The sequence below is a fragment of the Agarivorans sp. Alg241-V36 genome (assembly GCF_900537085.1).
Lineage (GTDB): Bacteria > Pseudomonadota > Gammaproteobacteria > Enterobacterales > Celerinatantimonadaceae > Agarivorans.
Window position 1 is genome coordinate 402,704 of sequence record NZ_UNRE01000003.1, and the last position, 115,343, is coordinate 518,046.

The following is a 115,343-nucleotide window of genomic DNA, read 5'->3' on the forward strand; positions in this document are numbered from 1 at the left end:
TGAAAGGGAGAGCTTGCATTAAGTTCAAGCTCGCTGTGCGCAATGCTAGAGTGCAACAGGTAATTGCAGTGGTTGGGTAAGGCATTTTTATTGATAGTCACAACATCATTCTTGGCTACATAAATACAACCAAACTATAACAAAGTGAAGCGTAACAATACTACTTATTGAACTCGCTGGCTGCATTTACAAAGTAAGGCCATGACAAGACAACTAGGAATAGCCGTTAAGTAGCTAAATAATCGGTTTTAGTGCAAGGCAATGGTGGCAAAGCTTGCTGGTTGGCTCCCGGCTCTTGCCAATGGTTTAGCCATTCTAAAAATTCTTGCTCGGGTAAGGCCTTAGCATAAAAGTACCCTTGAGCAAGCTCACAGCCCAAACTTAACAACTTATCTTGTTGAGCCTTGCTTTCTACTCCTTCGGCAATAACAGGCAAAGAAAACACCTTTGCCAAGCTAATAATGCCATTAATCATGCGCAAATCTTTCGGGTCATCTAGTACATCACGAACAAAACTTCTATCAATTTTGATCAGTTCAGCAGGCAAGCTTTGCAAATAGCTGAGTGAAGCATAACCAGTTCCAAAGTCATCCAAGGCAAATGTAAAACCTAAGTCTTGGCATTGCGCCATTACTTTAGCGACTTGAGCAAAGTCATCTAAGACTCCCGTTTCAGTAATTTCTAGCTCTAAACACCCAGGTCTTACTGTTGGGTATTGCTTTGAGAGGCACAGCAAACGTTCGGCAAAATTATCTTGCTGGATATGAAAGGCAGAGATGTTGACACTTAACTTGAGCTGCAAACCCTGCTGTTGCCAACGCTCTAGTTGAGCTAAGGCTTGATTGATTACCCACTCACCTAATTCAATAATAAGTGGGTGATCTTCAATCGCCTCTAAAAAACTTATTGGTGAACGTAGTCCTAATGTTGGGTGCTGCCAACGCAGAAGCGCCTCAGCACCAATCACTTGTCCGGTTTTGGTATTCACCTGCGGTTGATAGTAGAGCGCTAACTCTTGATTTAGCAGTGCCGCTTTAAACTCTTCGCGTTGAGCAAATAGAGATTTGATGGTTCGAGCACTTTCCCCATCAAATAGCTCATAACGATTTTTCCCCGCCAGTTTAGCGCGATATAAAGCTTGGTCAGCTTGGCGAATAAGCTGGTCAGGTACTAGATTTTCTTGTCCGCTATCAGGGTAAAAGGTAACACCTATGCTAGCTGAGGTTGCAACCATTACCCCATCAATCAAAGTCTTGTTATTGCAGCATTGTAGGATCCGCTCAACTGTTGATAAACATGCAGCTTGGCCTCTATCACAATTTAAAACAGCTACTAATTCATCACCGCCAAAACGAGCAATGGTATCTTCTGCTCGAATATCCTTCGCCAATTGTTGAGCAATTTGGCGTAACAAACGGTCTCCAGCATCATGCCCTAGGCTGTCGTTAACTTTCTTAAAATCATCCAGATCGATCATCAACACAGCAATGCGAGAACTATTACGGTTGCAACGCGCAACAGCCTGAGTAAGGCGGTCCTCCAAAGAGATCCTGTTGGCTAAGCCGGTGAGCGGATCGTGAGTGGCTTGATAAGCGAGTTGCGATTCGCGTTGGGCACGCAGTTTGGCTTCTTGCTGAGCTTCTGACCAACGCCTAACAGCTAGCCATAACAAAAACACCGGAGACAACAAAACCATAATAATGATTTCATCGAGCTCCCAGCTTTCATGGCTTCTAGAGAAAAAATATAGGTTTTCAAACGCTTCAAAGCGCGCAAATACATAACCCAATATAAGAATTGCGAGCAGAGCTGCGAATAGCTCAGCGAGGATATATTTGTTCGAACGCTTAGTCTTAGTAGTCAAACCCTGTCCCTGGAGTTTCTTCGCTAGTAAATCTGAAATGGTTAAATTTCATTAGCAAGGTTGTATTACCATCATACTTTAAGAAAATTAGTCTATTGCTTTGAGTATTCGCTGACAATAGTTATTGACTAATAACACTAAATAAAATTGATAAAAATTAGAATCTTAGTTGACTATTTTTAGCTGTTTACGCGAATCGCAAGCTCGCCTTTGCTAGATGGCTCAAACTGTTGCCAAAACATTTCCATCATTAGGGGAGTCATTTCATAGGCTTGGTCACTGCGATCCTTGTAGCGTGAATCGGCGCATTCACAACACAGCTCAAAGCTTACATTTAGGGAGTAAATCTCAAACTCAAAACCTTCACTTTGGTCCACTTGGCCATTTCTGTTCGCTCTGTTTGTTGCCGCAAGCCACAATCAAAAATTACCGAGGTACCCAGCTGTAATAAAGACAAAACCGATTATTGTAATAAGCCTTATAACTAAATTTTTCGTGGATAAATCACCTCTCGAACTATGCCCCACTATAAGTAAAAGACAGTGTGAACTAGGCAATACCTTAGCCTAAGATTTAGTTAATTTAAGTCTTTGTTGGTGGCTACAGGCTAAAACGCACTTTTTCGGTAAGTGCGCAGTGGATAAAAAATCTACGTTATAAAAAAGGAGCCGATATTTCGGCTCCTGCAAACTAACGTTAGGCTTAGATACAATCTACGATTTTAATATCTCCTGGTGCCCAACCTATTCCTCTTTCAAATTTCTTACCTTCATCAGTAACGAATTCAACAAATAGAAAGTGGAAGTGCCCGTCTGGAAGATCTGCAGTGGGAATAACTAAGGGATCGCTAAGGTCAAATTCAGCAGTTGCCGTACCAGATTCACTGTTAGCCGATTCGGTATGCTCAATAATGTAATCATTAACCAGACCCCAACCAGCGTCCATATGTCGTAAGCGGAAGGTTAAACCATTACTGTTAACTTCTGCCCCTGAACCAGCATGATAGTTTGCCACCACATCAAGGGGTTGATTTGTACATAACTCTGGTCCCATATATTTACTGTTGTCATCAAACACAACACTCGCTTCTACTAATGCCTCAACATCCAATGAAACGGTGTCTTTTATTTGACCAGCCACTTCAGAGCCGACAGCAGTTGCGGTAATCACAACATTACCCGCAGCAATAGGAGTCACTTGACCACCAGTTGATACAGTTGCAATGCTTACATCAGATGAAGACCACAAAATTGAAGTATCGTCAGGTGTTTCTCCAGGTTCACTAGAAGTAATCTGCGCGGTTAGTTGGTAGTTTTGACCTATGTAAATAGCTTGCTCGTCCCAATCAATGCTAATGCCCGTTGCATAGACAGGGTCAAACTCTCCTGATTTAACTAGCAATGAAGTAGAGACACTTTCAGCCACAGTGGATTGCACAGTGATTGTTGCCTCGCCTAGCTCTAAAGCAGTGACTAAGCCCGTATCATTAACCGACACGAGATCTGGCGCGCTTGACGTGTAAGTCACACCATTTATCGCATTAACCGGTGTAAAGCTTGGTGTGATCTGATAGCTATCACCAGGGCGCAGTTTACGCTCTTCGCGACCTAGGTCGATACCAATAGGTGCTGGCATTTCAGCATCATCGCTAGAAATTCGCTCATTGATAGCAGGAGCATTTAAATAAACGGTCTCACCATTACGCCATGTGACCTGGACTTGTTCGATAGCTGTAGATTTACCTAAACCAAAATGCACAGTATTAAGTAAGCTTTGTGAGAAGTTTTCACCTGAAGAGCCAACACGCCTTGTATGAGACTTACCTGCAACTGACACTTTAACAACTGCCGACATGGGATCTATATTGTGAACCGGACTATAACCAACGTGAACTAAACTATGACTGTCGGCAATCTCAGTTTGGTTTTTGTAGAGGTACCAAATACCGTCTTCACTACCATTAAGTAGGTCAACTTTGCCATCACGAGTGAGTGCAAAGGCTTGTCCCATGTCACCGTGACCGGGGTCTTTTGGATCATGAGCACCATGCATCTGGGTTAACTCAAACTTACCTTCACCGGTGTTAAGCAAAAGGTAGTCGGTAACACGTTCTTTTAAGAAACCATATCGATGAACAAATATATCGTTGTAACCGTTGTTGTTAAAGTCTCCATAAGTTACACCCCAGTGGTTGCCACCAGGAGGAAGGTTCCAATCACTGGTTTCATCAACGAATACACCGCCTTTGTTGACCAGTAAAATGTCTTGTTGATTTCGATTCTGAGGTTCCCATGTAGTATTCACATTTTGAATATTATCCAGTGAGAACGCCACCTGCCAGAATACATCGTCATTTTTAACCCATTCAACATTCCACTTATTATCACCTACGTAGCCGATGTAAATACCGTTTTCTTCTCTACTTTCTGGCCAGCCCATTGCAGCTTCTTGAGCAATAGTTAGGTCTTCGGGAAGCGTGTAGTAATCCTCAACTTTAACCACTTCATGGGCAACTTTGTTCTCGCCCAGCATTATCGGGAAACCACCGTCATATTGACGATAAGTAAGGCGAAGATTTTTAAGCATGAACGAATCATCAACCGTGAGCTGCATAGTTCTTCTGCCCTGATTGCCATCATCGTTTAGGTCAAGTGTTTGTGACGTTGGATTGAAATCTAAAGAACGGTTTGAAAGCTGGTAATGCGGAAGCCCTTTTGATAAGTAGATATCTGCGAAACCATTTCCGGTCACATCTACATCTGCTGCTGCTTGAACTTGCCACGTTTGGCGTACATTTTCAGGTAAAGCAGTATCTGTTACGTCGGTAAAAGTGAAATCACCATTATTTTTCCACAATGTCATTGGTGTGAGGAACAATAAGTCATCTACACCATCGCCATCGTAATCTAAAACTAACACCCTCTCAGTATTGGCTTTTTCGATTCCGGCTACATCGATTCGACTGAAAGTGCCATCTAGATTGTTTTTATAAAATAGATGCTGGGCTCCACTATCACCGTTAATGCCTTCAGCATTAACAAATACTAGGTCAAGGAAACCATTGCCATTCATATCAATAAAGCGAGCACCGCGACCTCGAGCACTTTCGGTGATCCCTACCTCTTGGTATGACTCAGTTAGTGTAGTGTCCTCATTTACGAAAAAGTCAGGGTATGAAGGTGTTGTTCCGTTGCCGCCGCCACGAGTAACAATAACGCCAAGATCACCCGATAGGTTATAGTCACCTGCTGAGGTGCCATGCATGTCGCCCCAAGATAAAGAGCCATCCCAGTCGCCAGTGTTTAAGGTAAACGTTCCGTCTTGGTTATTCCAATAAAGTTGATTGGTTGGGCGCCAATTATGGTTATTGAGAATGAGGTCGTAGTAACCATTGTTATTAATATCGGCAACGGTTGGTCCACCATATTTAGGTAAATCCAATTGGTCTGTTATTCCTACCTGTTCAGCAATATCGACAAATTTGGGCAACAATAGATCAGGGCGTTCACTAAACTCCATTTTATTAATGGTGATATCACCACCACGAGCCATTAACTTAATCGTTTTTTGGCCAACCTCACCAATATCAACTAATGCATTGATGGTATTGATACCTGCATTTGGGATATCAATATTGTCTATTGCAAGTTGATCATCGATATATAGTGATAAGTTGGCAAAATCCGTGTCGATGGCGACTTCGAAGTCAACACGTTGCAATGAATCACCACTTATATTTTTCTCAAGGGAGACAGGCTCAAAAATTCCCACAGTAAAGCTATCGTCTACTGGGGGCTGTGTATCAGCGTCAGAACTCTCACTACCACATCCATATAACGCAGTTAAAGAAGCAGCAAGCAAGCTTAGACAAAGACGCTTGTTAAAGCGTTCAACCGTGTAAGGCATATTAAATCCTTTTTATTCAGAATATTACTGGAACTAAGTTCACCATTAAGCTAATACACTGGTTAATCATCAATCAAATTTGGACAACCAAATGTGAGATTTTGATCTACATTGGTAAACCAATAGTGTGGAGTGAGTCGATATTTGAGCTTAAATTTACTGATGAAAATCCAAATTACTGTAATGATTAATCATTGATGAATACTTACTTCCACCTACATAGCTGTTGTAAAAATAAGTAGGCCAAAACTAGAAACCAAGGCAAGCATCTAATGTTTAAAGGAAAAAACTATTTGTTGCTCATATTTTTGAGTGTGTTCTGTTTGCTTACAACAGGTATGAGTAGCGCGTGCGAAGATGGGCGATTTCATGGAAGCTATGACCCAATATTGAATAGACCAAAAAAGCTACCTGAAGGCGTAAGAGTAATAACGCCGAAGATATTGGACTTGGTTGACCGTGAGTTTAGCTACCAGGTAGTTATAGAATCTGATGGAGTGATTGAAGGCCTAGCAATAAAAATAGCACCCGGTCCAGGTGTGATTGTTAATAAAGAATCATTCGGTGTATTTGAAGATACGATGTCGCACACAGTAACGGCAAAATCTGTAGCCAATGTGATGACAATGACCTCGGTACAGATTCGCGGACGCTACAACGGACAAGAATTTAATGCCTATCGTTTTGTAACGGCTCTACCTAAAAAGTAACTATAGTGGCTAGGAACAGCTCTAGCGTAAGACATACTAGTGAGGGGTAGCAGTTTGACCTCTAACAAAACTTGTAGTTAAGTCTTACTGTTACAAGCAATAGGAAACCGATTTATAGTAGAGCTTATCTCTGATTTACCGAGATAAACTCTACTCAAATGTTACGCGCCTTTGTTTTGGCTAACTAGAGGTTGCTCAACTTCAGAAAGTAAACCTTTCACTAAACTGATACAGCCTATGACCAGAATAACAGCGAAAGGTAGCGCGGCGATGATAGTTATTGACTGCAGCGCCTGCACTGAGTCGGTACCGCCAATCCACAACATCATCATAGCGATAAGCGCAGAGATAACTGCCCAAATAACCTTCTGCATTACAGGTAATTCCAGCTTACCGCCCGCGGTCATGCTATCGACGACGATTGAGCCAGAATCAAGGGTCGTAACAAAGAAAACGATGATCAGTGAAACGGCAATAATGGATAGAATATTGCCCATTGGATAAGCATCAAGCATATAGAACAAACTTAACGAAACGTCTGCAATTCCTTGGTCAGCACCAAGCAGCCCAACTTTATCTATAATTTGTTGGATAGCGATACCGCCAAAGAACGACATCCAAGCTGCGGTTACTACGGTAGGTATGCACAATACACAAATTAGGAACTCGCGCACTGTTCGCCCTTTTGAAATTCGCGCTACGAACATACCAAACATTGGCGCATAAGCTATCCACCAAGCCCAGTAAAACACCGTCCAGCCATGTAGCCAGGTGGTATCATCTCGACCAGAGTTCTGGCTTAAAGGAATAATATTCTTCACATACCCTACTAGGCCTGTCAGCAATGAGTCTAATACAGTGGTGAAGTTAAGCAGGGCAAGAAAACCAAGGAATACAAAAGCAATGATCATGTTGAGGTTGCTCAACAGTTTAACGCCTCCGTCCATACCTCTCACAATGGAAACAATGGCTAGCCCCATGATGGTCAAAATAATAGCCATTTGAAGGAAAAGGCTGTTATCGATACCAAATACATGGCTGATTCCACTTGCCGCTTGAGAACCACCTAAACCAAGTGAAGTGGCAAGGCCAAATAAAACAACCAATACCGCCATCACATCAATAAGGTCACCAATCCTTCCCCATACCTTATCACCTAGCAGCGGGTAGAAAATGGAGCGAATGGAAAGCGGCAGGCCTTTGTTATACACAAAATACGCGAGACACAGGGCTGTCATTCCGTATATCGCCCAAGCATGAAATCCCCAATGGAAAAGGGATGCGCCAAGCGCTAATTCACGCCCTTCTGCTGTAAATGGCTCTACTCCTAAGGGTGTGCCAAACCAGTTTGTATAAAACGCCGTTGGTTCGGCTACTCCCCAAAAGATCAGCCCAATGCCCATACCTGCGGCAAACAGCATGGCGATCCATGAAACGGTGGAATAATCAGTTGTGGCCTTATCACCACCTAGTCGAATTTTCCCTAGAGGGGAAAAAGCGATACCAATTGCAAAAATCAATATGATGTTTGCGCTCCACATGAAAACAAAATCGAATTTGGATAAAGCGGCGGCTTTAACGGTATCAATGGCGGCCTTTGCTTCTGCGGGCGAGAGGATGAGAAGAGCGACAATAAATAGAATAGACAAACCAGCTGAAGCAATGAAAACAGAGTTATGTATATCCATACCCCACTTGCTTATATTGTCTTGGCCGACTTCATAATCAGTTGAATTTATACTGTATTTTTCAGATTTAAAATGCATAAAGAAAAGGCTTACTTATTCAGGTAAACGAATACGAAGACCGACCCCCATTGAGTGGTAATGATTAGATTTTTAACTCTTGGAAATAGTGTTAAAAAAACGAATTTACGTGTGGTTAGTGTTCAGAACGTAAACACTAAATGCAAGCGAGGAGTTTAACATAAACGAGAAACCTATGAGATGACTTAGAACAGTGTTCTTAGCGGATATCGTCCTACTTCAAAGAAGGACTTTGGTCATCAAGTCGCTCAGGTTTTAAATTGGTGCATTGATAACCGGCCAAGAACTAGCTGGCCACCCAAGTAACCGCTTCTTGTTTACTAGGACGTTCGAACTGTTGCCAAAACATCTCCATCATTGCTGGAGTCATTTCATAGGCCTGCTCACCGCGATCCTTGTTACGTGAATAGGCGCGTTCACAACACAACTCAAAGCTTACATCTAGATAATGAATCTCAAACTCAAAGCCTTCAACTTGAGCCCACTTGGCCATTTTTGTTCGCTCTGCTTGTTGCCACAAGCCACAGTCAAAAATCACCGAGGTACCCAGTTTTAGTAAGGACAAAGCCGATTGTTGAAACAAGCTATAAAGGGCGGCTTTTCGAGCATCAAACACTTCACGTTCCATGTGCTCGCCAAATAAAGGGATCATCCATTCATCCATAGTAAAGCGAAATGCCGGTAGCCCAGCCGCTAACTTTTTTGCGTAGGTGGTTTTACCTGAACCAATAAAACCACACAGAAAAATGACTTTAGCCATTACTCTCCTTAAATCTACGCCTTGGGCGCAATAAATTTGTCAAAGCGACTGTCCATGCATGCGCTTATATCGGTGGTAACAAATTTCCCCTGATAATAAAGGCTAAAGATAGTTTGTGGACAAGGGCAATTTTGCGCTTTTTCAACACTATCCAATTTAATAATAGTTAGCGGGATGTTCCGCTTGGCACAACTTTGCTGCAGCGACTGCAAGACATGATACTCGGCAAATGGACAGCGATTGGAATAGTAAACAAGGCAGCCTTGATGAACAGCAGTGGGTTCTGCATTATGCACCGAAGATGCGAAGCGCGGAATTTGCTCGTCTGTAGCAGTGCCTAGTTGATAAGCCAATAGTTGGAAGCCATTAGGCGCTTCATCAACCACTACAAAACCTTGCCTAAGCAGCCACTTAGTATCGCTCATAAAGTGGTATTTTTTTGTGCCAACTACCGCCACTACTCCAAACTTATTACTACTTTTAGCGACTGCAATAGCTTTAACTAACAAGGCTTTGCCATGGCCTTGTTTTTTGTACTTGCCCGAAACCCAAAAGCAACCCAACGCTAAATATTGCGGGGCGACAATGGGTAGCCAAGCTTGCTCCGCTGGCTGGTATTCAATAAATACTTTGGCTCTTTCGTTTAAGCGTTGAAATACTAAACCATGGTCAAATTGCTCACTCATCCAACGTTTTTTGGCTTGGTAGCTGTCGGCACATTTCTTATCGGAGAAACCGCAACAAATGTGTTCACTATCGATGTTGTCATGGCCGAGCTGTATGTATTCCATCTACAAGTAACCTTTGCTGATAGATAACTTAACTTTATCAGCCTATACCAATGCATATTGATGCTCGATAAAAGAGCAACTTAGGTGACGCCTAATTAATAACAAAAACTATTCTAATTAAGGCTCTGATACGCACGATACAGGTCGAAAAGAACCTGAAGTTGTAGACGCTTTATAACCATCGTGTAATGCCACAAACTCTATCCCTAGTGGCCCAACAGTGTTTGACCAATACCCATAAAAAGCAGACCAACCAAATTTGACAAACATGTTCCCGTGTTCAGCAAACAATCCTTCAAGCTCAGCAGATTCAACGGGCCGCCAATTAGTTTTTGAGTCAAATGCTAGAGTATTTAGATCTGCACAATATCGCTCATATTGCGAGATACCCCCGGCCCCATTTTGAGTCATTCTTGCGTAAACACCAGGAGGCCCATAAGACCCATCTTCGGTGTAAGTGTTGTGATAAGACAGACCTGTATTATTCACTGTATTGTCTACTGTATAACCCATGGCAATAATTGCCGTTGTGCTAGGGTTATTTGTGTATAGCTTACCGGATGCATCGGGAGACACTTTGATACAATTTCCCGCAGCTGAAGCTACCCCGCATTCGGTTATGACAGGGGTTACCGTTAAGCTTTCTAATGGGCTAGTTTTACCATTTTGATTAGCACTTATGTCTGTAGAGCCCTGCATCACTGCCGTCGCAGCTCCAGCTACAACAGTAGCAACAGAGGTGTTAGTACTATTCCAAGAAGCAGTTGAGCTTATATCAGCGGTACTGCCATCGGTATAATGCCCCATTGCTGTGAAATCACTATTTCTCGTCACCATGATTGTGCTGGATGTCGAGCTAACTTGAATACTGACTAACTCTGCAGCGGTTACAGTCAAGTTAACATTATTACTATTAATACTACTCAAATTAGCAGTAATGGTAACGGTTCCTTCAAGTACCGCGGTAGCTAAGCCATTTACAATAGTGGCTATGCCAGTATTACTGCTGTTCCAGGCCACCAAGGTGCTTATATCTACAGTACTATTATCAGTATAAGTGCCAATAGCCGTGTACGTTTGGGTATTACCTTTAGCAATACTACTTGTTGCAGGTAAGATTTGTATGCTAACCAATTCTTCAGCAGTTACAGTAAGTGTAGCGGCGCTACTACGCCCGTTTAAGTTGGCGCTAATTGTAGTATTTCCTTCCAACACTGCAGTGGCCAAGCCGCCCACAACCGTTGCCGCACCTGAATTGCTGCTATTCCAAGCGACCAAAGAACTAATATTTCGAGTATTTCCGTCAGTGTAGGTGCCAGTAGCAATATATGTTTGAGTATTGCCCTTTGCCATGCTAGTTGAAGTTGGAGTGACTTGAATGCTAACCAATTCTTCAGCCGTAACAGTTAAACTAGCGTCGCTAGTAAGCCCGTTTAAGCTAGCGCCAATTGTAGCGCTTCCTTCGAGCACCGCCGAGGCTAAGCCATCCACAATAGTTGCTACGGACGTATTGCTGCTACTCCAAGCAACTAAGGAGCTAATATCTTGAGTACTTTTGTCACTATAGGTTCCGGTGGCTAAGTAGGTTTGGGTAGTGCCCTTGGCGATACTATTTACTGCTGGTGTGATTTGAATGCTAGTTAACTCTTCTTCAGTAACTGTTAGCGTTGCACTATCACTTATACCATTTAAACTAGCGCTTATTACACTTAAGCCTTCATAAACTGCAGTCGCTAAACCATTCACAATTGTAGCTACATTAGTCGCACTACTATTCCAGGCGACTAGATTGCTAATATCTGAAGTACTGCCATCTGTATAAGTTCCGGTAGCGATGTAAGCTTGAACGCTGCCTTCAGGGAGTGAGCTTAAAGCCGGAGTAACTTGAATGCCAGTTAGCTCTTCTTCTGTCACTGTTAAGGTGGCGCTGCTACTAACGCCATTTAAACTAGCACTTATAACACTTGTACCTTCGTCAACTGCTGTCGCTAAACCAGTTACAATGGTTGCAACATCAGTCGCACTACTATGCCAGGCGACTAAATTGCTAATATCTAACGTGCTGCCATCTGTATAAGTTCCTGTAGCGATGTAAGCTTGAGCGCTGCCTTCTGGGAGCGAGCTTAAAGCCGGAGTAACTTGAATGCTAGTTAGCTCTTCTTCTGTCACTGTTAAGGTGGCGTTGTTACTCACGCCATTTAAACCAGCACTTATTACACTTGAGCCTTCGTCAACAGCTGTCGCTAAACCATTAACAATCGTTGCAATTTCAGTAGCACTGCTATCCCAAGTGACTAGATTACTAATATCTTGAGTACTGCCATCTGTATAGTATCCAGTAGCGATGTAATTCTGAGTTCCGCCTTCGGGAAGAGAACTTAAAGCGGGAGTGACTTGGATGCTAACCAGCTCTTCAGGCGAGACTGTAAGTTCCGCGCTATTACTAGTTACTCCATTCAAACTAGCAGTAATAACGCTGCCACCTTCAACAATTGAAGTAGCTAAACCATTTTCTATGATTGCTACGCTAGATACACTGCTACTCCACACTGCTACTGAGCTAATGTCTAATGTGCTATTGTCAGCAAAAGTGCCTATTGCTACATACTCTAAGGTCGTTCCGCGAGCTACAACACCTTCGCTAGGAGTCAGCTGAATAGATAAGAGCTCTGCGTTTGTTACTTCTAACTCAGCCACATTACTTTTAATACCGAGTAACTCTGCGCTCAAAGTAGTAATACCAGGAGCTAAAGTTTTAAGTTCCCCCGCGTTAATGCTGACAACACTAGGAGAACCTGTTTCCCAGCTTACTTTATCTGTAATGTTCAAGACACTCTCATCAGTAAAAGTAGCTAGAGCCTGATAGCTATGTTCAATACCTACCGGCAAAATCATTTGGGCAGGAGTAAGTTGAATATCTACAAGAGTGGCAGCAGAAACGCTAATGTTAACAACATTACTTTCTACTCCATTATAGCTAGCAGTAACAATGGATGAGCCTGCTTTTATTGCGTTAGCTTTATTGCCAACTATGCTGACAATATCTTGATCGCTACTGTTTAATACTACATAGTTCGTAAGGTCTCTCGTCGTGCCATCAAACAGTGTGGCCGTAACAACTATGTTTTTACTAAACCCCCTTGGAATAGACCCTGGAGTAGAGTCCCCCTCTTCAACAAGTAACGATATTTGTAGCTTTGTCACATTTAGCTTATCGGCACTGTCAAAAACACAACCACTAAGTGACAGGGCAAAAAACATCACCGCAATATAAAACAAAGGCTTAAACATATTCACAAACTTCATATTAACAAACCTAAATTTATACTAGGTCAAGAAAATAGAACCATCAATAAATGAGAAAAACATTTATTAAACCGCAGTTTATATTGAAATATTAAGAGTTGCGCTTATTGCTAACTACATATTGGCAAGAGAACGTTGGTATTATTCTGAGCACAAAAAAGCCCCGCTAGTTACCCAGCGGGGCTTAATAAACTGAGCTAAAAACTAGCCTAAATCGATAGCTTTAACCAGCTCTGCGATAGCGTCCCAGTTTTGCTCTTTGATTAAGTTAGCAGGAACCATCCAGGTGCCACCACAAGCGAGTACCGCATTAATGCTTAGGTAGTCGTTAATGTTCTTAACTGAGACACCACCAGTTGGCATAAATTTAACGGGGTAAACGGCTGTTAAAGCTTTTAACATGCCTACACCGCCAGAAGGCTCAGCAGGGAAGAACTTCAAAGTATCTAAGCCCATTTCCATAGCTTGCTCAACCAATGAAGGGTTGTTTACACCTGGAATAATTGGCATGTTGCGTTGCTGACAGTAGCGCACTGTGGTTGGGTTAAAACCAGGGCTAACAACAAAATCTACACCTGCATCAATAGCTTGGTCTACTTGCGCGCTGTTTAGCACAGTACCTGCGCCAATTAGCATGTCTGGGTAGGCTTCACGCATGTTCGCAATAGCTTGAGCTGCAGCAGGTGTGCGGAAAGTAATTTCTGCACAAGGTAAGCCGTTATCTACCAATACCTTTGCCAATGGCACTGCGTCATCAGCGTTATCAATAGCGATAACAGGAATTACTTTAAGCGCTTGAAGTTGTTCATTTAAGTTCATGTTTTGTTCCTAGTTCTTATACCGCATCTGCGGTAAATGATAGCTGAATCTTTGGCATATGTGCGGCATCAATTACAGCACCTTTATGCTGAATTACCGTTCCTGCCATTTTATGACCGGTTAATGCGGCTTGTTCGGTATTGGCGCCATGTAAACGGGCTACCAAGTAGCCGGCTGCAAACGAGTCACCCGCGGCATTGGTATCAACCACATTAGCAACCTTTGTAGCTGGTACGCTAATGGCGCCGTCTTCAGTAACAATTAAGCAATCTTTACTGCCGCGCTTAATCACCAGCTCACTAACGCCTAATGCCAATGTACGCTCGATACACTGCTCTATATGAGCATCATCATAAATCTCTTGCTCATCATCGAAAGTGAGCATAGCAGTATGAGTACAGGCTAATACTTTTGCGTATGCATCTATCGCTTGCTGTTTACTTTGCCATAACGCTGGGCGGAAGTTGTTATCAAATACAACTTTTGCACCGTTGTTTTTACACTGAGCTAAAACTTGGAAAAGCTTCTCTTGAGAGGCTTCTGGCAGCACAGCAATGCTAATTCCCGACAAGTAAATTACATCGTAATTTGTCAGTTCTTCAATTAGAGCATCACTAGCACGCTCTAACCAAAATTTAGCTGCCGAATCATTACGCCAATACAAAAAGCTACGCTCGCCAGTCTCGTCTACCTGCACCATATAAATACCAGGTAACTTGTCTTCTAAACGCTGTACCAAGTGAGTATCAATATTGTCGGCATGCCAGGTTGCGATCATTTGCTCGCTTAAGGCATCGCGGCCAAGTGCAGTAACATAGCTAGCTTTGGCATTTTGGCTAATACGCGAAAAATAAACCGCAGTGTTTAGCGTGTCGCCACCAAAGCTTTGACGAAGGCCATTTTCTTGTTGTTGCAGTTCTACCATGCATTCGCCAACAAAGGCGACTTTTAACTCAGTCATGAATGTTTCCTCTTAAGACAAGAAGTCCTCACGCGGTGGTGAGAAACAATCTACTAATACGCTACCTTCTTCAAGCGCAACCGCACCATGCATGAAAGTACGCGGGGCGATATAAGCATCGCCTTTCTTAACTATTCTTTTTTCGCCGTTGATCTCAGCTTCAAAGCTACCCTCTGCCACGTAACCAATTTGGTCGTGAAATTCGTGGGCGTGTGGAGCGCCAATAGCACCCTTTTCAAAACGTACGTGAACAACCATTAACTGATCGGTGTGGCCTACAATTTTGCGGGTAACGCCATCGCCAAGGTCATCCCAAGGGGTTTCTGCTGAATTAAAAAATGCTGACATAATGTTTCTCGTTATGGTTAATTTTCAGTTGTGCTTAAGGTAAATCCTTATTTTACCAAGGCGAGACCTGCTCGCCTTGGCTTAAGCCTCACGCGTTTATTCCGTTGCTGATTCTGTTTTCAAATTTTTATTTGGTTTTCTAGCTGCTTGTACTAACAAGATCCCAGCTACCAACACTATGGTTCCGCACAGAACAAACAGTGCTCGACCTGATATATCGTTTGGAATCATTGCCATGGCGATGATGCCGAAACCTGCAACGCTAATTAGGTTACCCAGCATAGAACGCTGTTTAGTATCTAAGTTATGTTGCTCTTCAGTATTGGCATGCACTGGTGTATTCCAATCTCGGAACAACTCAGCCACTTCCGCTTCACGCTCTGGTGTACGACCCTTGAAGAACAAGGTAGAGCCAACAAAGAAGCCACCAGTTAGTACCACGTGAGCTGCCAGGCTAAGACCTACTTTCAAGTCAGCCCATTCGCGACCTGTAAGCGCATGCTCTAAACCAAACCAGTTTTGAATGTCGTCTGCGGTTAAGGCGATACCAAATACATAAGACACCACACCACCCACGACTAAGGTTCCCCAACCGGCCCAATCAGGCGTATTGCGGATCCACATACCCAATAACACTGGAATTAGCATTGGGAAGCCAATTAGGGCGCCAATGTTTAGTACAATGTCGAATAGGCTTAAATGACGTAGCGAGTTAATAAATAGGCCAATCGAAATAATCACTAAGCCCATAAATATCGTGGCTGCTTTACTGGCAACAATAAGCTCTTTTTCGCTAGCTGCTTCTTTACGAACAATTGGCGAGTAGAAGTTGCGAATAAAGATACCGGCGTTACGGTTAAGGCCAGAGTCCATAGAACTCATGGTCGCAGCGAACATCGCTGACATTAACAGACCCACCATACCTGCTGGCATAACGTTTTGAACAAAGGCTAAGTAAGCTGCATCGCTGCCACCAACTGTGCTGTAAGCTTCAGCAAAGTCAGGCATAAAGGCATTTACGTACCAAGGTGGTAAGAACCAAATAAGCGGACCAACAATCATCAATACACAGGCTAAACCAGCCGCTTTTCGTGCATTGTCACTGTCTTTTGCACAAAGGTAACGGTATGCGTTAATGCTGTTGTTCATTACCCCGAATTGCTTCACGAAGATGAATACAATCCACAGTAAGAAAATGCTCACATAGTTAAGGTTACTGCCCATCACAAAATCGCCATGGAAGTTACCAATAATGTTAGTTAAGCCTCCACCATGGAAGTAAGCGGCAATGGCACAGGTAATAGTTACCGCCATAATCACTAGCATTTGCATAAAGTCAGATGCTACTACCGCCCAAGAGCCACCCGTTACCGCCATTATTACCAGTACAACACCGGTGAAAATGATGGTGGTTTCCATCGGAATATTGAATACGGCGGCAACAAAAATAGCCAAACCGTTTAACCATACACCGGCAGAAATTAAGCTATCGGGCATGCCTAACCAAGTAAAGAACTGCTCTGATGTACGGCCGAAACGTTTTTTAATCGCTTCAATGGCTGTCACTACGCGAAGTTGTCGAAACTTCGGAGCAAAATAGATGTAATTCATAAAGTAGCCAAACGCGTTGGCCAAGAACAAGATAACGATGGCGAAACCGTCGCTAAATGCTTTCCCTGCTGCTCCAGTAAAGGTCCATGCTGAAAATTGAGTCATAAATGCTGTCGCACCTACCATCCACCACAGCATTTTACCGCCGCCTCTAAAGTAGTCACTGGTGGAAGATGTAAAGGTACGAAACATCCAACCTATCGCAATTAAAAATACGAAGTAGGCCAGTACAACAACGATATCAATACTCATAGCCGCCTCTGAAGGTCAAAAGTTAAGTGTGTGAAATTTAAATCCCGTTTAGTGTAAAACAATTAAATTATATTGTAATACAAAATAACCTTATGTGTGATGGAGATCCAATTATTTTTTGCTTAGTTTGTTTTGATTATTATTCGGCCAGGAAACGCAGCGCATTGCCAGACTTAATCCGCTACTCAGCTTGGTCGACGAGCAATTTAAAAGCAAAAATATATAATGTGAGTAAGTTCACTGTTTTACCTGATTAAGCTGAATTCAATCCCTATTTGTATTACTTTATAGCAATAAATTGTTCTAATGAGATTTCAAATGCTTGCGAAATTAAATGCCGTGTTACTCAATCAGCAGGAAATTGCTGAAATCAGCCAGCAGCTTAATAGTGATAGCTTGATGGGTTTAAGTTTAGACAAAATGATTAGCGATACTCAAGCTTATATGGCTAAGCCCATTGAAGTGCCTGGTCATGGTGAAGCGGGTGGCTACGAGCACAACCGTCACAAGCAGAACTATCAATATATTAACCAAGCTGGCCGCCTGTTCTTAATCACTGGCGACGAGCAATACGCGCAATACACTGCAGATATATTAAGTGAGTATGCCGATAAGTACTTGGGCTTTGGTTTCCATATTCAGCGCAACACTAACCCACCGGGTCGCCTGTTCCACCAAATCCTCAATGAGCATGTTTGGCTGTTGTACGCCAGCTTAGGCTATAGCTGCATCAAACACTGGTTAAGCGAAGAACAAGTGAAGCATATCGAAGGTCAATTATTCCAACCTATGCTAGATATGTTTACCGACAAATATGGCTTCGACTTTGACCGGATCCACAACCATGGTTTGTGGGCGGTAGCAGCCGTAGGTATTTGTGGCCTTGCCATAGGCAAACCAGAATATGTAGACATGTCGGTACATGGGATAAAAGGCGATGACGTAACTGGTGGCTTCTTAGCCCAAATTAGCCAATTGTTCGCGCCTTCAGGCTACTACATGGAAGGACCTTACTACCATCGCTATGCGATTCGCCCTTTGTGTTTGTTTGCTGAAGTATTACATCGCCATCGCCCAGAGCTAGACATTTTTAATTACAAAGGCCAAGTAATTGGTAAAACCATTAAAGCTTTGTTAGCGACCGCCTACCCTAACGGCGTATTCCCTGCATTAAACGATGCGTCATTAAGCATGGATATCAAAGATCAGGGCGTAGTAGTAGCAGTAAGCTTGGCTTACAAGCATTACGGCCACGACGATAAACTGCTTGGCATGGCTAAAATACAGCAGCAAGTTTGGTTACATGGATGTGGTAGCGCACTATCAAAGGCTTATCAACAATCAACTACCACTGCCCTTCCTCACTGGCCAAGCGTTGAGTTAAACGAAGGTCCTAAAGGTGACCGCGGTGCCCAAGGCTTTGTGCGCATGCAAAGCAAAGATGGTGACGTTAGCCAACTGGTGATGAACTATGGCCAACACGGCATGGGCCATGGTCACTTCGACACCTTAGGCATTAGCTTCTTCAACCGAGGACAAGAGGTACTAAAAGAGTACGGCTTTGGTCGCTGGGTAAATATAGAACCTAAGTTTGGTGGTCGCTATTTAGATGAAAACAAGTCTTACGCACGCCAAACCGTTGCTCATAACGCGGTGGCAGTAGACCAATCTTGTCAAAACAACTTTGATGTAGCACTGGCTGATAGCAAACACGGTATCCCCCACTTCTTTGAAGACCAAAATCCAAACCTGCAAGCGGTAAGTGCCTTTGCCGATAATTTTTACCCGGGTGTAGACCAACAGCGTAGCTTGGTGTTGATTAATGATGACGCATTAGACGCACCACTATTATTGGATGTATTCCGCTTAAGCAGTGACACCGAACATAGTTACGATTACGCCCTGCAATACCAAGGGCAAATTGTACGGTGCACCAGTAACTATCAAATGCACCAAGAGCTCGCGCCAATGGGTAACAACTTTGGTTACCAACATTTGTGGAACGAAGCACAAGGCAAAGCCTCTGAGAACAACTTAGTAAGTTGGCTACAAGGCAATAGTTACTATTCTTGGATTAGCGCCAGTGAAACAAGCGACGAGCTATTCTTCACTCGCGTTGGCGCCAATGACCCAGAGTTTAACTTGCGCAGTGAAACCAGCTTTATCTTACGTCGCCAAGCAAAATCAACGGTGTTTGCTAACGTATTAGAAACCCATGGTTACTTTAATGAAGCCATCGAAGCCAGTACCAATGCACGTGGCAAAGTAAGCCAAGTAAGCGTGCTAGTAAGCAACGACATCGGCAGCGTAGTGCAAATAATCGGTGACGGCATCAACTTCACTGTAATGATTAGTAACCAACGCAATGTAAGTGCTGATACCCAGCACAGTATAGAATTTAATCAACAAACTTATTGCTGGCAGGGATCTCTGGCTTTAGAAAAGAACCGAGGTTAATCATGACTTACCAACCATTATTGATAAGCTTTGAAGAAGCAAAAGAACTGGCCAAGCACTTAAATACTGATTCTCTAATGGGTCAGTCTATCGCTGCCGAAGTGGCAGCGCTTGAAGCTTACATGCCTTTAGGCATTGAGATCCCCGGCCACGGTGAAGCCGGCGGTTACGAGCATAATCGCCACAAGCAAAACTACATCCACTTGGACTTAGCCGGCCGCTTATACCTCATTACTGAAGACCAACGCTACCTAGATTACGCACGTAGCATGCTGCTTGAATACGCCAAGGTGTACCCTACTTTAGAGCTAAACACTAGCCGAGACACCAACCCACCGGGGCGCTTATTCCACCAAACATTGAATGAAAATATGTGGATGCTGTACGCCTCGTGTGCTTATTCTTGTATTCGTCATAAACTGGCAGAAGACGAACAGCAACTAATCGAAAACGATTTATTCAAATTAATGATTGAGCTGTTTGTTGATGTTTACGCCCACGACTTTGATATTGTGCACAACCACGGTTTGTGGGCGGTAGCAGGTGTTGGTATTTGTGGTTACGCCATTCAAGACCAAGCCAGTGTAGACAAAGCCTTGTATGGCCTTAAAGGTGATAGCGTGAGCGGCGGCTTTATTGCCCAGCTCACTCAGCTATTCTCGCCAGACGGTTACTACATGGAAGGCCCTTACTATCATCGCTTTTCCTTGCGTCCAATCTTCTTGTTTGCCGAAGCCATTGAGCGTCGCCAACCAGAGATTGGTATTTACCAACTCAAAGAACAAGTGATTAAAACCACTACTTATGCGGTAATGGCCACAGCCTTTCCAAATGGTGTTTTACCCGCACTTAATGATTCATCGAAATCCATGGACATTAATGACGAAGGTATCTTAATTGCCACTAGCATGTGCTTTAGCCGTTACCTCCGGGACGCAAACTTAGTAGCCATGGCTAAACACCAAGCTAAAGTTTGGGTACATGGCTCTGGAGCCAGCTTGTCGGATGCTAGCGAAAACGCAGCAAGCATTGGTGGCTTTAACTGGGGCAGCTTAGTATTAACAGATGGCGCCGAGGGCGACCGCGGTGGCGTAGCGATATTACGTCACCGAGATGCTCAGCAAGATGACAGCATGGCGCTGTTATGGTTTGGCCAACATGGCAGTGACCACAAGCTACATTCAGCATTAGACCACGGCCACTTTGATGGCTTGCACTTCAACCTATTCAATCGTGGCCAAGAAGTATTGCATGATTACGGCTTCGGTCGCTGGGTAAATATAGAGCCTAAGTTTGGTGGTCGCTATATTCCAGAAAACAAAAGCTACGCTAAGCAAACCATTGCTCACAATACAGTGGTAGTGGATTACCAAAGCCAAAACCAAGGTAATACCGCCACTGCTGAAGAAAAATGGGGCGAACACCACTTCTTTGTAAGTGGTGACAACAAGCTACAAGCAATGAGTGCATTTGTACGTAACTACTACCCAGGCGTAGACCAACAGCGCAGCGTAATCATGTTTGAAGTAGAGGGTTTTGCTAAGCCATTAGTACTGGATTTGTTCCGCCTAGTAAGTGAGCAAGAGCATAACTATGACTACACTATTCACTATTCTGGCCAGTTTATTCGCAGCGATTTTAACTACGAATGCAATGCTCGTCTTAAACCACTGGGCGAAAGCCATGGTTACCAGCACCTGTGGCACCAAGCAACGGCTGATGTAGATGGCTCAAGCTTAATTACTTGGTTACAAGGTAATAGCTATTACTCGATGGTGAGCTCTGCGGTAGCAAACAGCCAAGTGATTATGGCGCGCACCGGTGCTAACGATCCAGATTTCAACTTACGTAGCGAACCGGTTATATTGCTACGTCAGCAAGCTAAAGATCACTTGTTTGCCAACGTGTTCGAAACTCATGGCTACTTTAATGAAGCCATTGAAGCAAGTACCGAAGCACGCGGCCAAGTGGTGTCAGTTGAAGTATTGGCTCACAACAAAGTGGCGTCAGCGGTGGCAATTCATTTGGTGTCTGGCAAACAGATTACCGTGTGTATTTCTAACCAGGCAAACGTGAAACCAGAAACTCAGCATCAATTAGAAGTGAATGGAGAAATCCTGCGCTGGAGTGGCGCTGTTCACATAGCTTAAGCCTTTCGCTTTTTATAAAAGCCTCGCTATGCGGGGCTTTTTTGCATCTAAAAAGCACAACAAGATTGTTTACCCTCTTTGCTGTAACAAAATCTTCATTTATCACCACTCCCTTTGTACACAAGACTATTGGCCTTGAACAATTAATAAACAAGTAATTTAACCCAAATGGGGAATGGTGGAGAAATATCGCTTAGCTTACTCTTTCGTCATACCTAATTAGTAAGATATTTACCTTAGGTCACCATTTAACAAGGACTGTTATCAACGTATAGAGGTTAAAGGAATGACGATAGTATTAACGCTTTCTCTACTCACATTAATAATGTTGGCGCCGATTAAATTGGGTACTCAGGTACTAAAAATTGAGCGCTCAGGAATAGATGTTTGTTTTGTTGCTGTAATTGCTGCCATAGCCGCCAGTGTTTTTACCGAGTTGGTCATTGGCGAAGGTTTTTTCCCAACTTTGGTTGCAATAGTCATAACCAGCATTCTGTTTTCTTTAGTATTTAGAACAACCGCCGTTGCAGGCTTTGTTCTCGCTCTGTTATCAACGGCGATTCAATTTGCTTTTACCTTGGCTATTGTCGCTTTGGGCGTAATAGTCGCTTACAGCCTTTCCTAAGCTGAACCATATATACCTTAAAGGACGCTTTTGCGTCCTTTTTTCTATCCGCTAAACCTATACCAACAGGATTTTCTGTTGAGTTTTCTCGCTTCTTTATCTTTTCCCCGCTAACATAAAAATGTTAAATCATTGATCTAACGCTAGCTTGCTAAATAACCAAGATATTCAGGGAAGAAATGAAGAAAACAGTACTTAGTATTTTGCTGCTAACGCTATCAAGTACGAGCTTGGCAGAGCAAGACAGTGGACCTAGATTAGTTGCCTATCGTGATACCTATATCCTACTAGGAAAATACAACCCTAACCCACCCAGTTTAGGTGATTACTCTTCGGTATTAGCCACTAAAGAAGGCGAAAACGGTGGAGGTATCGATAACCTAGAAACCGAATTTCAGATAAGTGGCAAGCTCATCGTAGCTGAAAGCCTGTTAAGTAAAAGAGACTACTTTAGCATTGCCTATACTCAGCAAAGTTTTTGGCAAGTATACAACAAACCTTTCTCATCCCCTTTTCGGGATACCAATTACGAACCAGAACTCATTTACACTTGGCGGCCAGACCAATTTAGCATCGACAAAAACCGCTGGCTATTGCGCGCAGCAAGCCTTGGTTTTAGCCACCAAGCTAATGGCTCTTACGGTGAGTTTGATCGTTCATGGGAGAGAATTTACGCCCAGTTTGATACCTCCTACAACGACTGGTTAATCACCTTTAAACCTTGGATCCCGGTAGGACCCGAAGTGAACAACGGCGGTGATTTTACTGATTATTATGGCTATGGTGAACTCACCCTTGGCTACCTGTTTGGTGATGACCAATGTAACCACCGCGTCACAGCAATGGGTCGCAATAATCTGCAATCAGACAATAAAGGCGCTGTAGATTTACGTTTTTCCTATTGCATTAGCCCCGCATTTTCTCTCTACGCCAAATATTTTAATGGCTATGGTGAGTCAATGCTTGACTACAACATCCACAACCAGTCTTTCGGCCTAGGTGTTGCGCTTAATCGAATTGGCGACCGACGAGAAATGATGTCAACAAGCAGCCAATGGACCTTTGCTGGTATGAGCATGTTTAGAGATAGCTATATTCTGCCTTTCAAATACAACCCCTCGCCTGCCATTCCCGATTTAGCTGGCGGCGTTCCCGGTCAACAACCGGAAAAAATGGAAGTGGAGTTTCAGTTTAGTTTTCGTCTTACACTGCCCTTCACCCTATTTACCGACAGCGATAATTTGAGCTTTGCTTACACCCAGCAAACCTTCTGGCAACCTTACGAGCGCTCTGGTGACGCTATTCGTGAAACCAATTATGAGCCTGAATTTTTCTATCAGTGGAATAGCAGTGCAGAGCAGCGTTCAGCTTGGTCACCAGAATGGATGCGTTTTGGTTTAGTGCATGAGTCAAACGGACAAACACAAATTCGTTCGCGCTCGTGGAACCGCATTTATGGCGAATTTGGCTTTGACGCTAAGCCCGTTAGCGTAGCGATAAAACCGTGGTACCGCATCAAAGAAGATGAATCGGAAGACGATAATCCCAATATGGAAGATTACTATGGCTACGGTGAGTTAACAGCTAGTTGGCAGGTAAATGACCGACACCGCTTAAGCTTTTTGGGACGAAATAACTTTAAAAAAGACAATAAAGGCGCTTTAGATTTACGCTGGTCTTACGGCATAACTCAAGAATTAGCCTTATACCTTAAATACTTCAACGGTTATGGTGAATCCTTAATTGATTACAACAAACATAATCAAAGTTTGGGTATTGGTTTTGCCATCAATAACTAGGCAATTATTGAGCCTAGCGCTCACCCTTTGATTAACCAACCAAAAGACTGCCGCAAAAATTGGGTAGCATTTTCTTGGATAATTTCGCCATGCGACATCACCAAGGTAGTTGCTTGCCAACTGAGTATCTGCTGTAAATGCTGGCGTGCAGTTGCCTTGCCAAACATAAAGCTTAACCGCCAGTCCAAAGGCATTTTTCCGTTTGGAGCCACTATTCCGGTTAGTTTAGCCAATATTCTTTGCCACCAATTAAAGCTACTTGGGTTAAAGTTTTCAACTAAATCGGTGACGACTAAAACACCGGACATTGGGTGGTAAAAAACGCATTCCTGCATAAGTGGAGAGCCGGTAAAAAGCACTTGTTTAATCTGCTCTTGCCAAGGCCACACTTCACTAGGGTTGTTGGTTAAGGCACCATCGAAATCCAAGTCATTACGCTTAATAATTAATTGCTCGGTGCCATACAAGCGAGCACCAGGGAACTGCTGTTGCCAGGGCTCAATAAACAAATGATGCAGGTGATTTGGCGCAATCAAATACTTAACCTCTCCTAACAAGGCTATATTTTCCAGTAACTTATCGTTTAAGGCTATTGGGCTGTGGATCCAAAGCTGGCGATTATCGAGGCAAATAATGGTCATGCGGGTAGAGTAAGGCAAACCTAAAAAGGGCACACAAGGCCCCTCTACAATCCAAACATTCTCTGCAAGTTGCTGCATGTCACTCCCTTTGGCTAGGCGCTATCTCTATAGTTTGTCCATTTACAGCCAAATAAGTTCTTGAAAGTATGAAATAAACATCAAGAAATTTGCATAAAGGAATGAGACAGCAAGAGACTGATGGAGAACAGCTGAACGCTGTTAAAAAACGCAAACAGTCTCCATGTCATTCAGTGGCAGTTTTTATGGCATATACTGCCTTAACAGCATATCAGCGGTGGGCAAATTGTTTGTCGTGGTTTAGCCGAGCCGGTGTTGGCTTTTAGTCTACGTTTAGTCAGCGCTGTCTATAGATTGATTAAGCGGTTTTGGCTCTCTGATTAAAATACGGGCGGGATTACCTACTGCAACAGCGTGTTCCGGCACATCTTTAACCACAACTGCACCAGCCCCAACAGTAACGTTGTTACCGATGCTAACATCACCCAAAACAACAGCACCGGCAGAAAGCCTCACTTTATTACCGATAGTAGGAACGCCAGCATCATTACTTGCTCCCCCCTTCGCACCCACGGTTACCCCATGGTATATGGTTAGGTCATCGCCATATTGAGCTTTTTTATTTAGTACTATATTGCCAAAGTGAGGCAAAAATAGGCCTTTGCCAATTTTGGCCGCGCGAGGAATTTGCACACCTGAGACAATACGAATCACTTTATAGAGAGGAATAGAGAATAGCTTTATCAAAGGATTTTTGTGGGTAGCTAAACGGTAGAACATGACAATAATGAAGGTACTTCTTAGCAGTAACCAAAGCCAACGTTTAACTAGAGAATACCCTTCCAGTTCATGCTCAAACACATAAACTGAATAATCTTGTTTTAACTCTTCCATGCATAAGTCCATTTAACAATTAGTGAAAACTTCAAGCTCCAGCTCAAGGCACAATATACCGTAGTTACTGTTGATATGTTTAGATTCTTTAACACAAACAAAAATGCCGACAATCATATTGTCGGCATTTTAGATGAAACAGTAATCTGTGTTAAGCAGCTGTATCTGAAGGTAAACGGTGATTGCTGTTATTTAATAGCGCTAAGTTTGCTTCACGAGCTTTTTCAGCATTACCCGCCATAATGGCATCATAAATTGCTTTATGCTCATCGATACAGGTGCCACCCTCTTTTGACGAGTGGTCAATAAAGCCAATAAACATAGTGCGTAGCACGTTAGCAAAAGGTATATAAAAGCTATTTCCGGTAGATAGGAATACTAAGCGGTGAAACTCCATATCTACATCAGTCCAAGAGTTAACTTCATCTACGCCAGCTGCAACATCAGACATTTGCTGGAACACTGCCGACAAACTCATACGTTGCTCAGCACTTGCATTTCGCGCCGCTAAAGCAGCCGCTTCAGGTTCAATTGCTCTACGTAAAGCCAAAAACTCTTGGTAAGATTTTTCAGTGTTGCTTAAACCCATCATCCAATCGAGTAATTGAGAGTCTAAGAAGTTCCAGTATTCACGGTCACGTACTCGTGTGCCAATTTTAGGGCGAGACTCTAATAAGCCTTTAGAGTTAAGCAATTTAATCGCTTCACGCAATGCTGTGCGGCTAACACCGAACTGTTCACACAGGTCTAGCTCACCGGGAATAATACTGCCCTGAGGCAGGCTCCCCGACAAGATGCCGCGAGCAATCTCTCTCGCAACTTGCAAATGAAGACTGCGAGACGCCCCCTCAATTTGCATAAATTCGTTAGACATAAAATAACCTTAATTAAATATTGTGTTAGCAATAACCAATCAAAAAGATTTGTCATTGCTAACACAACTTATTATACATTTAGTATGACTAATACTACCCTATTTGTAGTAGACCAGATACAAAAAAAGCCGTCAAATGTAGGCTTGATCGCTATATTTGTAACACTTAAATACTAAAGTCTTAGCTATTTGCCGTAGAAAAAACATCAACAGCATGTCTTCAGAGACTAAAAAAGCCACACTTAATTTAAGTGTGGCTTTGTATTTTTAAGGCGCTAGAGGCAGCTATTAGATACCTAAAGCTTGTCCGCCACCGATCTGCACAGTTTCAGCAGTGATGAATGAGGCATCTTTGCTTACTAAGAAAGAAATTGTAGAAGCAACTTCTTCTGGCTGACCTAAGCGACCCAGTAGAATGCTATCTTTCCATGAAGCAAATACTTCAGGCTTAGTTTCTTTAATTTGAGCGTGGAATGGCGTATCGATTGTACCCGGAGATACGGCATTAACTCGAATACCCGCTGGCGCTAATTCTTTGGCCAAAGCGCGAGTTAAAGTATGTACAGCCCCCTTTGAAACGCCATAAATTCCTGCGCCTGGGCCACCTGCATTCCAACCAGCATTAGAGGTGAAGTTAATGATTGAAGCATTCTCGCCTTTTTTCAGGAATGGAATTGCCGCACGCGATACGAAAAATGCACTATCTAAATTAAGGGCCATTACAAAGCGGTAAAACTCAGTAGTCATTTCTTCCATTGGGCTACGACCGCCTAAGCCGCCAGCGTTGTTTACCACTACATCAATTTTGCCAAATTTTTCGCCGATCTTGCTCACATTGCTAGAAACTGCAACTTCGTCAGTCACGTCAAAGCCATAGTATTCGGCTTCAATACCCAATTCTTTTAATTGAGCGATACGCGCAGCGCCAGCTTCATCTTCGATGCCGTTCAATACAACGGTATAGCCATCTTCACCTAGGCGTTTTGCTACTTGAAAACCAATTCCACCGGTTGCTCCGGTAATTAATGCAACTTTATTAGACATATCTACACTCTCAATTAATGGTTAAGTAAAGTTAGAGAGCCAATGGCCTCTTTAGTAATACAAATAGATTACACCCTTAATATTTGTATTACAAATACAGAGATCACACTTTAGAAGTTATAGCGTAGTCCTACACGGCTTCTTAGTTCTCGTTGACTAGATTGGTTAGAAACGGAAACGTCACCAAATTCTAACCACGGCGTCCAACTGCCCATGTTGTAATGAATGGTAAAATTGTTTTCATAATTGGTTCGATCATTGTTGTAGAGATGATATTCGGAATTATCCGAATAGTAGTAGTTCCCCTCTAGGCCAAAGGTCCATTGCTGATACTTGTAACCAATATTGGCGGTATAGCGATGGCGGTATTTTTTAATATCTTCGCCGGGTTTTACGTCAAGTCGATAACGGCCACTTACTGACAGACCTTTCACTTTCTCTGGGGTGTAGGTTAATCGCAGTTGCGGTTTATAGGTAGTACCTGATTGACCAAACTCGATGGGCATGCCTGGAATGAGTGCCCACTGGTCGTTAATTTTATAGCGGTAGCCAAGGTCGATTTCAGATCCGTTTGATTGTAAGTCTTCCATGAATTTGCCCTCTTCACCTTTAAATTTAAGCTCTAAAGCCATAGAGAAATTATTTTCAAAGGTATGGGCCATCTTTACTCGGCTAGCATGCTGCTTAGTATCGCTTTTGTACTCGTGGCGAAAATCTACTGAGGTTGCTAATGCATTCACACTCAGCAAACAACCACTACTCAATAACACTGCTAGACTGTATGATTTCATGTTCTGAACTCTATATTTAGTTAAATAATTTGTATTACAATATCATTTAACTAATTTTAATATACTAAACAGCTCAAAATGTGATCAAAAACCAGAACAGACAAACAAAATGTCTATCAGATCACTATAAACAGCCATAAAAACCACACGCAACAACAATAGCGAGATAAAAATTCACACGTGATATAGAGTGAAGTTTTATATACTTCATTCCAGAGTACCAACAGCTAACGCTAAGCCTTGCGAATTACTCACAGTGTGTGAAGAAGATATTAAGCGGGTTAAAAGTGACGGAACCACAAAAAGCAAAATGCACCCTGTTGGGTGCATTTTTATTAAGTATTAATCAAAACCGGCTTTTACTACTACCATTATATTACTTATCCGCTGGTCGGCGATGTTTCCATTTATATCTAGCTAAGCAACAGAAGGTGATTGTGAAAGACCGAAGTAGCGCTGTTAATAAACCCTCACTTAAACAACAGCGAGGGTTTATTGTTTGAGCAACGTTTAGTTAACAGTAAAGCCAAATGCTGCTGCGCGTGCTGCTACTTCTTCAGCTGTTAGCGTATCTATCCAGAACGCAACATTATCAATAGCGCCTTCAAGGTTTTTCTGGTCACTATTTGCACCACCACCTATATATAGCTTATCACTTGAACTTGCATTAGGCAGGAAGTCAGTAACCTCTTGTGTCGCATCTTCAACACCATTTACATATATAGTTGCAGTTGTACCATCGTATGTTGCAACAATATGAGTCCATGTATCATCTTCAAGTGGAGTTTCTCCAATTACTGAAGTTGAACCTGAACCGTTATAGATTCTCAAGCGTGGAAGTAGAGTACCCTCGTCAATAACCAATTTGTAGCCTTGGTTACTATCAACATTCTCTATCAACTGTAAATCTTGTTGAGCATCGGAGTTAAAAGCAGCGTCAGTTGATTTGAATAGAATTTCAAAAGAAATAACACCATCAACACCAGCTAGTGGGCTCGTCGTCATATCTACATCGTTAATATAATGGTAACCAAAGTTTCCACCTACTGACTGAGTGATTTGAACAGCACTTCCGGTATCAAATGCTCCAGTAACTACCTCACGAGGGTTATCACTAGATTTGCTCATGCTTAACGAGTAATCACCAATTGCGGCATCTCCATCAACGGTAGAAAACTCCCATTGGTAGTTAGCAGCAGGTACATCTGGATCTACTGGTGGATCTACAGGCTCTTCTCCATCGGCAAACATAGATGCGCGTTCAGCAATTTGAAGTGCATCTAGAGCCTCACTCCAAGTTGCAATGTTATCTACAGTACCTTTAAAGTTTCGGTCTTTACTGTTTGCACCACCTAAGATGTAAAAATCATCTTCTGTGTTGAAGCCGTAATCAACTGAAACATCGCGAGAATTATCTAATTCACCGTTAACGTAAATTTTAATAGTTCCTGATTCACCATCATCTGCATCATACACGGCAGCTAGGTGGTACCAATTTCCAGTTTCGAAATCTGTTGCGGCGGTTACTTCAACAGTATCACCACCAGCGCCATAAAGCTTAAAGCGAATGGTTTGGTCTGCAGCTACATAGAAGTTAAAGCCTTTATCATTGTTGCTGGTTTCAGCAAATTGAACAATTTGCATGTTTTCAGTAGCAGCAGTGTTGGCATTGATTACAGCTTCTAATGAGAAAGAAGGTGACTCTTCTGTAGACAGGGTATCTGAACCGTAAGTTACACCCTCAACAATTTCTGAAGAATCATATTTCAAGTAACCGTAAGCACCTGAACCCGCATCAAACTGATCAAAAGTAATCGCCGTATTATCAACGCCACCCATACCAGCCGCAGCAATGAAGTCTACGTCTTCAGATGAAGCGTAGATGTCATTGGCTGCAGTACCAGTGTCAGACGCGAAATCTCCGTTTGAGAATTGGTATTCGTTCACCGCGTCAGGGATTTCAACTCCAGGGCCTTCTTCTTGTTCAGCAGCGTCAATAGAATCAAGCACAGTTTGGTCTGTAATCTCAGCGCCACTGTCGGTGTACTCTACAGAGTCTTTGGTATAAGTAATTGATAAAGCGCCATCAACTACTTCATAAGTACCATCAACGTCGCCATAAGTAATTTCTGTTTCTGACACGGTATAAGCTTGCTGGCTATACGTGTAGAGATCGTCGGTTTCGTTGTAAGTATAAACTTTGAGAATATCATTTTCGAAGTAGTAAACTTCTGGGTATTCTGCAGATGTAGGTGCTATTAGTGAGGTGTCGCTTGTAATATTCCAAGTCACTTCTTCAATAGCATAAGTAGGCTCAGCTGGTGGAACGTATACTTCTGGCGCTTCAAAACAGCCAAACATAAACGTTGTGCTCATAGGGATTAGCAGCAGCTTAGACGGTTTCATTTAAACCTCCTTGTAGGTATAAATAATATTATTGTAATAGTTAAAATACTAATTTTGCTAAGGTCATCCGTGGTTAAACAGTCCGAAACCTATTTAACGAATTACAACCAGATGACTTTCCTTTCCAGACTATTCGCTCTCTTAAATGATTAGCCGGCGATAAGTTCCCATTTAAACCTCCTAACTACGGTAAAAATGATCATATTGTATTAGTAATACAAAACTATAATGTGGCAAAAGATTGTGATTGTAAAGTGACCGACTTCGCACTATTTGCGATTAATCTTTTTGTCTTCACAAGTCGTAGAAATTAGATAAATGCAGATCGAAGATTGAAAGTATTGATATCGCTAGGAACGAACTTATTAGGCAGATCATCGAGCAAAATAACTGTCTAATTACTTAATAAGTAGTGACTTTGAACAGTCTTAACATAGAGGACTGAACTCCTGCAACACGCTAGATAGCGGAGAGCTAGCGCTACAAGGAGCTGACTTAACACTAAGTGAACTTTACTTATTCTTGAATCATTACATAAGGAGAGTTCCAGATAATAATTGCTGCTTACTTACGCATTGATCATACAAATAAGCTATATCTTTAATAAAGTTGGACGGCATAACTATTATTGCTATTACTGGTTTAACGCTAACAAATTTTCTTGTGTAACGCGCTTGGCTTCACTAAATTGGCTGAAATGTAGCATAGCTTAAGTAAAACAAGATCAAAATCACAGACAGCTGTTTAAAAAACAGGCTTTAATTGTATGACTATTTGAGCTTAAGACTTAAGTAGCATAAAGGTGCGATAGTGATTACACGCTAATTGCCCAAAATATAATAAGAAAGATATACATCGTTAAAACCTTCCTTGCTTTGTTGTCGGAACTGTTGGTTTTAACTATTAAACGCGAGAATAAGGACAACATTATGATTTTTGTAGGAATATTTCTGGCATTAGTCGCCTCTTACTTAGTAATAATCGACGTAGCAGCCATACTAAAAAACCACCATTAAGTTAACAATATGAATAAGACTAACCTTCTAGCCGACGCTGTTTGTCGGTTAGAATATTCTTAAGAATTCTTCTACACCCTTTCATTGTAAGCCTATTTCCCAACCACTCAATCAAACTAACTCTGCTAATCAAAGATTTTTTCCGACTCGCCCTAAAAATAACGCATACTTAATTCATCGTTTAGTTACTTGATATATTATGGACTTAGAAGAAATCTATCGTCGCGACCTAAACTTGCTCGTGGCCTTAAAAGTGCTTATCGAGGAAGGTAGCGTAAGTAAAGCCGCGGTACGCTTAAACCTTAGCCAATCGGCAATGAGTAGAGTATTAACCCGCCTTCGAGATTTACTCAAAGATCCCTTGTTTATTCGCCAAGGGCAAGGCTTGGTGCCAACAGAGCGAGCCATTGAACTAAATCAGGAATTACAAGGCCCCTTAGAAAATCTGCGCCAGTTACTTAGCCCCACGGTGTTTAACCCGGCTGAATGTAGCCAGCATTTCACCATAGCTACCACCGATTATGCGATGCAAACCATATTGCCCTTTGCCCTAGCAAGGATCTATCAAGAAGCGCCCAACATCTCCCTTGAATTTGCGCCGCTACAGCATGAGCAACTCGCCCAACAATTATCAGCAGACGGATGTGATATGGCGATTTGTCGCCCTACTCAGCCAGTAGCTCCTCTGACTAAAGAGAGCTTGGGTTTAGTGAGTGTGTTTTGTTTACTCGCTAAGCATCACCCATTAGCAAATAAAGAGCTCACTCTTAAAGAGTACTTGGCTTATCCACATGCAATGATAGCCATTAGTGATGGAGTAAAAAGCTTGCTGGACGAAGCATTGTCAGATCAACACAAACCTCAACTGCTACTTCGCGCTTATCACCTGGAAGCCGCTCTTGCGATTTGCGAGCAAGTACCGGTGATTATTACTGTTCCTGCTGACTTAGCCTACCTAGTCGCTGAAAAGAACCAACTTGTAGTTAAACCCCTACCATTTGAATTTAAGCCTTTTGACTACTCCTTGTTATGGCATCCTCGCTGCGAACACTCGGCAGCTCAAATTTGGCTGCGCAATGTAATTAAACAAGAATGTAGCCGTTTAATAAGCAAGCGAGTGCAAGACATGGGACTAATAGAATAAGCGCTCAGCAATCAAAAAAGAGCAATAAAAAGCCGGCCCCTAGGCCGGCTCAAGCGTCAAAAGCTATGCCTTATAACTTGATGACTACTCGACCAGTGACTTGACCATTGGTTATGGCTTCAGCGTATTCGGCAACTTGCTCTAATTCTACTTCGGTACACGCTTGTTGGTAGTAGCTGTCTGGAAGCAACTCTGCCAAACGCTGCCAAGCTTTTATGCGTTTAGCACTTGGGCAACTCACAGAGTCTATGCCTAACAAGCTAACGTTACGCAAAATAAACGGCATTACCGTTGTTGGTAAATCAAAACCGCCCGCTAAACCACATGCGGCAACGGCGCCATTGTAATCCATTTGTGCAAGCACCTTTGCCAATACCTTGCTACCCACGGTATCTACGGCACCAGCCCATACTTGTTTTTCTAAGGCGCGCGCTGGCTCTTCAAATTCACTGCGGTCGATAATTCGGCTAGCACCAAGTTCTGTGAGTAAGGTTCCATTTTGCTCTATTCGGCCGGTAACTGCGGCTACTTTGTAACCTAACTTAGCCAGTAAAGTAACTGCTACCGAGCCTACCCCGCCACTGGCACCAGTTACCAAAATTTCACCTGATTCTGGCATGATGCCAGCATCAACTAAAGCTTGTACACACAACATAGCGGTAAAGCCTGCAGTACCTACCATCATGGCTTGTTTACCACTTAAACCCTCTGGCAAAGGCACTAACCAATCAGCTTTTAAACTGGCTTTCTCTGCCATTCCGCCCCAATGCCCTTCTCCAACTCCCCACCCTGTAAGCACCACTTTGTCGCCAGCAGCGTAACGAGGGTCGTGAGATTGCTCAACAGTACCGGTTAAATCGATACCGGGTACCATGGGGAAATTTCGAACAATCTTGCCTTTACCGGTAATGGCGAGGCCATCTTTATAGTTAAGTGAGGAGTAATCAACGTTTACAATTACGTCACTCTCGGGCAAATCGGCATCATTAAGTTGGCGAATGCTAGAAGTGGTTTGTTTCTCAACTTGATCGAGAACGAGTGCCTTAAACATAGTAGTGCTCCGAGTTAGTAAGCAAAATTAACAAATAATAGTGTAGCTGCTCTAGCTCTATGTATTAAATGAATTTTTGTCATTTAATACATGTACAACACACATATTGACTAAAGTTTAGTCACCCCGACAATCAACATTGCTAGGTTAGCAGGTTTACTTGGATAAAAGAGCTATCTAATTGATCCAGCTTTTGTTTTGCTAATCGAATGCACTTACCACATGTACTGCCCAAGTGTTTTGCTTGTTTAAGCTGTTTAACCGTCTTTAAGCCTTGCGCATAACTGTTTGCCAATGCTTCATCGTTAATCTGTTCACATAAACACACCCACATAAGTTTGCTCCTGTATTAAAAAACTACAGCAACAGTAAATCAACGCAAAACAGCTAAGCAGTTACACACCGGAGCGTTAACTAGAGAGTAAAATCACAGAGGGGTAACTTTAGGTAACACATAAGCAGAAATAAGCCCTTAAGCAATTGTTTTAAAATGAGTAAACCGTAATTTACTCAACAACTGGATGCTTGCATCAGAGAATATGTCACTCAATATTTACTGAGACATCATCATGCAAAGCGCACACATTTTGGTTTGTTTATCATTGTTAGCAACTGGGCTAAGTAACAGCTTGCAGGCGCAACAATATACTGACTTGTCCAAACAGGTTTCCCCCTATAACCGTAAACCCATGCTGAGTGATGTCGATGAACTAGGTAATTACCAAGACATGAAACGTTACTTATCGGTAAATCATGGCTTGGATTATCAAATCCAAATTGCGCCGATTGCTCAAACCGATGGCAACGGCAATAACTACTTAGATAATGAAACCGACTTGATCATTACCAAGCGATTTTGGGATAACCAACAAGGTTACGGCAAGCTAGTGTTTGCTGGGGTGATGGTTAACATGCTGAATAACAGCTATACCCGCAAATTTGCTGACGATGTTGGATTAGGGCCTAGCCAACCTAACGGTGGTATGACGGGACCAGACCAAAACATCACCGCAATTAACGGCCTTTGGTGGGAACATAGCTTACTTAATCATGGACTCACCTATCGCCTAGGACACCTTTACACCACCCGACTTTGGGCTACCAACAAATACCTAAGTGATGACCGTAGCACCTTTATGGCCTCGCCATTTTCACACCAAGGTTTAAGTTGGACTAGCGGCCAACGGGCCTTAGGAGGCACATTGTCGGTACAAAACCAATGGGCTTATGCTCAGGTGGGATTTAACGATGCGAAACCTAACGGCAAAGACATCGATATTCGTAGCTTCAGCGACGGAAAATTTGTACGCCACCTCGAGCTGGGGCTAACACCAAGTTTTGATTTTGGTGAAGGCGAATACAAAATAAGCCTTGCAGACATCGACGATACAAGTAGCTCGCATACCTCGGTAAATGACCTAGAGGCTAACAGAGCGGGTCAAACTTTATCGGTGAGTATAAGCCAAGACTTTGGAAACCTAGGTGTATTTGCTCGCTATAACCGCTCTTATCAACGTTACGCAGCAAAAACCAAAGCGGTTGCTGTAGCTGGCCTAGTGGTAAATGATTTATTAGATAACCAAGATGTATTAGGCATTGGTTACGCTGAGGTAGAGCCGGTAGATAGGATCCGTAAACAACATGGCAACGAGAAATCTATCGAGATTTACTACGACATTAAGCTGACTAATCGCTTAAGCATTGCGCCTGATATTCAATACTACTTTACTAAGGCTGCCACCAAAGGCGTAAACACTGCTGGAGACACCATATTTGGCTTACGCTTACGCTATATGCTTTAAGGCTTATAAAGAAACATTGTCGGCGCAAATTATAGTGGGCTCCCATAAAACGCTGTTACACGTTGTTTGGTCTTTTAAGATGCCATGAGGAAGCCGCTGGGCGGCTTCCTTATTTATGGTCACTTCGTTTAACCCTTGTTCCGCATGGGCATAAATTTTGGTGCCGCCTTGCAGTTTCCAATAGATGCTTGAATCGTTATCACTGGCACAGATTTTTATCTCACAAAGCATCAGCTTTAGCTCATCGCCTTGATAAACTCGGCAATCAAACGCATGTCTATCACAAGCTGAATTTGCTGAGATGCTTTGAAACAGCGCGAGTATCATTACTAAAAGCTTAAACAACCAAGTCCCCTAAATACTATTAAGAAATAGTATCCCCTGAGGGCTTAATGTTCTTAAAGCTTTCTCGTGGCGCATTAGCGGTCGAAAACCTAAATACATTTTTGTCGACATCGCGATGAATGGTGATATCGATATAGGTGGTTTGGTTTGCGGCGCACACTTGATCGATGGCTAAACCTTCTGAGCGGAACTGAGTATTGGTGTAAAAAGAGAATCCTTTGTTTGGCCTAGCCATAACTTGCAGCCCAAAACAATTATCTTTAATTTGTGACATCTTTTCAGCGTCAATGTAATACACCAAGCTATGGGTAGCTTGATTCATTTGTTTGTCTACAAAAAAGCCTTCCGGTAACTGATGCGGCTTATAACCTTTGCCAGCTAACAGTAATACATCGTAGTTTTCATTATGAATATGCTCACCGGTTTGGTCTCTCACGCGCACCACCAACATGCAGTATTTACCAATGGTTTGCTTTTTACCAAGCGGTACTTTGGCTTGCTCACTTTGGCTTAATTGGCTTAGCTCAGCACTGCGTTGTTGGTAATCATTAGCACTACTAACTTGCAAACAGGCTATCACTTGGTCAACCACAATATGGTGATTAGCAGAGCTGGCTTTGTTAGCCATAATGCCCATCTTTGGTCCCGAGTGACTAAATTCACTCAATATCCCAATAGGCACTTCGGCGGGACGCCGCACTGGCTCAATCTCGCTAGGCTTTAAGCGATAAGCCTTGCCCTGAAAACCGTTCAGCTGCTCCTCAGATTGCTCAAGCGCCAAATAGCGGTAATTCATATTGGCACCCGCTACCCGCACCACTCCGTCGGAGCCAGACTCTACCAAGTAGCCGTTTAGAAAGTCGTAAAATTTGGTATCGATACCTTGGCCACTTAATACAAAGGGATAAAAGCTGTTGCCAACGTAGTCATAAGCCATACCGTTTTCGTTTAGTTGCCACTGCCCTTGGCTGCCCAAACTTAACCAATCTAATACTCTTTGCCCTGGCTCAACACCGGCAAACCAAGATTTAATTCGGCCCACTCGTTGCTTACCTAAAACCGCTAAACTAGAGCCATGGTTCGCTGGCGCAAGCATCACTAAGTGCTTCAATGGTAAAGAGGCTAAACCTGCAGCACCGTAATACTTATCAACCCATGAGCGCACCACCGGCCCACCGGTAGAATGGGTGATACAAGAGAACTCTTGAATACCGCTTTCATTACCAGGCAAATCTTGCAAAGCCTGTTGCATGGCACGCGATATGTCATCCATTGAGACTTCATCGTGAAAACTTATGTATTTGCCTAAGTAGATATGCTCTAAATCGAGCTGCAAACCAGCGCTACTGGCTTTAGCCACTAACGACTGCGGAAGCTCACCATAAGTGGAAGTATTGGTGACACTCCAGCCATGCACAAAAATCAATTTCATCGTATTACGTCCATGTAATTTAAATAACTAATTCAAAAGCTTAGTTTTTCCAGCAAACGATTGTTAACCGTAAGTTAAAAAAAAGCAATCACCCTTTTACACTTATGCATAGCCTAGGTAAGCCAATAGCAAAGTGCGATTAAATTAGCATGAAAAGAAACAATAAGGCTGTAGTAGATAGTGGACAGAATAAACAATGCACAGTTAAGGTTTAGCTTAAGGCTTACGCAGTGCAAGCACTAAGTTTTGAACTGAGGCTGGCGCTGCTTTAGTAAAGCGCTGAACGATAAACACAATCGAAAAATTTGCTAGCATTCCCAGAGCGCCTATTCCCTCAGGCGAAATCCCCCAAAGCCAGTACTCTGAATGATTAAGAGCGGGTGATACAAATTTAAAAAAGCCTACGTAAGTTAAAGTGATACACATGCCAACAAGCATCCCGCAAATAACCGCTGTACGCCCAATAGACTTAACAAATATACCCAAAACAATAGCAGGGAAAAGCGAACTAGCAGCCAAGCCAAATGCTATAGCAACGACTTCTGCGACTAAGGCCGGTGGGTTAATACCTAAATAACCAGCTGCGAAAATGGCTACAATTGCGCAGCAGCGCGCCAACTTTAGCTCCTGTTTATCACTAAGCTGTTTTTGCCAAGTTTGTTTGACTAAATCATGAGATATGGAGCTGGCGATCACAAGTAATAGCCCCGCTGCGGTAGACAGTGCCGCTGCTAAGCCCCCCGCAGCAACCAAGGCCACCACCCAATTAGGCAACTGCGCTAATTCCGGTGATGCCAACACCACTATATCTTGGTTAATGGTGACTTCATTGCGCTGATCTCCCGAGTAAAATAAGCGACCATCGCCATTTTCATCGCTCCATTCCACTAGGCCAGCTTGTTGCCAATGAACTAACCAGCTGGGCTGCTGTTCTTGCGCAATTCCGCGTAAATCCAAACCGTTGATAGACTCAATAAGATTTACTTTTGCAAAAGCTCCCACCGCTGGCGCTGCGGTGTATAACAAAGCAATAAAGGCTAGCGCATAACCGGCAGATGCCCGAGCTTCACCTACTTTAGCTACAGTAAAAAACCGCACGATTATATGCGGTAATCCAGCGGTTCCCATCATTAACGCAGCAGTGATAAACACCTGGTCACTAAGGTTTCGAGTACCGTTAGTAAACGTCGAAAAACCTAGTTCTTCGGATAAACCGTCAAGCTTATCCAGTAAGTAAATGTTTGGAGTACCGGTAATATTGCTGCCTAAGCCAAACTGTGGAAAAACCTGCCCAGTTAAGGCTATCGATGTAAAAATAGCCGGGACTAAAAAGGCAAAAACTAATACACAATATTGAGCTACCTGAGTATAGGTAATGCCTTTCATCCCTCCCCACACGGCATAAAAAAACACAATTGCCATGCCGAGCAAAATACCCAGATTAACGTTCACCTCTAAAAAACGCGCAAACACCACACCTACGCCGCGCATTTGTCCAGCAACATAAATAAACGAAATAAATACCGTACAAATTACCGCTAGCACTCTGGCCCGCTTTGAGTAATAGCGCTGGCCAAAAAAGTCGGCAACCGAATATTGGCCGAATCTATGTAAGTAAGGCACTAAACACACAGCAAGCAATACGTATCCGCCTGTCCATCCCATTAAGTAAACGGCGCCGTCGTAGCCGAGAAATGAGATAACCCCCGCCAATGAGATAAAAGAAGCTGCCGACATCCAGGTCGCTGCGGTGGCCATGCCATTGGTAAGCGGATGAATGCTGGCATTAGCAATATAGAAGTCTTGGGTATTGTTAGCTTTAGCCCAAATAGCTATCACCATATACAGCGTAAAACTAAGCGCGACGAACAAGGAAGTCCAAGTTTGAATGTCCATACCAAGCAATATTTACCCTACTGGAGCTAAGATGCTGATAATCGAAAACTGACACCAACAAATCAGACCAAAAGTTAACAATTTGTTACATGCTAACTTAGGGCGCATTTAGCCACTTGAAACTTATACTTTGGTATAGATGAGACACTCAATAGCGTCAGCATGCTTAAAAGTAAGCGTCTGTACATTAAGCTATTGAATATAATGAATAATAAAGACTAAGAGTTATTATCATCCTTTAGTCTAAACAAGCGGAAAAGTGGTGAGCTAACTGAGAAAAGGGCAAAAAAAGAGCTCTTGCAAAGCAAGAGCCAATGGAAACGTGCTTTTTGGAAACCTTCAACACTACTCCCCTCGATGTAGTGCTCGCCGACCAAAGCTCGAAGGTTCAAGCTACCAAACTAAATTAGCATGCTGAATTTGTAGGTCAACCATAAATTTTACAATTCATTAACTTTATGTGAGCAGCCTAACACGCTGAAGAAACGATGCATTTTTCGATCTCTTTTAATTCTGTAAACGTACTTTACTTAAATAGAGCGAAGCAAATTACACCTGTTTATCATAATCAAAGAGCCTTGCGCAGGAATTCTAGAACGAACAGGATGGCAACTATTAATGACTAAAGGTTTTTAAAAAAATGCTTATTTTTTATAAATTTATTTTTGCCATGGTATAAACTTATTTTAGCGCTTCATGAAATCTTTTGTTTCCAAATTCTATCTTTTATAGAGATAGCTTGTATTTAGGAGGCCTAGGCCATGAGTATTTTTGACCACTATCAACAGCGTTACGAGCAGGCTCAAGAAGAAGAGTTATCTCTCGATCAGTTTTTAACACTTTGTAAAGAACAACCAAGCACTTACGCCAGTGCTGCAGAACGCCTTTTGCTCGCCATAGGCGAACCAGAAATGGTAGATACCTCGAAAGACCCACGCCTAAGCCGGCTTTTCTCCAACCGAATTATCGCTCGCTATCCTGCTTTTAAAGAGTTTTACGGGATGGAAGATAGCATTGAACAAATCGTTTCTTACTTAAAACACTCCTCTCAAGGACTTGAAGAGCGTAAGCAGATACTTTACTTGTTAGGCCCAGTTGGTGGTGGTAAATCCTCTTTAGCTGAAAAGCTAAAAGCCCTTATGCAACAAGTACCTATCCATCGCTTGAAAGGCTCTCCAGTAAACGATCACCCATTTTGCCTATTTGATGCCAACGAAGATAGTAACATCCTCGAAAAAGAATACGGCATTAGTAAGCGCCATCTAAAAAATATAATGTCACCTTGGGCAGCCAAGCGTTTAAACGAATACGGCGGGGATATTAGTCAATTCAAGGTGGTTAAATGTTATCCCTCCATCATCAATCAAATTGCGATTGCTAAAACTGAACCTGGTGATGAAAACAACCAAGACATTTCCTCATTGGTGGGTAAAGTCGATATTCGACAGTTAGAACATTTTGCGCAAAACGACCCCGATGCCTACAGCTACTCTGGAGCCTTGTGTAGAGCCAATCAGGGTTTAATGGAATTTGTAGAGATGTTTAAAGCACCGATTAAAGTGCTACACCCTCTACTTACTGCCACCCAGGAAGGCAACTTTAACGGTACCGAAGGACTCTCTGCGATCCCCTTCGAAGGTATTATTTTGGCTCACTCAAATGAATCCGAGTGGCAAAGCTTTAAAAATAACAAAAACAACGAGGCCTTTTTAGACCGCGTTTATATAGTAAAAGTGCCTTATTGTTTACGAGTAAGCGAAGAGATAAAAATTTATCAAAAACTGCTGGATAACAGCGAGCTGAACACCGCTAAATGTGCGCCTAGTACTTTAGAGTTATTGTCGCAATTCTCTGTATTATCGCGGCTTAAAGACCCTGAAAACTCAAGCATCTACTCTAAAATGCGGGTTTACGATGGCGAAACACTAAAAGACACAGACCCAAAAGCCAAGTCTTATCAAGAATATAGAGACTTTGCTGGGGTTAACGAAGGCATGGAAGGTTTATCCACCCGCTTCGCCTTTAAGATTTTGTCTCGAGTATTTAACTTTGATACCACCGAAGTGGCGGCTAACGCGGTTCATCTGTTCTATGTTCTTGAACAACAAATTGAGCGCGAGCAATACAGCCAAGAAGTGGCGGACCGCTACTTAGAGCACTTAAAAGGCTACTTAATTCCTAAATACGTCGACTTTATCGGCAAAGAAATCCAAACCGCCTACTTGGAGTCTTATTCTGAATACGGGCAAAACATCTTTGATCGTTACGTGATTTATGCGGATTTTTGGATTCAAGACCAAGAATATCGTGACCCCGATACTGGCCAGTTATTTGACCGAGCAGCGCTAAATGCCGAGCTTGAAAAAATAGAGAAACCAGCAGGCATTAGTAATCCTAAAGACTTTAGAAACGAAATCGTTAACTTTGTCTTGCGTGCTCGCGCAGGCAATGACGGCAAAAACCCTAACTGGACCAGCTACGAAAAACTTCGCACAGTAATTGAGAAGAAAATGTTCTCAAATACCGAAGATTTGCTGCCAGTTATTTCCTTCAATACTAAAACCTCTGCCGACGACCAACAAAAACACGATGACTTTGTTGCTCGCATGATGGAGAAAGGATACACCCGCAAACAAGTGCGCTTGTTATCTGAATGGTATTTACGCGTTCGTAAATCGTCTTAGATTTGATGGAGGGCGCCTATGGCTCATTTTATCGATCGACGTTTAAATGGTAAGAATAAAAGCGCGGTTAACCGCCAGCGCTTTATTCGCCGTTATAAAAGCCAAATTAAACGTGCAGTAAACGATGCAGTTAATCAACGCAGTATCCAAGACTTGGAAAACAGCGAAAGCATAAGCATTCCCCACAAAGACATTACTGAGCCCTTTTTTCACCAAGGTGACGGAGGGCAACGCCAACGCACCCTACCCGGCAACGACCAATTTGGTACCGGCGATAAAATTGAACGACCACCACAAGGAGAAGGCGCCGGTGGCCCTGGAGATGGCGAAGCTAGTGATCAAGGAGAAGGCACCGAAGAGTTTCAATTCAATATTTCCAAAGACGAATACCTCGATATCTTGTTTGATGACTTAGAGCTTCCCAACTTACAAGAGACCGATGTAGATAGCATTGTTGAATATCGCACCGCGCGAGCCGGATTTACCAACGATGGTGTACCCGCCAATATTAACATTGTTCGCTCTTTACAAAATTCACTGGCTAGACGCATGGCCATGGGTGGCGATAAGCGCAAACGGCTAAGAGCCTTAGAGCTGCAATTAGAGCAAAAACAATCTGACTCTCAGGTTCCGCACAGTGAGATAGAAGCAATAAAAGCAGAGATCACAGAACTTAAACGCAAGCTTGCAAACATTCCTTTTATCGATACCTTCGATCTTAAGTTTAATAACTTTGCCAAACATCCTGTGCCCAGTAGTCAAGCCGTGATGTTTTGTTTAATGGATGTCTCTGGCTCAATGGACCAAGCAACTAAAGACATTGCCAAGCGGTTCTATTTACTGCTCTACCTATTTTTGACCCGCAGCTACGAAAAAATAGAAGTGGTGTTTATTCGCCACCACACTCAAGCAAAAGAAGTTGATGAGCATGAGTTTTTCTATTCCCAAGAAACCGGTGGCACCATTGTTTCTAGCGCGCTTAACCTAATGGATAAAATTATTGAAGAACGCTACCCGAAAAATCAATGGAACATATACGCAGCACAGGCTTCAGACGGCGATAACTGGGCCGATGATTCGCCAAAATGTCGCGCATTACTCGAGAAAAAACTACTCCCTCTAAGCCGCCATTACGCTTACATAGAAATAACCAGCCGTGCCCACCAAAGCTTGTGGCACGAATATGAACAACTCAGTGAAATCTTCCCTAACTTCTCTATTCGTCATGTGAAAAATGCCGAAGAAATATTGCCGACATTTAGAGATCTCTTCAAAAAAACCACTGTGTGAGGCCCTCATGAGCAAAACTAAGATGTTGCCCGATGGACCAGATTGGACCTTTGAAATGCTTGAGCTTTATCATCAAGAGATTGAAAAGGTTGCACAACACTATCAATTGGATACCTACCCCAACCAAATTGAAGTGATAACCGCCGAACAAATGATGGATGCCTATTCAAGCGTAGGTATGCCCATTGGCTATCATCACTGGTCCTACGGCAAAAAATTTATCCAAACCGAACAAACCTATAAACGCGGTCAAATGGGTTTGGCCTACGAAATTGTGATTAATTCAGATCCCTGTATTGCTTACTTAATGGAAGAAAACACCATGCCAATGCAGGCCTTGGTTATCGCCCATGCCTGCTTTGGTCACAATAGTTTCTTCAAAAACAACTACCTATTTAAAACCTGGACGGATGCCAGCTCAATCATCGATTATCTAGTATTTGCCAAAAACTACATTAGCAAGTGTGAAGCTCGCCATGGGGTGCAAGCAGTTGAAGATTTGCTCGACTCTTGCCACGCCTTAATGAACTACGGCGTTGATCGTTACAAACGGCCTAGCCCTATTTCAATGGAAGAGGAAAAGTCTCGCCAAGACGCTCGAGCCGAATACCTACAAAGCCAAATCAATGAGCTGTGGAAAACCATTCCAACTAAAGAAGATCCCAACGTAGAACAGCGTCAGCGCTTTCCCGCCTCTCCTGAAGAAAACATTCTCTACTTTATCGAAAAACACGCTCCCTTATTAGAAACTTGGCAGCGAGAAATTGTTCGCATTGTAAGAAAAATAAGTCAGTACTTTTACCCACAAAAACAAACTCAAGTGATGAATGAAGGATGGGCCACCTTCTGGCATTACACCATCACCAATCATATGTTTGACCACGGACAAGTGAGTGAGCGCTTTATTCTAGAAATTTTGCACAGCCACACCAGCGTGGTAATGCAACCGGCTTATAACAGCCCTTATTTTAATGGGATAAATCCTTATGCTCTGGGCTTTGCCATGATGACTGACATTCGCAGGATATGTGAGTCGCCCACCGATGAGGATCGCAAGTGGTTCCCTGATATCGCCGGCAGCGACTGGCTTAAAACCATGCACTTTGCCATGCAAAACTTTAAAGATGAAAGCTTTATTAGCCAATACTTATCACCCAAAGTAATACGTGACCTAAAGCTATTCACACTTGATGATGACGAAAATAAGCCTTACTTAAAAGTTAAAGCTATTCATGACGACCATGGCTACCAACAGGTAAGAGAAGCGCTGAGCGCTCAATACAATCTAAGCAACATCGAACCGAACATTCAGGTCCATAACGTAAACTTACGCGGTGACCGTTCTCTCACCCTACGCTACGTCCCTCATCAAGGCATTCCTCTTGGCAAGAGCAAAGATGAAGTGATTAAGCACTTACATCGCTTATGGGGCTTTGATGTGATTCTCGAGCAAAGTGACGATAAAGGCAGCGTACAAGAAATTGCGCGCTGTCCCGCTCAGGACTAACTACAGCGGCAACAAAAAAGCCACCTTCCGGTGGCTTTTTCATTTCAATTCAAATTAGAACAAGGCTTTGTTCAACATTAAGTGGCAAACAATAGATGCTGCATAACCTAGTGCTATTACTGGCGCCCATCGGAGGTGGCTAATAAAGGTATAGTGGCCTCTAGCTTGGCCCATTAAAGCAACACCGGCAGCAGAACCAATTGATAACATGCTACCACCCACTCCGGCCGTAAGAGTCACCAATAACCACTGGCCTAAGGACATCGTCGGTTCCATGGTAAGCACTGCAAACATCACTGGAATGTTATCAACGATAGCACTCAACACCCCTACAGCAATATTGGCGTAAGTTGGATCCCAATTTAAGTACATGGTGTTAGACGCCATTTCTAAGTAGCCAATAAAACCAAGACCGCCCACACAAATTACTACACCGTAGAAGAACAACAAGGTGTCCCACTCCGCTCGTGCAACCCGGTTAAAAATGTCAAAGGGAACCACACTGCCTAAAGCTTTTAATCGAGCATCATCTCGATGAGAAATCGCATCTACAGCCTTTCTATGTAAACTGGAGGCTAAGGTTCTACGTAGGAAGAAACCAAAGAATTGTAGGTAACCTAAACCCATCATCATGCCCATTACTGGTGGCATATGGAACAAGCTATGGCCCATTACCGCTGTGCCGATGGTAATTAGAAACAAGCCCACTATTCGTCTTGCCCCACGCTTTAGCTCAACATCCTCATGTTCAGCTTCTACCGCATCAGCAGAGACAAACATCGACATGATAAAGGCTGGAATAACGAAGTTAACAAAAGACGGAATCATCAAGTCGAAAAACTGGCCAAAGGTGACCAAGCCTTTTTGCCAAACCATAAGGGTAGTAATATCACCAAAGGGGCTAAATGCACCGCCAGCGTTAGCTCCCACTACAATGTTAATACAGGCCAAGTTAATAAATCGGCTGTTGCCCTGGGCGACTTTAGTGACCACCGCACACATCAACAATGCAGTGGTAAGGTTATCGGCCACTGGCGAAATAACAAAGGCCAAGCAGCCAGTTAACCAAAACAGCTTCCGGTAACTCAGCTTTTTACTAACCAGCCAAGCACGCAAGGCATCAAATAAGCGGCGCTCTTCCATGGCGTTGATGTATGTCATCGCCACCAGCAAGAACAACATCAATTCTGAAAACTCGAGTAAATTATGACGAAATGCATCGGTTACCAGCTCCTCGTGCCCAGAGCCTCGGTAATAAATTGCAATCAAAAACCAAATTAAACCTGCGGCTACCAGCACCGGTTTCGATTTTCGCAGGTGAATCACTTCTTCGCTCATCACCAATAAATAAGCAATGGCAAAAATGACTAGCGCACTGTAGCCCACCCAAGACGAGGTTAAACTCAAGCCATCAGCGGCGTAACTAGCAGAAGAAAATAACAACAATAGCAGAGGCAACAATATACGCATTAAGTCCCACTCCTTAGGCGAATGCTCATTTGTTTTAGATTGATAAAGATTTCGTTTTAGCGTCCGTAGCTTAGGGCGCTGGCACTTCGATGATTGTTCATAGCGTTTTCAGCTTTGTTCATTAGTGACTCAACATTGTTGGCAGTGTTATCTACACAAGCCACACCCAAACGAGAGCCAAGTTCTAAGTCATCAAGATAGTTAAGCCAAAACTCGCTGCCTAACGCATCATGGATCCGTTCAGCAGTATCCAAAGCTTGATACAAGCTAGACTCGGGTAAACCAATAACAAACTGATCTTTTTCGCAACGGGCTAGCAAGTCAACTTTGCGTATTTTCGATTGCAAAAAATTCGCTAGTTTAACCAATAGCTTATCCGCTTCATCAGCGCCTAATTTATCACGGTATCGGCTAAAATGATTGACGTTAATCAAAACAATAGAATAGGCATTCTGATAACGAGAGGTACGTTCAATTTCTATCTCAGAAAACTGCTTGAAGCGGGCAAAGTTTGCGTAACCAGTAAGTTCGTCGGTATCTATAGATTGCTTAAACAAAGGCAGGTTTTCACTACTTGGCTGTTCTTTCTCTTGAAACAGATCTAAACCTTGTTCATGAGTATAACGATGACGCCACAAAGCATGACATAGACAAACAATGATACATACCAACAAACAGTTAACTAAAGCATTTGGAAGTTCAACATAAGGCCAATGTTGTATTTGGCTTGGACTTAAGGGCTCAAGCGCACTCAAGGTGAGCAGAGTAGCAGTCACTATCAAGCTAATAGCGAGCAAGATGGGCAAATAGAAACAAATAAACAATAGCGGCAAGCTATAGACTAACCAATCGGGAACGTTGCCAAGTTGCAAGGCCCCTACGCCATGCATTAAGCCGAAGACCAAGGAAAAATGCACTACTGCATGAGCTGCTAACAAGGTATGGGCTGAGCGAGCCTTAACCAATTTTAAACCAAGCCAGGTGACCAATATTTGACTACAAAGCCAAGCACTTAATCCAAACGATGCCGCTATATTAGCTTGCTGCCACCAGGCAGAGAGTGAACCTGATTGAAAAAGATAGGAGATAACACACAAACAATAGAGAGCTTGAACCCAAGAGAGTTGTTGGCGCTGTTGTTGCCACTGCCAGTTAGCAAATTGCCGTTCCTGGCTCGAGGAAGAAAAGCCCATAAACACGCTTCTCCACGCCTGCATAACTTGTGGCTGTTGCATCTTTCCTTTAACTCCTGTTGTTAAATCAAAGAGAACACCGATATAAGCTAGTTTAGATTAGCGCCTAGAGCTACAATATCGGCTTTACTTGCCAAATAAAGAATCATTGTGACTTCACTTAAGCATACTCGCTATCGACAATTTTTCCCGTCATTAAACGGTACTAATCAGCCATTTGCATACCTTGATAGCGCAGCTTCAACTCAAGTCCCTGAAGTTGTCTTAAAAGACATTGAACAATATTACCGCCAAGGTCATGCCAATGTACATAGAGCAAGTCATAGCTTTGCACGACATGCTACCAATGCCTTTGAATTAGCAAGAAAAACACTTGCAGAATTTATTGGCGCTAAGGCGCAAAATGTTATTTGGACCAGTGGAACCACTCAAGCAGCCAACCTATTGGCAGATGGCCTCGCCCATCTAGTCGAAGAAGACGATGAAATTTGGGTGAGCGAGCTTGAACACCACTCTAACCTAGTTCCTTGGCAACAACTGGCTCTTAAACGTAAGGCAGTTCTAAAAGCGATTCCTGTGCTAGATAACGGCGATATAGATTTGGCGTATTTTCGCCAGCAACTTAGCGAAAAATGTAAAATTGTTGCTGTTGCCCATGTATCAAACAGTATTGGCGCTACTCAGCCCATTCCAGAATTATCGAGGCTTGCCCACCAATACGGCGCAAAAATAGTTGTAGATGGCGCACAAGCCGTTGCTCACTTAGACGTCGACGTTAATCGTTTAGCTTGTGACTATTATTTGTTTTCTGGACACAAATTATACGGACCAACGGGCATTGGTGTGTTATACGGTACCGAGCAAGCACTGGAGCTGCTAGAGCCCAGCGTATTTGGCGGGGAAATGATAAGTAAGGTGTCTTTAGAAACCAGCACTTGGAACAGCCTTCCCTATCGTTTAGAAGCGGGAACGCCCAACATATCTGGGGCAATAGGCTTGGCTTCAGCCATTAGGTTCTTAGCGCAGTTCCCCTTAAAAGAACGCCTTAGCCATGAGCGCCAGCTATTAGCTTATGCACTAAAGCAACTAAAACAGCACCCCAAGGTTGAATTAGTAGGTGAACCGATGATGAGAGTAGGAATAATTGCCTTCAATTTACGTGGAGTTCATCCTCAAGACGCTGCCACCCTCTTTGACCAATACAATGTTGCCTTGCGTTGTGGCCATCATTGCGCAATGCCCTTAAGTCACCGTTTGTCTCCAGAGGGTAGTATTCGCTTGTCGCTTGGCCTGTATAACAATCAGCAAGACATTGACCAAGCGATTGAAGCTATTGATAAAATAATGGAGTTGTTTGATGAATAAAGCGCCGCAAGTGGATTTAAGCATCCCGCAAATAGAACAGCGCTTTGCCAATTGTAAGTCCTGGGAAGAGCGTTATCGTCAGCTATTGCTATTAAGCAAGGCTCTGAGCCCAATGGATGCTCAATACCAGACAGAAGAAAACCTAGTGCAGGGCTGCGAAAGTGATGTATGGCTATATTATGCGAATGGGCAGCTACGCATAAACAGTAATGCCAAAATCATAAAAGGTTTATTGGTTATCATACTAGCCAGCTTTGCCCAGCAAGCTGAAAGCACTCAAACAACATTTAGCCAAACTTTAGAAAAGCTTGGCTTAGCACATCACTTAAGTGAATCAAGAAACAACGGAATAACGGCAATATTGCAGAAAATAGCAGAGTTAAACTAATCTTCTATTCTTCGCTGGGAATGGTATAGGTGCGACGCTTTTTGGTTTTAATCACTACTTTTGCTTTGGCGCCACCCTCTTCTACCACTGCCCTATATTCACTTCTTGGGACAGGTTTTGCTTGAGGTACGGGTTTGGTGGCAGCAGGTGGACGGCTCGTTACACTATAGGTAAATCCACAATCTCGACAGGCCATTAATGCTGGTTTATGACCACCACAAGCTGGACATTTTTGATTAGAGCTCACTACTAATTCCTATTTCTTTCTATGAGAAGTTTTATTTACTGCTTAAGTGTATTGGATCATCTGCAATTAATCACAATAAATTGAACATTTAATGATCCGGTTACTGTTTAGTTGGGTTTGTAGGCCAATTTTTAGCTAATCTTTGTCTTGCCCTGTTAGGTGCTCAATAAACCACTCGCCTGCAGGGCCAAGGGCTTGGCTCCAAACTACTTCAATTGGCCACTCAAAGTCGTCCACAATAAAATCACGTTCTAACTCAACTAACTGATGACTATCAAGGTAACCTTGAGCCAAAGGTTCGGGGAATAAACCAAAGCCTACCCCACTTAGCAACAACTGCTTAAACTGATACATCCTTGAACAATTCACCACATGGGAACTTATTCTCACAGACTCAGCCATATCTCGAGTAATGAAACTAGATACCGCTGGAATTAGCTGAGTATGGGCAAGCAAATCTTGAATCGACAAAGCATGCTTAATTTTTGCTAATGGATGACTCGGTGCGCACACACATAACCACTTAATTCGACCAATCAGCACACTTTCTAAACCACGACGAGGAATAAGATCGGCGGGAGTAATTAAGATATCGACATCGGTATCATCAGCAAGATTATGTGAATCAAACTCGTCCACATCGATGATATTTAAATTAAGTTGCGAAAACTTAGCTAACAAGTTCTTTATCGCTTCGCCATGCTCCGGAAAAAAACTATAACCCAGTACACCAATGGTTAACTTATCTTCAATGCCAGCATAGTAAGATTGGGCTTTTTTCTCCATAGCTTGTAAGCGTGGAACAATCTCTAAAGCTTGTACGTAAAGAGTACGCCCTACATCGGTTAAGGTTGGCGCTTGGCCAGAAACACGATCAAAAAGTCGAATATTTAAATCCAACTCCATGTTTTGAATCAGTTGACTCACAGCTGAAGGACTCACTCCCAGTTTACGCGCAGCCGCTGAGAAAGAACGGGTCTCTGCTACTGTCACCAAATAAACTAAACGCTCGGGAGTAATGTGCATGCGGTACCTAAGAACAATGCTTTGTTTTTATTAGCTAAATGTTAGCACCAGCTGTTTGTTTTTCATAGCGCGCAACTACTTAACTGTTTGGCTATAAAACTCACTAATGTATTTTCCGCCTTTAATATTGGCAATAATGCGTAGCTTATAGCTATCCCCCTGATTAGGAATAAGTTCACGCAACTCGGTGGGGCTTTTCCAATAATAAGGGCTATCGCTCATGCCTAAGGGGTAAGCGGTCACTACATTTGCGCTGCTTACAATAAAGAAGGTTGCACTATCTAAAGGGAAGGTAGAATTAACCGTGGTTGTTCCTGCTTCATCACTAATATTGAGCTGAAAATCACCTGATTCAAGAATACATTTTTGGTTAATAATGTCACAGTGCCCATAAGTACTCAGCTGGAAGATACGATCTTTTTCAGCATCGTGTTCCAAATAAATATCTGATGCGATATAGCCACCGATAGCCAAAAACGGCATCACTAACATGGCCAATTTAGTGTGTCTGTTCATTGTTACTTCCTGTAATCAATCCATTGGAGCGCAGCTATACAAGCGCGTCATTAGCTCTATCATATTGAAATTAATTATTTTTACTGAGTTATACCGCAAAAAAAGGCTCCCTCTAGGGAGCCTTTTGCTTACTAGGGATTAGTTCAATTCAAGCTTAATGGTCGTGAGCTGCGCCTGCACCATGTGGTACACGGAAGTTATCAACCATATCTTGAATATGCTGTGGTGCTGGACCGGTTACTTTACATACCGCGAAAGCAACACCAAAGTTAACCAAGGCACCTACTACGCCAAAGGCATTTGGCGAAATACCTAAGAACCAGTTTGGACCCATATCACCTAAGAATGAAGTACCTGGGATAAACATAATGCCTTTATGCTGGAACACGTAAAGCATTGTTACACCAATACCGGAGCACATACCAGCTACCGCAGCAGTACCGCTCATTTTCTTAGCAAAGATACCCATCATCAACGCAGGGAAGATAGACGACGCCGCTAAACCAAAGGCCAGTGCTACGGTACCTGCGGCAAATCCAGGTGGATTTAAACCAAGATAACCGGACACCAAAATAGCCAGAGTCATCACTATTCGCCCTGCCAGCAACTCATTTTTATCTGAGAGGTTAGGCGTGAGCACCCCTTTCATTAAGTCATGGGATATCGAGGATGAAATAGCCAACAACAAACCTGCAGCGGTTGATAGCGCAGCAGCTAGGCCACCAGCAGCAACCAATGCAATAACCCAGTTCGGTAGGTTAGCAATCGCTGGGTTGGCAAGAACCATAATATCGCGGTCTACTTTCACCATCTCGTTGCTTTCTTTGTCAGCAACATATTGGATTTTGCCGTCACCGTTCTTATCTTCAAACTTCAACAGACCGGTTTTTTCCCAATCTTTAAACCACTGAGGACGTTCGCTATACACCAAGTTGTCACCTGCTGAAGGAACAATCGTATTCATAAGGTTAAAGCGAGCCATAGCACCTACCGCAGGGGCCACAGTGTAAAGCAAGGCAATGAACACTAATGCATAACCAGCAGACGAGCGGGCAGCTTGCACCGTTGGTACAGTGAAGAAGCGCATGATTACGTGTGGTAAACCTGCAGTACCAATCATTAGTGACAAGGTGTAGGCGAACATGTTTAAAGTGCCGCCTAGGTTGTCTGTGGTGTACTCTTTAAAGCCAAGATCGGTAACCACCATATCTAGCTTATCAAGCAAATACACGCCACTACCATCAGCTAAGGTACTACCCAAACCAATCTGTGGAATAGGATTACCCGTTAACTGCAGCGAAATGAACACGGCTGGAATAGTGTAAGCAAAAATAAGTACACAATATTGTGCAATCTGGGTGTAAGTAATGCCCTTCATGCCGCCCAATACTGCGTAAACCCATACGACAAACATGCCAATGTATAAGCCCATATCGTACTCAACTTCTAAGAAGCGAGAGAAGGCTACACCAACACCTTTCATTTGGCCGATAATGTAAGTAAGTGATGCTATAATCAAACACAATACAGCAACAATACGTGCACCTTTTGAGTAGTATCTATCGGAGATAAACTCAGGCACCGTAAACTTACCATGCTTACGCATATAAGGAGCAAGTAGCATAGCTAACAGCACGTAGCCGCCGGTCCAGCCCATTAGAAAAACAGAACCACCATATCCCAAGAAGGCAATTAAACCCGCCATGGAAATGAACGAAGCTGCACTCATCCAGTCAGCACCAATTGCCATACCATTTTGGATGGGCGTAACGCCACCACCTGCAACATAAAAGTCACTGGTAGAGCCCGCTCTAGCCCACCAAGCAATGGCGAAGTATAGGCCAAAGGAGCCAAATACAGCGATATAAGTATAGAGTTTTAACTCGTCCATTTATGACTCCTCAACATGGTATTTTTTGTCGAGCTTATTCATTTTGGCGGTATACCAAAAAATCAAAGCCACAAAGGTATAAATAGAGCCTTGTTGTGCAAACCAAAAACCCAGTTTATATCCGCCTAAGCGAATTTCATTTAAGGGCTCAACTAGCAGTAAGCCAAAGCCAAATGAAACCACAAACCATATGACGAGACAGGTAAATATTAGGCGCAAGTTTTCTTGCCAATATGTAGTCTGTTCTTCCATGATATTTCTCCAAGCAAGCTGAAACAGCCTTGCGATTTTGTGCCAATAAGTATGTAAACAACATGTTAACGGCCGAACAAATCATTAAGTTTTTATCTGCGGCTAGTGGAATAGATGCACATATAAACTCAATTCAAGCCTATCGAAGAAAAAGTTAACAAACGATTAACAGACTAGGTATTAATCTTTAGTCTAAAGTCCCTGAATACAAGTAGAAATTGAGATCTAGACGCCGAAAATCAGCACTTTAACAAGCAATAAAACAGTGTAATGAATAATAGAGAGGGGCTAAGAAAATAAAGAGGGAGTACATGAAAGCCTGAAGAATCAGGCTAGCACCGTTAGAGTTGACAATTTGTTAACTACACGCAAAAGTCCAGCTCGGAAACATCAAGCGGGTTTTCATCAGAAGATATCTCTGCGTAGCTATCATCGGAAAAAGACAACTCTTGGCCGTCATCTAGCACAATAAAGTATGAAAGACTCACTGGGTCAACACGCAATTCACCATACAAAAAGCATCCGCTATTAAACAATACCGTGGTATCTGGTTTTGAATAGAACATGGCATTAACCCTAGGGCCAAAATTAACTAAGGCAATAATCACCAAAAAAGCTGCTGTTACCCACTTCATCTTAAATCTCGTGCAAAAAAGAAAGGATTGTAGCAGGTCTTTAGGCTGTGGCGAGTTGACCAAGAATAATTACTGTCACATCGAGAATAAAAAAGGCATTGCTAAGATAAGTGCAATGCCATTTTTGGTGTAACTAGCGTGAATAGGCTAGAAGTAGTATCGAGCTTGTATCGACATTTCGTCTTGTTTTTTATCATTACCAAGTCGATCTTTATTTTCTAAGCCAAACTTATACTCAAGGGCTAACAATACTTGGCCAGGTTTCCACCCCACTCCACCAATTGCGTATGATTGTTCACCTTGGCTTACATCGGTTTTATCCTCTAAACCGTTATAACCGGCATATACGTGATAAAGACCACCATCTATTTTGTATACTCCTATAAGTTCTAAGCCATTGGCTTTATCAGCAACATTAAGGTCATTTTTATCCACTCTAAATTTTTGGCTCAGATTTTCATATTGACCATAAACTCCCGACAAATAGAACATGTCTGATTCATAGACTGCTCCAGCTAACCAAGAGGTAGCTTTATCTTGGTTGGCAGACCCAACATAATTATTACTATTATCTTTATCATAACCGTTTGCCGCATAAGCAGCGCCAAGTGAAAGACCAAAGTCAAAGTCATAAGTCCCACTAAATTGGTAACCATAATCTCTAGCTGAGGCTTCGTTTTCAAATTGGTACTGAGCAGCAATACCAAAGCCACCAAAAGACTTGCGATAGGTTAAGGCATCATCTGCTCTCCCCATGCCTGACTCATCGCCACCATTGCGTCCATCGTAAGTACCTGAAGCATCACCACCAAACTTCCAAAATTGGTCAGTCCACACGGCAATGTCATAATAAGCAGACCATTGCTTACCTACTCGAATTGAACCAAAACTATCATTATTGAAGTAGATGTTACCTAAACGATTGGTGAATAGTGGATCTGCTTTTTCAACTGGATTAAAGCCCCACTCTAGCTGCGCCCCAGCAATCCAGTTTTGCACCATTTCATGTTCAAAAGCAAAACGGATCCGCGAAGCTCTGTCTTGTAACTCAAACGATTTATCTTGCTTTGTAGCTCCGTCTCCATAACCCGCTTGATAAAACGCCTCTATACCTAAGTAGCCCCCGATACTTACGTTAGTTTTGCCATTTTCATAAATAGTAGCCGCCGAAACGCTACCTGCCATGGCACTAAGTGCCAAGCCTGCAATTACCTTATTCATTTTTCACTCCTTGGTTTGAGTTATTTCATTAACTCTTAACAATTGGGGAGGAAAAGCGTGCTAACAGTTAAACCCCCCAAAATTCAGCGTAGTAACAAACCAAAAAATAGCCAAATAACACAAAGTAAGGATAAAATAATGCAGCCTGATGTTTTTCAGCGATAGCAGTCGCTAAAGTCACAATATTGTCAAATAACAGTATTTGTTAATAGCCTAAGGCTAAAAAGCCATATTAAGCCCTGACAACACTGGAAAAATTTCTTGCCACTTAATAACAATTAATTAGTATTCATGGTCTTACCGAGGAGAGATACGTGAAAACGAGCCGCCGTTTAGCTGCAATTAGCCACTTTGTGAATCAACACTACCAAGACATATGGGATTGTTGCTGTGACCACGGTTTTCTGGGAGCCGAGCTGGTTAAACGCAAGGCCGCAAACTATGTGCACTTCGTAGATAGCGTGCCACAAATTTGCCAGCGCTTAGAGCAAAAGCTAAGCCGACACCTTCCATACACTTCCGCTGGCTCAACCAGCCAATGGCAGGTTCATTGTGTAGACGTTGCCAAACTCGAACTCAAACACAACGGCACTCAGCTAGTGATTATTGCAGGGGTTGGTGGAGAGTTATGCATTGACTTGCTCAAGGGGATTTTAAGTAAAAACCCTCAACGAGATTTTGAGTTAATTCTTTGCCCTGTGCATTATCAATATGAGCTTCGTCAATTTCTGCAAGACCATAACTTTGGCTTAATTGATGAGCAACTCGTCGAAGAAAACCAACGCCATTACGAAATTCTTCACTTATCTACTACCTGCAATTTTCCAGTTAGCAAAGTAGGTGAAAAAATGTGGGACTTATCTAAACCTAAGCACCAACAATACTTAGCTAAAACCCTTGCCCATTATCGCCGAATGGGCGGAAACGGTCCCCACCCTGCTCAACTAGCTTACGAAACTTTGCAAAGCTCACACTCGCCCGATAACAGCTAAATCAACAAGCTATTTAATAAAAATAAAATATTTAAATCTAATATTGATCTTCAAAGCAATATTTTGAATGGTCTATGCTAGAATCGCTCGCTTTTGAGCAGTGCTGCACGTTCACTGCTACAGTAAGCCTTAAATAGAACAAGCGATCATTGCATGAAATTTCCTGGCCAACGTAAATCCAAACACTATTTCCCGGTTGAATCTCGCGACCCTTTAACCAACGAACTCAATCCGGTTATTAGCCCCAAGCACACACATATTACCGGTATTGACCAAACTCTGGTGGATATAGAAGCTAACGTTGACCAAGCATTTATCGATCGCCATAAGCTGGTTAAGGGTAATTCACTGCTTATCGATGATCTATCGGCTCAAGCGCTTTACCAAGAGCTACAAGATAAACAGCTAATCACCGCCGAATTTGCTGGCGGTACTATCGGCAATACCTTACACAACTACTCCACCTTAGCCGATGGTCGCTCAGTTATGTTTGGCGTAATGAGCCAAAACATTACCATTGGTGATTATGCCTACCGCTATTTATGTAATACCTCTTCACGGGTTGACCTTAATCACCTGCAAGCTGTTGATGGTCCAGTTGGCCGATGCTTTACTTTAATTAGTGATTGCGGTGAGCGCACCTTTGCTATTTCTAAAGGTCACATGGATAAACTTACTCCAGAGTTTATTGATGAAAACTTGGTAAAAACCGGTGCAGCACTAGCATTAACCGCCTACCTGATGCGCGCAGGTGACGACCCAATAACTCAAGCAGCTATGCAGGCTATAGAGTATGCTCATCAAGCAAAAGTGCCAGTGGTACTGACTTTAGGCACGCGCTTCTTAATCGAAGATGACCCACAATGGTGGCAGCAATTCATTCGTGAACATGTCACTGTGCTTGCCATGAACGAAGAAGAGGCAGAAGCCCTAACTGGTGAGAGTGATGTTTTACTGGCTTGTGAAGCAGCCCTAGAGTGGTGCGATCTTATTTTGTGTACCGCTGGTTCTCGCGGCTTATTTATGGCGGGCTACACCGATGAGTCTTTTAAACGAACCACTAGCCATACTCTACTGCCTGGCGCTATTCCAGAATTCAACCAATATGAATTCTCTCGCCCAATGTTAAAAGCAGATTGCCAACAAGCACTTAAGGTGTACTCGCACATTGCGCCATTCATGGGTGGTCCAGAAAAGATCACCAATACTAACGGCGCCGGAGATGGCGCTTTATCGGCGCTGCTCCACGACATGGCAGCAAACGTATTTCACCGCAGTAATGTTGAACAATCCAGTAAGCATCGCTTTGAAGCGCTCAGTTACTCCTCATTTGCGCAAATCTGTAAATACGCCAACCGAGTAAGTTACGAAGTACTAGCCCAACATAGCCCTCGCCTTTCTCGCGGTTTACCAGAGCGAGAAGAAAGCTTAGAAGAAGCCTATTGGGAGCGCTAAAGCAAACTTAAAGATTGAGGCCCCGTTATCTAGAATAGTCGGGCCTCATAGATTAGCGTATTTGGTCGGCTCTGCTTCAAGACATGGCAGCAAACGTATTTCACCGCAGTAATGTTGAACAATCCAGTAAGCATCGCGTTGAAGCGCTCAGCTACTCCTCGTTTGCACAAATCTGCAAATACGCCAACCGAGTAAGTTACGAGGTACTAGCTCAGCATAGCCCTCGCCTTTCTCGCGGCTTACCAGAGCGAGAAGAAAGCTTAGAGGAAGCGTATTGGGAGCGCTAAACCAAGCCTAAAACTTGAGGCCCCTTTATTTATAAATGGGTCTCAAAGTTTAAGTTACTTCAGCATTTCCCAATAAATAACGCTGATAAAACTCGTCTTTAGGCACGGGCTTGGCAAATATGTAGCCCTGTAAGTAATCACAAGCCACATTCAAAACATGCTGTCGTTGTTGCTCTGTTTCCACCCCTTCAGCCACTACTTTTAAACCTAAATGGTGAGCCATAGTCACTATCGCTTTGACTAGGGCGACGCTATCACGATCAGTTGTTAAATGTTGGATAAACGAGCGATCTATTTTGAGTAAATCGATATCCAGTTGCTGCAAATATGACAAAGAAGAATAGCCAACACCAAAGTCGTCTATGGCTACATCAAAGCCGCGTTGCTGAAGACGGGTAAGTTGATCTTTAATTGAATCATCGGTGGCCATCAATACATTTTCGGTAATCTCAATCATTATGCTATGAGCTGGCACCTCGTGTAAGGCAATGGCATGGATCCAATCATCTATCCACTTACCGCCATCGTTAAATTGCGAAGGCGAAGTATTTACACTGATTTGAATATCATCCAGCCCCTGCTTATACCATTGAGAAACCGTGGCGACGGTTTGCTGCATCACCCACTGGCTAAGTTCGCGAATCAACCCAGCTTCTTCTGCAACATGAATAAATGCCTCGGGCCCTACTACACCACGTTGTGGATGATTCCAACGCAACAGAGCCTCTGCTTTTTTCACTCGGCAATCTTCTGCGGCATACTCTAGCGAGGTAATGGGCTGGTAATAGAGTTCGAACTGTTCCTCTTCTAAAGCGGTTCTCAGCTCTTCTAATAAGCGTCGTTTTTGCTGAGCCTCCACTTGCATGTCTGAGGAAAAGAATTGATAGCAGTTTCGACCACGGCTTTTCGACACATACATGGCTTGATCAGCATGTTTAACTGCTTCTTCAACAGTTTTTCCATCTGAAGGCGAAAAGGCGATACCAATACTGCCGCTCACGTGAGCAGCCTCAGTTTTAATGGTAAAACGTTTTGCTAAGCCTTGTAATACTGTTTCAGCAATATTAGATACCCGCGATTGCTCGCTAACACCTTCGATCACAATGGTAAATTCGTCCCCACCTAGGCGAGCTACCGTATCCTGCTCACGTACGCAACGCAGAATTCTTTGCCCAGCTTGGCTTAACAAAATATCTCCGTAGTCGTGACCAAGGGTGTCGTTAATCTCTTTAAAACCATCTAAATCAATAAAGATTAATGCAAACTCGGTGTTTTCTTTTACCAGAGCGTGTAACTTTTCGTAGAAGAAATGGCGGTTAGGTAGGCCGGTAAGCCCATCGGTATAGGCATACTGCAGTAATTGTTGGTTTGCCCCTTCTAACTCTTGGGTTCGCAGCCTAACTTGCTTCTCTAGCATTCGTTCGCGCAGCTCGATGGTCTCCAGCATGCCATTAAAGCACTCGGTGAGATTAGCCACTTCATCGTCACTGGACTGCTGAGCACGTAAGCTATAGTCATTAGATGCAGTCACCCGCTCAGCAACATCAGAAAGGTGCAGTAAAGGCCGTAAAAAACCTCGTTTTAAGAACATTGAAAAAGACAAACTTAAGCCAAAGGTAATCACCAACAACACCGCGAGAAACTGCCCGTAAAAACCAATTCGTTGGTCAATATAGCTGTCGTTTGCCAATACCGTTAGCGCGCCATACACCTGCTCATCAAGAATCAGTAAGCTACTAACTTCTATTAATTCATCGGCCTCTTCTTGCAACTCTTCTTGATAATTGTCACTTTCGACTACTGCTAAGTTTTGTAGCTCAGTGTCGGTAATCGCCGCCCTAATCACCCCTTCACGTAACAGCAAGGAAGAGATCATCTCCTGCATGGCTTCTTTATCATCAAACAACAAAGCTGCCGTTATGTTAGGCGATAAAGTATCGGCAATGTTTTGTAGGCTCTGAGTTTGCTCTCTTTTAGCACTGACAAACTCGTAAGCACTTAATACCACGGTTACCATTGCTGCAGAAAAAATCGCCATGCTCATTAGAATCACTAGGAGCTTTTTGCTCATGGTATTTACGCTAAGAAAAGACATTATTACTGCTCCTCCTTAACAACGCGACTCAATCTCAATACCTTTGAGCTCATAGTAATATCAGCCTTTTTAAGTGCTGCAGGGGCAACTTCAAAACGAATTTTCCCAGCTAACAAGAAGAAGCGAATGTGTCCACCTTGTTGGATAAAATCAGGAGTTTCTCCAACCAGCATGGTATGTGGCAATAAAGATTTATCTACGCTCTGCCAAGTTTGGCGAAAAGCCGCAGGCACAAACAGTAAATTGCACTGATTGATGGCCAATGACTCCAAGTCAACCAAACTGACGCGAATGTCCAACTCATGAATTTTTTGCTTATGCAAAACCCAACTGGCGGTGTCTACAAATTCAATATCTGGGCTACACAACTTAAAGTAACCAAGTGGTTTAGCTATGCCCTGCCACTCACTATAGCGTGCAAAATTAAACATAAAACCGGCCTTTAAGGCTGCCTCTTTATCAGCAGCGCTCACCTCACTAACTACTCCTAAAATAGCAAGGGTAATAAACAGCTTAACCAAGCGCCTTATCGCCAGCATTGGCTAAAACTCCGCCATAAATCGCAACACGACGCTTGGTTCAATATAGTTTGGAACCGTAAAGGTTTCAGAGGTGTTGTTATACTCTAGGTGACTACCTGCTAATAAGTTTTTGCCCGTTATAGACAGTGAACTATGTGACATCAACTGCCAAGCCCAACTTAGATCAAGCGCGTCATAATCATCTACCGAGTATGCGTCGCTGTTAATTGAACGGAATAACGCAAAAAACGAATGCTGCTTAAAGGGTTGCCATGCAGTCTTAGCAAAAAGCTGCTTACTGTCCGAGTCATAACCGATAGCAGGTTGAGTATTTTCTTGTAAGCGATAGCGATAAGCCATTTGGCTATACCCTAGTTCGGCACGAAAACTGACATTGGGCCGCCAAACCACTAGTGCTTCTCCTCCTTTCACATTTAAATCAGCATTTGAGGCAACATCAAACTCAAGCACTGTACTTTGCAGGGCTTGTTGAGCTTCAATGATTTTCCCCTGCGCTAACAACGCTGCAATTTGATCCAAATTTGCGCTGTCTGGATTAGGTTGCACGGCAAAAACATCTTTAGACTGAGTATGAAATAGGGCTAAATCGAATGACCAATCTTGTTTGCTAAAACGATAGCCCAATTCGTAAGAAAGGGATTTTTCTGGCTCAACCTGTTGATTGCCGTTTAACACCGTACGTACGTGGTAATTATCAATGGCATCGATACCGGTTTGAAAATACTCTCCAACACGGGTGCCATTAATAGCCGAGTCGTAATCAAATTCTGCCAATGAAGGGATACGCACACCTTGCGAAATAGCACTCCAAAGTACATGCTCGTTATTAGGCTGCCAAGTTATACGCGCTACCGGTTGATGTTCCCAACCGGTAAAACTGTTGTGTTCAGACTTGTTACCAAAACTTAAATTTAATTGTTCTGGAATAAGTGCGAACTGCACCTGTAAAAACGCGCCGTATTGCTCTAAGCGGTCGATATTTTCATCGCTGCTTATGATGTAATTGGGCGCAAAAGGAAGATAACTATTGCGGTAGTTTAAACCCCAGTCCAATTGAGTTGCGCCCCATAAACTATTCATCTGGTAATCAATATCTATTGATTGAAAACGCTCTTCCAAATATAGCTGCTTACCGTCTTGAATAGCCCAAGAGGCTTGTAGCATTTGGTTAGAGGAATTAGATAACCGATGCTCTGCTCGCGCCATAATACGCCCGTCGTCACGCTCAAAACGCTCGGCATATAGGGTGTTTTGATTAGTAGCTAACGATAGTGCTTTAAGGTTTTGCCCCATGTCAGTATGGGTATAACTAAGCTGGGTGAGAATGGATAGATCATCATTGGGTGCAAAATCAAAACGCGCACCTAAACTTTGTTGCTTCGCTTCATCATTGGCGGCCGGTGACTTGCCAGTTTTAGCGGCATCGGAATCTCGAACACTGCCGTAAACGCGGTAGCTACCATTAAAGCCAATATCGCCACCGTGACGTAAACCCACGTCGTAGTTTAGTTGGTCACCACTACTTACTTGCACCAAGGTCTCACGAGTATCCAAGCTATTCTTGGTAATAATGTTGATTACGCCATTGGTGGCATTGCTGCCCCACAATAAACCGCCTTGGCCACGAATAACTTCTATTCGTTCGATATCATAAAGTGGTACATCTAAAGTTTCCCAATAAACCCCGGCAAATGAGGGGTTATAAACACTTTGGCCATCTACCATCACCAATAATTTACTGGTATAGCGCCCAGCAACACCACGCGCAGTAATTGCCCACTGGTTACTATCTAACTGCCTTACTTCTAAACCAGGCACCAGCTTTAGTGACTCCGCAACCGATACAGCGCCTGAAGCTCGAATATCTTCTTTACTTAGTACATAGAGCGAGGCAGCAGTAGTAAACGCTGATTGGGCACGCTTCATCGCAGACGTTGCTTGCACGTCTGTGGCCATTAACGATTCTAGATCCAAATTTGGCAAGGGCTCAGCAGCTACTGCACTAACATTAGCCATATATAGCGACCATAAAACACCAGCTGAATACTTCAACTACACCACTCCTTGGGCTTTTAATCTATCCTTGGTAACTGAAACAAAAAGCTCAACACAAAATTGGCCGTGGGAACAGAATAAAACTCTGAGCAATTCTTCAGCAAAAATTAGTGACATTTATCTCACAGAAAGAGATTGAGGTAAACTACAAACTCGATCAGTTTGTAGCTCTCAGATTTAACTAAATCTATGATTTATATTTAAATACTGAATTGCTCATGAAACTGGATGGCTTGGTTTCGGCCAGTTTTTTTAGCCTGATACAAAGCATCGTCGGCGCGTTGTAATACACTATCGCAATTGCTGTCTGCCACCTGAATGCTACTCACACCCAAGCTAACAGTAACATCAACTTCTCTCTGCAGTGCGGTGAACGGGTGTTGCTCTATCGCCTGCCTAATCCGCTCGGCGCTGTGCAGGGCTTCTTTGGTGGTGGTATTAGGTAGTAAAATGGCAAACTCTTCGCCGCCCATTCGGGCGCAAATATCAGCCTCGCGCAACTGCGCGCACATTTGTTGATAAACTTGCTTAAGCACTCTGTCACCACAAGGGTGGCCATACTGATCGTTAATTCGCTTAAAGTTGTCTATATCTAACATGATTAAGCTGCAATCTAAGAAGTGACGGTGAAAAGTTTGATAATGATTTGCTAGGCTTTCGAAAAAACGGCGGCGGTTAAACGCGCCAGTTAATTCGTCGGTTTCACTGAGTCGGCGCAATTGTTGTTCAAGCTTATAACGTTCATTAATATTGCGTGCCGCCCATACCACTGCACGCTGACCATCGATAAACGAATTTAGGGGTAAAATGCGCGCTTCAAACCACAGCTCTCTCTCCAGTTTGGCGCTTTCACAGTTGGGCAAACGAATATCGTCAGGTGAAATAGCGTACTCCGAAACACGCAGTCGCTGTTCAAAAATGCTATTACGGATCTGCTGTAAGAACCACTTAGCTTTTTCTTCACTAAACACATCGCTAACGAAGCGACCGGTTAATAAGCGGCTGCTCGAAAACTCTTGGGTTTCTTGATCACCCAAATGAGCAATACAATAACCATCTTCGGTAAATACCAATGTGGAATCGGGAAATGCTGCAACAATCTCCAACAGCTGTGGAGTCGATAAATGCATATAATAAGCCTTAACTAACTGCAAAACAGAAACGACAAGGTTTAGTTACACAAACTACAAATCACTATTATTAGAATTATAAAGCTAAACGAAATTTGAGTTATAGCTGAAGCTTTAGACTACTCTGACCACTTGATGATGAAATTGATTCACATCAATTTGCGAAATAAATAGCAAGTAAATCTAATAAATCATAAGACCTAAGAACATTAATCCGCACATTGGCTAATAACCCCAACTAACTCACTAATAAGCTCTACGCTGGTTTTGCTACCAAACTGCTGTTTAAGCCAACTCTTCGCGCCTTTGTCAGCATCGCTGCTTCTTTAATGCTCAGTAAAAACTAAATTTTTTGATGGTGTTTCAGACAAGTCGACTTAATCGTTAAAACAGTCACAGCCTAATAAAACAACAATTGTAAACCCAAGCGTTCAAGATAAAAGTATTAATCAACTGTTAAGAATTTATGAATGGCTAAGGACAGCTAATGAGCTTATTTACAGAATTTCACCCTATTAAGTGGGTTGTTTCTATTCTCACCTGTTTGCCCACTAAGTTAGCTATTTGGCTTTTTAACACGCTAAAACTTCATCAGTTTAGCGCTCTAGTGTTAATGGCAATAAGGCTTATCCGCCCAACATTTACAAGCGATACCCAAATAGATGCTTCATCAATCAACTTGAGTTTTCCATCTCAGTTTAGGTATTGCGAACCCAAGTCCCAAGTGCTGTTAAATCGAGATGCTTATACATTTTGACGTCACTTAGACAGAAGCAAATTGTTAATAAAACCAATAAACTCCACATAAGGAATATGATAAAAATGAAAGTTAGTTCTATATTTGCAGTAGCAATTGCCGTAGCAACAATAACGCCATCCCACGCTAATTATTTCAAAGATGATTTTAACTGGGGATACAACGCTAGTATTTGGCAAGCCCGTGATGGCAGTAATGGCAGCCCTTTTGGCTGTAAGTTTACTCCGTCTAAAATCTCACCAAGTTCCCATGGTATCACTCTAAACGTAGCACCAAATAAATGTGCCGAGCTTAGAACCAAATCCTTACTAAGTTATGGCAAGGTTCAATCAAGCCTCAAAACAGGAAATGCCAAAGGTACTGTATCTTCTATATTTACCTACACTTCATGGCACGACGTGCCTGGCCGAGCGTGGCAAGAAATAGACATCGAGTTTTTGCCTAGCCTTGGCAATATTGTACATACTAACCTTATCTACCAACCCCAAGGTGGCCAATACCAAAGCTGGGAACTAGATATTGATTTAGGCCAATATGGCCTAAACATTCATCAAGACCTAATCCATATAGGTTTCGATTGGTCTAGCTGGAAAATTGATTGGTACTTGATAGATTCTTCAGGAAATACTCGCATCATTCGTAGCCTGTACAAGGACAATGGGGATGGCTTTATCGCCGCAAATGAGGTTCCACAATACGCATGGCCTGTGGATCCAACCCGTATAATGATCAACCATTGGCACGGCGATAACTCGGCAGATGCTATGTACTTCCCACAAGAGTACTTCTATCAAAACAACTGGGCCTATTACGATTACCTAGAATACACACCTAAATAAACTCAGCTATCGGCAGGCTTTATTTAAGCTTGCCGATTTTGGCCCAAGTTCATCTATTACTCAGCATACAAGCCCTAAAGCCTCTGCGTTAGTTCTCTTAAATTTCTGCCTTTCTTAACACAAGTGTTAGTCCAATCACATCCACGGCACAACATTATTGTAATACCATAACAACAAAAATACATTACATAATCAACAGATTTGAATCTACTAAACGCTAAGGATGGCCCATGCAAATTTCTGTAGTGATGAGAACACTAAGTGGTTTTGCAATTTTATTTGTTTTACTTATTGCGGTAGCGCTAATTGGTCAAATAAATATACGTAGCTTAGAGTCACAGCTTAACGAAACGGTTGATAGCCTTACCCCCACTGCAGAGTTAACTAATCGACTATCTGGATTATTGCTTAATACCGCATGGGTGATTGGATTACACAGCAATACCGAATCGAAAGAGCAATTAAGCCAACTGGAATCCCAAGCCAAAAGCCTTATAAGTAGTTATCAAGAGAACTACCAGAGTCTATTGTTACTTACTGAAAATTATCCAAATTTAAACTCTCTCCTTGGCCCTATAAAAAGTAATGCAGAAGCTACCTTTAGCGCAGCGAATACACAATTTTCAACCCATCAACAATGGTTGGCAGCCGATAAGTCGGTAGAAGAATTACGTCGAGATTTTAAGCAACAATGGAGTGGCTATAATGAGGATCTTGAACGAATTGCAGAATCGGTAGACGGCGAGGCGCATTTGATAGCCATTGACCTGCAAGCCGATGGTGTAGTGCTAGAGCGCCAACTAGACGAAGCTTTTTACGCCAAAACACCTGAACAAACCGCTCGTCAGATGCAGCAACTAAAGACCTTGTATGCCAGCATGATAGAAAAACGTGATGAGTTAGAATTCTACGTAGAAGACGATATACAAAACGTGGTTAACTATTTTGTATTACTTAATCAGTCATTAAACCCTCAAGGACTGTTCAGCGAAATAGACCGCTTGGTACGTTTAACTAAGCAACAACAAGACAATTTTTCCCTAATAAATAGCCAAACCGCCGAGGCTTTAAATCAATTGGCATTAGCCAGCGATTCCGTTTCATTAATCATTGCCCAAGCCAAAACACAAGCCACAGAAAAATCGCAAAGTGCAATTAGCACCATGATTGCGGTTGTGCTTGCTTCCCTAAGCATCTCCATTTTAGTGGCTTGGAGTGTTACCTCAAGCATTAAAGGCCCCTTAAAACGAACCTTACAACAAATGAAGCAATTGGTTGAAGGCGATTTCAGTCAACAAATCAGCGTTCAGAGAAAGGACGAATTTGGCCAAATAGCTCACCAATTAAACCTACTTACAGAGCAATTTAACCAAGTGATTGGCTCCATGGTAGACAGCGCAAAACAGCTAGAAAATAGCGCGGAGTCTGGACTAAATGCCAGTCAACATTCACGCACTATTATCTCAGAGCAACGCGCACAAACAGACATTGTCGCCAGTGCAGTAAAAGCCATGGAACAAGGAGTGCAAGACGTATCTCACCAAGCCAATACCTCTCGCGATGATATTGGAGATGTATCCGCACTTACCGAACAAGGCCGACTAGCAGCTCACACAACCCGTAAAACAACCACTCAACTAAAAACGACGATTCTTCATGCCGCCGAAAAAATTGATACTCTCAAGCAAAACTCCGATGACATTGGCCAAATACTCGATGTTATTCAGGGCATTGCAGAACAAACTAACTTGCTGGCACTCAATGCAGCCATTGAAGCAGCAAGAGCCGGTGAACAAGGCCGAGGTTTCGCGGTTGTCGCCGACGAAGTGCGTAACCTAGCAAGTCGAACACAAAATTCTACCACCGAAATTTTTAAGGTAATAGAAGGCTTACAAAAAGGCGCTAATGCTGCTGTAGAGCTTATGAAACATGGGGAAACTATGGTTATTGAATGCTTAAGCCAAGCAGAGCAAAGCGACCAACAATTAGAAAATATTGCCGTTATGTTGGAACAAATACGCGCTTACAGCCAGCAAATCGCCACTACCGCAGAAGAGAAAATGGCGGTTGCTTCACAAGTGGCAAACAACGTACAAAAAATTGTTGAGTTAGGTCATTCTGCCCATAAAGACGCCGAGCATAATGAGCAAGCAAGCGAGTCACTCAAAGTTAAATCCGAGCAACAATTGGGGCAACTGGCCATCTTTAAACTTAAAGAATACTTACCAAGCAATGAGCAAATGGCGACTCTGTAGGATAAAGATGAAAACCATTACAAACCCAGTGCTGTCGAACATCGGCTTATCAGTCGCACTTTGTTTAGGATTAAGTGCTTGTGGTAGTGCTTTGCTCGATCAAGATTCCAATAAGCCAACACTAAATCAGCAAGGTCTATTAGTTGTATCAAGTGCCAGCTTGGATGCCGACGGCCCTGTCCAAGGTCAAACCGCTTATCAACTGATTACCCAGCAATTTGGCAAAAATGCAGCGGAGTCACCCGACTTGTTTAGCGGCGATCATCAAGGCGAAACTCATATACTGGAAAAAATAGACCCGGTCTATGGCCCCTACTTTCGCTTTATCTTGCACCGCGACCTAGACGGCAACAAAGGAAAATACATCGACAGGCAGCGCAATGAAATAAAGATTTATGGCGGCTCTTCAGACAGGCTAAAAGGCCTCCAAAACAGTCACTTTGAATACAGCTGGAAGTTTCGCGTTAGCGAAGATATGCAAGTTACTAATAAATTTACCCATATTTTCCAGCTTAAAGCCGTAGGCGGTGAAGATGCTATGCCGATTATTACCCTTACGGGCAATACCCGCCGCGGAGAAGCCGGCTTAGAGGTAAGACACAGTCCGGAACGAAAAACCAAGGTACTAGCAAGAACAGATTGGCAAGCAATACGAGGCGAATGGCTAGAGGCTAAAGTACAGGCGCATTACAGCGAACAAGGCTGGTTTAGTTTACGCCTCACTCACTTAAGCGATGGCAGTAGCATCTTTAACTTTCGTGAAGACGGATTAGATATGTGGCGTGGTACTGAAGAGCATCACTTTGTTCGCCCTAAATGGGGCATTTATCGCTCACTGGTAGAAGCGCATAAACTAAACCCGCAAGTGTCAGTAGATTTTGCTAACTTTAGCATTCAGCAATTTGCGACTGATTAGCTCTTCTATCTAGCACTTCGCTAACTGTTTGCTGGCCAAGGCGTATGTGCAACGGCTAATTAGCGCAACTTGTTCCACCTGCATAAAGTGTCCCTGCTTTGCCAGCCGAATCACTTTTGAAGTAGGTTTGGCTAAGTGCTGCTCTGCATAATCAGCATTTTTAGGGTCAACCAAATGATCTTTCCCCCCTTGCACTAGCACTACCGGAATGTTTAGTTCCGACAAACGTACCGCAGAATCCGCTAAGCCATCTGGCAGGGCAAACATCTCTAAATTAGCGTGATTCAACTGCTTGCCAATATCCGATAACGACAACAAAAAGTGCCCAACACCAGTGTCAGCAAACTTGTTATACCAGCGTGGCTGAGTCAAAGTTTGACTCATGCCGCCAGCCAATAGTAACAAGCCATCAATCTGCTCAGGATTTTGCTCCGCAATGATAGGTGCTAAAGAAGCTCCCCAAGAATGCCCCACTAAAATTAAGGGGAGCTTTGGGTATTGTTGCTTTAAGTGCTGGATTAACGGCGAAATCAGCAAAGCTTGTGTTTGCATATTAGAAACTGGTTTAGGTTTAGCTTGGTCTTGATATTGTGATAAGCCCCAGCCCGGCCTATCAAAGCTAACTACACGAATGCTATTAATAAGCGAAGGTTCACTAATCAAATAGGCGCTGTCTTGCCAAGAGCCGGGTGTTCCGTGGATCCATACCATTACAGCTTCGTCGGCTTGGCCATTCTCATGCACACTCAAAGTGAAGTTTTCAGTTTCAAGTTGGTAATGCTCTATATCAGGGTTACCTAACAGGTGCTCTTGGATAAATTGTTGCTGCTGCTTAATCGCACTAGGCATGGGGCTACAGCCTAGCAAAATGCTCGATCCAACAAGCAAACTCAAGTTCAATAAACTTCTTTTGATTAGCGAGGCAAGATACATAAACCAGAAACACCAAAGCAATGAATAGTAACTAAAGCATTAGAAAGACAAATCCCCAAGTAAATTTCACAATTAAACCCAGCACTACTAACTTGACCCACTCCCAGCACATCGCCATAATCTGGGCTATTCCTAGGGTCTGTTGATCTTTCGAGCTGATTATTGCAGCAGTTTGTGGCTTATTTATACAGGGCAAAGGTTTTGATGTGTAGCTCACCTACATGAGAAACCGATAACGCGATAGAAACTAGTCACAAACGCTGTCCGAAGGCTTCGGCTAAAATCGTTTTATACTTTGTTAAGGCGTATTAGCTTAGAATAACTAGGCTGCGCACTCTTTGCCGCGCCTAAAACGATTTTATCTCGAACAAAACTTAACCGCGAGAGGTCAACAGACCTTAGCCATGGCATTAAAAATGACTAACCCTGAAGATTCACCAGAAGAAATTGAAGTAGAAGCCGCTGAAGTTTACGTAGATGAACAACCTATCGAGCTATATAAGGTTCTCAAAATTGGTAACTTAGTGAATGGCGGCGGCGAAGCCAAAATGGCCATTGCAGAAGGTTATGTAGGGCTTAATGGAGAACTAGAGCAACGTAAGCGCAAGAAAGTGTATGCCGGCGATATTATCGAGTTTAACGGCCAGTTTTTGTATGTTGTTTGCGATCAGCCAATCTCCGAACCTACCACGAAAAAGCCAAAAACTAACAACAAGCCTAAAGCTAAGGCTAGTAAAGAAAGCGACAAACAACAGACTCATAGCGAGCCTAAAAGAAACGCAAAAACAGGCCGTCATTCAATAAAGTTTTAAGCCTTAAAATAAACGAAAAGCAGCCTAAGAGCTGCTTTTTTTTGTATTTTTGTTGGGCATAAAAAAAGCCGCTATAAAGCGGCTTTTTTGGCTAAGTAAGTAAACTTACTTCTTAGCTTGGCGTTCTTTCTCTTCTGCGATTACCGCTTCAGCCACATTTTGTGGAGTAGCTGCGTAGTGCGAGAATTCCATAGAGAACTGACCACGACCAGAAGTCATAGTACGTAGAGAACCGATGTAACCAAACATTTCTGCTAGTGGTACGTCAGCTTTAATACGTACGCCAGTTACGCCAGCTTCTTGGTCTTTAATCATGCCACGACGACGGTTCAAGTCACCAATAACATCACCAACGTGATCTTCTGGAGAGAATACGTCTACTTTCATGATTGGCTCAAGAAGTTGAGGACCCGCTTTTGGCACAGATTGACGGTAAGCGCCTTTAGCTGCAATTTCGAAAGCGATTGCTGATGAATCCACAGCGTGGAAAGCACCATCATATAGCTCTACTTCCATATCTAGAAGTGGGAAGCCAGCTAACGGACCAGTTTCCATCATTACTTGGAAACCTTTTTGTACTGCAGGCCAGAATTCTTTAGGTACGTTACCACCAACAACCGAAGAGGTGAAAGTGAAACCAGAACCTACTTCGCCAGGCTTAATACGGTAATCAATTTTACCGAATTGACCAGAACCACCAGACTGTTTCTTGTGCGTGTAGCTATCTTCAATTTCTTGAGTAATAGTTTCACGGTAAGCAACCTGAGGTTGACCAACAACTAGGTCTACGCCGTAAGTACGCTTCAAGATATCTACTTTAATATCTAAGTGAAGCTCGCCCATACCTTTAAGAATGGTTTCGCCTGAATCTTCATCCGTTTCAACTTGGAAAGATGGATCTTCTGCAACCATTTTACCGATAGCGATACCCATTTTCTCAGAACCACCTTTATCTTTAGGCGCTACAGCAATCGAGATTACTGGAGTTGGGAATACCATAGGCTCTAGAGTACATGGGTCTTTAGGATCACATAATGTGTGACCAGTTTGCACGTTCTTCATACCTACAATCGCAATAATGTCACCAGCTTGTGCGCTAGTTAATTCATTACGGTCATCAGCTTGCATCTCAACCATACGGCCAATACGCTCTGTTTTACCAGTGAATGAGTTAAGGATGGTGTCACCCTTGTTCAACACACCAGAGTAGATACGTACGAAGGTTAATGCACCAAAGCGGTCATCCATAATTTTGAATGCCAACGCTTTAAAGGTTTCATCAGTAGAAACGATAGCTTTTTCGCCAGTTTCTTCGCCTTCGTCATCCATAAGAGGTTGAGGTTCAACTTCTGTAGGGCTAGGTAGGTAATCAACAACAGCATCAAGTACTAATTGAATGCCTTTGTTTTTGAATGCCGAACCACAGTAAGTTGGGAAGAAAGACATGTCACGAGTACCTTTACGGATACACGCTTTAAGCTGCTCGATGGTTGGCTCTTCGCCTTCCATGTAAGCCATCATTAGTTCTTCGTCTTGCTCAACTGCAGACTCAACTAGCATTTCGCGGTATTCAGCTGCTTTTTCTACCATATCCGCAGGGATATCGGTAACTTCGTAGTTCTCAGGAAGACCAGTGTCATCCCAGATGTACGCTTTTTCAGTTAACAGGTCTACAACACCAACGAAGTCATCTTCGATACCGATAGGTAGAACCATTACTAGAGGGTTAGCAGCTAGTACGTCTTGAGTTTGCTTAACAACACGGTAGAAGTCAGCACCCATACGGTCTAGTTTGTTTACGAAGATGATACGTGCAACTTCTGATTCGTTCGCGTAGCGCCAGTTAGTTTCTGACTGAGGCTCAACACCACCAGAACCACAGAATACACCGATACCGCCATCAAGTACTTTAAGTGAACGGTAAACTTCAACGGTGAAGTCAACGTGTCCAGGAGTATCAATAACGTTGAAGCGGTGGTCATCCCAGAAACAGCTTACTGCTGCAGACTGAATAGTAATACCACGCTCAGCTTCCTGTTCCATGAAGTCAGTAGTAGACTCACCGTCATGTACTTCACCAGTTTTGTGGATCTGACCAGTAAGTTTTAGGATACGCTCAGTTGTGGTAGTTTTACCTGCATCAACGTGAGCAAAAATACCAATATTTCTATATTTTGATAAATCAGCCATTGTTCAACTCTAATTCAATTGTTTTTCAAATTCGCGGGGAGTATACCACTACTGTCGCACAAGGCGAGAGGGTGAACTGTATTTGAGCGATTTATTGCGAAATTTCTTTAAAAAAGTGTCTTAAACTAGTGTCAACAAATAGCCGCAAGCCAGTTAGTCTCGGGTTTTTAGTTAAATTCGTATCTTCTTGTCAGTCAATAAAAAAAGTATAACTCCCCTACCCAATAATCAGCATAGTTGGCTTAAACGTTAGCGCAACTGCATTATTGTAGATATTACCGCCAGTTTGAATAGCGGCAACTCAGCTAGAATTATTTCTTTTTGTCCATCATAGCCTTAAGGTCAGCAAATGGGTTGGAAGTTGCTAAATCTTGCTTTAAGTCACTGCCAGCCTCTACCGTTGAGCCATACTGAGCGGCCTCAGTATATTTAGAATGCTCATGATCATGGCAATACAAGCACAATAACTCCCAATTTGAGCCATCATTTGGGTTATTAGTATGATCATGGTCGATATGGTGCACCGTTAGCTCTCGCAAATTAGAATAAGGGAACTCTCGAGCACAACGCCCACATACCCAAGGAAACAGTTTTAGTGCTTTCTCTCGGTAGCCTTGTTCAAGGCTTGCATAGTTATTTGGAATATTAGCCATTCTCTTCTCCAGCTATTTTTGCCGAACACTATAACACCAGCACCAATAAACACGTAACTCAACGGCATTGATTCGCTAATAACTAGAAACTTGGGTAAGCGCTTTCAAATTTCTCGAAAATAATCCACACTAAGCTTAATTGCGCTAAGGGAATAGCTATGGAAAAATCGTTAACTCAAATACACTGCGATCGCTGCCATTGCAGCACTACCACCGACCAAGTAAACGGCTGGCGAGTATTTTTGTATAACGGTTTAGAACTTCCATTAAGAAGAACACTGGGCTGGTGTAAACAATGTGAAGGTCTGGTTACCGCCGAAGAGTTTAGAGATATCAATCTCATCATCAAAGAAATGGGCGAACTTGTTCGCCAAGTGTCCGCTTTAGAAAAAACCTTAAAAACCAACTACTGGCAGCGGCTACTCAATCGCAAGCTTCGCCGAGTTCGGCGTCGCTCGGTAGAAAACCTACTAACCCTAGGCGCAGAATTAGATGTGGCCAGGCAACGGGCTAACCAAGCCAAATGTGTTTGCTGTGGCTCGCTAGAGGTTGCTGTTATCGACTCCTCATTAAACATCATTGGTCAGTTTTGGCAACGCAGCAACGATAAAGAAGTCGCTACAGGTTTAGTTCACCCACAATGTGGTGGAGAATTTATCGCCCGCCCAATTAAAAAAGTAAAACCTACCCAGTTTAGCCATTCTTCATCGCTACAGCCTCCAGAAAAAAACCAGCCAGATAACGATCAACAAAGTGTGGCCTAAGCCAACACTTTGTTGATTCACACTAGATAAACTGCGCTCATTGTTTAGCAACGAGTAAAAGCCTGCAATTTTGCGTTAGCACTTAACAAGATAATAACTGGTGCACTTGCTTTGCCCGCTCTCCCCAACTTTCCGAACGAACGCTCATTCTTTGAAAAGATGTTCTGCGCTGTTGCAAAGCCAAGGGTATTTGCAAGCTGTCTTGCAATGCTTCCACCATTTGAAAGGGCTCCTCAACTTGAGTCACCATACCCGCATAAGGCTTAAGCGCAGGAAAAGGCGTACTTACAATGGGGCGCCCTGCCGCCAAATACTCTCGTAATTTAAGTGGATCGCAAGCGGTAATTTGCTTACAGGCTTTAAACGGTAACCAAGATACCTGCCAATGTTGAACGTAACTAGGCAACTCACTGTGGGCTACTGCTGGGTAAACCTCAATGTTCGAGACTTGTTTAAAGGCAGAGATATCGGTTTGCACTTGGCCAATAAATACAAAGCGCCACTCTGGCAAAGCTTTAGCAACACTAACAATCAAAGGAATATCTAACCAAGCCGCGATTGAGCCATAAAAGCCAGCCACTGGACCGCCCTCTAAAATAGAAGGCGCCGGGCTTGATGGGCGAACAAATAAGTTGTAGTCAACGCCGTGGGGTAGAATACGGGTTTTGATTGCCAAACGTGGCTTCTTAGAGAACTTACGCAACAGCATGTCGCTGGCCACTAATACGTGGTCAGCCTTTTCAACCAACTGCGTTTCACACTCAGTAACATGTTTGTGGTCTACCCCAGCTAGAGCGTTAAAGTCATCGCCACAGTAATAAATAACTTGTCGCTCGTTAAGATGCCCCAACATGTCTACTGCAGTTGGTAAAGCAATCCACAGATCTGGGTTGTTCAACTTAAGGTGCTTAACTTGTTTATTAACCTGAGCTTTTAACAAACAGCGGTTAAACCAACGGAAAAAACGGCTGCGTGGCGCGGGCAACGCAATCGGCGACAATACATGAATATTAGCCGGCGTTTCCACGGATGCTTTTGGCGCTGAATTATTAGATGAAGATGATGTACTAGGACTAAAAAACATCGACACGACTTTTTCCATCACTCTTTTTGCATCACGTAAACTTAAGCGAGGACGACGTAAACCAATGGAGTTAATCCAAAGAATACGGTGATTTTTAGCCAGTTCAGTTATCACATGCTGGCTACTACTAGGATGACGCTGCCAGTCTTCACCAAATACAATGAGATCGCGTTTCATACTATTTCTCCTCAATTGATTTAATGACTTTGGCAGGCACACCCGCAGCCAAAACTCCAGCGGGTAAGCTTTTAGTCACAATGCTGCCAGCGGCTACCACAGTGCCTTTACCAATATTGACACCGGCCATTACGGATACGCCCGTGGCTAGCCACACATCATCTTCAAGAACTATATCGCCCACTTGCTCATCAAGTTCGGGCAGCCCCGCTGCGCGTTGCTCAGCATTTAGAGGGTGGCCTGGATAACCCGCCATGAAACAACGCCCTGCAATACGCACGTTGTTACCAAGTTTTACGGTGCGGCCTACCGCGATGGTAGTTTGCCAACCAACGTCCACGTTATCGCCTATTTGCAACAGCGCGGGAGAGCCAGAACTGCTACGACCGCTAAAGGTAGTAGCCCCAGAAATTCGGCAACGGTTGCCAAGCTCTATACTTAGCCCTTCGCTAATTAAAGGCATACCGCCATAAAGGTATAAGGCTTGAGAGGGACCGCTGGTTTTGCTTCTAAATAACGGCGTCCACCATAATATTCTCAGTAGGCTGCAAAGAAAATTGCTAAGGCTGGTATGAAGTCGATACAACAGTGAGAATAACAATGGCACTTTAGGAAGCTGGCACAACCTGATTGCTTTTAGCAAACTAAACAGTTTTTTTGCTGTGGCAGAGTCACTACTTTTAAGCCAATGCTTAGTGTGATGTAAAAACATGCTGCTCATGAACATTCCCCTATAACAAGTAAATGTGATGTCTTTACTCATAGATAGCAGCATTTATGCCAACAAAATAATCATCATTAATTCAATAACTTAACAAGAGACAAAAGAGCCAATTGCAGTTTGCAATTGGCTCTTTTCACCTTAAACATAAGCTTTCTTAAAATGCACTGTTGGCTTTATCAGTTGCATGCCCCAGGCCAACAGCCAGCTCAAACCAATTACAGGTAGCAGAGAGGTCCAAATAGAGGGAGTTAAGAAGGGTAAAGCTAACAATAAACCTAAGGGAGGAAGTAAGGCCGCCAACAAAGGCAGTACTTTATAAGGCAGGGCCTGTAGCCTTAAGCTCATCATAGTAAACAAAACAAAGCGCAGGGCAAATACACTGTTGGTGGCCACAATTAGCCCCCAAACACCCCAGCTTGGAATAAGTAAGTAATACAGTCCAACGGCCAAAACTGCAGACAGAGCGTTTATTCGGGGAAGCCAAACAGGGCTATTAGGTAAATAGCAGCCTATGTCGGTGACCGCTGTAGCTAACTTGAACCCTAAAGCCAATAACATTAACGGCAGCCACTCTATGCCGCCTAAGTATTCAACTGGCAGTACCCACTTGAGCACCAAAGGCGCAAACAAAGCGGCAGACAGTATTAGCAGCATAAGCGCCAACAGCAAACGCTGATGAACCACACACACTTCATTCGCCCCATTGCTTTGCTGCAACACCGTAAACCGGCGCGGTAACCACCAACTTTCTAGCACACCAAAAGCCATGGCGGTGGCTTCTACCACTTTAATCATAATGGCGTACTGAGCCAGTGTTTCTGCCCCTAACCACTCTGCCAATAACAGGCGATCTAAGCCATGCATAATGAAAAGCGCAAGTGAGGCTCCAATTAAACAGCGCTGATAGCTTAAGGTTAACTTGGATAAGGCTAGATCTAGCTTTAACTTGAGCTGCTTTCGGCAAAACCACAAACCTATGCTTAAACCCAAGGCATTAGCCGAAACACTAGCAACAATTACGGCGTCCATTCCCCAACCTTGCTGTAAGCCCAACAAAGTCACCATTACTTGGCAGCTAGCTTGTGCCACTACCAAGTAAAAATAGCAATTAGCCCGGCGCTCAATGCGCAGCCACATCATGATTGGCTGTAAGGCAATAGAAAATGCTATCACCGCTGCCACAGCTGCTAGCTGCACAAGGCTCAAATTGGCGAATATCTCTAAGGGCACCAACGCTAAGGCGAAACCAGCCACTACCGCCAAAAGCAAGCCGTAACTTAAACTCAATAAAACAGAAGAGGAGATAAGATTGGCTTTGGCCGAAGCGTCTTTACACTCGGGATAAAAACGCGGTAAGGCTCCAGCGCTAATTTCCAGCAGAGAACATAGCGAAAAAATCACCACTAAGCTTTCTAGTACACCGTATTCTTGCAGGCTCAGGTAGCGGGTTGTTACCGGCAGCATCATTAGGCCAATGCCTTTCTGCAAGATCATTAATACGCCATATATGCCCATTTCCTGCAGAGACTGGCGCGCTTGTTTGAGCTTACTCCACAGCATAATTAGCTCTCCCGGCGCGGATCCGAATCAGCCACAGCGCCCACTCTCGGCTGTGCCATTTACTAAAACTGCTCACAAAATAATTATCTTGAGCTGACGCGTCCCCATTATTTAACTGATATTTTTCAATTAGGTGCTGGGTAAAACGCCAATAGCAAAGCAAATCAAACCAACTCACTTGGGTTCTTAGCTGCAAATAAGCATGGCGGCACAGCATTTCTAAACATTGCGGTGCAGCCTTAGGCAACAATTCACTTTGCTCCATGCGTTGCATAAAATCACCAATGGAAGACATTCGTGCATACAAGCGATGTTTATCGGCACCAGCACGTCGGCAAATACCTTGTTGGTTATGGCGATAAAAATAGTAAGGTGGGTCAATATGCACCACGGTTTCGGCAAACAGCTCAGCCATGTAAGAAAAAATTTCGTCTTCAAATAGCTCCCCTTGGGGAAAGCTGATTTGATGCTGAAGAATAAAACTACGACGGAATAGCTTGTTACACACCGAAGTATTTTCGCTAATATTTTGATGGGCGTAACACTCCACCCCATGGTCAGAAAATTTGCTAAAGCCACAGCTGACCCAATCAGCCTGTTGCTCACTGGCTTGGTTAAACATGTGTTGATACATGTTTTCATCAACATAATCATCACTGTCTAAAAAACCCAAATACTGGCCTTTAGCGTGGCTCATACCTATGTTTCGCGCTTGCGCTAAGCCAACGTTTTTTTCCAAATTAACGATTCGGATCGGCAAACTAGACTGCTGGGCGAAACGCGTCGCGACTTGGTAGGCATTATCTGGAGAGGCGTCAATCACTACAATGATCTCTAGTGAGCGAAGGTGTTGTTTAGCTAAGCTGCTTAAACACAGTAATAAATATTGCTCGGTATTAAATACAGGCACTATCACCGACACGCTCACTTGAGAAGCAAATACACTCTCCATTATTTTGCTCCTTCTGTACTAAAGCTTGGAGCTAACAACCCTGCCGAAAATTGCTGTTTAAGCTGGCGCGCTTTAACCCAATAACTCAACAGTACAATGCGCGCTACCGAGCCTCGAAATTTTAGATAGCGGCTCACCTTATAGTCTTGAGGCAATACCACGCAGCGTTCAACTAAGCGATACTTTGCGACTAAATGGTCGATAAAACTAAAGAAGCCTAATAAATCGATGGCCGAAATATGATAATAAAGCGCGCTTAAGGCATGGTTAGCTAAACACTGCAATAGCTCTGCAGCATGGTCTTCAATAGCACCTCTGCGCTCCATGTCTGCCAAAAACCTCGCTAGCATAAGTTGCTTGTCGTAGAGGTTAAATCGGCCATGATTATCGCCTCGACACAAACCCTCTGGGCTCAAGCGATAGTTGTATAGCACTTGCTTTACCTCTGCGACATTCTCCGTGGCAAAACGCGCGGTATAAACAAAAGGTTCATCCTCAAAAATCAGGTTGCTGTAAAAATTGATTTGTTTAGATAGCAAGTAAACTCGACGAAATAGTTTATTAGTAACAAAGGTATCGTCGTAATACTCTTTGGTGGGAATATTGTGGTATTCCACACTGGAAGCGTGCGTTTCGAAAGAACGCATCTGGCAGCTCACTACATCAGCATTGGTATTTAAGGCTTTGCAGAACATCAGCTCAAACATGTTGGGTTCTACATAATCATCGCTATCTACAAAACCGATGTATTCTCCCTGAGCAGATTGCATGGCAATGTTACGCGCCATCGACACTCCAACATTCTGTTCCAATACAATTTTGCGAAAACGCTCTGGGTATTGAATACAAAACTCTCCAGCAATAGCCGCGCAGTTGTCTGGAGAAGCGTCAATCACCACAATCACCTCAACATGTTCTAGCGTTTGTTTTGCCAAAGAGCTCAAACAACTCGCAAGGTAGTGCTCAGATTTATAGACGGGAACGATAATAGATACATTAAACATGGCGAAGCCCTCTTTGCTATTCATCGACCTTAAAGTTCAAGTTCGATTACAGGTCATAGCAACACTACAGCAAGAGCTAGGCCAGCAAGGATTAGTGGCTATTTTTCAATGATATAGATAGAAAAAAGAAAGCAGACAAAGGTGTTATTTAGTGGGCTTTGCATTATGCAATGGTTGACGAAGTAGCTGAGCAATCGCCACCACTAAGGCAGTAAATATATAAATTGGCCAGGTGAAACCTTGAGTAAGAAAAGTGCCTGAAACAATAGTGCCCAACATGCCGGCAAACACCCCTTCGGCACAGGAATATAAACCCGCATGTTTTGTCTTTGCCTCACAGGCTAAGGCTTGCAGATTTTGGTGGGCCAGCCTACATACTTTAAATAGCAAAGTGCAAAACACCATAAAACCCACAAAACCGGTTTCGGCCAATACCCCAAACCAAGTGCTATGCACTGCATGGTTTTTACCATCCCAGTGAGATGAGAAAAAATAGTAGTTCGCATAAAAGTTATCTATGCCCACGCCTGTAATAGGATTATAAAGGGCCATTTTGAAAGCCGCTTGCCAGGCATAAATACGGCCCATTGATGACTCGTCAATACCCGACTCAGCCGCCCCACCCGAGCTACGCTCGGACACGCCGGCCAATACAAATAGTATCGGCAAAGCCAAGGCCCCGGCACTTATTAGCAATGCTTTGTTTTCCACTCTTCGCCAAGCCAGTACTGCGCTAATGGTAGCAATACCCAGCAGGCCGCCGCGGCTTTGGGTGGCTAAAATAGCCATAATAATGGTAACTGCAGACACCAAAGCTAATAAACGAACCAAAGACACACCTCGCTTTAAACTATAAGCCAAGGCAAAACCTAAGGGGAATTGCAGGGTTAAAGCTAAGTCATTAGGATCGCCCAATACCGAGCCCATAGAACGACCAATGGTGACACGGGTGCCTTCTACCATTTCAATACCGGCTGCAGCATTTTGCAGGGCAACAATGGCTATCATTAAACCGCACACACAAAAGGCAATTGCCGCCTTTACAAAATCTTCAGGACGGCGCATCAACCAAGCAATAGCCACCGTCATTAAGGCTATTTTGCTAAACACACCATTAAAGTAGGCCATGGCAACCGGCCTACTGCTGGCAAACACCACGCCTACCGCGCACAAAGCCACAAATAACATTAGACAGCTAAGCTCTTTACCCCAGTAGATTTGCATTTTGCGAGAAATAAACAAATGCCAAGCTAAACAGGCCAGCGAAGCCAAGGCTAATAGTTGCGGAATGCGCAAAACATATAAAGCAGGAAAGGCTTCATGCAAGCGGAAAAAAGAAAAACAAACAAAGCCAAGCACTACCCAAAAGGGCTGCTTCATCACGGCTACCACCAATAGAGGCAGCACGCCTAAGGCTATAGGGATCAATGGATTAGGAAGCTTAAACCAAGTCAAAACAACCACAAAAATAACCAACAGCGAACAAACAATAGGCTTCAAGCGTATTGCGGTTTTAGGCTGCTTATCTATGGCTATTTTCATCTGATTCGCTCTCTGGCATTTAGCTTGCTTATGTAGAGCTATAAGCAAGCTAAATGCCAGCTAACAATCAGGAGTTAACTATGTCTCAGCTTAAGAATATTCAACCGGTATGCAGTGTCGTGATCCCTACTTACAATTGCTTAGGCTACTTAAAGCAAGCCTTAGAAAGTGTTGAGCAACAAAACGTAGCTGCGCTAGAAATTATTGTAGTAGACGATAATTCAAGTGATGGCACCTGGCAGTGGCTGCAAGCGCAACAAGAAAAAATGCCTAATTTGCGTAGAATTAAACTCTCAGGTAAAGGCCCGGCAGTGGCGCGCAATATCGCGATTCAGCAAGCTAAAGCACCGCTTATCGCTTTTTTAGATGCCGATGACATTTGGTTAGCCGGCAAGTTGCAACGCCAAATCAAGTTTCACCAAGCTAATCCAGCGCTAAGCTTTAGTTTTACTGATTACCGCCACGTAGCAGAAAACGGTGAAGACCGAGGAACCTGTTTCGAGTTTTGGCCAAGCTATCGCCAGCTCAGCCAACAAGCCAAATGCTACCAGCTTAAACCCGACGCTGCCGCCAGCTTGTTTGCCGAAAATGTAGTAGGCACTTCAACGGTTATGGCCTCGCGCGCTGCGCTACTAAAATGCTTCGCCTTTGATGAACAACTGCCTTCAGCAGAAGACTGGGATTTATGGTTGAAGCTGGCACTGCTTGGGCCGGTAGGCATTGCTAACTATTGTGATTGTGAGTACCTAATGCGTGATGGCTCGGAAAGTAGCAAAAGCCAGTTGCGGATTAAAGCTATGCACATTATCTACCAGCGCTATGCACCTGCAATAAAGCAGCAATCACCAAAAGCCCTAGCCCAAGCAAAAGCGCGCATCGCTACTGCTGAAGCAGAATTAAGTAATGAACAAAGCCTGCGCCTATCAGCGATATTCTCAAGAATTCAGGCGCTGTATTATTCGCCCAACCGCCGCCGACTTATTGAAACCTTGGCCGATACCCGAAACTTGTTATTGCTGAGATAACAAACAAAGCTTATTCCTATTCAAACAAAAAGGCGACCAAAGATGCTTAGGCCGCCTTTGTTCTTACTGATATTTATTCACTTATAAACGCACTACAGTATCGCAGCGTTTTTCAATCATATAAGGATCGTGGCTTACTAATAACAACGCACAACCTTGTTGTTTCGCCAAATCCACTAATAGGTCAGTCACCTCTTTAGCAATAATCGGGTCAAGGCGAGAGGTCGGCTCATCGGCAAATAAGAACACAGGGTCTAGTAACAAGGCACGCAAAATTGCAAAGCGCTGCAACTCTCCCCCCGACACTTCGGTGCTTCGGCGTTCTAAAAGCTCTGGTGCCAAGTTTAGCTTTTCCATTAAAACCGGCACTCGCTTGCGATCAAGCTTGTGCAGCTTGAGTAAATCCTCAAGCAATACCCCAAGTGAAACACTAGCAGTAATCGCCGCAGGAGGATCTTGGTAAAGCTTTAGCCATTGGTAAGGTTTAGCTTGGTTCGTTAGCTTATTTACTTTGCCTTCAACTGGCTTAAGTAAGCCCAACAAGGTATCGCCCAAGGTACTTTTACCACAGCCACTGTCGCCTACCACACCAACCACTTCTCCGGTATGAATCGTAAACTCGATGCCTTTAGAGAGCGCAGCGCCATTGCGACCTATCGCCAAGTTTTTGGTTTCAAGCACCGGGGTCTTAGCTATTTGGCTTTTCTCTCGCTGTTGCCAATGGCGCGGGTCCGCGGCAATCAGCGACTGGGTATAAGCATGTTGAGGATTCTCCAATACTTGCTCAGCACTGCCCCGCTCAACCACAACCCCTTCTTTCATCACAATAATCTCACCGCCAATCTGGCGAGCAACTTCAATGTCATGAGTAATGGTAAGCAAACCACCACCCTTGGCACTATCGATTAGCAATTGAATTATGTCGTCTCTGCGGCTGACATCTAAGCCTTTTGTTGGCTCATCGGCCAGTACCAATTTAGCGCCACCAGCTGTTGCTGCGCTTACCGCTAAACGCTGCGCCATACCGCCAGACAGTTGCCCAGGTCGTTTTGCAGCGCTGCTTTTTAGGCCCACTCGGTCTAGGTCTTCTATGGCGCGATTAAATGCAGCTTCTCCTTCAAGCTTGTGCAAACACTCGTAAACTTCAGAGACTTGCTGAAAGGCTGGCATTAAGGGGTCAAGTGCGCGCCACGGTTCTTGCGGCAGCATTATCACTTGGCGACCCCAAAGGTTAACTAGTGACTTTCGGTCATGAACTTGACCAAATACCTCTACCCCACCTTGCTGCGATAATTCGCTGGGTAACAAACCTACAATGGCCTGAGCCAACAAACTCTTGCCAGAACCCGTTTGGCCCAGAATAGTAAGCGGTTTATCTTGGTATAACTTAAGTGATAAAGGCTGAAGCAGCTCCAACTCTTTTGCTTTAATCGAAAGATCAGTCAGCTGAATTAAGAGATTCACGGCTCGCTCCTGCTAATAAATGAAAACCTAGTACCAATAGCGCAACCACTAGCAGGGGCTGAGCTAATACCCATGGCGCTTCAATATAAAATGGGAACAACTCAACACTCATTAAGCCAAGCTCAGCCAAAGGAGGTTGAATACCTACCGCGATAAAACCAAGTGAAGCCATCATTAAAATGGCATTCGCAGCGCCAAAAGCCGCCATAGTAAATACCGAAGGAGCCACAGCTGGCCAAATATGGCGCTTAAATTGATACCACTTACCAAAGCCCATCATCGCTGAAACTTGTCTCTCTGGGCTATCAACAATGGTTCGAGTAATTGCGCGGGTCACGCGATAATACTCAACCCATTGCACCAATGAGATAGCGAGGTACATCACCAGAAAAGAGCCAGGCGCCAACGCAGACAGTAATAACACCAACACCAAACCAGGCAGCGCCAGTAGAATATTCACTACTACGTCTAAACCTTGCTCAACTCGACCTCCCGCCCAAGCAGAACAAACGCCAAGCGTTACACCTAATACCGACGCGCTAATAACGCAAAGCACGCCCAAGCTAAATGACAAGCCAATAGCACTGGCTAAACGGGTCATCATATCTCGGCCAAAATGATCAGTACCTAGCCAGTTGTCACCACTTGGAAGGAGTAAACGCTGTGCTAAGTTTTGCTCATCAATACTATGCGGAGAAAAGCATGCCACCAATATTGAAAATGCCAGCAGGCCAAGCAGTATTGTTAAGCCAAGCTTTTGATTTAAATTAATTTGTTTCATCATTTCTCTAGCTGACCTCTTGGATCAATCCAGTAACACAACACATCAATCAGGCTATTTAAAAGTACAAACAAAACGCCCATGGTAAGGGCGCAGCCTTGAATAACCGGAATATCACGGGCGAAAATAGCGTGTGCTAATCCATGACCAACACCTGGCCAAGAGAACAGAGATTCAATCATCACGATTCCCTCAATCACGCTCACCAGTTGAATACCAATAAAGGCAACAATCGGCACAGCCATGTTTCTCACACCATGACGAAAGAAGGTCTGACTTTCGGTTAAGCCTTTTACACGAGAGAATAGATAAAAGGGTGAGCGAAGCACCTTGCCAACGCTATTGTGAACAACACGATTAGATACCGCCGCTAAGCTAATTGCCAAGGTGACACTGGGTAGAACAAGGTGCTGCCAAGTACCATAACCAGCAACAGGAAACCATTGCCATTCAATGGCGAATAGCAAAATCAGTATCAACCCCAATACAAATACCGGCATCGCGCGAGTGAAAGTGGAAAACCACACCACCAAGGAGTTAATCACACCGCCTTTTTTGCCCAATACTTCTTTGGCCGTTAGCGTTCCTAAAGGCAGCGCAATCAATATCGACAAGGCAATGCCCACCCCTGCGAGCATTAGTGAATGGCCAAGTTGATGCAACACCATTTCGCTCACCGGTAATCCACTCACTAGTGAATTACCTAAGTTGAGCTGCAGTAGGTCTAACAACCAACTAACATAGCTACTCAACCAACCTTGGTCTAAATTTAATTCTTGGCGAACAAGTTCAGCCGCCGCCGAATCAACGTTATCCTGCCCGTAACGACTGGCTGCAATTCTATAAGCCATGTCTCCTGGTAAGCTACGCATCAATACAAAGGTCAGCGTCCCTACTCCCCAAGCAACCAAAACAAGTTGGTATAAGCGCTTTTTAGCTAGATCCCACAACATCGTTTACTTTCCTACTGTTCGAAATACATCTGATTAATGAAGTAGTTGCGCTCAAATGGGTCAAACTTAAAGTTCTTCACACGTGCATTAACCGATGTATGTTGGCTGTAGCTTGAAATAGGCAAAACCGGAGTATCTTTGTAGATCTCTTGCGCTACTTCTTGGCTTAAAGTAAAAGACTGTTCCACTTGCGTTGAATCAAGCAGTTCCGCAATCGCAGTGTCTACCTGCGGATTAACCCAGTTCATGGTTCCCCAGTCGCCGCCACCGTTGGCAAAATCGCTACTAATAATTGGTAAAGGATCGGCACTAAAACCAAAGTTACGGGCAATTAGCGCCATTTCTAAAGAGCCATCGGTATGCCCAGCTGGGATCATGCTTGAGTTAGTCACGTCAACCTTTAGCTCTACACCCAATTTTGCCCACTGCGCTTGAATCGCCGTAGCTACTGTGGCCAATTCAGGACGATCTGCGTAGGTCATCATAGTGAGTTTAAAAGGTTTTCCTTGGCGCTCTAGCAAGCCAGATTCATTTTTCTTCCAACCTAAGTCGGTCAATATTTGCTGGGCCTGTTCTAAGTTGTAAGGGTTGTTGTCAACACCTTCAATAAACCATTGAGACATTGAGCTAGGCATAAGTTGCGCTGTTTCAGAGCCTTCAGCGCCCAATACATTTTTGCTGATTGCGGCTCTGTCTAGGGCCATGCTCAAAGCTTGGCGAGCTTTAACATCATCAAGGAAGGGATGGCCAGCATTTAACTTCACAAACATCGTTCGCGGAATCAAGTTGCTATGAACCTCTAGATCTGTGCTTGTTTTAAGCTGACTAAGCATGGCGGGATCTAGCGTAAACACAATGTCAGCTTCGCCAGATTTTGCCTGCAAAATACGGCTCTCTGCTCGGTGGCCGGTTAAATAAGTAGCAAAGTCAATTTGCCCCTTTTCACCCCAGTATTCATCAAATTTTCTCACGGTTAATTTGTGAGGCGGCGAAAAGCTTTCCATTTGGTAAGGGCCACTGCCATACAAGACCTTAACAGCCCCACCCTCTTGGTAAGATTTTTCAGATAAAATGGCATTCGAATAGTTGGTTAGCAAAGAAGCAAAAGCAGCGTAAGGCTTAGCCAAATCTATTTTAATTTCATTGTCGCTAATAGCGGAAATCTGGGTTACTTCGGCTTTTTTCAACGTGCCGTGTTTACTAAGAGCAGCATTCAGAGAATTCACTACCGCTTGTGCATTTAGCTCTGTTCCATCATGAAACTTAACCCCATTTCGCAATACAAAATGCCAGCTCAATCCATCTTCACTGCTATGCCACTCAGTGGCCAAACCCGATGTGATAAGGCCTTGCTCATTTACATTAAGCAGCGTTTCTATCACTTGCATGCGGGTTAAAATATAACCCTGCTTAGAAGGATCTAAACTGGTCATTTCCCAAGGGCCACTAATAGACAAAGTATTAGTTTTACTTGGTACTACAGAATCTGCTGAAGTTTCACTGCGATTATAGCTAAGAGCAGTAACAATGACTGCCGCAGCCAAGGTGGCGAACAAAACGCCACGTTTAAATTTCTTTTTTGGAGCATAAGATATTTCGGTCATAACAAATCCTAACGTGATGACATAAACGTAATAAACAGAGGTGGTTCTAAATAGTTTTATAGAGTAATAACTAGGCGATAAACGGGGGAGAACGGGTTCTTGGGCGCGCTGCATCACAAGTGGCATTATCTAAAGGCTCTAAACTAAGCAAGCTTTTATCACCGCTTAAGAATAGCTCTGAATTTGCCTGAATAATTAGCGCACTATTTATCGCTTCATATATTTCACATTGATGTTGCTCATGAGCATGATGGTCAGCCTCCATTGCATGCACCAGCGAAAGACTACTCAATCCAACAGGGAGTATAAGCATCGCCAGCAAAAGCAATTTATTGAAATGAAAGCGGCTGAAATAAAACACAATAGCGCTAATGAACCTTACAGAATGTTATAGTATATCATTTAAGGAGGGAATCACAGCCAAGGCGATGCAATATACTCGCTAATTGTATATAGCGAAATACAGTTACGATTTTATGATTAATTCTTAAACTTACTGCTTCAAAACTAAGCGAATACACCACTACAACTGCCCTCGCAGGATCCTCTCGCTTTACAAACTCCCTATTTACGAACGGCATCATATCTTAAAATCTCGCTCACAAATAGTAATAATTATCATTTGCATTAATGAATAAAAAGGCTCATCATGGCGAAATGTTACAACATATCAATTTGGAAGGTTACTATGAAACCCAATATTCACCCAAACTATCAACAGGTGGTATTCCACGATACCGCATCGAATACCCATTTCTTGGTGGGCTCTACAATTCAAACCAAACGTACTATCGAATTTGAGGGAAAAACATATCCTTACGTTACGCTAGATGTATCTAGTGCTTCCCACTCTTTCTATACAGGTAAGCAACGTGTTGCCAAGAAAGACGGTCGAGTATCTAAATTTAAGAATCGCTTTGGTAGCGTAGGGACAAAATAATGAAAGTACTTAGTTCCTTAAAAAGTGCCAAAAATCGTCATCCCGATTGCCAAATAGTAAAACGCCGTGGTCGTATTTACGTAATTTGTAAAGCCAATCCTAGATTTAAAGCGGTACAAGGCACTAACAAAAAGCGTAAGTAGTTTTAGCTAATGAGCGGCAGCAAGCGTGGCGGATATAAATGGTATAAAACGCACTTGCTGCTGTTATAAAATAGATGGCGAATTTGCCTTAGCACGACTCAAGGGAACCAACTGCTCGTAAACCTGTTCAAATTGTTGAATAACGGCTTCTGGCGAATAGCGTTGTTGAATGGTTTTTCTGGCTTGCTTCGCCAGATTCGTTTGTAAATGCGGAGTGGATTGCCAGCTCTTAATAATTTGTTGCCACTGCTCAATATTAAACCCCTCTAACAGAAAGCCATTTTGTTGGTGCTGAATAAGCTCACTTAGCGCGCCAACATTATTGGCGATAACCGGTATGCCTCTGCTCATCGCTTCCAGAGCAGCTAAGGGTAAACCTTCGTTGCGCGAAGGCATGCAAAGTAAATCCATTTCTTGCCAACAATTGTCCATGCAGTTTTGTTTACCGCGTAAGCTCAAATTACTAAGACTTTTATACTCCTCATTAGGCTGCAGCGTACCTTCGCCAAATACCACAAAATCTAGCTCCGGCATCGCCTTCGCTAATTGATAGAACCTATCAGGACCTTTTACTTTGGTAAGGCGCCCCACAAAACCAATACATAAACGACGTTTTTTAACTAAAGATTTGCTTGCAGCTTTAGGCACTTGCACAAAGTTGTTCACTATTATGCTCGATGCCGCTACGCGTTTAGCAATGTCTTGGCTAATGGCGATTCTAGCTTGTGATAAACATGCGGTGTAACGATCTAACCAGTCATAACAGGCCAAACGACCTTGGCTAACTTCCCCTGCATGAAAACTCGACACCAATTTGGTCGATTTAATACAACGCAATAAGCGAGCAATTAAACTGGCTTTATAGCCATGGCTATGCACCAGTTTTGGCGAAAAATCGTTACAAGCATGCAGCAAACTACCCACGCTACCATCAAGAATCAACCAAGGAACCGCGGCGCTATTGAGCTGCTCCAGCATTGGATGAGGACTGGCATAAGCCCGCCAAAACACCACGGCAATATTGTGACCACGTTGATGAAGCGCCAAGGCTAGGTTAGCCACATGGCTTTCTATTCCCCCCACGGTTTGGCTATCGATAAATAACCAAACCGCTTGGGCTGGAGGTAACTGGGTACTATGCTGATAGGCTCGCATGCTGTTACCTACTAAAATGAAAAGCTTGGCGCAGCGGCGCTCAACTCAGCTAAACTCAGCTCTTGATGAACCCGAGTCACATTACCTGAAGATAATTGCCAAACCTCAGCAACTAAGGTGCTGGCATGAGCTGGCAAAGTGATATCTAATGCCATTTGTGGTTGGCTTATTTGACCTCGCCATACACAAGAGCTGTACTCTATGCTCTGCTGCTCCAGATCTTTCCATTGGGTACAAATGTTTAAGTAAGCGCGCTCATCTCCCACCAGTGGATATGACACTTGTAGCGCTAAATCTTGCTGATTACTAAATATAAAGCTCTCTGCTACTTGCACCTCTTCCAAGCTCGTGGCAATAGGTGTTGGCTCCGGAGAGGGCTCAGGTACAGTTTCAACCGGCGTTGTAGGCTCAGGGCTAGGCTCAGTCTCTACTGTTTCTACCACTTCAGTTTCACCTCCGCCGCCTCCACCGCCACAAGCCACTAACAAGCTACTGCTTAATACTAATAGTCCACTACTTAAGATGTTGTTTAGGTTGATTAACTTGTTCATGGTATTACTCCTGATCTTGATAAATAAGTTCGCTGCGGGCATTTTCTAGCAAGTACCAATCACTGGCTTGCTGGCCTTCGCTTTGTGCATATTCAATAAAGTTGGGGTAGGCATCGCTTACTTTGATGCGCTCAAATGGGTACTGCCAGTTGTAAGGCACAATGATTGCCCAAGGCAGGCCATTGCCAGTTTGGTAGTAGGAATTTGCGGCTGGATTAGACACGTCATCCATGCTTCCCCACAAGGCGTCGTCGGCTTGCGAGCTCGGACTTTGGTTTTTGGCGTGGATCTCTAAACCGCGACCGGGTGAGCTAGCAAAATACGGGTTACGAGCATGCTCAGTTGCGTAGATAAATGGGTCGAAAGGTGCGCTTGGTAAACTACTCGCTGCCACACCTTCAAGCATTGGTAACAATACTTTGAAGTGGAGCTGACCTTCGCCGCGGCAATCGCTTTGTGTTTTGTAAAAATCACACTGGTTTTGATTATTAATATAATCACGCACATTGCTGGCAATAATCGCGGTTATGTCGCTGGTATTGGCATCTAACACCGGGCTATCTAATAACTGTCCATTAATTTCATATCGAATGGCTGCAACATCCACCATCGATTTATCAATCCCAGGAATACGGATCGCAAAGCCATTGTGAAAGCTTGCGCCAACTGCTCTTACTTCGCCTTGTAGTTCTACTCTCGCAACATCGCCATCAGCAAAACTTAAGACCTTGGTTTGCAGGTTTACTACTAGATCATTAAGGTCGTAGTCTCCCTCTGCTGGCCAGTTATCTTCAAAGGCTACAGTGGCGTATCCATCGGCGCTTGGGTAATAGCTAATCTGAGTGGCCGAGTCGCCAACGTAGATTTGCATATCTTCGACTTCACCATCGGGTGCACCACCAGTAGCGGCATTGCCACCGGCAGAGCTAATTCGAAAACGCGCCCAGCGGTCGCCACTTTCATAGCCCTCAGGTACGCTCACCAATAGTGATTGCACTCCACTTACTACTGCTTGGTCAGTTAGCACCTGCTCTTCTGGGTCAAATACCCCATTACCATTTAAGTCTATCCATGCACTTAAATAGCCATTCGCAGAGCTATCCACCTGCACCACAAAGTCGAGGCCTACTTGCACATTGGTTACAAATGCAATGCCGTCTTCATCGTCTAGTAATCGAGAGCTATCATCACTTCGAGGATATACATATGCATCGGCTTCGCCGTCTACATAAGTACCTAAGTGAATGCCGCCATCCACCAGCTGGTGACGGGCACCATTGCTTTCTAGCGAAGTACCAAAGCTGTCGGGTGCATCACCGAAATCGATATTCGCTTCATCTTCGGCAACAATTGGCGCAATTGCACAGCGCGCGCCGTCGTTGTTGCCAGAGGCTGGGCCTTGTGCATAAAACTGAGCTTGAGGGTTGTTTTCTGCCACGTCTATCTTAAAGACAAAGCCGTCGCTGTTGCGGCTAATATACAAATAACCATCAACATCGAAATAAACCGCACCAAAGGTGCCGGTTTCCCCAACATTACCAAGGTTACTACTGTTGCCATTGGCTGCGTCGATACTCCACAAGTTACCGTTGCTATCAACGCTATAGAGCATGTTGTTATCGGGATGGAAGGCCATATCAAAAATGCGCAGGTTTAAAGCACTACCATCAATGACCCGCTGCATCTGTAGGTAGTCGCTATCATTTTCATCTAGCGATACACGGTATAAGCCGCGAGAAGATCCGCTGCGATACAGATAATGTGCATTGTGGCTAACAGCAACATCACCCACATAAAAACTCACATTACTGTCAATGCCGTTCCAATCTAGGTTTAGTAGCTGAACTTGGTAATCGTCACCAATTTTTGCCAAGGTGCCGTGTTGGTAGCTCCACGCGTAAAGATAATCGTCATGAAGGTTGAATCCTATAGCATTCAATTTGCCCGTGGTTCCCATATCGCTGGCTAAGGTTTGGTAAAAGCCAGTGGCTAGGTTTACGCCAAACAGCTGGGCGACATTTTGTTGCACAAGAAACGCTTGTGTAGGGCAGCTAGAAAATGCCGCACCGTAAGAGCTCAGAGGTGAGCAAAGTGCGGCAAAAGCAAGGGGTTTCCAAAGTTTCATAGTCAATCCTATCGTTTGCTAAATGAGGCTTGTAGTTGCTTATCAGCAAGAGCCAAGCCAGATTTGTAACGATATGATTTATATGAATTTAAGAACCTATTCCAGCTTAATAGAAGACAGTTTCGCATCTTGCAAATCACTTAAAATAGCTAAGATAAAGCAGCCTATTTCTCCAGCAACCAAACCGCATTTTCTACGGCAATGCCTTTGGCAAAGCCTTCTGTTTCCTGTCTGCTAGCAAGTTTCTTTAAGCCATAAGTTGATGCATATAAACGCTCTATTTCAGACTCAGCTAAGGCAAAGGGAGGCCCGGAATACTGGCTTTGCTCGTAGTTATAAGTAACCACTAATTGCGACGCTTGGTTAGTGATACTTGCCAGCATTTGAGCATAGCGCGTTCGAATATCTTCGGGCAAAGCTACCAAAGCGCCACGATCATAAATCGCGTTGACCTCACCTAGTAACTCACTATTTAAGCTAAAAATATTGGCGACAAAAATATCTATGTTAGTGCTTGAGTAATGAAAGCCATCAGCCAATACTGCTACTCTTGGCTCTATGTTTAGCTCTGCAAAAAGCTGCTTTATTGCATGCTCGCTAAGCTCTGCGCCAACCACTTTCATCCCTTGGTCTAGGAGCCAAGCGATGTCTCGAGTCTTCCCGCATAAAGGGACAAACACTCGCGCGCCAACCGGTAATCTAAGGGCGTCAAAATACTCGTATAAAAAGCGGTTAACCTCCCCTTCATGAAAACCTATTTCGTCTTTCTCCCACTTTTGATGCCAAAACTGTTCGTGCATGTTTACCTCCTAATACCTTTCTAATATGCAAAAAGCGTTGTGCTAAGTAAGCTTATCCACTAGCTTACAAGTTAAAGTCGACTTTAAGTCAAGAGTAAAATGAAATGGATATAGCAGAAGTAGTAAAGGCCTCCGGCCTTAGCGCTTCAACACTGCGTTACTATGAGCAGCAAGGCTTGATTAAATCTAATTCAAGAAAGGGATTGCGTCGCAAATTTAGTACTAAGGTGATGGAGCAGCTAGCCTTTATCGCTTTAGCCAGCCAAGCTGGATTTTCACTGCTGGAGATTAAATCGATGCTTAGCCCAAGCGGGCCAATTATTGACCGCGATAAGCTTAATGCAAAAGCCGATGAATTAGATAAAACCATTAAAGCACTCACCACCATGCGTGATGGTTTGCGCCACAGTGCAAAATGCAAAGCCCCTAATCATTTCGAGTGTCCAACCTTTCGCAGGTTGCTTAATATCGCAGTTAAAAAGCCGGCTAAATCAAACAACAAGCTAAAATGAGAGCGTTGAATAAAGCAAAAAGCCCCACTATGCAGGACTTTTTAAATAACTGTGCTAGCAGAGCTTAACTCGCTTCCACTTCTTCCCAAGACTGCTTTTTGCGATAAATCGTAGAAGGACTCACATCTAGCAACTCTGCAGCTTTAGGAATGTTGCCATCACAATGGTCTATCGCATGCTCTATGGCTTCTTTTTCGGTAATCCACAGCGGTTGAATTTGGTATTGGCTAGTGCCGTTTACGCCAGCTTCATTTTGTTCCTCAGCAACAACTTCTTCTGGATGTCGACCATCTTTACCTATCGCACCTTCTGGCACTAATTGATTAATTGGCGGCGGTAACTGGCTGGCTAATACTTCTTTACCATCGTGCAAAACACAAATATTGCGAATAACATTTTGCAATTGGCGCACATTTCCCGGCCAATCGTAGTTGCTCATTACCGTAGCCGTTAGGCTGGAAAAGCGACGAAACTGTTTGCCCTCTTCTTTGGCGTAACGGCGTAAAAATTTTTGCGCGATACCGGGTACATCTAAGCCGCGCTCACGCAATGGCGGTAAGTGAATCGGCACCACATACAAACGATAGTAAAGGTCTTCTCTAAATCGACCGGCTTGTACTTCTTCCCAAGGATCGCGGTTAGTGGCGCACAAAAACCTAACATCCACTTGCTCTTCTTGACTGCCCCCCACTTTTTGAAAACGACCAGTTTGCACAAAGCGCAGCAGCTTAGTCTGCAACTCCATGTCCATTTCGCCTATTTCATCAAGAAACAGGGTTCCACCATGAGCTTGCGAAGCAGCGCCAGCGCGCATTGACGAAGCCCCAGTAAATGCCCCTTTAACATGGCCAAAGATCTCGCTTTCCATAAGATCTTTTGGAATAGCACCACAGTTAATCGCTACAAAAGGTTTGTCGACTCGAGCACCTTGTTTGTGAATGGCTTCCGCACATACTTCCTTACCAGTACCACTTTCACCAGTAATAAATACCGTGGCTTTACTGGGCGCAACCGCCTCGATCATCCGATAAACATTTTGCATCGCTAAACTACTGCCGATAAAGCCATGAAAGCTGTCTCGACCCGCATCGGCTTGGTAGTTTTCAACTAAAGATTTTAGCTTGTGAAGATTAAGCGCATTATTTACGGTGACTTTTAAGCGGCTAGCATCGAAGGGTTTTTCTATAAAATCGACAACCCCTAAACGCATAGAATCAACAGCGATATCTACCGAGCCATAAGCTGTAATAATAATCACCGAGGTCGGCAGGCTGCGCTCAACCATCCATTCTAGTACTTCCATCCCGCCCATATCTGGCAGGTTTAAATCCAGTAACATCACCTGGGGAGATTGCTTAGATAAAAACTCAATTGCTGCTCCACCGGTGGCAACACGGGCTAGTTTTAGGTTCTCTTTACTTAAATAAGCCTGATAGGTGGCGGCAAGTGTTTCGCTGTCTTCTACCAATAACACGGAGGCTGTTAACTCACTTCCCATGGCTTCTCCTTAGGCGCACACTGTTTTTTCAAACTGTTTAATAGCATTAATTGTTTGCTCTACAACATGATCTAGCTGCGGTACGGTATTGGCTAATGCTTCAGCATCAGAGGCCTTACCGGCCACTTCTATAGCCAAAGCTAGCTTTCTTAAACGTTCTCCACCAAAGGTGGCCACATTGCCTTTTAATGTGTGTGCAGCGAGCGCTACATCATCAAATAGCTGCTGTTCTAATGCTTGTTTAATGGTAATTCGCTGCTGCTCTGTTTCTTTATAAAGCAAAGACAACATCAGCGGCAAGGCTTCTGTTCCAGCGTCTTTTACCAACTGGTCTAGCACCTTACGGTCAAGCAACAAACTTAAATCTTGCTCTGAGTCCGCTTCTGGCTCAAGCGGACCAATCTGTACTTGCTTAATAGCTTTAGGCTCAGCTTGAACAGCGACTGGCGATTCATCTTTCTTAACCAAACTAAGCGGCTCACTTTGCGGCCTACGGATGCTTGCTTCGTTGTACCACTGAACCAGTTTAGCCCTTAGTAAAGGGATGTCGATAGGCTTAGTGATAAAATCGTTCATACCTGCAGAGAAACAGGCTTGCTTATCTTCAGCAAAGGCGTTGGCCGTCATCGCTAAAATCGGCGTTTCTTGGTTGAGCCCTTCAGATGCCCGAATAGCTCGAGTAGCAGCAAGGCCATCCATCACGGGCATAGCCATATCCATTAACACTACGTCGTATTGATTATGCTCGCAGAGGTCAACGGCAATTTTGCCATTCTCTGCACAGCTTAATTCTTTCACAAAATCTTTTAGCACTTGAGTAACCACAGCACGATTCATCGCGCTGTCTTCCACTAGCAATACTCGCGCATCAGCGGCTAAACCTTGATGCGGTTCGCTTTGCTCCGGCAGTTCATCAAGCTGAATGGCAGGAGCATGGCGGCCTCTAAAGGGTAGGCTCACGGTAAATGTGGTACCGCGGCCAACCTCGCTGTCTACGCTTACTTCACCACCCATTTTTTCCACTAACTGGCGAGTAATTGCCAAACCTAGGCCCGTGCCTGAATAACGTTTAGTTGCGCCACTTTCAACTTGATAGAACTCTTCGAACAATCGGTCTTTGTCTTCTTTTTCAATCCCAATACCGGTATCTCTAACGGTGAGCTCAATCCCATAAGGTTGGCTAGTTTTTAAGCCCAAACTTACCCCGCCTTTAGAGGTGAACTTAACGGCATTGCCCATTAGGTTAAATACAATTTGTCTAAAACGCAGCGGCTCACCAAAGTATTCCGGCATAATCTCTGGGTCGACATAAAGCTCAAACTTTAGGGCCTTTTGCTGGGCAGTGGTATTAAACAGCTTAACGATGCTTTCTAGCGTAGCCGTTGCCGAAAACCACTCGTTATTAAACTCTAATTGACCAGCCTCAATTTTTGAGAAATCTAATACATTATTCACCAAAGCCATAAGGGTGTGGCCAGCCTCGTTGCCCGTATCTACAAAACCTTGCTGCTCTAGGCTTAAATTTGTTTCTTTAAGGATTTGGTACATGTTGATAATGGCATTTAGCGGAGTGCGGATCTCATGGCTCATGCTCGCCAGAAAACGGCTTTTAGCCAAACTGGCGGCTTCGGCATCGTGCTTGGCGCGCTCTAGTGATTGCTCAACCGCTTTTTGCTCACTTAAATCGGTAAAATGAGCCACATAATGGCTTACTTCACCCTCTGGGTTTTTTACCGAAGAGATACTTAACCATTCTGGCAGGCGCTCGCCATTTTTTCGAAGGTTTACAATTTCGCCCGACCAAACACCCTCTTGTTTTAAGTGTTGCCACATATTGTCGAAAAAGTCTTTGCCGTGTTCACCCGAACTTAAAATAGACGGAGTTTGGCCAATCGCCTCTTCTTCGCTATAGCCGGTGATTCGAGTAAAAGCTTGGTTCACTCTTACTATTTGCGCATGTTGGTTGGTAATAAATATCGCTTCGTTGGCATCAAAAGCTTCGGCAGCTAATTGCAGCTCTTGCTCGGTACGTTTTCTATCTGAAATATCTCGCATGAATGCAGTGAACACAGTGTCGTCGCCCACTTCTACCGAGCTAATGGTAAGCTCTGATAAAAACTCATGACCTTCTTTATGTAGGGCCGGTAACTCCAAGCGTTGGCCTAATACGGGGGCTTCTCCAGTTTTTCTAAAGTGTTTTAAGCCTTGGCGGTGGGCTTCTCTAAACTTTTCTGGCACCACAAAACTGGCTAAATCTTTGCCGACAATTTCCTCTCTGCTGTAACCAAACATTCGCTCGGCACTTTGGCTAAACTCCAATACGTGGCCATGTCGGTCGGTGGTAATAACAGCGTCCATGGCTGAAGCAATGGTCGCTTTTAGAATCGATTGGTTTTGCTTAAGCTCTAAGGACAGTTTTTCTTGAGTATCAATCGCTTGCTTAAATTCTAGGTGCGACTTTTCTAAGGCCGCCGACATTGTGTTAAAAGCATTGGATACTTCAGAAATCTCATCTTTACCTTTTACTTTAAGTTGAATGCCCGGCCCCACTTGGGTAATGGTTTTAGCCGCATCTCTTAAATCACCGAGTTGGCGAGTAAGGTAAGAACCCAGTAAAAACGAGAATAAAGCCACTAAAGTTATTTCGAGCAAGGCAATGCTCACCCCAAATGAGCTAGCCTCTGAAATCAAGCCATGTAAACCATGGTCATAAATACCAATCTCGACATTGCCATATAAGCGATTGCCCACCACAACTTCATTTTCGGTAACAAATACGCTGTGTTCATGATCTCCCAAATCGGGATTGTCTGCGGGATGCGATAGAGGGTCCATGCCACCTTTAGATAACAGACGATCGTTTTTGTCTTTAATGATGACGTAGGCAATGTCTTTTTGAGCGGAGAACTCTTCGGTAAGGCTGTCTAAGGTGGCAAGGTCGGTAGTAATAATGGCGTTTTTGGTAGTAGAAACGAACAGCGAAGACATCATTCGGCTGTGTTGTTCCACTTGCAGCTCGTTAGAGTCATAAAGCCAACCTATGCTGCTATACACCAACACGCCTAGCAGTACGGCCTCGATTAAGGCGACGCCCAGAACTGTTTTTGCCTTAAAGCTAAGTGTCATTGCGCCGTTTCATCCTTGTTTCTATCTATCACTAGTGGTGGGTATTACCTATGCCAAGCGCTCGCACATCATCCCAATCGCTGTCTTCAGCGGCTATAAAGCCCTTCATGTTTAGCGCTTTAAGTAAGCTTTGTTGCTCTTCTTTAACGCCAATGTCCAAAAAGGCTTGTTGTACCGCGTTGAATACTTCCTCATCAACCTTTGGATGAGCGGCCAAAGCATGTGGCGTAAAACCTGGCGACGTCCATAATACCTTTAACTGATCTTTTACCGCACTGCTTTGAAAAGTGCGAGGAATTCCGCCGCCAGCTGGGTATAAACCCGCCGCAACAGCACGATAAACAGAATCATGCGAACCTACATAAGCAGGATCAAAATCAATATTTTGCTGTGCCAAATAACCTCGAAGCACCACGCTAGCCGCAAAAGCTCTTGGTGCGGGAAAGGCCAAAGACTGAGCGTTTAACTGCGCTACATTACTGATAGTAGTATCAGATTCCTTTCTTACAACAATAATTCCACTCAGTTTTTTGTCTTTGGATTTTGCAAAAGCTTGGTAGCCCGTTTGCTCAGAATACACTTGGTAGTGGTAGGGATTCATGTAAGCAAAATCGTACTGCCCTTCTGCTAAGCGTTTTTCAAACTCAGGAATGCTAGGCGCAGTTTTAAATTCTAAGAGATGACCACTGGTTTCGCTCACGGCGTCTAGCAGTGGGCTCCACTGTAAGGCTAAGCGAGTGGCAGATTGCTGCGGCACAATGCCAAAGGTGTAAGTTTTGGCTTGGGCTTTAGACACCAAGGCCAGCAAAATCACCAGCAATAAACATACTAAAAGCACCGTGGCTTTAATCTGCATGCGGCGCTTAGCTTTATACTGCTTGTTTTTTATTTCATACAATTCTTGTTGCTGTTTACTCAATGGAACGCGATATCCCTTCGCCGTTTGTATTATGAAAAACATATCATATCCTTGTTGAAAGTAGTTGAGAGTTAATAAGAATTCTTTGCAGATACCCCTGGAAACGAGGAAACATCTCGGTAATTCGTGAGGTCTCTCTCAATAACTCGCTTTTTAAGCTTGGATTAAAGCGATCGTTCATCACAACCCCAAGCAAACGAATGTCTTCAAGGCTTAAATCGTTAATCGCTGATTCAAATGCAGGTCGAGAAGTTACGCCGGCCATCATGGTGATAATGCTGGCATCACAGGCTGATAAAGCCCGAGCAGCGTGCAAGTTGCCGCTATTGGTTTGATTAATCGCCGAGGTGTCGACCAACACCAGTTGGTAACTTTGCTTCCATTGCTCTACCCATTGCTCTATCGCACCTGGCTCTCTTAGTTGCACTAAGCTCACTTTATCCATAGGAACAGGCAAGTAATCAACGCCCGATTGCTGGTCTTTAATCACCCCCAGCACTTTGCCGCGATCCCAACCTAAATCGAATACCGGTACATCAAAATGGCGAGGATGATGCAGGTTAAAATCCACCACCAGTACACTTCGCCCAGCACCAGCAGCGCGGCGAGCAATGGCATCCACTAAAGTAGACACTCCCTCCTCGGGTTGGCTGGCACTTACCCCAATGCATGAATGTTGTTTAACAGGTAAGCGCTGATAAACCCGCTCTAGTTCTTGATAGGTTGACGGTAGGCTAATCATAATTATCTCCAGCTGTGGGCAATCAATGGGTTTAAGCAAGCTTATAAAAAGCCTAACAAGGCGCTAATAGTGACAATGCGGAACACATCTTCCATACCTTGGCGAGCCTTATGCCAGCCGCTTTCTTCACGTGATGGAATGTACACGGTGTCGCCAGCACGAATCACAGGCAACATGCCAAAATCACCGGTTTTAGAGAACTCGAGTAAGTTGAAAGTACGCGCTTGGTCTTTACAGCAAGATAGGTTTACAACAGTAATTTTCTCTGGGAAACCATCGTTATCTACACCACCCGCTTCTGCCAACAAATCCAATAAAGTCATATCGTCGTTAAAGCGGTAACGACCGGGTTTATTTACCGAGCCTAAAACTCGTACGGTGCGCTCCTTTTTCTCCGACAACCAGTTGCGGTCTTTTTCTGGAATATAGATGGAATCGCCAGGCACCACTTGTGGCAGTAAAGACTCGTCACCGGTTTCAAAATACATCGCTAAATCCAGCTTAGAAACGCGAGAGTGTTTACCATTACGGTGGCTAATTCGCACATTGCTAATGTCGGCTTGCTCAGCTGGGCCATCGGCTGCGGCTAATATGTCTAAGAAGTGCATGCTTGGGTCAAAACGGTAGCGACCCGGCGCAACCACTTGACCAAATACATATATTGAATCTTCTGAACGCTGTCGCACCCACTGTGATTTGTTGTCACTAGGGTCGTCAGGCAATTGCGGCACCATAATGGTGGTTCCAGCAACAATGCGCGGCATACTGTTATTGCTAATTTCGCCGTTTAGGTAGGCGTTAAGGTCAAAGTTAACCGAGCGAGTATTACCGTTAGCATCGCTAAACAATACGGTAATTTTAGCCATGTCGGCATTAGGTTTAGGGCCGCCAGCATGGGCTAACAAGTCCATAAGGTTCATTTCGTTGGCCCACTCAAAACGGCCTGGGCGGTTTACTTCACCCATTACTTTTACCGCGCGGTTAGGTGAGACCTTGGTCCAAGACTTCTCATTTAAGTCGGTTTTTTCTGGGATGAATATGGCGTCGCCAGCTGAAATTTCAGGTAGCTGAGCAATTCGCCCTTCGGTAAATGATTGCAAGTCAAAACGCTCTACCGAGCCGTTGCTACGAATGACCCGAATTTGGCGAGTCTCGGCAAAACGGGTTGGTCCGCCAGAGTTAGCGAGTACATCTAAAAAGCCGGCTGATTTATTGCCCTCATAAGCACCGGGCTTAAATACTTCACCCATTACGTAAACGGTATTAGCCCCGGCTTTAATTTCTTCTTCTTGTTTTGGTACAAAAATGGTGGTGCCAGCACTTAAGCTAGGTAGAAGCTTACTGTCACCGGTATCTAAATAGCGTTTTAAGTTAAACAACTGCGGTTCGCCATTAATAATCACGCGAATTTGCTCAACGCTAGCGTAGCGAGTTACCCCACCCGCACGCATCAGCATGTCCACTAACGACGCAGACTCTTTAAAGGAAAAGCTACCAGGGTTATATACTTCGCCAAATACTTTTACAGCGGTGCGGTCTTCTGCTGCATCACCTTTGTCGTTTAGCGCTTTAGGGTCAAAATCTACCGCTACGTTACCAATTTTTGGTGAGGCAGGAACAAACAGCACGTCTAGCGATTCTAACTCTGGCAATACACTTAAGTCGCCAGAATCTAAGTAGCGCTTGTAGTTAAATACTTGGGTTTCATCTAAGCTGTCGCGACGTAGTTGCATGCGGTCTAATTGCGCACCAGAGCGTAAACCGCCAGCAGCTTGAATTGCCATTTGCACACCAGAGCCTTGCGCTAGCACTACTTCACCAGGCTGGCCAACAAAGCCCAATACACTAATGCGAATGCGGCGCTCTTCTAACAGTACTTTTAAACCCGCTAGGTCACGGTAGGCTTTAGACAGTTCACGCTTAATCTTTTCTTGCATTTGCGCTTCGGTAAAGCCCGACACCATGATTGGGCCAACTTCTGGCAAAATTAAACGGCCGTTGCGCCCTACTTCAAAATTCTTATCCAGCGAGGCTTCGCCCGGCAGAATAATTCTTACTACATCTCCGGCTTGAACCTGGGGTTTGGCGGCCTGCGCCTGAGCACTAAACACAATGCTCATTACAAAACCAAACAACATCCATGCCGCCACAATCAACTTACATAATTTATAGAATTTCATGACAGGCTCCTTAAAGTGCACGCGCTGCGTGCTGAGCGAAGATGTTGCTGTCAGCATCAATAACACTGATAGTGACGCGGCGATTAGAATGGCGAACAGCATCGCTGCTACCTTCTAAATAGGGTTGGGAGTCAGCTACAGCTGTAACCTCAATTAACTGCTGGTTCATGCCGAGTTCAGTCATAAACTCTGCAACAGCTTTGGCGCGGGCTAAAGATAAACGCTGTTTATAATCGCTATCGCCCTTGCTATCGCTATGGCCAGTAATAATTAGCGATACCTTACTGGCGGCGATAATTGGGGTGAGGTTGCGAAGCTGGTCGCGGTAAGCGGGCGTTAGCTCGCTAGAATCAAAGGCAAACTGGTTATTGCTATTTAAAGCGTCACTAATGCTTACCATTAACTGGGAAGATTGAATGTGGCCTAAACGGTCGGTTTGGCAAGCGCCACTTTCGGTTACTCTATCTAGGCGCTTTTCCAACATGTTTAAAAAGTGCTGCTGAATTTCAATGTCGTTAGCAGCATCAAAGGTTAAGCCACCTTCTAGCTCTCGCAAGATGCGTTGCTGTTGCATACGTGCTTGAGTAACCGATGCAGGGAAACATAACTCTGCGCCTTCAAGCACCAATAAATCTAACTGGTGTTTTACTAATACGGCTTCAAATTGCAGACCATGTTCCGGGCCTAGCTCACGAAGATCGGTAGTGCCGGTGTCTCCGTCCATCCAAGCCAATATAGCGTGTTGATGCTCGGCAAAACCACCACGTCCTTGTTCTGGCCAGGCGGTACAAGCTGTGGTCATGGTTAACAATACGGGGATGATAATGCTACGCATAATAGGCTCCTGGGGCTCAGCTTAAGCGGCGATTGAAGGTAAAGTTTTAGTACTATGATTTTGGCTAGGCAGCGTATCTATCATGGTGATGATGTGGTCAACGCGAAGCATTACTAGCAAGTCGCGAGGCTGCTGTTGAGCGCCGAGTAACACCAGTTGGCCACCTGCTGCGTTAATGCGTTTAAACATAAACACCAAAGCACCAATGCCAGAAGCATCTAAAAAATCCACTCGGCTCATGTTCACAACCACCAACTTGCTAGCGGCTTCATTACAGATGTTTTCGAAGCTTGCTTTGTGCTCTGAGCAAGACTCAGCATCAAATGCGCCAAAGATAGAAGCGGTAAGGTTTCCTTGGTTTGAAGTGTCTAGTTGCATTTTCATAATTCGCTCCACAATTCTTGATTTCAAGATGGTTGTAGCGAGTTTTATGCCAAAGAATAAATAACTTTAAAATACAAATAGATAGGTGTTAAAACAGGGTAGAAATCTAAAGAAAAAAGTCGGGAGAATGTTGTTTTCGCAAATTGCAATTTGCCTAAAATACCAAACCAAATTCTCAAGTTAAGCAATTTGGCAGTGCAAAAATAAAAAAGCCCAAGCACTTGGCTTGGGCTGGTAATACAGTTAACCGGCTAAAGCTTAAACTGGCTTATCATTGTGCCTAGCTCATGGTTAATTGCAGCAATGCTTTGGGTTTCGCTGCGTTGGCTTTGCCCTTCACTATTTAGCTTTTCAACCATATCGTGAATTTGATGCATGCTCTTGTTAATCTCTTGAATAACAATGTTTTGCTCACTAGCAGAAGTAGAGACCTGGCTATTTAACTCATTAATTTGATGAATAAAATCGCCTAACTTTTGCAAGCTGGTAGAGGTTTTATCGGCCTCGTCTACAGTGTCGGAGCAGGTATTCTCGGTACTACCAATCGACGATACCACTAAACTTGCCTCTTGCTTAAGCTTGGCTAAGGCTTGTTCTATTTCACTGGTACTGCTTTGAGTGCGGCTAGCTAGCGCCCTTACTTCGTCGGCTACTACTGCAAAGCCGCGACCTTGGTCACCCGCCCGTGCAGCTTCAATAGATGCATTAAGTGCCAGTAAATTGGTTTGCTCAGCAATGCTACCAATCACTTCTACAATGTTTTGAATACTCGAGGTTTCGTTATTCATGTTTTCTACATTGCTAGACGTTTCATGGATCTCGCTCGCTAAAGCTTCAATTTTTTGTTGGGTAGACTTAATGGTTTGCACCGAGTCTTCACCGCTTTGGTTCGCCTCGGTGGTGTATTTGGCCGCTGCCGAAGTATTGCCAGCCACTAGCTCTGCAGTGTTCGACAGCTCTTCAATTGCAGCAACAATTTGGGTAGTTTCGTTAGTATGTTGCTGCAAAATATCGCTGCTGCTCTTACTGTGCTTATCTAAGGTGTCTATGCCAGTTGATAACTTAGAACGCGCCGCATTAATCTCTAACAGCATGGTTTGTAATTGAACAATAAAGCCGTTAATACCCTTGGCAATAATGCCAATATCATCGTCGGTTTTTACTTCCAAGCGCTGAGTTAAATCTCCACTGCCCTCACCAAGTTCGGTCACTAAGTTACGCAGTTTAATAATTGGTTGATACAGTTGGTTTAATACCAACAGCAAAATAACCACCGACACCAAGGTCGCTGCGGTAATTATGCTGGCCATTTTATAACTGGTGGCTTTAAGAGGTGCGAAGGCAACGGCTTCGTCAACGGCAATCATTACATACCATTCATTGTTACCCAGTAACTTAACCCGCTGACTAACAAACAAGGTAGTTTGGCCATTCACCTCAACGGTTTGTATCGCTTCGTCTTGGCCAATAATGCCTTGGTAAACGCCTGCAAAAACATCTACTTCAGCAATGTTGTCTTTCTGCTTTACTTGCTCATTGGTAGAAGCCAGCACCAAGCCGCTTTTATCCAGCACCAAACCACTGGCTCCGGCGATTTCACCTAAAGAACTCAATTCTTTTTGGAGGTGGTCAAAACGTAAATCAGCCATAATGATGCCCTTATCGATGGGGTGCATTACCCCCACCATTGGCACGCCGTCACTACGGGTAAAAAACACATCACTTAGTGATAGGCTGCTGCTGCGCTTAGCCGCTTTATACCAAGGGCGAGTGCGTGGGTCGTATTTATCTAAGCGGCCTACGCCATTAGGAAAAGACTCAGAAGCCTTAGACACAAACGACGAACCATCATCAAAGCCAATAATCACCTTATATACTCCGCCTAAACGGGCAGTGTATTCGGTCATGGCAACGTGGTTATCGGTAATACCTTTTTCCTTATATAGCTTAGCCAGCTGATTAACCGCATCGGTAGTGCGTTGGAAAGAGGTTTCAATCTCTTGAGTTTTTTGATCAATAGTATGATGAATATCTCGAAGTAAACTATCAGTTATTTGATCTTTTATTAGCGTGTAAGAGAGGTAACTTGTTACAAGTAATGATAAAACAAGCATAGATGCCATTGCCGACAACAAGCTTGATTTAAAGCCAAAGCGATTCATCCTTTCACCTTTTGTAATATTTTATACGACAGTCTATTACAAGTAAGTAAATTTTAATGTTAGGTGCCTCAACAAATTTAAACTTGCTACCATTAGCTAACAGGGAATCGTGATAAACCTCGCAACACTCACAATCCGCATTACCAAACCAATCAGTTTGTCTGCGAATAGCCTGCAAAAAAGCTTAATACTGGGAGCAAAAGTGTAACGAGGGCAAAGCCATAACAGACCAGGGGCTAAAGGCTTTAACCCCCTAAAAGAAGGTGCAATAAGTGTTTAAATGTATAGTTAACTAGCCTCTTTTTTAAAAGACTTGTTAGCTCAAAGCACTAAGATTTTTTAACAAACTGAGCCGTTACCATCATTTCACCGGCACCATCTACTTTGCAATCTAACTGATGGTCTTTGCCATTGGCCATGCGCCTAATCACTGCTTTAGTACCAATTTTAAGCACCAAAGAGCTACCCTTTACTTTAAGATCTTTCGCCAAAGTCACTTTGTCGCCTTCAGCCAATAAAGTGCCATTGGCATCTTTCACAATCACCTTTTCGGCTTCTGCTACTTCCTCAGGGTTCCACTCAAAGGCACATTCAGGACATACAAGCTGGCTTTGATCTTGGTAAACATATTCAGACTGGCAATTAGGGCAAGGGGGAAATGACATCTTTGACAACTTCTGTATCTTTAGGGAGGCGCTATAATACTTAGCTGCACTTGGCAGTGCGAGTGCTTAGCGGAAAAATTAGCGGCGATTGGTTTAAATTGGGGTGAAGCACCAAAACTAATCGTCGAGCAGTATTGGTGTCCCAGCACCCATTTAAAAGGGGCTACTTGCTGCGATTGTTAAATGAGCTAATCGCAATTCAGAGCTTCATAAACCTCTGAATCAAAAGGTTGCCGCCAAACCTCATTTACGACAACAAACTTTGGGAACAAAGAAGCCTTAAAGCTATCCGTGTACAGTATTTTCTGAGGGCGATAAGTCGCAGACATTTTCTGCCACTCTGAGTTATTAACTTCAAACCATTTGTGAAGTTGGTTGTATTCAGGGCTATCTAACACTATCTGACATTCAGATAATTGCTTCCCATTGTCGTAAATAGCCAGAGTTAAATTTTCTCTTGGAGCCACTATGGTTGAATCCTGGCATGAAGCCAAGAGTAGCATCAATGATATCAATCTAAATCTCATGCTGCGGACTTTCCCTAGTTCACTTAACGCCGCGCTAAGCGTGCGCAGCTATGCTGCGTCCGCTTGAGCGCTTTGTTAGGTTTTTAGCCAAAAGTTAAACCTCTCAACGCCTCTTCTTCTTGAGAGTTAAGCTCTTGTAACGACAAGTCAATTGATTGCAATGTATTTTGGAATTCTTCCACTGTTTTTGCTAGCTGAGCTTCAAGTTTCTGAACTTCTGCAGTTGCGTTATTTTCTTTTAATCGTTTGATAGCTTGTTTAGTTTTAGCAATTGCATCTTCATAATTACTGGAAACACCATCCCTGTTTTCTAGAATTGACGTTTGAATTTCATCAAACATATCTACAATTTCTTTGGTTATTTCAACCTTTAGCTCTTCTTTCATAGTGCTCTGAACAGCAGATAGGTCACTAGTCATGTCTGATGCGACATCTTCAATATCTTGCTTATGCTCTTCGATTTGAACATCAACTTGTTTTAAGTAAAACTGAGGAAGATGTAACTTTATTTCGACGGTTTCCATGCTGACAACGGGCTTATCGAATTTAATATCCACACGCTTACTGTTAAATACAGGGATGTCAGTTTTTATTTCTACTCTTCGCATATAGACTTCTGGCTTATTGCCGTATACGCACTCGCTATACCATTTCCAATTTCTAAATACTGGTTTTTTGAATAGGCATACCCTCTTCATTCTGGTTGCCGGGACGTCAAATTTTATGCTTTCAGTTTTCATCCTTACTTCAGGAATATCAAACTTTAACGTTTCCCTTTCCATTGAGAACTGTGGCACATCAAATTTTATTGAAGTTATTTTCCACTTTACGTCAAAGGTAAAGTTTATTGCAGCTTCAAAGTTAGAGGGATCTGGAGCATCTTCATTGATCTTCTTAATTCGCTCTGCACCGTCTCTTTGTATTTCTGAAATTCTATCTTTGTATTTTGATTTTATTGCTTCAACTTTTAGTTGGATTTTTTGATTGTAATCTGACATTTTTCATTCCTTTTTATTGCCAAAAGACCACTACGGAAGAGTTGGCATCAAATCCGCAACTACAGAGAAACCTAACATTTGTATAGTGCGCATGCGCGTTTATCACATTAGACCAGTAAAAACGCGCACAACTAACTGTTTGAATTTAGTGAAGAAAAAAGAATAAGGCTCAATACGTTTTCTGGCAAAACGCGCATAGACAGTCAATAAACCGATTAAGTAGACCAGCATGAAACTTAAAATCAATATTAGTTATAGTCTTTTAAATCATCAAGAAATCGTTCAAAATTCAACCAATTATATTGCTGGGGATAAGTAACCATTCGATGATGCGGAGTGAGAAGAACGCAAATATATTCACTTTATGTCTTCAACCAAAAGCCCTTTCCTTAATCAAGTTCGCGAGAAACTGCGAATGCAAGGCTATAGCATAAGAACAGAAAAAGCCTACTTATACTGGATTAAGGCCTACATCAATTTTCAGCGTAAGCGCCACCCTGCAACCATGGGAAAGGAAGAAGTTACTCAGTTCTTAAGCTTTTTGGCAAACTCTCGCCATGTAGCGATAAACACTCAAAAAGTTGCGTTAAATGCGCTGGTTTATCTTTATTACAAACATTTAGAGATGGAGTTAGGCGAATTAGGGTTTAAATACGCATCTAAACAACGACAACTACCAACGGTATTAGAACCTGAACAGGTATCAGAAATACTTGCCCAACTTAAGGGGCGAGATAAGTTGATCATTGAATTACTGTACGGAAGTGGCCTGCGTATATCCGAATGCTTAAGGCTACACATTCAAGATATTGATACTGAAAGATTATCACTCACGATAAGAAACGGGAAAGGCAACAAAGATAGGCAAACTTTACTAAGTAAAAAGTGTGTGAGGCGGCTTGTACAATACTCTAGTACAGCAAGAGAGCTGCAAGTACAAGACAACCAGCAAGGTATTGGCCCTTCTCTGCCAAATGCACTAGAGAGAAAATACCCTAATGCCTTTAGGCAACCTGCTTGGATGTTTGTTTTTCCTTCAAGCACTACCTGTAATCACCCAAATACTGGTACTTTGTGCAGACACCACTTGCACCAAAGTGTTATTAGGAAATCTTTGGCGGCAGCGGTACGTAAAACCAACATAGTTAGACGAGTGAGCTGCCATACCTTTAGGCACAGTTTTGCGACTCACTTGTTACAAGCAGGTCGAGATATACGCAGCGTTCAAGAATTACTAGGTCATAACGATGTAAACACTACCCAAATCTATACCCATGTACTAGGCCAGCATTACGCTGGTACTTTTAGCCCATTAGACAGCTTGTAGCTTAATTAACCGCCAACTGCTATTGCCCCTTTCCTGCTAGCACAACCCATACTGTTTTAATTAATACACTTATGTCTTGGTATAACCAAGAGCTGCATTGGCTAAGGCTTAGTGCGTAGCAATGGTCGTAAGCAAGCTTTTGTTTTACATCTTCGATAGAACAATCATAAGCTAGATTTACCTGGGCTAAGCCGGTAATACCGGGCTTTACGCCAACCGTGCGTTCGCTATAAAAAGGGATGGAGTTTTCTAGAGTTTGGTAGAAAACTGGCCGCTCTGGTCGTGGCCCAACCAAAGACATTTCGCCTTTCAGTACATTGATAAGTTGGGGCAATTCATCAATTCGGGTTTTGCGTAAAAACCGCCCTACTCGAGTAATACGTTTGTCTTGCTTGGTTGCCCATACCGCACCAATGCCCGATTCTGCATCGGTTCGCATGCTCCTAAATTTTAGAATATCGAATAGCTGCACTACACTGTCCGACATCAAGCCTACTCGGGTTTGTTGGTAGAATACTGGCCCCTTGCTGTCGAGCTTAATCGCCAAAGCAACGATGGGGAATAAAGGACTAAATACAAGCAGTAATAACGTTGCGCCCAGCACATCAAATAATCGTTTACCTGCTGCAACTAAAGGGCTCACAAAGCCACTTAAATAGCGGCGCTGTAGTTTTCTCAAAAGGTAATCTACGCAGCCCATCATGCTAGAAAAATGCCCTTCTACTAAGTAGTTTAAGCTGCCTATTGCGCTTGGAAGTTTTGCCTTAGGCAATAAACGCGGCAACATTGCCAAGCTGTAGGCTAACAACTGCAAGCTAAATAACACGGCAAACAAGCTAGATTGCGCACTTAAGACCATTGCGCCAAAAAAGCTAGTTAACATAAAAATGGGAATGGTGACGCGTAAGGCTTTGCCCGAGAAAAAGGTAAACGCCACCCCTTTAAAACGCGGTAGCAACATATGACGTAGGCGAATAAGTTGCTGTAGGTTGCCTGCTCCAATACGTTTTCTGCGGCTACGATCTTGGCTGTCGGCGGCATGTTCTAGTTCTAAAGCGCGAATATTTGGTTCGTACACTGCTTTATAACCTTGGGCGACTATGTCCATGGGGATCACAAAGTCGTCGTTAATGGTGTCGTCTGGCATCACTCTAAACAGTGATTTTCTAATTAAGTAAAATGCGCCGTGAGCGCCTAAAGGTGCGCCCATATTAGCTTCGCAGCGTTTTACTTCGCGTTGGTAATTCCAATAAGCTTGCTCACCTACCGAGCCGGGGCTAAGCAAGTGATAATAACCACACACTACGCCAACTTTGCTTTGGCTAAAATGTTTAGCAGCAATTAACATGGCGTCTACCGAAATGAGCGCCGAGACATCAGACAAGGCTACGATGTCGGCCTTGCTTTGCGAAATATGTTGGTTAAGCACAGCCACTTTGCCTTGATTTTGTACCTGCTCACAAATTTCAATTGAAAAGCTGCAAAACATTAAGTCTGCTAAGCAGGCTCTTGCCACGCTGGCTGTGTCGTCACTACAACCATCGCAGATTATTTTAATGCTTAAGCGATCGTCGGGGTAATCTAAGGTGGCGAGGTTAATCAACTTAGCAGCAATGTAATCTTGCTCGTTATAAGCAGGAATAAGTAACTCTATGCTTGGCAACTGTTGATCTTGCTCTCGCTGGTGATATTTACGCACCACCTCTTGCTGTTCTTGCTCGCTCATTTGAGGTTTGTCTTTGCTCAAAAGCTTTAATAGCAGCGGATACAAAGCATGATGATAAACCACCAAAAACATCGCAATTAAGGTTATGTAGATTAAGATATTCATGAGCATCCCCTTATAAAAAACGGTGGCGTAAGGCCGCATAATTGCGCGCGGTGGTGCGTAAATCGCCCGACTGTTTTACAAACTGCCGTGGGTTACCACTGCTCGGTTTTTCTAGCTTAAGCTCTAGAGCTTGGGCCATAGCAAAGGCCGAACCCGGCTCAACCACTGTGCCAGTTCGCGGGCATAAGGCCTCGGTAGACGCGCCTACATTTGTAACTACCGCTGGCACCTCACAGGCTTGCGCCTCTAAAATAACCAGCGACAAACCTTCAAAATACGAAGGTAAACAAAATAAATCTAAGCTTTGGTAAAAGCGTGGCATGCAATCTAAAGCCCCTAAAAAATGCACGCGATGAGCAAGGTGTAACGAGGCAACCTGTTGTTCAAGACTCTTGCGTTGTGAGCCGTCACCCGCTAACGCTAAGTGGACATTGGCTGGCAAAAATGGCAGAGCTTCTATCAACACTGCTTGGCCTTTTTCTAGTTCTAAACGCCCTGCGCAACCAATGATTTGGCAATCGCTTGGTAAACCCAAGGCTTTGCGTGCATCTTGCTGGTTGCCCGGCGCAAAATTATGAGTATCTACGCCGTTTTTAATCACTTGAACATTCTCGTCTGCTACGCCTAAGGCAGCTTTTAGCTCGCCAGCCACTAAGTTTGCGTCGGCCACTAACATGGGTTTCACCCACTTAAGAATGGCGCTTTGCAATATGCGACGACGCTGCTGGCGTAAATGCCATGCATCGTGCTCGGTATGAATCACAACTTTAACTCTGGCTAAGCGGGCAGCTATGCCGCCGTAAATAAGTGGCCCAATATGGTGGGTGTGCACCACCGGCACCGCCCATTGGCGAAATAAATTGGTAAGCTTCCATAGAGTTTTCCAGCTAAAACCAGGCGGTTTATTTAGAAACATTAGGCGGTCTGCATAAGGGAGCAAACGCGGCCAAGCGGCCAGCGCCTGCTCTTTGGTGCCCTCTAAAGAGATGATGACACCTTGCTCGTGCGCCTCTTCCATGCGCTGTAGATCTAGCGCCATAGTTTCGATGCCGCCCGGTTGTAAGTGTTGTACTACTTGGATCCAAATACTCATTGGGTCATCCTCTTTAATGCGATTCTTTAAGCGGTGGAATACGGCTTAATACCGATACGCCTGCGATGTCTTCGATGTCTTTAATAGTGCGTAAGCTCGAGTCTGTAAGCTCGGCAACTACCGCTAGGCTAAGCCCTACTGCGATGCCGCCAACAAAGCCAGCTACCACAAACATCCACAAAGGAAGGGTTGATGGGCCGCTGGGAGTGTAAGGTCGGTCGATGATTTTAATTCGGTCTGATTGCTCAAATACGCCCAGCGCACCAGTAACTTGCGCCATTTCGTAGCGGGTGAGCAGGTTTTCATAAAGGCTACGCTTTACTCGCAAATTACGGTTAAGAATGCGTAATTGCTTCTCTTGTTCACCTACCGAGCCTACTTGTCGTTGCAGAGAAGCGGCTAAGCTACGTAGCTGCGAGACCTCTTCGGCTAAGGCGTCTACCCGTTGGCGAGCAATCATTAAGGCTTCTACCTGCACGATTAGCATTTCACCGTTAGATTCGGTAATCGATATTTGTTGCTGCAATAAAGCTGAGCTGTCGTTATTGCTTACCGCTGATTCTGGCTGAGCCAGTACTTGAGCACGCTCTTCTTCTAAATGGCGCAATACCCTCTTCACCGCGAGTACTTTTGAATGCCCATCGGTGTAGCGTGACATCAAGGTGGCAAGCTCGGCGCGGTTTAACACAATTTGTTCTTCTAGGCGGGTTAACACTGGGTTGGTGCGTGATAATTGTTGGTCGATGCTACCTAAGCTTTGCTTCGCTCCCGCTAGCTCTGCCTCTCGCTCAATAAGGCGTTGGCGAACTCGCGATAAACGCTCAATGTTTGCGGCGTGCTGCTCTGGCAAAGCATCGGCATGCTGGGTGCGGTAATTCGCTAACGCTTCTTCGGCTTCTTCTAGCTCCATACTGCTAAGGTTTAAATGCTCGCTTAAAAAACGTTCTGATTCTTTAATCGAAGAGCGCTCTGGCGCGAGCAATTGTTCTACAAAGTGCTTAGATACGGTTTCTAGGAGCTGGCTCATACCCTGTGGCTCAGGTGATTTGTAGTCAATGCGAATTAAGTCTTTACCTACTTGGCGAACACTTAAAGATGCCGAAAGCCGATTAATAACTTGCTCTTTTTTTACAGGGCTATCGGTTTCAAACATCAAACCTTGTTCAATCGCTACTTCGCTTAATACATGGCGGCTGTGTAGCAAGGTAGTTAGGGCTTCCATTCGCCCTTCTACATTGGCCGACACGGCTAAGTCTTCAAGAAATGGATTTAAACTGGCAGTTTCTTGCACCAACATACTGGTGTGCGAGGCATACTGTTTGTCGCTAAACATCGACACCAAGGCGCCCGCCACTGGCATCAATAGTATTGGCAACACAATTAGGTACCGTCTGCGCCATAGCGCATCAACGATTAAATAAATTCTTGGTAGTAACTCGCCCATTGCATTCTCCACTTGATTCAAGTGTTGAATAGCGAATTTCATACCAAGATTATTAGTTATTAATATTCAATAGCTTACACACAGTCGTGAATAGATATAGGCTTTAAACTTGCATTTTGCAACAGTGAACTAGCAGAGAGTAAACTAGCAGCTAAATTTGAGTGGTTCAGCCGCAGAAAATTGCTGTTGGGTGGTCCAAACATCTTTAATTTGTGGCCAGCCCCAATCTGTCATTGCTACGTCTTGCAGCATATTTTGAAAACGCAAAGTCTGCCAATGATGAAACAAAGGTAAACACCAATATTCGCTCACTAAGGTATTGGCCAAGGGCGTCATTTGACTAAAGTAATCTTGCAAGGAAGTGTTGGCTCTTAGTTGACCGAGTTGTGTTTGCATCCATTGCCAGTTTTCTGGCCCTATACAATGTTTGATAATGGGGTCGTTATACAGCCACCGAAAGGCTGACGCAGGTCGGTTATCATCGAGGTTGTAACTTGTCACAATCAAATCTTGTTTAAGCAAACCTTGGCTAGCCGCTTGGTTTAGCTCAGCATAGGAAAACGCTTGTAAGCAGGTACTTACACCTAGCTCTTCCAGCAATTTAGCAATGGTTTCGGCATACAGCTGCAAATCATCATGTTGATAAAAACCAATGCTTAGGCTTTTAGGCAGTGGGACTTTATCGGCCGCCAAGCTAATGCAATCTGGCCAAATATCTAACAAGCTATAGGCAGGCTCTAAGGCTAAACTTTGTAAGCTTTTTTGCGCACTACGCAGCAGGGTTTCGGGCTGTAAGTAGCTGGCTAACCAACGCCGTTGGCTGTAACTAAGCTTTTGCTTTTGTTGATTAAACAACAAGTACTGACAACCAAACTCTAAGCGTTGCTGCAGGTGTTGCGGCTGGCTGTCATCGTTGCTGGCAAAGGCGTATTGGCCTTCTTTAGCCACCGCACTTTTTGCCACGAACCAAATACTCACTTCGTCGGGCAAGGCTCGAAAGCCATGGTAATTGGCGTTTGCCCGTAACTGCAGCCGCTGGGCATTATGATTAAGCAAAGCGAAAGGACCAGAGCCTACCACCAGTTTATTGCTTAGATCGCTTTGCGTAAGTTGAGTGACGGGCTGGATTGCATACTTAGGATCAGCCAATAAGCCGGCAAAACCTTTATCGCTGCTGGCTAAACTAAACTCCACCGTGAGTTCGTTTACAGCTTTAACGCCATTTAGGTGGCTTAACTCATGTTGATAAGAGGAATGCGCTTGCAGAGCCACAAACAAATCAACAACAGAATGCGCATCTATCACACAGCCATCATGAAACTGCAAGCCAGGGCGTAAGTAAAAGCGATAAACCTGGGCTTTATCATCACATTGCCAATGATGGGCTAAGTCTGAATGAATAGCCCCTTCGGCATCACAGGTCACTAGATTTGCATAAAGTTGGCGCAGTAAAAAACGTTCACTATTACGTAACATGAGATGCGGAAGCACAGCCGAAAACGGTCGAGAATAAGTGAGCTGCAAGTTAAGCGAACCATCTCTATGGCTGGCACCAGAGGTGGCAATAAGCAGGCGACCAAACCATTGCTGATCTTCGTCTAACAAACTTAAGGCGGAAGCATAATCGCCACTAGCAATTTGCACTTTAGCTAAGTGTTGTTTGAGTTCTACCGCTGAATAGAGCAAGCGCAAACTTGAACGCTGATTGCGCCCAACACTTGGTTGCCAAGTTAACCACTCTAGCTGAGCCATTTGCTTTAACAAGGTACGCGCATGGCGTGGGCTAGTGCTTACGGTATCGGCAATGTCAGCCAAAGCCAGCTTAACCGGCTCGCTGGTGCCAAACTGCGTGAGCTTTAAGTAGTATCTGAGTAATTTAAGCTGCTGCAAAACCCTACCCTATATTTCTATTTTTATTCCTCATTTTAGCCTTTTACTATCAAAAACCCAGTGCAAAGACTAATAAAGAACTAAACACCCCAATATAGGGAACAAAATCTAAAAACACCGTCTGTTTTTCGTTCCCCAAAGAAGGCGCAAAATAGCCCTGTGTTTAACAACAAGCGATTGAGGAATAACAATGACCAGTTTACAACTTAAAGCTCATCAACAGCAGCTCATAAACTACCGCAACAATATAAGCCACTTAAATAGTGCGCAGGCCACCGATAAAACTAGTGATAAGCTGCTTGCTGCTGCCTCACCCGCTACCATGGCTAAGCACACCAAACAACAAGCATTGCATAGCCAAAGCCCCTTGGCACAAGCTGCACTGCAATCAATGCTTAGCTTATGCCAGTGGGATGTGGCTAACTTTAGTGACGAAGATCTTAGCGAGCATTTTTAGCTAACCAACTTAAAACGACTTACATTACTCTCTTGCTGATTAGACAGCGTATTTAAGCGCTGCCCTTCAGCAGCCAGAGTATCTAAGGTTTGGCTGTTTTCTTTGGCTTGTTCAGCCAACATAGCCATTTCTTCAGTAATGCTGCTAGCGCCTTCGCGCTGCTGCTCGGTAGCAGTACTAATACTGTGCGACATATCCCTAAGTTGCTGGATATCTTCACCCACTTCTGCAATGGCTTGCGATAGCTGGTTGTTTAGGCTTACGGTATCGTCCATTTTACTGCGGCTTTCGCCCATTAGGGCCATTGAGGTGCTCGCTTGGTCTTCTAGT

93 protein-coding genes and 1 pseudogene (2 of these 94 running past the window's edge) are annotated in these 115,343 nt (G+C 43.7%); 26 read left to right on the forward strand and 68 right to left on the reverse strand.

Translation table 11 applies throughout. The annotated features are described in order from the left end of the window. The 4 genes from G6R11_RS09250 to G6R11_RS09265 all read right to left on the reverse strand — a co-directional run. Positions 1-101, reverse strand: the 5' portion of a protein-coding gene (locus G6R11_RS09250) for a GNAT family N-acetyltransferase (protein WP_163132791.1). Its footprint begins 1,039 nt before the window's first position; only the first 101 of its 1,140 coding nucleotides appear in the window; it begins with the start codon at positions 99-101; the stop codon falls past the left edge of the window. Between the two features lie 125 nt (positions 102-226). Further along, positions 227-1,864: a bifunctional diguanylate cyclase/phosphodiesterase gene (locus G6R11_RS09255; protein ID WP_163132792.1), complete on the reverse strand. Its 1,638-nt coding sequence runs from the start codon at positions 1,862-1,864 to the stop codon at positions 227-229. 179 nt (positions 1,865-2,043) lie between these two features. Continuing rightward, entirely contained in the window at positions 2,044-2,241 is a 198-nt protein-coding gene (locus G6R11_RS09260) for a hypothetical protein (RefSeq protein ID WP_163132793.1), read from the reverse strand. Positions 2,242-2,566: 325 nt separating this feature from the next. Beyond that, positions 2,567-5,770 carry an FG-GAP-like repeat-containing protein gene (locus tag G6R11_RS09265; RefSeq protein WP_163132794.1) on the reverse strand — a complete coding sequence of 1,068 codons (3,204 nt, stop codon included), beginning with the start codon at positions 5,768-5,770 and terminating at the stop codon, positions 2,567-2,569. A gap of 272 nt (positions 5,771-6,042) precedes the next feature. On the opposite strand from G6R11_RS09265, the gene G6R11_RS09270 reads away from it, so the two are divergent. Next, positions 6,043-6,480 (forward strand): hypothetical protein, encoded by a 438-nt coding sequence (locus G6R11_RS09270; RefSeq protein WP_163132795.1) that lies wholly within the window; start codon positions 6,043-6,045, stop codon positions 6,478-6,480. Between the two features lie 161 nt (positions 6,481-6,641). On the opposite strand, the gene G6R11_RS09275 is transcribed toward G6R11_RS09270, so the two are convergent. The 8 genes from G6R11_RS09275 to G6R11_RS09310 form a co-directional block, all read right to left on the reverse strand. Further along, positions 6,642-8,246 (reverse strand): BCCT family transporter, encoded by a 1,605-nt coding sequence (locus G6R11_RS09275; protein ID WP_163132796.1) that lies wholly within the window; start codon positions 8,244-8,246, stop codon positions 6,642-6,644. A 286-nt stretch (positions 8,247-8,532) separates the two neighbouring features. Next, a complete protein-coding gene (locus G6R11_RS09280; RefSeq protein ID WP_163132797.1) occupies positions 8,533-9,006 on the reverse strand; it encodes an ATP-binding protein in 474 nt (157 codons plus the stop codon). A 14-nt stretch (positions 9,007-9,020) separates the two neighbouring features. Further along, the gene (locus G6R11_RS09285) at positions 9,021-9,797 is read right to left on the reverse strand and encodes a YoaP domain-containing protein (RefSeq protein ID WP_163132798.1); all 777 of its coding nucleotides are present in this window, start codon (positions 9,795-9,797) and stop codon (positions 9,021-9,023) included. 117 nt (positions 9,798-9,914) lie between these two features. Then, positions 9,915-13,103, reverse strand: coding sequence for an Ig-like domain-containing protein (locus G6R11_RS09290; RefSeq protein ID WP_163132799.1), 3,189 nt, complete (start codon positions 13,101-13,103; stop codon positions 9,915-9,917). A 204-nt stretch (positions 13,104-13,307) separates the two neighbouring features. Further along, positions 13,308-13,922, reverse strand: a complete 615-nt coding sequence (locus G6R11_RS09295; protein WP_163132800.1) for a bifunctional 4-hydroxy-2-oxoglutarate aldolase/2-dehydro-3-deoxy-phosphogluconate aldolase — start codon at positions 13,920-13,922, stop codon at positions 13,308-13,310. Positions 13,923-13,938: 16 nt separating this feature from the next. Next, on the reverse strand, positions 13,939-14,883 hold the full coding sequence (locus G6R11_RS09300; RefSeq protein ID WP_163132801.1) for a sugar kinase: 945 nt from the start codon (positions 14,881-14,883) through the stop codon (positions 13,939-13,941). 12 nt (positions 14,884-14,895) lie between these two features. Then, the gene (locus G6R11_RS09305; RefSeq protein ID WP_163132802.1) at positions 14,896-15,231 is read right to left on the reverse strand and encodes a cupin domain-containing protein; all 336 of its coding nucleotides are present in this window, start codon (positions 15,229-15,231) and stop codon (positions 14,896-14,898) included. A gap of 96 nt (positions 15,232-15,327) precedes the next feature. Next, positions 15,328-17,094 carry a transporter gene (locus G6R11_RS09310; protein WP_163132803.1) on the reverse strand — a complete coding sequence of 589 codons (1,767 nt, stop codon included), beginning with the start codon at positions 17,092-17,094 and terminating at the stop codon, positions 15,328-15,330. A gap of 318 nt (positions 17,095-17,412) precedes the next feature. Here G6R11_RS09310 and G6R11_RS09315 point away from each other — a divergent pair, with 318 nt between their 5' ends. From G6R11_RS09315 to G6R11_RS09330, 4 genes are all read left to right on the forward strand, one after another. Beyond that, on the forward strand, positions 17,413-19,551 hold the full coding sequence (locus tag G6R11_RS09315; protein WP_163132804.1) for a heparinase II/III family protein: 2,139 nt from the start codon (positions 17,413-17,415) through the stop codon (positions 19,549-19,551). Between the two features lie 2 nt (positions 19,552-19,553). Beyond that, positions 19,554-21,701: a heparinase II/III family protein gene (locus tag G6R11_RS09320; protein ID WP_163132805.1), complete on the forward strand. Its 2,148-nt coding sequence runs from the start codon at positions 19,554-19,556 to the stop codon at positions 21,699-21,701. A gap of 286 nt (positions 21,702-21,987) precedes the next feature. Continuing rightward, on the forward strand, positions 21,988-22,326 hold the full coding sequence (locus G6R11_RS09325; protein ID WP_163132806.1) for a hypothetical protein: 339 nt from the start codon (positions 21,988-21,990) through the stop codon (positions 22,324-22,326). Positions 22,327-22,505: 179 nt separating this feature from the next. Beyond that, positions 22,506-24,125 carry a phospholipase A gene (locus tag G6R11_RS09330; protein ID WP_163132807.1) on the forward strand — a complete coding sequence of 540 codons (1,620 nt, stop codon included), beginning with the start codon at positions 22,506-22,508 and terminating at the stop codon, positions 24,123-24,125. A gap of 20 nt (positions 24,126-24,145) precedes the next feature. Here G6R11_RS09330 and G6R11_RS09335 read toward each other — a convergent pair whose 3' ends face one another. The 6 genes from G6R11_RS09335 to G6R11_RS09360 all read right to left on the reverse strand — a co-directional run bounded on the left by G6R11_RS09335 (position 24,146) and on the right by G6R11_RS09360 (position 30,793). Further along, positions 24,146-24,844: a DUF4336 domain-containing protein gene (locus tag G6R11_RS09335; protein WP_163132808.1), complete on the reverse strand. Its 699-nt coding sequence runs from the start codon at positions 24,842-24,844 to the stop codon at positions 24,146-24,148. Between the two features lie 273 nt (positions 24,845-25,117). Further along, positions 25,118-25,678 (reverse strand): serine O-acetyltransferase, encoded by a 561-nt coding sequence (locus G6R11_RS09340; protein ID WP_163132809.1) that lies wholly within the window; start codon positions 25,676-25,678, stop codon positions 25,118-25,120. A 151-nt stretch (positions 25,679-25,829) separates the two neighbouring features. Next, a complete protein-coding gene (locus G6R11_RS09345) occupies positions 25,830-26,552 on the reverse strand; it encodes a FadR/GntR family transcriptional regulator (protein ID WP_163132810.1) in 723 nt (240 codons plus the stop codon). Positions 26,553-26,840: 288 nt separating this feature from the next. After that, positions 26,841-27,596, reverse strand: coding sequence for an SDR family NAD(P)-dependent oxidoreductase (locus G6R11_RS09350; protein WP_163132811.1), 756 nt, complete (start codon positions 27,594-27,596; stop codon positions 26,841-26,843). Between the two features lie 110 nt (positions 27,597-27,706). After that, complete coding sequence (locus G6R11_RS09355) at positions 27,707-28,387, reverse strand: oligogalacturonate-specific porin KdgM family protein (RefSeq protein ID WP_163132812.1); 681 nt, start codon at positions 28,385-28,387, stop codon at positions 27,707-27,709. A 510-nt stretch (positions 28,388-28,897) separates the two neighbouring features. Further along, positions 28,898-30,793 (reverse strand): LamG domain-containing protein, encoded by a 1,896-nt coding sequence (locus tag G6R11_RS09360; RefSeq protein WP_163132813.1) that lies wholly within the window; start codon positions 30,791-30,793, stop codon positions 28,898-28,900. A gap of 1,215 nt (positions 30,794-32,008) precedes the next feature. Between G6R11_RS09360 and G6R11_RS09365 the strand changes: the two genes are divergently transcribed. Beyond that, entirely contained in the window at positions 32,009-32,953 is a 945-nt protein-coding gene (locus G6R11_RS09365; protein ID WP_163132814.1) for a LysR family transcriptional regulator, read from the forward strand. A 70-nt stretch (positions 32,954-33,023) separates the two neighbouring features. On the opposite strand, the gene G6R11_RS09370 is transcribed toward G6R11_RS09365, so the two are convergent. Together G6R11_RS09370 and G6R11_RS09375 are read right to left on the reverse strand one after the other, a co-directional pair. Beyond that, on the reverse strand, positions 33,024-34,004 hold the full coding sequence (locus G6R11_RS09370; RefSeq protein WP_163132815.1) for an MDR family oxidoreductase: 981 nt from the start codon (positions 34,002-34,004) through the stop codon (positions 33,024-33,026). 142 nt (positions 34,005-34,146) lie between these two features. Continuing rightward, positions 34,147-34,338, reverse strand: coding sequence for a bacterioferritin-associated ferredoxin (locus G6R11_RS09375; protein WP_163132816.1), 192 nt, complete (start codon positions 34,336-34,338; stop codon positions 34,147-34,149). 235 nt (positions 34,339-34,573) lie between these two features. On the opposite strand from G6R11_RS09375, the gene G6R11_RS09380 reads away from it, so the two are divergent. After that, positions 34,574-35,806: a carbohydrate porin gene (locus tag G6R11_RS09380; RefSeq protein WP_163132817.1), complete on the forward strand. Its 1,233-nt coding sequence runs from the start codon at positions 34,574-34,576 to the stop codon at positions 35,804-35,806. A 364-nt stretch (positions 35,807-36,170) separates the two neighbouring features. Here G6R11_RS09380 and G6R11_RS09385 read toward each other — a convergent pair whose 3' ends face one another. Beyond that, positions 36,171-37,583: a triacylglycerol lipase gene (locus G6R11_RS09385; RefSeq protein WP_163132818.1), complete on the reverse strand. Its 1,413-nt coding sequence runs from the start codon at positions 37,581-37,583 to the stop codon at positions 36,171-36,173. 216 nt (positions 37,584-37,799) lie between these two features. Beyond that, positions 37,800-39,479 carry a sodium:solute symporter family protein gene (locus G6R11_RS09390; protein WP_163132819.1) on the reverse strand — a complete coding sequence of 560 codons (1,680 nt, stop codon included), beginning with the start codon at positions 39,477-39,479 and terminating at the stop codon, positions 37,800-37,802. A 761-nt stretch (positions 39,480-40,240) separates the two neighbouring features. Here G6R11_RS09390 and G6R11_RS09395 point away from each other — a divergent pair. Genes G6R11_RS09395 through G6R11_RS09405 form a run of 3 tightly spaced genes read left to right on the forward strand, consistent with a single transcriptional unit; the run spans position 40,241 to position 44,960 of the window. Next, positions 40,241-42,163 (forward strand): PrkA family serine protein kinase, encoded by a 1,923-nt coding sequence (locus G6R11_RS09395; RefSeq protein WP_163132820.1) that lies wholly within the window; start codon positions 40,241-40,243, stop codon positions 42,161-42,163. An 18-nt stretch (positions 42,164-42,181) separates the two neighbouring features. Beyond that, positions 42,182-43,453: a YeaH/YhbH family protein gene (locus G6R11_RS09400; RefSeq protein ID WP_163132821.1), complete on the forward strand. Its 1,272-nt coding sequence runs from the start codon at positions 42,182-42,184 to the stop codon at positions 43,451-43,453. Between the two features lie 7 nt (positions 43,454-43,460). Next, positions 43,461-44,960, forward strand: coding sequence for a SpoVR family protein (locus tag G6R11_RS09405; protein ID WP_163132822.1), 1,500 nt, complete (start codon positions 43,461-43,463; stop codon positions 44,958-44,960). A 54-nt stretch (positions 44,961-45,014) separates the two neighbouring features. On the opposite strand, the gene nhaD is transcribed toward G6R11_RS09405, so the two are convergent. Both nhaD and G6R11_RS09415 read right to left on the reverse strand, forming a co-directional pair. Further along, the gene (gene nhaD, locus G6R11_RS09410) at positions 45,015-46,430 is read right to left on the reverse strand and encodes a sodium:proton antiporter NhaD (protein ID WP_163132823.1); all 1,416 of its coding nucleotides are present in this window, start codon (positions 46,428-46,430) and stop codon (positions 45,015-45,017) included. A 56-nt stretch (positions 46,431-46,486) separates the two neighbouring features. Next, positions 46,487-47,665: a GGDEF domain-containing protein gene (locus G6R11_RS09415; RefSeq protein WP_163132824.1), complete on the reverse strand. Its 1,179-nt coding sequence runs from the start codon at positions 47,663-47,665 to the stop codon at positions 46,487-46,489. 108 nt (positions 47,666-47,773) lie between these two features. Between G6R11_RS09415 and G6R11_RS09420 the strand changes: the two genes are divergently transcribed. Then, the gene (locus tag G6R11_RS09420; RefSeq protein ID WP_163132825.1) at positions 47,774-48,988 is read left to right on the forward strand and encodes an aminotransferase class V-fold PLP-dependent enzyme; all 1,215 of its coding nucleotides are present in this window, start codon (positions 47,774-47,776) and stop codon (positions 48,986-48,988) included. Continuing rightward, positions 48,981-49,376, forward strand: coding sequence for a SufE family protein (locus tag G6R11_RS09425; protein WP_163132826.1), 396 nt, complete (start codon positions 48,981-48,983; stop codon positions 49,374-49,376). The genes G6R11_RS09420 and G6R11_RS09425 overlap by 8 nt, the downstream gene beginning before the upstream one ends. 4 nt (positions 49,377-49,380) lie before the next feature. Here the strand turns inward: G6R11_RS09425 and G6R11_RS09430 are convergent, their stop codons facing one another. The 7 genes from G6R11_RS09430 to G6R11_RS09460 all read right to left on the reverse strand — a co-directional run bounded on the left by G6R11_RS09430 (position 49,381) and on the right by G6R11_RS09460 (position 55,164). Beyond that, positions 49,381-49,623: a hypothetical protein gene (locus G6R11_RS09430; RefSeq protein ID WP_163132827.1), complete on the reverse strand. Its 243-nt coding sequence runs from the start codon at positions 49,621-49,623 to the stop codon at positions 49,381-49,383. Positions 49,624-49,758: 135 nt separating this feature from the next. Next, positions 49,759-50,649, reverse strand: coding sequence for a LysR family transcriptional regulator (locus G6R11_RS09435; protein ID WP_163132828.1), 891 nt, complete (start codon positions 50,647-50,649; stop codon positions 49,759-49,761). A 75-nt stretch (positions 50,650-50,724) separates the two neighbouring features. Next, positions 50,725-51,165 (reverse strand): hypothetical protein, encoded by a 441-nt coding sequence (locus G6R11_RS09440; RefSeq protein ID WP_163132829.1) that lies wholly within the window; start codon positions 51,163-51,165, stop codon positions 50,725-50,727. 154 nt (positions 51,166-51,319) lie between these two features. After that, positions 51,320-53,056, reverse strand: coding sequence for a sodium:solute symporter family protein (locus tag G6R11_RS09445; protein WP_163132830.1), 1,737 nt, complete (start codon positions 53,054-53,056; stop codon positions 51,320-51,322). Further along, positions 53,057-53,308, reverse strand: coding sequence for a DUF4212 domain-containing protein (locus G6R11_RS09450; RefSeq protein ID WP_040306877.1), 252 nt, complete (start codon positions 53,306-53,308; stop codon positions 53,057-53,059). A gap of 362 nt (positions 53,309-53,670) precedes the next feature. After that, positions 53,671-53,943 carry a hypothetical protein gene (locus tag G6R11_RS09455; protein WP_163132831.1) on the reverse strand — a complete coding sequence of 91 codons (273 nt, stop codon included), beginning with the start codon at positions 53,941-53,943 and terminating at the stop codon, positions 53,671-53,673. 147 nt (positions 53,944-54,090) lie between these two features. Next, positions 54,091-55,164 (reverse strand): porin, encoded by a 1,074-nt coding sequence (locus tag G6R11_RS09460; protein ID WP_163132832.1) that lies wholly within the window; start codon positions 55,162-55,164, stop codon positions 54,091-54,093. Between the two features lie 314 nt (positions 55,165-55,478). Between G6R11_RS09460 and G6R11_RS09465 the strand changes: the two genes are divergently transcribed. The 3 genes and pseudogenes from G6R11_RS09465 to G6R11_RS09475 form a co-directional block, all read left to right on the forward strand. Further along, positions 55,479-56,156 (forward strand): tRNA (adenine(22)-N(1))-methyltransferase TrmK, encoded by a 678-nt coding sequence (locus tag G6R11_RS09465; protein ID WP_163132833.1) that lies wholly within the window; start codon positions 55,479-55,481, stop codon positions 56,154-56,156. 153 nt (positions 56,157-56,309) lie between these two features. Next, positions 56,310-57,611: an inosine/guanosine kinase gene (locus G6R11_RS09470; RefSeq protein ID WP_163132834.1), complete on the forward strand. Its 1,302-nt coding sequence runs from the start codon at positions 56,310-56,312 to the stop codon at positions 57,609-57,611. Positions 57,612-57,700: 89 nt separating this feature from the next. Next, a pseudogene (locus G6R11_RS09475) lies at positions 57,701-57,898 on the forward strand (inosine/guanosine kinase); the annotation flags it as partial. A gap of 49 nt (positions 57,899-57,947) precedes the next feature. Here the strand turns inward: G6R11_RS09475 and G6R11_RS09480 are convergent. The 4 genes from G6R11_RS09480 to G6R11_RS09495 all read right to left on the reverse strand — a co-directional run bounded on the left by G6R11_RS09480 (position 57,948) and on the right by G6R11_RS09495 (position 63,720). Further along, the gene (locus G6R11_RS09480; RefSeq protein WP_163132835.1) at positions 57,948-59,993 is read right to left on the reverse strand and encodes a bifunctional diguanylate cyclase/phosphodiesterase; all 2,046 of its coding nucleotides are present in this window, start codon (positions 59,991-59,993) and stop codon (positions 57,948-57,950) included. Positions 59,994-59,995: 2 nt separating this feature from the next. Beyond that, on the reverse strand, positions 59,996-60,532 hold the full coding sequence (locus G6R11_RS09485) for a YfiR family protein (protein WP_163132836.1): 537 nt from the start codon (positions 60,530-60,532) through the stop codon (positions 59,996-59,998). A 3-nt stretch (positions 60,533-60,535) separates the two neighbouring features. Then, positions 60,536-62,587 carry a TonB-dependent siderophore receptor gene (locus tag G6R11_RS09490; protein ID WP_163132837.1) on the reverse strand — a complete coding sequence of 684 codons (2,052 nt, stop codon included), beginning with the start codon at positions 62,585-62,587 and terminating at the stop codon, positions 60,536-60,538. A 203-nt stretch (positions 62,588-62,790) separates the two neighbouring features. Then, positions 62,791-63,720: a GGDEF domain-containing protein gene (locus tag G6R11_RS09495; RefSeq protein WP_163132838.1), complete on the reverse strand. Its 930-nt coding sequence runs from the start codon at positions 63,718-63,720 to the stop codon at positions 62,791-62,793. 822 nt (positions 63,721-64,542) lie between these two features. On the opposite strand from G6R11_RS09495, the gene G6R11_RS09500 reads away from it, so the two are divergent. From G6R11_RS09500 to G6R11_RS09510, 3 genes are all read left to right on the forward strand, one after another. Beyond that, positions 64,543-65,316, forward strand: coding sequence for a family 16 glycosylhydrolase (locus tag G6R11_RS09500; RefSeq protein WP_163132839.1), 774 nt, complete (start codon positions 64,543-64,545; stop codon positions 65,314-65,316). Positions 65,317-65,546: 230 nt separating this feature from the next. After that, positions 65,547-67,571, forward strand: a complete 2,025-nt coding sequence (locus tag G6R11_RS21700) for a methyl-accepting chemotaxis protein (RefSeq protein ID WP_205472723.1) — start codon at positions 65,547-65,549, stop codon at positions 67,569-67,571. Positions 67,572-67,578: 7 nt separating this feature from the next. Then, the gene (locus tag G6R11_RS09510; protein WP_163132840.1) at positions 67,579-68,487 is read left to right on the forward strand and encodes a heparin lyase I family protein; all 909 of its coding nucleotides are present in this window, start codon (positions 67,579-67,581) and stop codon (positions 68,485-68,487) included. A gap of 9 nt (positions 68,488-68,496) precedes the next feature. Here G6R11_RS09510 and G6R11_RS09515 read toward each other — a convergent pair whose 3' ends face one another. After that, entirely contained in the window at positions 68,497-69,336 is an 840-nt protein-coding gene (locus G6R11_RS09515; RefSeq protein ID WP_163132841.1) for an alpha/beta fold hydrolase, read from the reverse strand. A 500-nt stretch (positions 69,337-69,836) separates the two neighbouring features. Between G6R11_RS09515 and G6R11_RS09520 the strand changes: the two genes are divergently transcribed. Continuing rightward, complete coding sequence (locus tag G6R11_RS09520) at positions 69,837-70,232, forward strand: RNA-binding S4 domain-containing protein (RefSeq protein ID WP_163132842.1); 396 nt, start codon at positions 69,837-69,839, stop codon at positions 70,230-70,232. Between the two features lie 105 nt (positions 70,233-70,337). Here the strand turns inward: G6R11_RS09520 and fusA are convergent, their stop codons facing one another. Continuing rightward, a complete protein-coding gene (gene fusA, locus G6R11_RS09525; protein WP_163132843.1) occupies positions 70,338-72,422 on the reverse strand; it encodes an elongation factor G in 2,085 nt (694 codons plus the stop codon). A 311-nt stretch (positions 72,423-72,733) separates the two neighbouring features. Further along, positions 72,734-73,075: a YajD family HNH nuclease gene (locus G6R11_RS09530; RefSeq protein ID WP_163132844.1), complete on the reverse strand. Its 342-nt coding sequence runs from the start codon at positions 73,073-73,075 to the stop codon at positions 72,734-72,736. Positions 73,076-73,233: 158 nt separating this feature from the next. Here G6R11_RS09530 and G6R11_RS09535 point away from each other — a divergent pair, with 158 nt between their 5' ends. Continuing rightward, positions 73,234-73,839 (forward strand): hypothetical protein, encoded by a 606-nt coding sequence (locus G6R11_RS09535; RefSeq protein ID WP_163132845.1) that lies wholly within the window; start codon positions 73,234-73,236, stop codon positions 73,837-73,839. An 82-nt stretch (positions 73,840-73,921) separates the two neighbouring features. Here G6R11_RS09535 and G6R11_RS09540 read toward each other — a convergent pair whose 3' ends face one another. The 6 genes from G6R11_RS09540 to G6R11_RS09565 all read right to left on the reverse strand — a co-directional run bounded on the left by G6R11_RS09540 (position 73,922) and on the right by G6R11_RS09565 (position 80,882). After that, positions 73,922-75,100: a glycosyltransferase gene (locus tag G6R11_RS09540; RefSeq protein ID WP_163132846.1), complete on the reverse strand. Its 1,179-nt coding sequence runs from the start codon at positions 75,098-75,100 to the stop codon at positions 73,922-73,924. A gap of 1 nt (position 75,101) precedes the next feature. Further along, positions 75,102-75,821 (reverse strand): acyltransferase, encoded by a 720-nt coding sequence (locus G6R11_RS09545; protein ID WP_205472725.1) that lies wholly within the window; start codon positions 75,819-75,821, stop codon positions 75,102-75,104. 141 nt (positions 75,822-75,962) lie between these two features. Beyond that, a complete protein-coding gene (locus G6R11_RS09550) occupies positions 75,963-77,384 on the reverse strand; it encodes a lipopolysaccharide biosynthesis protein (protein WP_163132847.1) in 1,422 nt (473 codons plus the stop codon). After that, on the reverse strand, positions 77,371-78,336 hold the full coding sequence (locus G6R11_RS09555) for a glycosyltransferase family 2 protein (protein ID WP_163132848.1): 966 nt from the start codon (positions 78,334-78,336) through the stop codon (positions 77,371-77,373). Before G6R11_RS09555 ends, G6R11_RS09550 begins: the two co-directional genes overlap by 14 nt. Beyond that, entirely contained in the window at positions 78,336-79,340 is a 1,005-nt protein-coding gene (locus tag G6R11_RS09560; RefSeq protein WP_163132849.1) for a glycosyltransferase family 2 protein, read from the reverse strand. The genes G6R11_RS09555 and G6R11_RS09560 overlap by 1 nt, the downstream gene beginning before the upstream one ends. A gap of 144 nt (positions 79,341-79,484) precedes the next feature. Beyond that, the gene (locus G6R11_RS09565; protein ID WP_163132850.1) at positions 79,485-80,882 is read right to left on the reverse strand and encodes an O-antigen ligase; all 1,398 of its coding nucleotides are present in this window, start codon (positions 80,880-80,882) and stop codon (positions 79,485-79,487) included. An 80-nt stretch (positions 80,883-80,962) separates the two neighbouring features. On the opposite strand from G6R11_RS09565, the gene G6R11_RS09570 reads away from it, so the two are divergent. Next, complete coding sequence (locus G6R11_RS09570; protein ID WP_163132851.1) at positions 80,963-81,907, forward strand: glycosyltransferase family 2 protein; 945 nt, start codon at positions 80,963-80,965, stop codon at positions 81,905-81,907. An 81-nt stretch (positions 81,908-81,988) separates the two neighbouring features. On the opposite strand, the gene G6R11_RS09575 is transcribed toward G6R11_RS09570, so the two are convergent. The 5 genes from G6R11_RS09575 to G6R11_RS09595 form a co-directional block, all read right to left on the reverse strand. Beyond that, positions 81,989-83,371 (reverse strand): ABC transporter ATP-binding protein, encoded by a 1,383-nt coding sequence (locus G6R11_RS09575; protein ID WP_163132852.1) that lies wholly within the window; start codon positions 83,369-83,371, stop codon positions 81,989-81,991. Beyond that, positions 83,346-84,155: an ABC transporter permease gene (locus tag G6R11_RS09580; protein WP_163132853.1), complete on the reverse strand. Its 810-nt coding sequence runs from the start codon at positions 84,153-84,155 to the stop codon at positions 83,346-83,348. The genes G6R11_RS09575 and G6R11_RS09580 overlap by 26 nt, the downstream gene beginning before the upstream one ends. After that, positions 84,152-85,105, reverse strand: coding sequence for an ABC transporter permease (locus tag G6R11_RS09585; protein WP_205472728.1), 954 nt, complete (start codon positions 85,103-85,105; stop codon positions 84,152-84,154). The genes G6R11_RS09580 and G6R11_RS09585 overlap by 4 nt, the downstream gene beginning before the upstream one ends. A gap of 11 nt (positions 85,106-85,116) precedes the next feature. Further along, complete coding sequence (locus tag G6R11_RS09590; RefSeq protein ID WP_163132854.1) at positions 85,117-86,709, reverse strand: ABC transporter substrate-binding protein; 1,593 nt, start codon at positions 86,707-86,709, stop codon at positions 85,117-85,119. Between the two features lie 70 nt (positions 86,710-86,779). After that, positions 86,780-86,974: a hypothetical protein gene (locus tag G6R11_RS09595; protein ID WP_163132855.1), complete on the reverse strand. Its 195-nt coding sequence runs from the start codon at positions 86,972-86,974 to the stop codon at positions 86,780-86,782. 423 nt (positions 86,975-87,397) lie between these two features. Between G6R11_RS09595 and G6R11_RS09600 the strand changes: the two genes are divergently transcribed. Both G6R11_RS09600 and ykgO read left to right on the forward strand, forming a co-directional pair. Continuing rightward, positions 87,398-87,649 carry a type B 50S ribosomal protein L31 gene (locus G6R11_RS09600; RefSeq protein ID WP_163132856.1) on the forward strand — a complete coding sequence of 84 codons (252 nt, stop codon included), beginning with the start codon at positions 87,398-87,400 and terminating at the stop codon, positions 87,647-87,649. After that, positions 87,649-87,792 (forward strand): type B 50S ribosomal protein L36, encoded by a 144-nt coding sequence (gene ykgO / locus G6R11_RS09605; RefSeq protein WP_163132857.1) that lies wholly within the window; start codon positions 87,649-87,651, stop codon positions 87,790-87,792. The genes G6R11_RS09600 and ykgO overlap by 1 nt, the downstream gene beginning before the upstream one ends. A gap of 63 nt (positions 87,793-87,855) precedes the next feature. On the opposite strand, the gene G6R11_RS09610 is transcribed toward ykgO, so the two are convergent. The 4 genes from G6R11_RS09610 to tmpT all read right to left on the reverse strand — a co-directional run bounded on the left by G6R11_RS09610 (position 87,856) and on the right by tmpT (position 92,423). Next, positions 87,856-88,947 (reverse strand): glycosyltransferase family 4 protein, encoded by a 1,092-nt coding sequence (locus G6R11_RS09610; RefSeq protein WP_163132858.1) that lies wholly within the window; start codon positions 88,945-88,947, stop codon positions 87,856-87,858. An 11-nt stretch (positions 88,948-88,958) separates the two neighbouring features. Further along, a complete protein-coding gene (locus G6R11_RS09615; RefSeq protein WP_163132859.1) occupies positions 88,959-89,498 on the reverse strand; it encodes a hypothetical protein in 540 nt (179 codons plus the stop codon). A 4-nt stretch (positions 89,499-89,502) separates the two neighbouring features. Beyond that, positions 89,503-91,623: an LruC domain-containing protein gene (locus G6R11_RS09620; protein ID WP_163132860.1), complete on the reverse strand. Its 2,121-nt coding sequence runs from the start codon at positions 91,621-91,623 to the stop codon at positions 89,503-89,505. A gap of 164 nt (positions 91,624-91,787) precedes the next feature. Then, a complete protein-coding gene (gene tmpT, locus G6R11_RS09625) occupies positions 91,788-92,423 on the reverse strand; it encodes a thiopurine S-methyltransferase (protein WP_163132861.1) in 636 nt (211 codons plus the stop codon). Positions 92,424-92,527: 104 nt separating this feature from the next. On the opposite strand from tmpT, the gene G6R11_RS09630 reads away from it, so the two are divergent. Beyond that, positions 92,528-92,935, forward strand: a complete 408-nt coding sequence (locus G6R11_RS09630) for a helix-turn-helix domain-containing protein (RefSeq protein ID WP_163132862.1) — start codon at positions 92,528-92,530, stop codon at positions 92,933-92,935. A gap of 64 nt (positions 92,936-92,999) precedes the next feature. On the opposite strand, the gene G6R11_RS09635 is transcribed toward G6R11_RS09630, so the two are convergent. The 10 genes from G6R11_RS09635 to G6R11_RS09680 all read right to left on the reverse strand — a co-directional run bounded on the left by G6R11_RS09635 (position 93,000) and on the right by G6R11_RS09680 (position 106,971). Beyond that, entirely contained in the window at positions 93,000-94,433 is a 1,434-nt protein-coding gene (locus G6R11_RS09635) for a sigma-54 dependent transcriptional regulator (protein WP_163132863.1), read from the reverse strand. Between the two features lie 9 nt (positions 94,434-94,442). Next, a complete protein-coding gene (locus G6R11_RS09640; RefSeq protein WP_163132864.1) occupies positions 94,443-97,559 on the reverse strand; it encodes a PAS domain S-box protein in 3,117 nt (1,038 codons plus the stop codon). Positions 97,560-97,590: 31 nt separating this feature from the next. Next, complete coding sequence (locus G6R11_RS09645) at positions 97,591-98,520, reverse strand: phosphate/phosphite/phosphonate ABC transporter substrate-binding protein (RefSeq protein ID WP_163132865.1); 930 nt, start codon at positions 98,518-98,520, stop codon at positions 97,591-97,593. A gap of 1 nt (position 98,521) precedes the next feature. Beyond that, on the reverse strand, positions 98,522-99,220 hold the full coding sequence (locus G6R11_RS09650; RefSeq protein ID WP_163132866.1) for a CpsD/CapB family tyrosine-protein kinase: 699 nt from the start codon (positions 99,218-99,220) through the stop codon (positions 98,522-98,524). A 41-nt stretch (positions 99,221-99,261) separates the two neighbouring features. Continuing rightward, the gene (locus G6R11_RS09655; protein WP_205472735.1) at positions 99,262-101,400 is read right to left on the reverse strand and encodes an SLBB domain-containing protein; all 2,139 of its coding nucleotides are present in this window, start codon (positions 101,398-101,400) and stop codon (positions 99,262-99,264) included. Positions 101,401-101,410: 10 nt separating this feature from the next. Beyond that, a complete protein-coding gene (locus G6R11_RS09660) occupies positions 101,411-102,235 on the reverse strand; it encodes an OmpA family protein (protein WP_163132867.1) in 825 nt (274 codons plus the stop codon). Between the two features lie 21 nt (positions 102,236-102,256). Next, the gene (locus G6R11_RS09665; RefSeq protein WP_163132868.1) at positions 102,257-102,619 is read right to left on the reverse strand and encodes an STAS domain-containing protein; all 363 of its coding nucleotides are present in this window, start codon (positions 102,617-102,619) and stop codon (positions 102,257-102,259) included. Between the two features lie 251 nt (positions 102,620-102,870). Then, entirely contained in the window at positions 102,871-104,781 is a 1,911-nt protein-coding gene (locus tag G6R11_RS09670) for a methyl-accepting chemotaxis protein (protein ID WP_163132869.1), read from the reverse strand. 329 nt (positions 104,782-105,110) lie between these two features. Beyond that, positions 105,111-105,446, reverse strand: coding sequence for a zinc ribbon domain-containing protein YjdM (locus tag G6R11_RS09675; RefSeq protein WP_163132870.1), 336 nt, complete (start codon positions 105,444-105,446; stop codon positions 105,111-105,113). Between the two features lie 610 nt (positions 105,447-106,056). Beyond that, complete coding sequence (locus G6R11_RS09680) at positions 106,057-106,971, reverse strand: hypothetical protein (protein WP_163132871.1); 915 nt, start codon at positions 106,969-106,971, stop codon at positions 106,057-106,059. Positions 106,972-107,335: 364 nt separating this feature from the next. Here G6R11_RS09680 and G6R11_RS09685 point away from each other — a divergent pair, with 364 nt between their 5' ends. After that, positions 107,336-108,298, forward strand: coding sequence for an integron integrase (locus G6R11_RS09685; RefSeq protein ID WP_163132872.1), 963 nt, complete (start codon positions 107,336-107,338; stop codon positions 108,296-108,298). Positions 108,299-108,317: 19 nt separating this feature from the next. Here G6R11_RS09685 and G6R11_RS09690 read toward each other — a convergent pair whose 3' ends face one another. The 4 genes from G6R11_RS09690 to G6R11_RS09705 all read right to left on the reverse strand — a co-directional run bounded on the left by G6R11_RS09690 (position 108,318) and on the right by G6R11_RS09705 (position 114,556). Further along, positions 108,318-110,129, reverse strand: a complete 1,812-nt coding sequence (locus G6R11_RS09690) for a sugar transferase (RefSeq protein ID WP_163132873.1) — start codon at positions 110,127-110,129, stop codon at positions 108,318-108,320. 10 nt (positions 110,130-110,139) lie between these two features. Beyond that, positions 110,140-111,222, reverse strand: coding sequence for a glycosyltransferase (locus G6R11_RS09695; protein ID WP_163132874.1), 1,083 nt, complete (start codon positions 111,220-111,222; stop codon positions 110,140-110,142). Positions 111,223-111,235: 13 nt separating this feature from the next. Then, positions 111,236-112,666 (reverse strand): Wzz/FepE/Etk N-terminal domain-containing protein, encoded by a 1,431-nt coding sequence (locus tag G6R11_RS09700; protein ID WP_163132875.1) that lies wholly within the window; start codon positions 112,664-112,666, stop codon positions 111,236-111,238. Positions 112,667-112,810: 144 nt separating this feature from the next. Then, on the reverse strand, positions 112,811-114,556 hold the full coding sequence (locus G6R11_RS09705; RefSeq protein WP_163132876.1) for an SgrR family transcriptional regulator: 1,746 nt from the start codon (positions 114,554-114,556) through the stop codon (positions 112,811-112,813). 190 nt (positions 114,557-114,746) lie between these two features. On the opposite strand from G6R11_RS09705, the gene G6R11_RS09710 reads away from it, so the two are divergent. Further along, entirely contained in the window at positions 114,747-115,013 is a 267-nt protein-coding gene (locus tag G6R11_RS09710; RefSeq protein WP_163132877.1) for a hypothetical protein, read from the forward strand. Here the strand turns inward: G6R11_RS09710 and G6R11_RS09715 are convergent. Beyond that, positions 115,010-115,343 carry the 3' end of a methyl-accepting chemotaxis protein gene (locus tag G6R11_RS09715; protein ID WP_163132878.1) on the reverse strand. 1,715 nt of this gene lie beyond the right edge of the window, so only the last 334 of its 2,049 coding nucleotides appear in the window; its start codon lies beyond the right edge, outside the window; its stop codon occupies positions 115,010-115,012. The genes G6R11_RS09710 and G6R11_RS09715 overlap by 4 nt on opposite strands.

Coding starts and splice junctions, on each gene's coding strand:
- G6R11_RS09665 (WP_163132868.1), bottom strand. CDS start 102,619: ATGAAAATGCAACTAGACACTTCAAACCAAGGAAACCTTACCGCTTCT.
- G6R11_RS21700 (WP_205472723.1), top strand. CDS start 65,547: ATGCAAATTTCTGTAGTGATGAGAACACTAAGTGGTTTTGCAATTTTA.
- G6R11_RS09285 (WP_163132798.1), bottom strand. CDS start 9,797: ATGGAATACATACAGCTCGGCCATGACAACATCGATAGTGAACACATT.
- G6R11_RS09450 (WP_040306877.1), bottom strand. CDS start 53,308: ATGGAAGAACAGACTACATATTGGCAAGAAAACTTGCGCCTAATATTT.
- G6R11_RS09435 (WP_163132828.1), bottom strand. CDS start 50,649: ATGCACATTACTCCCGAGCGTTTAGTTTATTTGGTGACAGTAGCAGAG.
- G6R11_RS09515 (WP_163132841.1), bottom strand. CDS start 69,336: ATGCCTAGTGCGATTAAGCAGCAGCAACAATTTATCCAAGAGCACCTG.
- G6R11_RS09460 (WP_163132832.1), bottom strand. CDS start 55,164: ATGAATAAGGTAATTGCAGGCTTGGCACTTAGTGCCATGGCAGGTAGC.
- G6R11_RS09280 (WP_163132797.1), bottom strand. CDS start 9,006: ATGGCTAAAGTCATTTTTCTGTGTGGTTTTATTGGTTCAGGTAAAACC.
- G6R11_RS09570 (WP_163132851.1), top strand. CDS start 80,963: ATGTCTCAGCTTAAGAATATTCAACCGGTATGCAGTGTCGTGATCCCT.
- G6R11_RS09670 (WP_163132869.1), bottom strand. CDS start 104,781: ATGAATCGCTTTGGCTTTAAATCAAGCTTGTTGTCGGCAATGGCATCT.
- G6R11_RS09595 (WP_163132855.1), bottom strand. CDS start 86,974: ATGGAGGCTGACCATCATGCTCATGAGCAACATCAATGTGAAATATAT.
- G6R11_RS09360 (WP_163132813.1), bottom strand. CDS start 30,793: ATGAAACCGTCTAAGCTGCTGCTAATCCCTATGAGCACAACGTTTATG.
- G6R11_RS09270 (WP_163132795.1), top strand. CDS start 6,043: ATGTTTAAAGGAAAAAACTATTTGTTGCTCATATTTTTGAGTGTGTTC.
- ykgO (WP_163132857.1), top strand. CDS start 87,649: ATGAAAGTACTTAGTTCCTTAAAAAGTGCCAAAAATCGTCATCCCGAT.
- G6R11_RS09415 (WP_163132824.1), bottom strand. CDS start 47,665: ATGCAACAGCCACAAGTTATGCAGGCGTGGAGAAGCGTGTTTATGGGC.
- G6R11_RS09365 (WP_163132814.1), top strand. CDS start 32,009: ATGGACTTAGAAGAAATCTATCGTCGCGACCTAAACTTGCTCGTGGCC.
- G6R11_RS09615 (WP_163132859.1), bottom strand. CDS start 89,498: ATGAACAAGTTAATCAACCTAAACAACATCTTAAGTAGTGGACTATTA.
- G6R11_RS09635 (WP_163132863.1), bottom strand. CDS start 94,433: ATGGGAAGTGAGTTAACAGCCTCCGTGTTATTGGTAGAAGACAGCGAA.
- G6R11_RS09580 (WP_163132853.1), bottom strand. CDS start 84,155: ATGATGAAACAAATTAATTTAAATCAAAAGCTTGGCTTAACAATACTG.
- G6R11_RS09445 (WP_163132830.1), bottom strand. CDS start 53,056: ATGGACGAGTTAAAACTCTATACTTATATCGCTGTATTTGGCTCCTTT.
- G6R11_RS09390 (WP_163132819.1), bottom strand. CDS start 39,479: ATGGACATTCAAACTTGGACTTCCTTGTTCGTCGCGCTTAGTTTTACG.
- G6R11_RS09480 (WP_163132835.1), bottom strand. CDS start 59,993: ATGTCTTTTCTTAGCGTAAATACCATGAGCAAAAAGCTCCTAGTGATT.
- G6R11_RS09350 (WP_163132811.1), bottom strand. CDS start 27,596: ATGTCTAATAAAGTTGCATTAATTACCGGAGCAACCGGTGGAATTGGT.
- G6R11_RS09300 (WP_163132801.1), bottom strand. CDS start 14,883: ATGACTGAGTTAAAAGTCGCCTTTGTTGGCGAATGCATGGTAGAACTG.
- G6R11_RS09295 (WP_163132800.1), bottom strand. CDS start 13,922: ATGAACTTAAATGAACAACTTCAAGCGCTTAAAGTAATTCCTGTTATC.
- G6R11_RS09520 (WP_163132842.1), top strand. CDS start 69,837: ATGACTAACCCTGAAGATTCACCAGAAGAAATTGAAGTAGAAGCCGCT.
- G6R11_RS09265 (WP_163132794.1), bottom strand. CDS start 5,770: ATGCCTTACACGGTTGAACGCTTTAACAAGCGTCTTTGTCTAAGCTTG.
- G6R11_RS09655 (WP_205472735.1), bottom strand. CDS start 101,400: ATGAAATTCTATAAATTATGTAAGTTGATTGTGGCGGCATGGATGTTG.
- G6R11_RS09620 (WP_163132860.1), bottom strand. CDS start 91,623: ATGAAACTTTGGAAACCCCTTGCTTTTGCCGCACTTTGCTCACCTCTG.
- G6R11_RS09275 (WP_163132796.1), bottom strand. CDS start 8,246: ATGCATTTTAAATCTGAAAAATACAGTATAAATTCAACTGATTATGAA.
- G6R11_RS09425 (WP_163132826.1), top strand. CDS start 48,981: ATGAATAAAGCGCCGCAAGTGGATTTAAGCATCCCGCAAATAGAACAG.
- nhaD (WP_163132823.1), bottom strand. CDS start 46,430: ATGCGTATATTGTTGCCTCTGCTATTGTTGTTATTTTCTTCTGCTAGT.
- G6R11_RS09645 (WP_163132865.1), bottom strand. CDS start 98,520: ATGTTTTTCATAATACAAACGGCGAAGGGATATCGCGTTCCATTGAGT.
- G6R11_RS09685 (WP_163132872.1), top strand. CDS start 107,336: ATGTCTTCAACCAAAAGCCCTTTCCTTAATCAAGTTCGCGAGAAACTG.
- G6R11_RS09530 (WP_163132844.1), bottom strand. CDS start 73,075: ATGGCTAATATTCCAAATAACTATGCAAGCCTTGAACAAGGCTACCGA.
- G6R11_RS09565 (WP_163132850.1), bottom strand. CDS start 80,882: ATGAAAATAGCCATAGATAAGCAGCCTAAAACCGCAATACGCTTGAAG.
- G6R11_RS09510 (WP_163132840.1), top strand. CDS start 67,579: ATGAAAACCATTACAAACCCAGTGCTGTCGAACATCGGCTTATCAGTC.
- G6R11_RS09310 (WP_163132803.1), bottom strand. CDS start 17,094: ATGAGTATTGATATCGTTGTTGTACTGGCCTACTTCGTATTTTTAATT.
- G6R11_RS09485 (WP_163132836.1), bottom strand. CDS start 60,532: ATGCTGGCGATAAGGCGCTTGGTTAAGCTGTTTATTACCCTTGCTATT.
- G6R11_RS09690 (WP_163132873.1), bottom strand. CDS start 110,129: ATGAATATCTTAATCTACATAACCTTAATTGCGATGTTTTTGGTGGTT.
- G6R11_RS09550 (WP_163132847.1), bottom strand. CDS start 77,384: ATGCTGTGGAGTAAGCTCAAACAAGCGCGCCAGTCTCTGCAGGAAATG.
- G6R11_RS09290 (WP_163132799.1), bottom strand. CDS start 13,103: ATGAAGTTTGTGAATATGTTTAAGCCTTTGTTTTATATTGCGGTGATG.
- G6R11_RS09610 (WP_163132858.1), bottom strand. CDS start 88,947: ATGCGAGCCTATCAGCATAGTACCCAGTTACCTCCAGCCCAAGCGGTT.
- G6R11_RS09305 (WP_163132802.1), bottom strand. CDS start 15,231: ATGTCAGCATTTTTTAATTCAGCAGAAACCCCTTGGGATGACCTTGGC.
- G6R11_RS09555 (WP_163132848.1), bottom strand. CDS start 78,336: ATGGAGAGTGTATTTGCTTCTCAAGTGAGCGTGTCGGTGATAGTGCCT.
- G6R11_RS09470 (WP_163132834.1), top strand. CDS start 56,310: ATGAAATTTCCTGGCCAACGTAAATCCAAACACTATTTCCCGGTTGAA.
- G6R11_RS09600 (WP_163132856.1), top strand. CDS start 87,398: ATGAAACCCAATATTCACCCAAACTATCAACAGGTGGTATTCCACGAT.
- G6R11_RS09395 (WP_163132820.1), top strand. CDS start 40,241: ATGAGTATTTTTGACCACTATCAACAGCGTTACGAGCAGGCTCAAGAA.
- G6R11_RS09440 (WP_163132829.1), bottom strand. CDS start 51,165: ATGAACAGACACACTAAATTGGCCATGTTAGTGATGCCGTTTTTGGCT.
- G6R11_RS09630 (WP_163132862.1), top strand. CDS start 92,528: ATGGATATAGCAGAAGTAGTAAAGGCCTCCGGCCTTAGCGCTTCAACA.
- G6R11_RS09340 (WP_163132809.1), bottom strand. CDS start 25,678: ATGGAAGAGTTAAAACAAGATTATTCAGTTTATGTGTTTGAGCATGAA.
- G6R11_RS09370 (WP_163132815.1), bottom strand. CDS start 34,004: ATGTTTAAGGCACTCGTTCTCGATCAAGTTGAGAAACAAACCACTTCT.
- fusA (WP_163132843.1), bottom strand. CDS start 72,422: ATGGCTGATTTATCAAAATATAGAAATATTGGTATTTTTGCTCACGTT.
- G6R11_RS09320 (WP_163132805.1), top strand. CDS start 19,554: ATGACTTACCAACCATTATTGATAAGCTTTGAAGAAGCAAAAGAACTG.
- G6R11_RS09710 (WP_163132877.1), top strand. CDS start 114,747: ATGACCAGTTTACAACTTAAAGCTCATCAACAGCAGCTCATAAACTAC.
- G6R11_RS09330 (WP_163132807.1), top strand. CDS start 22,506: ATGAAGAAAACAGTACTTAGTATTTTGCTGCTAACGCTATCAAGTACG.
- G6R11_RS09585 (WP_205472728.1), bottom strand. CDS start 85,105: ATGTTGTGGGATCTAGCTAAAAAGCGCTTATACCAACTTGTTTTGGTT.
- G6R11_RS09675 (WP_163132870.1), bottom strand. CDS start 105,446: ATGTCATTTCCCCCTTGCCCTAATTGCCAGTCTGAATATGTTTACCAA.
- G6R11_RS09385 (WP_163132818.1), bottom strand. CDS start 37,583: ATGAAATTGATTTTTGTGCATGGCTGGAGTGTCACCAATACTTCCACT.
- G6R11_RS09680 (WP_163132871.1), bottom strand. CDS start 106,971: ATGTCAGATTACAATCAAAAAATCCAACTAAAAGTTGAAGCAATAAAA.
- G6R11_RS09380 (WP_163132817.1), top strand. CDS start 34,574: ATGCAAAGCGCACACATTTTGGTTTGTTTATCATTGTTAGCAACTGGG.
- G6R11_RS09545 (WP_205472725.1), bottom strand. CDS start 75,821: ATGAGCAGCATGTTTTTACATCACACTAAGCATTGGCTTAAAAGTAGT.
- G6R11_RS09650 (WP_163132866.1), bottom strand. CDS start 99,220: ATGATTAGCCTACCGTCAACCTATCAAGAACTAGAGCGGGTTTATCAG.
- G6R11_RS09695 (WP_163132874.1), bottom strand. CDS start 111,222: ATGAGTATTTGGATCCAAGTAGTACAACACTTACAACCGGGCGGCATC.
- G6R11_RS09540 (WP_163132846.1), bottom strand. CDS start 75,100: ATGAAACGCGATCTCATTGTATTTGGTGAAGACTGGCAGCGTCATCCT.
- G6R11_RS09400 (WP_163132821.1), top strand. CDS start 42,182: ATGGCTCATTTTATCGATCGACGTTTAAATGGTAAGAATAAAAGCGCG.
- G6R11_RS09590 (WP_163132854.1), bottom strand. CDS start 86,709: ATGACCGAAATATCTTATGCTCCAAAAAAGAAATTTAAACGTGGCGTT.
- G6R11_RS09535 (WP_163132845.1), top strand. CDS start 73,234: ATGGAAAAATCGTTAACTCAAATACACTGCGATCGCTGCCATTGCAGC.
- G6R11_RS09500 (WP_163132839.1), top strand. CDS start 64,543: ATGAAAGTTAGTTCTATATTTGCAGTAGCAATTGCCGTAGCAACAATA.
- G6R11_RS09375 (WP_163132816.1), bottom strand. CDS start 34,338: ATGTGGGTGTGTTTATGTGAACAGATTAACGATGAAGCATTGGCAAAC.
- G6R11_RS09495 (WP_163132838.1), bottom strand. CDS start 63,720: ATGCATTTATCGACTCCACAGCTGTTGGAGATTGTTGCAGCATTTCCC.
- G6R11_RS09315 (WP_163132804.1), top strand. CDS start 17,413: ATGCTTGCGAAATTAAATGCCGTGTTACTCAATCAGCAGGAAATTGCT.
- G6R11_RS09355 (WP_163132812.1), bottom strand. CDS start 28,387: ATGAAATCATACAGTCTAGCAGTGTTATTGAGTAGTGGTTGTTTGCTG.
- G6R11_RS09345 (WP_163132810.1), bottom strand. CDS start 26,552: ATGTCTAACGAATTTATGCAAATTGAGGGGGCGTCTCGCAGTCTTCAT.
- G6R11_RS09700 (WP_163132875.1), bottom strand. CDS start 112,666: ATGGGCGAGTTACTACCAAGAATTTATTTAATCGTTGATGCGCTATGG.
- G6R11_RS09560 (WP_163132849.1), bottom strand. CDS start 79,340: ATGTTTAATGTATCTATTATCGTTCCCGTCTATAAATCTGAGCACTAC.
- G6R11_RS09455 (WP_163132831.1), bottom strand. CDS start 53,943: ATGAAGTGGGTAACAGCAGCTTTTTTGGTGATTATTGCCTTAGTTAAT.
- G6R11_RS09325 (WP_163132806.1), top strand. CDS start 21,988: ATGACGATAGTATTAACGCTTTCTCTACTCACATTAATAATGTTGGCG.
- G6R11_RS09405 (WP_163132822.1), top strand. CDS start 43,461: ATGAGCAAAACTAAGATGTTGCCCGATGGACCAGATTGGACCTTTGAA.
- G6R11_RS09660 (WP_163132867.1), bottom strand. CDS start 102,235: ATGCGTAGCATTATCATCCCCGTATTGTTAACCATGACCACAGCTTGT.
- G6R11_RS09640 (WP_163132864.1), bottom strand. CDS start 97,559: ATGACACTTAGCTTTAAGGCAAAAACAGTTCTGGGCGTCGCCTTAATC.
- tmpT (WP_163132861.1), bottom strand. CDS start 92,423: ATGCACGAACAGTTTTGGCATCAAAAGTGGGAGAAAGACGAAATAGGT.
- G6R11_RS09335 (WP_163132808.1), bottom strand. CDS start 24,844: ATGCAGCAACTTGCAGAGAATGTTTGGATTGTAGAGGGGCCTTGTGTG.